105 protein-coding genes and 2 tRNA genes (1 of these 107 cut by a window edge) are annotated in these 113737 nt (G+C 65.1%); 52 read left to right on the top strand and 55 right to left on the bottom strand.

Annotated elements, in window-relative coordinates; translation table 11 throughout:
* From G7Y85_RS18260 to G7Y85_RS18230, 7 genes are all read right to left on the bottom strand, one after another.
* Positions 1–1517, bottom strand: partial view of a TonB-dependent receptor gene (locus tag G7Y85_RS18260; protein WP_166260859.1) — the 5' portion only. The gene continues 1054 nt to the left of window position 1, outside the view; only the first 1517 of its 2571 coding nucleotides appear in the window; the start codon lies at positions 1515–1517; its stop codon lies beyond the left edge, outside the window.
* Between the two features lie 114 nt (positions 1518–1631).
* Complete coding sequence (locus G7Y85_RS18255) at positions 1632–2147, bottom strand: RidA family protein (RefSeq protein WP_166260856.1); 516 nt, start codon at positions 2145–2147, stop codon at positions 1632–1634.
* 2 nt (positions 2148–2149) lie between these two features.
* Positions 2150–2575, bottom strand: coding sequence for a c-type cytochrome (locus G7Y85_RS18250; protein WP_166260853.1), 426 nt, complete (start codon positions 2573–2575; stop codon positions 2150–2152).
* A gap of 11 nt (positions 2576–2586) precedes the next feature.
* Positions 2587–4188 (bottom strand): flavin monoamine oxidase family protein, encoded by a 1602-nt coding sequence (locus tag G7Y85_RS18245; protein ID WP_241696267.1) that lies wholly within the window; start codon positions 4186–4188, stop codon positions 2587–2589.
* Positions 4189–4390: 202 nt separating this feature from the next.
* Entirely contained in the window at positions 4391–7045 is a 2655-nt protein-coding gene (locus G7Y85_RS18240) for a TonB-dependent receptor plug domain-containing protein (protein ID WP_366515002.1), read from the bottom strand.
* A gap of 583 nt (positions 7046–7628) precedes the next feature.
* Complete coding sequence (locus tag G7Y85_RS18235) at positions 7629–8693, bottom strand: FecR family protein (protein ID WP_166260850.1); 1065 nt, start codon at positions 8691–8693, stop codon at positions 7629–7631.
* A 109-nt stretch (positions 8694–8802) separates the two neighbouring features.
* Positions 8803–9381 (bottom strand): RNA polymerase sigma factor, encoded by a 579-nt coding sequence (locus G7Y85_RS18230; protein WP_166260847.1) that lies wholly within the window; start codon positions 9379–9381, stop codon positions 8803–8805.
* A gap of 149 nt (positions 9382–9530) precedes the next feature.
* Between G7Y85_RS18230 and lipB the strand changes: the two genes are divergently transcribed.
* From lipB to G7Y85_RS18190, 8 genes are all read left to right on the top strand, one after another.
* Positions 9531–10220, top strand: coding sequence for a lipoyl(octanoyl) transferase LipB (gene lipB / locus G7Y85_RS18225; protein ID WP_166260844.1), 690 nt, complete (start codon positions 9531–9533; stop codon positions 10218–10220).
* Positions 10221–10349: 129 nt separating this feature from the next.
* Positions 10350–11168 carry an ABC transporter ATP-binding protein gene (locus G7Y85_RS18220; protein WP_166260841.1) on the top strand — a complete coding sequence of 273 codons (819 nt, stop codon included), beginning with the start codon at positions 10350–10352 and terminating at the stop codon, positions 11166–11168.
* A complete protein-coding gene (gene mlaE, locus G7Y85_RS18215) occupies positions 11165–11935 on the top strand; it encodes a lipid asymmetry maintenance ABC transporter permease subunit MlaE (RefSeq protein ID WP_166260838.1) in 771 nt (256 codons plus the stop codon). Before G7Y85_RS18220 ends, mlaE begins: the two co-directional genes overlap by 4 nt.
* Before the next feature lie 23 nt (positions 11936–11958).
* Complete coding sequence (gene mlaD, locus G7Y85_RS18210) at positions 11959–12516, top strand: outer membrane lipid asymmetry maintenance protein MlaD (RefSeq protein WP_166260835.1); 558 nt, start codon at positions 11959–11961, stop codon at positions 12514–12516.
* Positions 12513–13175: an MlaC/ttg2D family ABC transporter substrate-binding protein gene (locus G7Y85_RS18205; RefSeq protein ID WP_166260832.1), complete on the top strand. Its 663-nt coding sequence runs from the start codon at positions 12513–12515 to the stop codon at positions 13173–13175. Before mlaD ends, G7Y85_RS18205 begins: the two co-directional genes overlap by 4 nt.
* Positions 13172–13429 carry an STAS domain-containing protein gene (locus G7Y85_RS18200; protein ID WP_166260828.1) on the top strand — a complete coding sequence of 86 codons (258 nt, stop codon included), beginning with the start codon at positions 13172–13174 and terminating at the stop codon, positions 13427–13429. Before G7Y85_RS18205 ends, G7Y85_RS18200 begins: the two co-directional genes overlap by 4 nt.
* Positions 13430–13484: 55 nt before the next feature.
* Positions 13485–14186: an MlaA family lipoprotein gene (locus tag G7Y85_RS18195; RefSeq protein WP_166260825.1), complete on the top strand. Its 702-nt coding sequence runs from the start codon at positions 13485–13487 to the stop codon at positions 14184–14186.
* Between the two features lie 29 nt (positions 14187–14215).
* On the top strand, positions 14216–14626 hold the full coding sequence (locus G7Y85_RS18190; RefSeq protein WP_166260822.1) for a gamma-glutamylcyclotransferase family protein: 411 nt from the start codon (positions 14216–14218) through the stop codon (positions 14624–14626).
* Positions 14627–14659: 33 nt separating this feature from the next.
* On the opposite strand, the gene purL is transcribed toward G7Y85_RS18190, so the two are convergent.
* The 4 genes from purL to G7Y85_RS18170 form a co-directional block, all read right to left on the bottom strand.
* Positions 14660–18547, bottom strand: coding sequence for a phosphoribosylformylglycinamidine synthase (gene purL, locus G7Y85_RS18185; protein WP_241696266.1), 3888 nt, complete (start codon positions 18545–18547; stop codon positions 14660–14662).
* 67 nt (positions 18548–18614) lie between these two features.
* A complete protein-coding gene (locus G7Y85_RS18180) occupies positions 18615–19379 on the bottom strand; it encodes an MBL fold metallo-hydrolase (RefSeq protein ID WP_206675614.1) in 765 nt (254 codons plus the stop codon).
* A gap of 229 nt (positions 19380–19608) precedes the next feature.
* A complete protein-coding gene (locus G7Y85_RS18175) occupies positions 19609–20046 on the bottom strand; it encodes a hypothetical protein (protein ID WP_206675613.1) in 438 nt (145 codons plus the stop codon).
* Positions 20043–20384: a DUF1820 family protein gene (locus G7Y85_RS18170; protein WP_166260819.1), complete on the bottom strand. Its 342-nt coding sequence runs from the start codon at positions 20382–20384 to the stop codon at positions 20043–20045. The genes G7Y85_RS18175 and G7Y85_RS18170 overlap by 4 nt, the downstream gene beginning before the upstream one ends.
* 181 nt (positions 20385–20565) lie before the next feature.
* Between G7Y85_RS18170 and G7Y85_RS18165 the strand changes: the two genes are divergently transcribed.
* The 5 genes from G7Y85_RS18165 to G7Y85_RS18145 all read left to right on the top strand — a co-directional run bounded on the left by G7Y85_RS18165 (position 20566) and on the right by G7Y85_RS18145 (position 30868).
* Positions 20566–21900: an MdtA/MuxA family multidrug efflux RND transporter periplasmic adaptor subunit gene (locus G7Y85_RS18165; RefSeq protein WP_166260816.1), complete on the top strand. Its 1335-nt coding sequence runs from the start codon at positions 20566–20568 to the stop codon at positions 21898–21900.
* Positions 21901–21931: 31 nt separating this feature from the next.
* A complete protein-coding gene (locus tag G7Y85_RS18160) occupies positions 21932–25024 on the top strand; it encodes an efflux RND transporter permease subunit (RefSeq protein WP_166260813.1) in 3093 nt (1030 codons plus the stop codon).
* A complete protein-coding gene (locus tag G7Y85_RS18155; protein WP_166260810.1) occupies positions 25021–28218 on the top strand; it encodes an efflux RND transporter permease subunit in 3198 nt (1065 codons plus the stop codon). The genes G7Y85_RS18160 and G7Y85_RS18155 overlap by 4 nt, the downstream gene beginning before the upstream one ends.
* On the top strand, positions 28215–29666 hold the full coding sequence (locus G7Y85_RS18150; RefSeq protein ID WP_166260805.1) for an efflux transporter outer membrane subunit: 1452 nt from the start codon (positions 28215–28217) through the stop codon (positions 29664–29666). Before G7Y85_RS18155 ends, G7Y85_RS18150 begins: the two co-directional genes overlap by 4 nt.
* A 107-nt stretch (positions 29667–29773) precedes the next feature.
* Entirely contained in the window at positions 29774–30868 is a 1095-nt protein-coding gene (locus G7Y85_RS18145) for a CE1 family esterase (protein ID WP_241696265.1), read from the top strand.
* A gap of 12 nt (positions 30869–30880) precedes the next feature.
* Here G7Y85_RS18145 and G7Y85_RS18140 read toward each other — a convergent pair whose 3' ends face one another.
* The gene (locus G7Y85_RS18140; RefSeq protein WP_166260802.1) at positions 30881–32992 is read right to left on the bottom strand and encodes a putative bifunctional diguanylate cyclase/phosphodiesterase; all 2112 of its coding nucleotides are present in this window, start codon (positions 32990–32992) and stop codon (positions 30881–30883) included.
* A 205-nt stretch (positions 32993–33197) separates the two neighbouring features.
* Between G7Y85_RS18140 and G7Y85_RS18135 the strand changes: the two genes are divergently transcribed.
* Together G7Y85_RS18135 and G7Y85_RS18130 are read left to right on the top strand one after the other, a co-directional pair.
* Complete coding sequence (locus G7Y85_RS18135; protein WP_166260799.1) at positions 33198–34124, top strand: ABC transporter ATP-binding protein; 927 nt, start codon at positions 33198–33200, stop codon at positions 34122–34124.
* Entirely contained in the window at positions 34121–34882 is a 762-nt protein-coding gene (locus G7Y85_RS18130) for an ABC transporter permease (protein ID WP_166260796.1), read from the top strand. Before G7Y85_RS18135 ends, G7Y85_RS18130 begins: the two co-directional genes overlap by 4 nt.
* A 30-nt stretch (positions 34883–34912) precedes the next feature.
* Here the strand turns inward: G7Y85_RS18130 and G7Y85_RS18125 are convergent, their stop codons facing one another.
* Entirely contained in the window at positions 34913–35830 is a 918-nt protein-coding gene (locus tag G7Y85_RS18125) for a LysR family transcriptional regulator (protein ID WP_166260793.1), read from the bottom strand.
* Between the two features lie 53 nt (positions 35831–35883).
* Entirely contained in the window at positions 35884–36390 is a 507-nt protein-coding gene (locus G7Y85_RS18120; RefSeq protein WP_166260790.1) for a helix-turn-helix domain-containing protein, read from the bottom strand.
* 179 nt (positions 36391–36569) lie between these two features.
* Here G7Y85_RS18120 and G7Y85_RS18115 point away from each other — a divergent pair, with 179 nt between their 5' ends.
* Positions 36570–37199: a class I SAM-dependent methyltransferase gene (locus G7Y85_RS18115; RefSeq protein WP_166260787.1), complete on the top strand. Its 630-nt coding sequence runs from the start codon at positions 36570–36572 to the stop codon at positions 37197–37199.
* A gap of 39 nt (positions 37200–37238) precedes the next feature.
* Here G7Y85_RS18115 and G7Y85_RS18110 read toward each other — a convergent pair whose 3' ends face one another.
* Together G7Y85_RS18110 and G7Y85_RS18105 are read right to left on the bottom strand one after the other, a co-directional pair.
* A complete protein-coding gene (locus G7Y85_RS18110) occupies positions 37239–38132 on the bottom strand; it encodes an SDR family NAD(P)-dependent oxidoreductase (protein ID WP_166260784.1) in 894 nt (297 codons plus the stop codon).
* A gap of 82 nt (positions 38133–38214) precedes the next feature.
* Positions 38215–40077 carry an ABC transporter ATP-binding protein gene (locus G7Y85_RS18105; protein ID WP_166260781.1) on the bottom strand — a complete coding sequence of 621 codons (1863 nt, stop codon included), beginning with the start codon at positions 40075–40077 and terminating at the stop codon, positions 38215–38217.
* 125 nt (positions 40078–40202) lie between these two features.
* On the opposite strand from G7Y85_RS18105, the gene mgtE reads away from it, so the two are divergent.
* The 5 genes from mgtE to G7Y85_RS18080 all read left to right on the top strand — a co-directional run bounded on the left by mgtE (position 40203) and on the right by G7Y85_RS18080 (position 45030).
* A complete protein-coding gene (gene mgtE, locus G7Y85_RS18100) occupies positions 40203–41651 on the top strand; it encodes a magnesium transporter (protein WP_166260778.1) in 1449 nt (482 codons plus the stop codon).
* 64 nt (positions 41652–41715) lie between these two features.
* Complete coding sequence (locus G7Y85_RS18095) at positions 41716–42306, top strand: methylthioribulose 1-phosphate dehydratase (RefSeq protein ID WP_166260773.1); 591 nt, start codon at positions 41716–41718, stop codon at positions 42304–42306.
* Between the two features lie 18 nt (positions 42307–42324).
* Positions 42325–42876, top strand: a complete 552-nt coding sequence (locus tag G7Y85_RS18090) for a 1,2-dihydroxy-3-keto-5-methylthiopentene dioxygenase (protein WP_166260770.1) — start codon at positions 42325–42327, stop codon at positions 42874–42876.
* 136 nt (positions 42877–43012) lie between these two features.
* On the top strand, positions 43013–43687 hold the full coding sequence (mtnC, locus tag G7Y85_RS18085; RefSeq protein ID WP_166260767.1) for an acireductone synthase: 675 nt from the start codon (positions 43013–43015) through the stop codon (positions 43685–43687).
* A 107-nt stretch (positions 43688–43794) separates the two neighbouring features.
* Positions 43795–45030, top strand: a complete 1236-nt coding sequence (locus G7Y85_RS18080) for an acyltransferase family protein (RefSeq protein ID WP_166260764.1) — start codon at positions 43795–43797, stop codon at positions 45028–45030.
* Positions 45031–45098: 68 nt separating this feature from the next.
* Here G7Y85_RS18080 and G7Y85_RS18075 read toward each other — a convergent pair whose 3' ends face one another.
* Entirely contained in the window at positions 45099–45617 is a 519-nt protein-coding gene (locus G7Y85_RS18075; protein WP_166260761.1) for a M15 family metallopeptidase, read from the bottom strand.
* Positions 45618–45631: 14 nt separating this feature from the next.
* Positions 45632–46426, bottom strand: a complete 795-nt coding sequence (gene cysQ, locus G7Y85_RS18070) for a 3'(2'),5'-bisphosphate nucleotidase CysQ (RefSeq protein ID WP_166260758.1) — start codon at positions 46424–46426, stop codon at positions 45632–45634.
* Between the two features lie 18 nt (positions 46427–46444).
* On the opposite strand from cysQ, the gene yrfG reads away from it, so the two are divergent.
* On the top strand, positions 46445–47128 hold the full coding sequence (yrfG, locus tag G7Y85_RS18065; protein WP_166260755.1) for a GMP/IMP nucleotidase: 684 nt from the start codon (positions 46445–46447) through the stop codon (positions 47126–47128).
* Positions 47129–47146: 18 nt separating this feature from the next.
* On the opposite strand, the gene pbpG is transcribed toward yrfG, so the two are convergent.
* Entirely contained in the window at positions 47147–48451 is a 1305-nt protein-coding gene (pbpG, locus tag G7Y85_RS18060; protein WP_206675611.1) for a D-alanyl-D-alanine endopeptidase, read from the bottom strand.
* Positions 48452–48526: 75 nt separating this feature from the next.
* Positions 48527–49789, bottom strand: a complete 1263-nt coding sequence (locus tag G7Y85_RS18055) for a DEAD/DEAH box helicase (RefSeq protein ID WP_166260748.1) — start codon at positions 49787–49789, stop codon at positions 48527–48529.
* Between the two features lie 248 nt (positions 49790–50037).
* Here G7Y85_RS18055 and trxA point away from each other — a divergent pair, with 248 nt between their 5' ends.
* The 8 genes from trxA (at position 50038) to G7Y85_RS18015 (ending at position 57724) form a co-directional block, all read left to right on the top strand.
* The gene (gene trxA / locus G7Y85_RS18050; protein ID WP_166260745.1) at positions 50038–50382 is read left to right on the top strand and encodes a thioredoxin; all 345 of its coding nucleotides are present in this window, start codon (positions 50038–50040) and stop codon (positions 50380–50382) included.
* A 311-nt stretch (positions 50383–50693) separates the two neighbouring features.
* A complete protein-coding gene (rho, locus tag G7Y85_RS18045) occupies positions 50694–51929 on the top strand; it encodes a transcription termination factor Rho (protein ID WP_241696273.1) in 1236 nt (411 codons plus the stop codon).
* A 158-nt stretch (positions 51930–52087) separates the two neighbouring features.
* Positions 52088–53818, top strand: a complete 1731-nt coding sequence (gene pilB, locus G7Y85_RS18040; RefSeq protein WP_166260742.1) for a type IV-A pilus assembly ATPase PilB — start codon at positions 52088–52090, stop codon at positions 53816–53818.
* A 42-nt stretch (positions 53819–53860) separates the two neighbouring features.
* A complete protein-coding gene (locus tag G7Y85_RS18035; protein WP_166260739.1) occupies positions 53861–55084 on the top strand; it encodes a type II secretion system F family protein in 1224 nt (407 codons plus the stop codon).
* Positions 55085–55173: 89 nt separating this feature from the next.
* On the top strand, positions 55174–56037 hold the full coding sequence (locus tag G7Y85_RS18030; protein WP_166260736.1) for a prepilin peptidase: 864 nt from the start codon (positions 55174–55176) through the stop codon (positions 56035–56037).
* 7 nt (positions 56038–56044) lie between these two features.
* On the top strand, positions 56045–56707 hold the full coding sequence (coaE, locus tag G7Y85_RS18025; RefSeq protein WP_166260733.1) for a dephospho-CoA kinase: 663 nt from the start codon (positions 56045–56047) through the stop codon (positions 56705–56707).
* 16 nt (positions 56708–56723) lie between these two features.
* Positions 56724–57503, top strand: coding sequence for a cell division protein ZapD (gene zapD, locus G7Y85_RS18020; RefSeq protein ID WP_166260730.1), 780 nt, complete (start codon positions 56724–56726; stop codon positions 57501–57503).
* Positions 57500–57724 carry a DNA gyrase inhibitor YacG gene (locus G7Y85_RS18015; RefSeq protein WP_174839800.1) on the top strand — a complete coding sequence of 75 codons (225 nt, stop codon included), beginning with the start codon at positions 57500–57502 and terminating at the stop codon, positions 57722–57724. The genes zapD and G7Y85_RS18015 overlap by 4 nt, the downstream gene beginning before the upstream one ends.
* Here the strand turns inward: G7Y85_RS18015 and G7Y85_RS18010 are convergent.
* Both G7Y85_RS18010 and G7Y85_RS18005 read right to left on the bottom strand, forming a co-directional pair.
* Positions 57718–57924, bottom strand: a complete 207-nt coding sequence (locus G7Y85_RS18010; protein ID WP_166260727.1) for a SlyX family protein — start codon at positions 57922–57924, stop codon at positions 57718–57720. The two genes, G7Y85_RS18015 and G7Y85_RS18010, sit on opposite strands and share 7 nt — an antisense overlap.
* A 36-nt stretch (positions 57925–57960) precedes the next feature.
* A complete protein-coding gene (locus G7Y85_RS18005; protein WP_166260724.1) occupies positions 57961–58710 on the bottom strand; it encodes an OmpW/AlkL family protein in 750 nt (249 codons plus the stop codon).
* A gap of 283 nt (positions 58711–58993) precedes the next feature.
* Between G7Y85_RS18005 and G7Y85_RS18000 the strand changes: the two genes are divergently transcribed.
* Positions 58994–59323 (top strand): hypothetical protein, encoded by a 330-nt coding sequence (locus tag G7Y85_RS18000; protein ID WP_166260721.1) that lies wholly within the window; start codon positions 58994–58996, stop codon positions 59321–59323.
* Between the two features lie 99 nt (positions 59324–59422).
* Here the strand turns inward: G7Y85_RS18000 and rpmG are convergent, their stop codons facing one another.
* Both rpmG and rpmB read right to left on the bottom strand, forming a co-directional pair.
* The gene (rpmG, locus tag G7Y85_RS17995) at positions 59423–59593 is read right to left on the bottom strand and encodes a 50S ribosomal protein L33 (RefSeq protein ID WP_166260717.1); all 171 of its coding nucleotides are present in this window, start codon (positions 59591–59593) and stop codon (positions 59423–59425) included.
* A 17-nt stretch (positions 59594–59610) separates the two neighbouring features.
* On the bottom strand, positions 59611–59847 hold the full coding sequence (gene rpmB, locus G7Y85_RS17990; RefSeq protein ID WP_166260714.1) for a 50S ribosomal protein L28: 237 nt from the start codon (positions 59845–59847) through the stop codon (positions 59611–59613).
* Between the two features lie 192 nt (positions 59848–60039).
* Between rpmB and G7Y85_RS17985 the strand changes: the two genes are divergently transcribed.
* On the top strand, positions 60040–60582 hold the full coding sequence (locus G7Y85_RS17985; RefSeq protein WP_166260711.1) for a hypothetical protein: 543 nt from the start codon (positions 60040–60042) through the stop codon (positions 60580–60582).
* Positions 60579–61142: a hypothetical protein gene (locus G7Y85_RS17980; RefSeq protein ID WP_166260708.1), complete on the top strand. Its 564-nt coding sequence runs from the start codon at positions 60579–60581 to the stop codon at positions 61140–61142. The genes G7Y85_RS17985 and G7Y85_RS17980 overlap by 4 nt, the downstream gene beginning before the upstream one ends.
* A gap of 24 nt (positions 61143–61166) precedes the next feature.
* Here the strand turns inward: G7Y85_RS17980 and radC are convergent, their stop codons facing one another.
* Positions 61167–61841, bottom strand: a complete 675-nt coding sequence (gene radC, locus G7Y85_RS17975) for a RadC family protein (protein WP_166260705.1) — start codon at positions 61839–61841, stop codon at positions 61167–61169.
* A 35-nt stretch (positions 61842–61876) separates the two neighbouring features.
* Between radC and coaBC the strand changes: the two genes are divergently transcribed.
* The 4 genes from coaBC (at position 61877) to G7Y85_RS17955 (ending at position 65458) form a co-directional block, all read left to right on the top strand.
* Entirely contained in the window at positions 61877–63100 is a 1224-nt protein-coding gene (coaBC, locus tag G7Y85_RS17970) for a bifunctional phosphopantothenoylcysteine decarboxylase/phosphopantothenate--cysteine ligase CoaBC (protein WP_174839799.1), read from the top strand.
* Positions 63101–63188: 88 nt separating this feature from the next.
* On the top strand, positions 63189–63647 hold the full coding sequence (gene dut, locus G7Y85_RS17965; protein ID WP_166260702.1) for a dUTP diphosphatase: 459 nt from the start codon (positions 63189–63191) through the stop codon (positions 63645–63647).
* Between the two features lie 39 nt (positions 63648–63686).
* Complete coding sequence (gene argB, locus G7Y85_RS17960) at positions 63687–64550, top strand: acetylglutamate kinase (RefSeq protein ID WP_166260699.1); 864 nt, start codon at positions 63687–63689, stop codon at positions 64548–64550.
* A gap of 26 nt (positions 64551–64576) precedes the next feature.
* A complete protein-coding gene (locus G7Y85_RS17955) occupies positions 64577–65458 on the top strand; it encodes an NAD(P)-dependent oxidoreductase (RefSeq protein ID WP_166260696.1) in 882 nt (293 codons plus the stop codon).
* Positions 65459–65515: 57 nt separating this feature from the next.
* On the opposite strand, the gene G7Y85_RS17950 is transcribed toward G7Y85_RS17955, so the two are convergent.
* The gene (locus G7Y85_RS17950; protein WP_166260693.1) at positions 65516–66166 is read right to left on the bottom strand and encodes a hypothetical protein; all 651 of its coding nucleotides are present in this window, start codon (positions 66164–66166) and stop codon (positions 65516–65518) included.
* Positions 66167–66183: 17 nt separating this feature from the next.
* Positions 66184–66828 carry an orotate phosphoribosyltransferase gene (pyrE, locus tag G7Y85_RS17945; protein WP_194241246.1) on the bottom strand — a complete coding sequence of 215 codons (645 nt, stop codon included), beginning with the start codon at positions 66826–66828 and terminating at the stop codon, positions 66184–66186.
* A 107-nt stretch (positions 66829–66935) separates the two neighbouring features.
* On the opposite strand from pyrE, the gene G7Y85_RS17940 reads away from it, so the two are divergent.
* Both G7Y85_RS17940 and G7Y85_RS17935 read left to right on the top strand, forming a co-directional pair.
* The gene (locus G7Y85_RS17940; protein WP_166260687.1) at positions 66936–67724 is read left to right on the top strand and encodes an exodeoxyribonuclease III; all 789 of its coding nucleotides are present in this window, start codon (positions 66936–66938) and stop codon (positions 67722–67724) included.
* Positions 67721–69073, top strand: a complete 1353-nt coding sequence (locus G7Y85_RS17935; RefSeq protein ID WP_166260684.1) for an AmpG family muropeptide MFS transporter — start codon at positions 67721–67723, stop codon at positions 69071–69073. Before G7Y85_RS17940 ends, G7Y85_RS17935 begins: the two co-directional genes overlap by 4 nt.
* Positions 69074–69124: 51 nt before the next feature.
* Here the strand turns inward: G7Y85_RS17935 and G7Y85_RS17930 are convergent, their stop codons facing one another.
* From G7Y85_RS17930 to G7Y85_RS17895, 8 genes are all read right to left on the bottom strand, one after another.
* On the bottom strand, positions 69125–69760 hold the full coding sequence (locus tag G7Y85_RS17930) for a GNAT family N-acetyltransferase (RefSeq protein ID WP_166260681.1): 636 nt from the start codon (positions 69758–69760) through the stop codon (positions 69125–69127).
* Between the two features lie 32 nt (positions 69761–69792).
* The gene (locus G7Y85_RS17925; protein WP_166260678.1) at positions 69793–70098 is read right to left on the bottom strand and encodes a DUF6763 family protein; all 306 of its coding nucleotides are present in this window, start codon (positions 70096–70098) and stop codon (positions 69793–69795) included.
* A gap of 124 nt (positions 70099–70222) precedes the next feature.
* Positions 70223–71257 carry an NADP(H)-dependent aldo-keto reductase gene (locus G7Y85_RS17920; RefSeq protein ID WP_166260675.1) on the bottom strand — a complete coding sequence of 345 codons (1035 nt, stop codon included), beginning with the start codon at positions 71255–71257 and terminating at the stop codon, positions 70223–70225.
* Between the two features lie 16 nt (positions 71258–71273).
* A complete protein-coding gene (locus G7Y85_RS17915) occupies positions 71274–72158 on the bottom strand; it encodes a phosphoribulokinase (protein WP_166260672.1) in 885 nt (294 codons plus the stop codon).
* 70 nt (positions 72159–72228) lie between these two features.
* Positions 72229–72924, bottom strand: a complete 696-nt coding sequence (gene trmB, locus G7Y85_RS17910) for a tRNA (guanosine(46)-N7)-methyltransferase TrmB (RefSeq protein WP_166260669.1) — start codon at positions 72922–72924, stop codon at positions 72229–72231.
* Positions 72917–73507: an FMN-binding negative transcriptional regulator gene (locus tag G7Y85_RS17905; RefSeq protein ID WP_166260666.1), complete on the bottom strand. Its 591-nt coding sequence runs from the start codon at positions 73505–73507 to the stop codon at positions 72917–72919. Before G7Y85_RS17905 ends, trmB begins: the two co-directional genes overlap by 8 nt.
* 12 nt (positions 73508–73519) lie before the next feature.
* On the bottom strand, positions 73520–74311 hold the full coding sequence (locus tag G7Y85_RS17900) for a thiazole synthase (protein ID WP_166260663.1): 792 nt from the start codon (positions 74309–74311) through the stop codon (positions 73520–73522).
* Positions 74312–74371: 60 nt separating this feature from the next.
* Positions 74372–74445, bottom strand: a tRNA-Gly gene (locus tag G7Y85_RS17895).
* 165 nt (positions 74446–74610) lie between these two features.
* On the opposite strand from G7Y85_RS17895, the gene G7Y85_RS17890 reads away from it, so the two are divergent.
* The 6 genes from G7Y85_RS17890 to G7Y85_RS17865 all read left to right on the top strand — a co-directional run bounded on the left by G7Y85_RS17890 (position 74611) and on the right by G7Y85_RS17865 (position 79515).
* A complete protein-coding gene (locus G7Y85_RS17890; RefSeq protein ID WP_166260660.1) occupies positions 74611–74907 on the top strand; it encodes a CsbD family protein in 297 nt (98 codons plus the stop codon).
* Positions 74908–75046: 139 nt separating this feature from the next.
* Positions 75047–75259, top strand: coding sequence for a sulfur carrier protein ThiS (thiS, locus tag G7Y85_RS17885; protein WP_166260657.1), 213 nt, complete (start codon positions 75047–75049; stop codon positions 75257–75259).
* A 101-nt stretch (positions 75260–75360) separates the two neighbouring features.
* Positions 75361–77619 (top strand): AsmA family protein, encoded by a 2259-nt coding sequence (locus tag G7Y85_RS17880; RefSeq protein ID WP_166260654.1) that lies wholly within the window; start codon positions 75361–75363, stop codon positions 77617–77619.
* A complete protein-coding gene (locus G7Y85_RS17875) occupies positions 77616–78188 on the top strand; it encodes an SRPBCC family protein (RefSeq protein WP_166260651.1) in 573 nt (190 codons plus the stop codon). Before G7Y85_RS17880 ends, G7Y85_RS17875 begins: the two co-directional genes overlap by 4 nt.
* Positions 78185–79237, top strand: coding sequence for an A/G-specific adenine glycosylase (mutY, locus tag G7Y85_RS17870; RefSeq protein ID WP_166260648.1), 1053 nt, complete (start codon positions 78185–78187; stop codon positions 79235–79237). The genes G7Y85_RS17875 and mutY overlap by 4 nt, the downstream gene beginning before the upstream one ends.
* Positions 79234–79515: an oxidative damage protection protein gene (locus G7Y85_RS17865; RefSeq protein ID WP_166260645.1), complete on the top strand. Its 282-nt coding sequence runs from the start codon at positions 79234–79236 to the stop codon at positions 79513–79515. The genes mutY and G7Y85_RS17865 overlap by 4 nt, the downstream gene beginning before the upstream one ends.
* Positions 79516–79591: 76 nt before the next feature.
* Here the strand turns inward: G7Y85_RS17865 and G7Y85_RS17860 are convergent, their stop codons facing one another.
* The gene (locus tag G7Y85_RS17860) at positions 79592–80980 is read right to left on the bottom strand and encodes an LVIVD repeat-containing protein (RefSeq protein ID WP_166260642.1); all 1389 of its coding nucleotides are present in this window, start codon (positions 80978–80980) and stop codon (positions 79592–79594) included.
* A 523-nt stretch (positions 80981–81503) separates the two neighbouring features.
* On the opposite strand from G7Y85_RS17860, the gene G7Y85_RS17855 reads away from it, so the two are divergent.
* Positions 81504–81579, top strand: a tRNA-Phe gene (locus tag G7Y85_RS17855).
* Positions 81580–81615: 36 nt separating this feature from the next.
* Positions 81616–82023 (top strand): biotin/lipoyl-containing protein, encoded by a 408-nt coding sequence (locus tag G7Y85_RS17850; RefSeq protein ID WP_166260639.1) that lies wholly within the window; start codon positions 81616–81618, stop codon positions 82021–82023.
* A 47-nt stretch (positions 82024–82070) separates the two neighbouring features.
* Here G7Y85_RS17850 and G7Y85_RS17845 read toward each other — a convergent pair whose 3' ends face one another.
* On the bottom strand, positions 82071–82934 hold the full coding sequence (locus G7Y85_RS17845; protein ID WP_166260636.1) for an alpha/beta fold hydrolase: 864 nt from the start codon (positions 82932–82934) through the stop codon (positions 82071–82073).
* A gap of 240 nt (positions 82935–83174) precedes the next feature.
* On the opposite strand from G7Y85_RS17845, the gene G7Y85_RS17840 reads away from it, so the two are divergent.
* On the top strand, positions 83175–83519 hold the full coding sequence (locus tag G7Y85_RS17840) for a hypothetical protein (protein WP_166260633.1): 345 nt from the start codon (positions 83175–83177) through the stop codon (positions 83517–83519).
* Between the two features lie 19 nt (positions 83520–83538).
* Here G7Y85_RS17840 and G7Y85_RS17835 read toward each other — a convergent pair whose 3' ends face one another.
* From G7Y85_RS17835 to G7Y85_RS17800, 8 genes are all read right to left on the bottom strand, one after another.
* On the bottom strand, positions 83539–84555 hold the full coding sequence (locus tag G7Y85_RS17835) for an NAD-dependent epimerase/dehydratase family protein (protein ID WP_241696264.1): 1017 nt from the start codon (positions 84553–84555) through the stop codon (positions 83539–83541).
* The gene (locus G7Y85_RS17830; RefSeq protein ID WP_241696263.1) at positions 84552–85253 is read right to left on the bottom strand and encodes a GMC family oxidoreductase; all 702 of its coding nucleotides are present in this window, start codon (positions 85251–85253) and stop codon (positions 84552–84554) included. The genes G7Y85_RS17835 and G7Y85_RS17830 overlap by 4 nt, the downstream gene beginning before the upstream one ends.
* A complete protein-coding gene (locus tag G7Y85_RS20350; RefSeq protein ID WP_366515001.1) occupies positions 85168–85998 on the bottom strand; it encodes a hypothetical protein in 831 nt (276 codons plus the stop codon). The genes G7Y85_RS17830 and G7Y85_RS20350 overlap by 86 nt, the downstream gene beginning before the upstream one ends.
* Positions 85985–86632, bottom strand: coding sequence for an HAD family hydrolase (locus G7Y85_RS17820; RefSeq protein ID WP_166260627.1), 648 nt, complete (start codon positions 86630–86632; stop codon positions 85985–85987). The genes G7Y85_RS20350 and G7Y85_RS17820 overlap by 14 nt, the downstream gene beginning before the upstream one ends.
* Positions 86633–86678: 46 nt before the next feature.
* Positions 86679–88742: a transketolase gene (gene tkt / locus G7Y85_RS17815; protein WP_166260624.1), complete on the bottom strand. Its 2064-nt coding sequence runs from the start codon at positions 88740–88742 to the stop codon at positions 86679–86681.
* Complete coding sequence (locus G7Y85_RS17810) at positions 88739–89620, bottom strand: ADP-polyphosphate phosphotransferase (RefSeq protein WP_166260621.1); 882 nt, start codon at positions 89618–89620, stop codon at positions 88739–88741. The genes tkt and G7Y85_RS17810 overlap by 4 nt, the downstream gene beginning before the upstream one ends.
* A 94-nt stretch (positions 89621–89714) precedes the next feature.
* Positions 89715–89951 carry an SHOCT domain-containing protein gene (locus tag G7Y85_RS17805; protein ID WP_166260618.1) on the bottom strand — a complete coding sequence of 79 codons (237 nt, stop codon included), beginning with the start codon at positions 89949–89951 and terminating at the stop codon, positions 89715–89717.
* A 104-nt stretch (positions 89952–90055) separates the two neighbouring features.
* Positions 90056–90997, bottom strand: coding sequence for a slipin family protein (locus G7Y85_RS17800; protein WP_166260615.1), 942 nt, complete (start codon positions 90995–90997; stop codon positions 90056–90058).
* Between the two features lie 538 nt (positions 90998–91535).
* Here G7Y85_RS17800 and G7Y85_RS17795 point away from each other — a divergent pair.
* Complete coding sequence (locus G7Y85_RS17795) at positions 91536–100376, top strand: glycoside hydrolase family 94 protein (protein ID WP_166260612.1); 8841 nt, start codon at positions 91536–91538, stop codon at positions 100374–100376.
* A gap of 142 nt (positions 100377–100518) precedes the next feature.
* On the top strand, positions 100519–101010 hold the full coding sequence (locus G7Y85_RS17790; protein ID WP_166260609.1) for a hypothetical protein: 492 nt from the start codon (positions 100519–100521) through the stop codon (positions 101008–101010).
* Positions 101011–101088: 78 nt separating this feature from the next.
* Here the strand turns inward: G7Y85_RS17790 and pgm are convergent, their stop codons facing one another.
* From pgm to gnd, 5 genes are read right to left on the bottom strand one after another with little or no spacing between them, the layout of a single operon-like run.
* Positions 101089–102741 (bottom strand): phosphoglucomutase (alpha-D-glucose-1,6-bisphosphate-dependent), encoded by a 1653-nt coding sequence (gene pgm, locus G7Y85_RS17785; protein ID WP_166260606.1) that lies wholly within the window; start codon positions 102739–102741, stop codon positions 101089–101091.
* Positions 102738–104402, bottom strand: a complete 1665-nt coding sequence (gene pgi, locus G7Y85_RS17780; protein ID WP_174839798.1) for a glucose-6-phosphate isomerase — start codon at positions 104400–104402, stop codon at positions 102738–102740. Before pgi ends, pgm begins: the two co-directional genes overlap by 4 nt.
* Complete coding sequence (locus G7Y85_RS17775; RefSeq protein ID WP_166260603.1) at positions 104399–105640, bottom strand: transaldolase; 1242 nt, start codon at positions 105638–105640, stop codon at positions 104399–104401. Before G7Y85_RS17775 ends, pgi begins: the two co-directional genes overlap by 4 nt.
* Positions 105641–105678: 38 nt before the next feature.
* Positions 105679–107094, bottom strand: a complete 1416-nt coding sequence (gene zwf, locus G7Y85_RS17770) for a glucose-6-phosphate dehydrogenase (RefSeq protein ID WP_166260601.1) — start codon at positions 107092–107094, stop codon at positions 105679–105681.
* On the bottom strand, positions 107091–108113 hold the full coding sequence (gene gnd / locus G7Y85_RS17765; protein WP_166260598.1) for a phosphogluconate dehydrogenase (NAD(+)-dependent, decarboxylating): 1023 nt from the start codon (positions 108111–108113) through the stop codon (positions 107091–107093). The genes zwf and gnd overlap by 4 nt, the downstream gene beginning before the upstream one ends.
* Positions 108114–109271: 1158 nt before the next feature.
* Between gnd and G7Y85_RS17760 the strand changes: the two genes are divergently transcribed.
* Both G7Y85_RS17760 and G7Y85_RS17755 read left to right on the top strand, forming a co-directional pair.
* Positions 109272–109484, top strand: coding sequence for a hypothetical protein (locus tag G7Y85_RS17760; protein ID WP_166260595.1), 213 nt, complete (start codon positions 109272–109274; stop codon positions 109482–109484).
* A gap of 89 nt (positions 109485–109573) precedes the next feature.
* A complete protein-coding gene (locus G7Y85_RS17755; protein ID WP_166260592.1) occupies positions 109574–109831 on the top strand; it encodes a hypothetical protein in 258 nt (85 codons plus the stop codon).
* Positions 109832–109865: 34 nt separating this feature from the next.
* On the opposite strand, the gene G7Y85_RS17750 is transcribed toward G7Y85_RS17755, so the two are convergent.
* The 5 genes from G7Y85_RS17750 to G7Y85_RS17730 all read right to left on the bottom strand — a co-directional run.
* The gene (locus G7Y85_RS17750; RefSeq protein WP_166260589.1) at positions 109866–110150 is read right to left on the bottom strand and encodes a type II toxin-antitoxin system RelE/ParE family toxin; all 285 of its coding nucleotides are present in this window, start codon (positions 110148–110150) and stop codon (positions 109866–109868) included.
* Positions 110140–110382: a CopG family ribbon-helix-helix protein gene (locus tag G7Y85_RS17745; RefSeq protein ID WP_166260586.1), complete on the bottom strand. Its 243-nt coding sequence runs from the start codon at positions 110380–110382 to the stop codon at positions 110140–110142. Before G7Y85_RS17745 ends, G7Y85_RS17750 begins: the two co-directional genes overlap by 11 nt.
* Positions 110383–110852: 470 nt before the next feature.
* Positions 110853–111605, bottom strand: coding sequence for a glutathione S-transferase family protein (locus G7Y85_RS17740; protein WP_166260583.1), 753 nt, complete (start codon positions 111603–111605; stop codon positions 110853–110855).
* A gap of 313 nt (positions 111606–111918) precedes the next feature.
* Positions 111919–112809 carry a hypothetical protein gene (locus tag G7Y85_RS17735; protein ID WP_166260580.1) on the bottom strand — a complete coding sequence of 297 codons (891 nt, stop codon included), beginning with the start codon at positions 112807–112809 and terminating at the stop codon, positions 111919–111921.
* Positions 112810–112853: 44 nt separating this feature from the next.
* On the bottom strand, positions 112854–113737 hold an 884-nt coding region (locus G7Y85_RS17730), incomplete at its 5' end, for a hypothetical protein (RefSeq protein WP_166260577.1).

Raw genomic sequence — 113737 nt, 5'->3', positions numbered from 1 at the left:
GGCCGGTTCTGCGAAAACCGGTAGCGCTCGTACCAGCCACCGAAATGCACGGTGTGCCGCCGGCCTTCCCAGGTGGCCGCCAGCGTGACGCCGCCGCGATCGCCGCTCAGCGTTTCCAGCCGTTCGGTGATGCCGCTGCCGTCGTAGGGCTCGATGTCGCTGCGACCGGCAACGCCGGTATCGGGATCGGTCGCCAGTGCGTACTGTGCCATCGCCGCCGACGGCGCAACACCCGCGTAGCCGTCGCCGCGCTTGCGCTCGTAGTACGGCAGGGCTTCGAGCAGCCAGCCGTTCGCCGGACTCTGCTCCACACGCAGGCTGAGCAGCTGGTCGACGCGGCTGTTGGTCCAGTAGCGGTAGTACAGCGCGTCCCGTTCCGGATCGCCGGTCGGCGTTTCGAGCAGATCGAAATAGCTGGCAACGTGCCCCTGCGCATCGTAGCTCTGCATGTCATGGTCGTTGCGCTTGCCGTAGCGGTAGCTGAGCGTCGCCCGGCCACTGGCGAAGAGCTGCTGCAGCTTCACCGCCGCGTGCTCGACGCGCATGTCGGCCTTCGCGTTGTCGAACTGCACGGCCCGCGTGCGTGACGCGCTGAACGCGGCGATCGGACCACCGGCCCACCACGCCGGCGTGTCGAGCCGCGCATAGGCGTGCAGCAGCTCGTTGCTGCCCGCGCTCGACTGGGCATGTGCGTTCCATTGCCCGGCGGGATCACCGGTGAAATAGCGGACGGACCCGCCGAGTGCGTGATACGACGGCATCATGACGTCGCCCGAACCCTGGGCGATGGTCACGGTCGACAAATCCTCGGAATCGACGAAGCGACCGGGCGGACTGCCGTCGCGCTGGTCGTAACTGTCGAGCGGCACGCCGTCGAGCGACACGCCCAGCTGTTCGCTGCCAAAGCCGCGCACCCGCACGGAGTTGCCGTACTCGTAGAGACCGAAAGGATCGCTGTTCTGCACGTTGACGCCCGGCAGGTCGTCGAGAAAGGTCTGCACCGGCGCCCCCGGCGCCTTGGCAGCGATGTCGGCCGGCGTGATGGTGTTCGACGCGCGGGTATAGCCGTGACCGATGACGACCACGTCGTCCAGCGCGCCGAGCTCCGCCGGCGGCGTGTCGGCGGCCGCCATGATCACGACCGTGTCGGCACCGACCACCTCGAACAGCAGGGGCGTGCCGTGCAGCAGCTCGGCCAGCGCGACGGCGGCGCTGGCGCGATGGGCGATGCCGGGCGAGGGCAGCTTGTCGATGTTGGCCGCGGCCGTCACGACCTGGATGTGCGTGGCTTCGGAAAAGGCCGTCAGGGCCGTCGCCAGCGACTGCGGCGGGATCGCGAAATCCTGTTCGCGTTCGAAATCGGCATGTGCCGGCGCGCCACACAGCGCCGCACAGGCCAGCAGCAGGGCGCGGCATGCGCCGGCCGTGCGGTGGAGGGATTGCTTGGCTTTGGTGCCGATGATCGTCGTTCCGGAACGCGCTTCCGCGCAGCCCCTGCAGATTGCAGCGTCCCGCACGGCAGCCTTGCGGTTGCTCCGCAGTCCCCCATCATGCAAACAGCACGCCATCGTCGGCGATGCACGCACGAAGGGGCGCCCGTCCCTGCGGGCGCCCCCGTTCATGCATGACGCTCAGGGTCGCGCGGCAATCACTTCGATTTCAACCAGATACTGCGGCCGCACCAGCGCCGCGACCTGCACCGCCGAACGCGCCGGCAGATTGGGCTGATCGGCGGTGCCGAAGAACTGCGTATAGGCCGCCATCAACCCCTCGAAATCGAGCTTGCCGCCCTTCTTCGGATCGCCGGCCATGAACACGGTCATCTTCACGACGTCGCCCATCGTCAGGCCCATGCTCTTGAGATTGGCCTCGATCACGCGCAATGCACCCATGGTCTGCGCCTGCGTGTCGCCGTAGGCCTCCTGCGAATCCTTCGGCGCCTTGTCGTTGACGACCGGCGCCAGCGCGCCCGACAGGAACACGAGGTTCTTGCCGGCCGGCACTTCGACGGCCTTGGCGATCGGAAAATCGCCGGCACCGTAGCGGACGATGTCCTTGGTCGCACCGCTTTCGGCGCCAGCGCCGGTGCAGGCGGCCGTGATCAGCGCGACGCCGAGCCCGGCGACAGACAGCAATTGCTTGAACATGTTCATTCTCCTGAAGCGCCTGAAGGTCCGCGCACGGCTTTGACTTCCGCCGCCGTGACACTGTCGGTGTAGTGGTTGCCGAAATGGCTGCGTACGTAATTGACGACGGCGCTGATCTGCGCGTCGTCCAGCGAGGATGCGAACGACGGCATCGCGCCACCACCGTTGAGCACCATCACCATCGGATACTGCCGGGTGGCGAGCCGTGGGTTGCCGGCCAGCGCCGGATACGTGCCGGCGCCGGTTGCACCCCTGGCATCGGGCATGTGGCAGCCCTGACAGATGCCCTGATACAGGGCCTCGCCGGTTTTTTCCTCGAAGACATAGCCGTGGCTGAAGATCGTCGACGAGGTCAGATCCGAGGCCTGTGCAGCGAGCGAGGTCGAGCCCAGCAGCACGGCCAGCATTACCGCATGAGTTGCTTTCATGTGTGCGCTCCTCAGCCGTTGATGACGCGCTTGTGCAGGCGCGTGATGGCGTCGATCGACGACAGCACCGCCCCTTCCTGCCAGGCCGGAATGTACGAAGCGTGCTCGCCGGCGAGCAGGATGCGGTTGTCGAGCTGGCACAGATTGTCGTAGTGCTGCGCACGACTCTCGTCGGTCCAGTGTCCGGCACAGCCCAGCGTCCACGGCACCCGATGCCAGCCGACGCCGACGCCGTTCTCGAATTCCTGCCGGTACTGCGGATGCACCATCGCGCCGTACTCGTACGCCTTCTTCACGCGCTCGGCAGGCGACAGGGCGGTGAATTCGTAGGCGTTCGGACCGAAGGCGTAGGCGCCGAGCACCACGCCCTTGCCGGCGCTGTGGTAGTCGGTATTGGGATAGCCGATGATGCGGTTCGGCAGATTGGTGTAGCTGATGCCGCCGTAGATGTGTTCGTCCTGTTCCCAGAAGCGACGCTTGAACTGCAGGCCGACCTTGACCGCGGCCTCGTAGGGCACGGCGCGGATCGCCGCCTGCATCTTCGGATTGACGTTGATCTCGATCTGGCTCAGTACCGACAGCGGGATCGTGCACAAGCAGTAATCCGCAGTGGCCGTCTTCGGCGTGCCGCCGGACCGCGAATCGATGTAGGTCGCCGTGACGCCCTTGTCGTCCTGCCGAACTTTCGTGACCTTGGCGTTGAACTGGATCAGGTCGCCGACTTCACGCTGGAAGGCCTCGCCGATGCGCCCCATGCCGCCGATCGGTTCGAACAGCGTGGTCTGGAACTCGTAGCCGTTGCCGGCGCCGATCGACGCCCACAGTTCCGATCTCAGCAGCTGCGAGAAATCGATGATATCTTTCGAGTACACCGGCTTGCCGTTGAGGCCGCCGCCGGGCGGCTTCTCGTAGCCACGCTTGTCGCTGCTCTCCGGCCCGCCGACATAGCGGTAATTCTTGTCGAGCGCGCCCCACTGCTTGAGTGCCGCCAGCAGGATTTCCTGATCTTCCTTGCCGACGTTGGCGTCAAGCTTGTTCTGGCTGGTGACCTTGGACAGCAGTTCGGCGACGTGGCCGGTGAAGTCGGCATTGATCTCGCGAAAGCGCTGCGGCTTGCCGCCGAACGCATTGGTGGAATGCACCATTGCGTTGTAGTTGACCTGCACGAACGGTTCGAGCGCGACGCCGAAACGGCGACAGTAGTCGAGCACACCATGATGGTGATACGGAATGCGCCAAGGGCCGGGGTTCAGATAGAGGCCCTTGTCGAACTCGCACTTCTGGGTGAAGCCGCCCAGCTCGGTGAACGTGTCGCCGCCGCGCAGCGACCAGTTCCGGCCGCCCGCACGATTGTTGTATTCGAGCACCTTGACCTTGTAACCGGCCTTGCGCATCTCGTACGCGGCAACCATGCCGGCCAGGCCGGCCCCGAGAATCAGCACCGAAGCACCCCTGGGGTTGCCTTCGAGTTTGATCGGCCCGTTGTAGTTCGACTCGTGCACCAGCCCCATGCTGGCCATGGCACGGTACGACACAGCACTGCCCGCGACACTGCCGATCAGCATCAGCAGATCGCGTCGACTCATGGCGGACGGCGCGTCCATTCGACTCATGGTTCACTCCCCTCTGAACAGCGGTGGATGGGGCACGCATCGTCAGCAACACATGCCTGTATCTGGAACGTTTGGAATGCTCCGGACGGAAATGCCCGACGCATCGCGGATGGCGGCCGGCTGCATGTCGATCGCGTGCGCGGTTCCGGCGCGCAAAAAAACGGCGGCCATGGAAGGCCGCCGCAAGAACCACCGGGAACGATCAGAACGAGTAGGCGACCTTGCCGTAGTAGTAGGCGCCGTTGAAACCGAATGGCGAGAAGCTCGGATACTGGCTGACCGCGGAGTTGTCCTGATCGGCCTGCGCAAGACGGAACAGCTCCGGATTGATCTTGTCCGGGTACTCGTTGAACAGATTGTTGGCCCCGACGCTGAGGCGGACCGCCTTGACCGGCGTGAACGACAGTTCGAGATCGGTGATCGGCGTCGCCTTGACCTCGTTCTTGTAGTACACGCCGTCCGACCCCTGCGACAGGCTCGACGACTTGCCGTACAGCGTCTCCTGGAACTTCACCCCGAAGCGACCCGCGGTCAGCTGCGACACCAGGTTGATGCGAAACAGCGGCGAGGCCGTTTCCAGATCGGCGATGGCCGTGGCGTCATACAGCGGCTGGCCACCCAGTTCGGTCGGACTGTCGTTGACCTTGGTGACCTTGGTCTTGTTGTAGTTGCCGCTGAGTGTCCAGTCGACATGGCCCCAGTCGTAGGTCGTCGGCAGCGACAGCACCATGTCGACACCGCGGGTGCGCGTCGTCAGGCCATTCGCGAACACACTGACGCCGATGTAGCGCGCGGCGGACGGATCGAGCGACGAGCCGCTGGCGACGATGGCATCGGTGATGCCTTCGGAACCCGGCACCACGTCGTAGTTGTAGACGCTGTAGAGCGTGCCCGATCCGACGATGCGGTCGCGAACCTCGATCTGGTAGGCATCCAGCGTCGCCGTCAGCCGGTCGACATGCGTGACCAGACCGAGACTGAAGTTCGTCGACTTCTCAGGCTTCAGGCCATCGCCGAGTCCCAGGTACTGTGCTGCCGCTGCGTTCGGCGCCATCTGCACGATCGCCGAGTCCGGACCGACATTGGTCGCCGAGTAGTATTCCTCGGCCAGCGTCGGCGCACGAAAGCCGGTGCTGACCGTGCCGCGCAGGGCGACGTTGTCGTTGAAGTCGTAGCGCGAGGTCAGCTTGCCGATCGTCGTGTTGCCGAAATCGCTGAAGTGCTCGTGACGGCCGGCGACGTCGATCTGCCAGGCCTCGACCGGTGCGACCGACAGATCGATGTAGCCGGCGTAGTTGTTGCGCGAGTGCTTGCCGGCGTCCGCCGGCTTGATGCCGGGGAACGACGAGGCGCCGGCGCCGTAGTACGACGCGTAGTCACCGACTTGCGACTCGTACGTCTCGTGCCGCTGTTCGACGCCGAACGCGACATTCAGCGGCGTCGCCATGCCGACATCGAAGTCGCGACTCAGATCCAGCGTCGTCGTCAGCTGATCGGCGATATTGGTGCCATCGTAGAAATCGGTCGGCGATGCGCCGGTCTCGCCGTAGATCGTGAAGTTCATCGTGTCGCGCGTGTACAGCTTCACGCGGTCGCGCCCGTAGGTACTCGACAGATCCCAGTGCCACATGTCGGCGATCATGCCTTCGAGCCCGGCGGTGAACGACAGATCGTCTTCGTCTGTCGCCTCCTTGGGCTGGAAGCCGTACGGATACAGATACGAAGTCTCGCCGGTGGTCGGGTCGGTGTAGCCGCCGCCCTGCCCGGGCAAGCGATAGTTCTCCTCGGACGCCGCCTGCTTGAGGCCATAGCTGCCGAAGCTGTAGAGCTTGACGGGGCCGAAGTCGTAGCCGGCGTTGAAGAACGCGATCTGCTTGTGGAACTCCGGCGAGCCGAGAATCTGGTTCAGGTTCGGATAGTCCGGGTTGTACAGCATGTTCGAGTTCGGCAGGCTCGACAGATTGTCGGGATTGGTCACTCGGTAGTCGGGGCCGCTGCGATTGGTGCGCGCGCCGTTGTGAACTTCCGCCGACAGATTGAGGTAGCTCTTGTCGCCGCCGAAACCGACATTGGCCGAGTAGGCATCGGTTTCGCCGCCACCATCCTTGAAGCCGCCATAGGCCGCGTCAACGCTGCCGCCCGAGGCGTCCTTCTTGAGGATGATGTTGATGACGCCGGCGATCGCGTCGGTGCCGTACTGTGCGGCGGCGCCGTCGGTCAGCACCTCGATGTGATCGATCGCCGATACCGGGATGAAGTTGAGATCTGCCGCGGCACCGCCCTGATAGGGCCCGCTGAGCACCGCGAAATTCGCGGTCGTGTGACGACGCTTGCCGTTGATCAGCACCAGAGCATGATTCGGCGAAAGTCCGCGCAGCTTGGCCGACAGGGTCTGGTTGGCCTGATCGCCGCCGAATGCCTGGGCGGTGAACGATGGTACGGTCGCGGCCAGCGAGCTGATGAGATCCGGCGTGCCGGAGTTCTGCAGCGTCTCGGCACTCAGCACCTGCACCGGCGCCGGACTGTCCGCGGCCTGCATGCCGGTCCGCCGTGTACCGGTGACGATCACCTCGGCGACCCCGACCGTGCTCAGCACGGCATCGGACTGCGCGACTTCGGTCGACGTCATATCGGCTTGCGCGACATCGGTCGATGCCGCCGAATCGGTGGCGCTGCCGACATCCTGCTGCGCGAGCTCGGTCGGACTCGCCGGCGCGCCCGGACCCTGAGCCTGTGCGGCCGTCGCCGCGACGGCCAATGCGGCCGACAACACCAGTGTTGTACAGGACCACAGCTGCGGCGTTTGCCGCAATTTCAATGCTTCGAGTACGACTCGGACCCCAGTTGCTTTCGTCACGGCTGACTCCCTATGCATCCAGTTGAAGTTCGCGACACGAATCGTCATCGCTTGTTCATGGAACGTATGGATCGAACCGTTCGGAAATGTCGCTGCGAAAAGCTTGAAAGCGTGCAGCGGTCGCTGCATCGCGGTGCGCGTGCCGACATCGCACGCACCGCGATCGCGCGGCGGCGCGCGATGCTGCATCACGCGCAAGTGGATCGCGCGGCGACGGAATGCCGCGAGCTCGGACGGCTCGCGGATGCGCCAATCGCTGCGCGAGCCTGCATCGTGCGCATGCGTGATTCGCGGGAGGAGAGCGCCTGACTCGAGGCAGGCGCATCCGACGCGCGCGGAGTCGCTGCGTCAGTCGGTCGTCATGAGGAGCGGCGCGGCGCGAAAGAACTGCGAACGCAGCGTAACGCTGGCGCCTCGCCTGCGGCGCGGATCAGTCGACGCTGAATCCGGTCCGGCGCGACCTGCCGACGAACCCGCGGCGGGCAGAGGCGCTTGAGCGAGCTGCAGCGCGTGCCTGGCGGTCGGCAGACACACGCGCGACGGGCGAAACGGGAAGACCGCGCGCGCCGCCGGCGACGCAGGCTCAGCTTGCGCCGGCACCCATGGGCAAGCGGCGGTGCAGTGCAATGCGGCCCGACGCCTCGCGGCGGACCGCGACCGGAAACACCTTCTCGATCGCCGCCAGCCACTCGGCCTCGTGGCCCTCGACCACCGTACCGGTGTAGCGCAGCGTCGCCAGCGACGGATCGGCAATCACCACTTCGTCCTGGCTGTAGCGATTGAGATTGGCGACCACCACCCCGAGATTCTCGTCGACGAAACGCTGGCTGCCTTTGCGCCAGGCGATCGCCGCGTCTTCGTCGGCAGGCCGCACGGTCAGCGAGCGGTTCTCCGAAATGATGAGCTGCCCGGCCGGCACGCGGATCACACCGCTGCCCGGCAGCTGCGAGGCGGGCGACGACGCCGCGGCCTGCGCAGCGATCACACCCGAGCCGCCTGCGACATCGACCACGCCCTGCGTGACGATCACTTCGACGCGCTCACCGGTCTTGCGGATGTTGAACGCGGTGCCGACCGCCGTGACGCTGAGATGACCGACATGCACGACGAACGGCCGCGCGCTGTTGTGCGCGACTTCGAAGTAGGCTTCGCCGTCGCCGAGCTGCAGATCACGGAGCTCCGCCGAGTACGCGACGTCGAGACGGGTGTCGGCACCGAGCGCGATCTTCGATCCGTCGCTCAGCTTCAGATCCTGCAGCTGTGCCTTGGCGGTCGTGTAGACCGCGTTCTGTATCGCCGGCGGCGCCGACACGCGGTGCACGACGAAGGCCGAGATCATCGCGACTGCCGCGAGCCCCGCGGCCAGCGCCCAATGGCGTCGGCGCGCAGCGGATTTGCGCGGCGCCGCGGCCGGACGCTCGTCGAGCACTTCGCGCATCAGCGTGTCGCGCGCCGCCGGATCGATGTTGTCCAGACGCACGCCCAGACCGTCGATCTTCTCGAACGCTTCGAGATTGGCAGGATCGCTCTGGCACCATGCCAGCCACTCGCTGATTTCTTCCGGGCGCACGTCGGCTTCGCGCAGGCGCAGCCACCACAGGCTCGCTTGTTCGAGTCGCGCCGTCTTGTCGTTCTGTTCGGGATGCATCAGCCGTTCCTCCGCCGGCCATTGTCCCAGATTCGCGCGTCGCGCACGAAGCTGCCGCGGTCTGGTGCCGTCCGGCCGCGTACGTCCTGCGCAGGATGCCGTCCGCGGATCAGCCTGCTTCCGCGTCGTCCAGCCGCTGGCGACACACCGCCATTGCGCGCGCGACGTAGTGACGGATCATGCGATCGGTCAGCTGCATCTGCACCGCAATCTCCTGCACGCTGTGTCCGCCGAAGACATGCAGCATGAACGCGCGGCGGCACTTTTCCGGAAGTTCGCGCAGCGCGTCCTTGATCATTTCGAGTTCTTCCTGCGCCATCGCGGTGCGATCCGGGCCCGGTCGCGTCAGCAGTTCCTCGAAGAATTGCTGCGGCGAGTTGCGCTCGCGCACCTGACGCTTGCGGATGCGATCGATGGCGAGATTGCCGGCGATCGTGAACAGGTGCGCACGCAGGAAGCTGACGGCAGATGCCTGCTCCAGCTGCAGCAGCCGGACATAGGCTTCCTGCGCGACGTCGTGCGCCTCCGCTTCCGACTGCAGTCGCGCCACCAGAAAGCCGACCAGCGCACGGTTGTGTTCCTGGAACAGGCGGCGCACCATTTCCGCCCGCTCGGGTGCATCGAGCGGGGTTTCGTCCGTCTGCTCCTGAATCCGTTCGCTGATCGCAATACTTGCAGTGGCCTGCATGGCAGCTTCCTCGACGTCGTTGTCGGCGCTGTGCTGCAACGCAAAAAACAGACCGTTTTGTGACGCATTTCCGAAATGACCGACTCGCACGTTCCAGTCGTGAAGGGGCATTGCAGGCCGGGTCCGGCACGGCCATCGTCGGCGCCGAAATGAGCGCCGCAGCGCTGGCAGCGGCTGCTTGCGCCGCACCGAAAATCCGCCGTCTCGGCCGGGTCGACTACGAAGCGACGCTCGCGCAGATGCGCGCGTTCACCGATGCGCGCGACGCCGACACGCCGGACGAACTCTGGCTGCTCGAACACCCGCCGGTGTTCACGCAGGGCCAGGCGGGCAAGGTCGAGCATGTGCTGGCCGCCGGTGACATCCCGGTCGTGCAGGCGGATCGGGGCGGTCAGGTGACTTACCACGGCCCCGGCCAGCTGGTCGTCTATTTCCTGATCGACCTGCATCGCCGCGGCTTCGGCATCCGCTCGCTGGTGACACGCATCGAGCAGGGCATGATCGGCGTGCTGCGGCAGTACGGCATCGTCGCCTATGCCGATCCGGCGGCACCGGGCGTCTATGTCGACGATGCCGCCGGCACGCGCATGAAGATCGGCTCGCTGGGGCTGCGCGTACGCAAGGGCTGCACCTACCACGGTCTGGCGCTGAACGTGGCGATGGATCTGGAACCGTTTTCGCGGATCAATCCCTGCGGCTACCAGGGCCTGCGCATGACACAGACCTCGGCGCTCGGCGGTCCGCGGCAGGTCGGCGAAGCCGGCGACGCCCTGCTCGAACATCTGCTGGCACAGCTTGAAAATCCGAACCCGGCATCCACTGAGGACGGACGGCCGTAAAGTGCGGACGCGCAGACCTTAAATAGTCAGCCGGGCGTTCAGAAAGCCTCAGGTACAATCCGCAGGATTGGCAGCATCCGCTCCTCGACTCCAACCGCCACCGGCCACGCAATGACCGAAGCTCCCACGATGTCCGCGCCTGCCGCCGACAGCGCCACGCTGGTGCGTGTCCGTGGCCTGCATTTCAGCCAGGGCCGGCGCAAGATCTACGACGGCATCGACGTCGACATCGCGCGCGGCAAGATCACCGCGATCATGGGCCCCTCGGGCACCGGCAAGACGACCCTGTTGCGCATCATCGGCGGCCAGTGGCGGCCCAGCGCCGGCGCCGTCGAGTTCGATGGCGCCAATGTCCATCAGCAGCGCCAGCGCGGCCTGTACGCAATGCGCAAGCGCATGAGCCTGCTGTTCCAGAACGGCGCACTGCTGACCGACCTTTCCGTGTTCGAGAACGTCGCCTTCCCGTTGCGCGAGCACACCAAGCTTCCGGAAGCGGCGATCCGCGACATCGTGCTGATGAAGCTGGAAGCAGTCGGCCTGCGCGGCGCGCGTGACCTGTACCCGGAGGAGCTGTCCGGCGGCATGGCGCGGCGCGTGGCGCTGGCGCGGGCAATCGCGCTGGACCCGGAAATGGTCATGTACGACGAACCGTTCACCGGCCAGGACCCGATCAGCATGGGCGTGCTGATGCGCCTGATCCAGTCGCTGAACCGCTCGCTCGGCATCACCTCGGTGATCGTCTCGCACGATGTCGACGAAGTGCTGTCGATCGCCGACTTCGCCTACGTGATTTCCAACGGCCAGGTGCTCGCGCGCGGCACGCCGGACGAGATCCGCGCCTCGCCATCCGAATACGTGCAGCAGTTCCTGCAGGGGCGGCCGGACGGCCCGGTCGCCTTTCACTTCAAGGCCCGCTCTTTGGCCGACGATCTTCTGGAGCGCGCATGAAAGGCGGCATCGTCACCGTGCTGTCCAATTTCCTGTTCGGGCTCGGTCGTGCGCAGTTCTTCCTGATCGGCATCCTGCGCGCGGTGCCGGCAGCGCTGTTGCGGCCGCGCGCGATCATCCGCCAGCTGTACATGGTCGGCGTGCTGTCGATGATCATCATCGTCATCTCCGGCATGTTCATCGGCATGGTGCTGTCGCTGCAGGGCTATCACACCCTGGTCCGCTTCGGCGCGGCCAGTTCGCTCGGCGTGCTGGTTGCGCTGTCGATCATCCGCGAGCTCGGGCCGGTCGTGACCGGTCTGCTGTTTGCCGGCCGGGCCGGTTCGGCGCTGGCGGCAGAGATCGGCCTGATGCGCGCCACCGACCAGCTTTCGGCGATGGAAATGATGGCCGTCGATCCGATGCGTCACGTCATCGCGCCGCGCTTCATCGCCGGCGTGATCGCCGCACCGCTGCTGACCGCGATCTTCTGCGTGATGGCGATCGGCGTCGCCGGCGGCCATGCCATCGGCGTCGAGCTGCTCGGTGTCGATGCCGGCAGCTACTGGTCGCAGATCCGCGCCAACGTCGACGTCCACGACCTGATCCAGAGTTTCGTGAAGGCGACCGTGTTCGGCGCCGTGATCAGCTGGATCGCCGTCTACCAGGGTTACAACGCACCGCCGACCTCGGAAGGCGTTTCGCGGGCCACCACGTCCACCGTCGTCGTGTCGTCACTGAGCATCCTGGCGCTCGACTTCATCCTCACCGCATTCATGTTCCGTTAACCGCTACGGGCTAGAGATCGATCATGCAATCCAGAGCCTTGGAAATTCTCGTCGGGTTTTTCGTCTGCCTCGGCGTTGCCGCGGTGTTCGTGCTGACGTTCCGCGTCGCCAGCCTCGACACGGTCGGCAACGGCGACGGTGTCTATCGCGTCAGCGCCCTGTTCCAGAACATCGGCGGCCTCAAGGCCGGCGCCGCCGTCTCGATGGCCGGCGTCAAGATCGGCCGCGTCCGCGACATCGCCATCGATCCGCAGAGTTTCGAGGCGCGGGTCTCGATGGATATTTCCAGGCAGTACAGCAAGATTCCGGAAGACTCCAGCGCCAAGATCCTCACTGCCGGCCTGCTCGGCGAGCAGTACATCGGCCTCGAGCCCGGCGGCATGGACGATTACCTGCAGGACGGCAGCGAGATCACGCTGACGCAGAGTGCGCTGGTGCTGGAGAACCTCATCGGCCAGTTCCTCGCCTCGCAGGGCGAATCGAAGGACGACAAGCTGGCCGACGCGATCGGCAAGCTCGCCGATTCGCTGCAAGCCAAGAACAAGGCGCCTGCCAGCGCCGCATCAGGAGCCACCAAATGATTTCCTTATTGAAGACCTTGCGCGGTGCCTGCCTCGGCGTGATCGCCGCACTGGCGCTCTCGGCAACGGCGATGGCCGCCGCGACGCCGCCGGAGCAGGTGATCAAGGACGCGACCACGACGATCCAGACCGACATCACCAGGAATGTCGCCAAGTACCAGGCCGACAAGTCCAGCTTCTACAAGATGGTCGACACGGAAATCGTGCCGCACTTCGACACGACCTACATCGCCAAGGTGATCCTCGGCACGCACCTGAAGGAAGCCAGTCCCGAGCAGGTCACGCAGTTCGAGGCCGCGTTCAAGGACATGCTGGTGCACAGTTACGCCGACAAGCTGCTGCAGTACTACGACAGCGTCAGCGTCGACGTGAAGCCGGGGCGCATCGCCAGTGACGGCAAGCGCGCCACCGTCGACACCACGCTGATCCGCAAGGATGGCCAGCCGCCGATCGCCGTGCAGTTCTCGATGCGCGACGACAACGGCGAATGGAAGATCTGGGACATCAAGGCCGAGAACATTTCGCTGGTCCTGAATTTCCGTACGCAGATCGACGGCGAGATCAAGAAGAGCAGCATCGCGTCGGTGATCCAGCGTCTCGACAGCGGCCAGATCCAGGCCGACGTCGATCACGACGGCACCGCCAGCAAGAAGCAATGAGCGAATTGCAGGGGTCCTTGCAGTTCGCGACGGTCGCGCCGTGGTTTGCGCGCGCCGACGAACTCGCGGCTGCCGACACGATCGACCTCGGCCGTGTCACGCAGTGCGACAGCGCCGGCGCAGCCCTGCTGCTCGAGTTGCAGCGCCGCGCCCGCAGCAAGGGACGAACCCTCGCCTTCACCAACGCGCCGACGCAGTTGCGCGACCTGGTGACGTTCTTCGGTATCGGTTCGGTCCTGAATCTCGCCGCCTGACCGCGGCATGGGGGAGTACGGGCATATGGGCGAGGCACTGCGGGCATGGACAACGATGGTCCTCGGGAGCGCTGCACTGGCGCTCGCCGGCTGCGCACACAATTCACCGTACGAGCCGGCCGATCCGCTGGAAAAGATCAATCGGCCGATCTACGCGTTCAACATGGTTGCCGACAAATACGTGCTGCGCCCGGTGACCGTCACCTACGTCACCTACGCGCCGCCGCCACTGCGCATCGGCGTGCACAATTTTCTCGACAACCTGTTCTATCCGACGGTCGTGGTCAATGACGCACTGCAGGCCAAGTTCAAGCAGTCCGGCCTCGACCTCACGCGCTTCGTGCTGAATTCGACCTTCGGCCTGGCCGGTCTGCTCGACCCGGCGACAATGGTCGGCCTGCGCGAAAACGACGAGGACTTCGGCCAGACGCTCGGCGTCTGGGGCGTCGGCGAAGGCTGGTACATCATGCTGCCGCTGCTCGGCCCGTCGACCAATCGCGACGTCGTCGGACGTGTCGGCGATATCTGGACCTCGCCGACGCAGTACGCCAATCTCAATCTCGGCGACCGTGCCGGCCTGCTTGCCGTACAGGCTGTCGACACCCGCGTGCAGCTGCTCGACCTCGACAGCATCCTCAAGCAGCAACTCGATCCCTACGTCTTCCTGCGCACCGCCTACCTGCAGCGCCGCCTCAACGAGGTCTACGACGGCAACCCGCCGGAAGACCTGACGGAGCCGCCGCTGCCGGACGACTGAACACCGCGCGCAACACCGGTAGCACGTACGTGAGCGAGGCCTACCTGTTCGTGTACGGCAGCTTGCGCCGCGCGTGCGCCGCGCCGAGCCACGCGCTGATCGCCGAGCACTGCGCATTCGTTGCGACCGCCCATCTGAATGCACAGCTGTTCGAGATCGACGGCTATCCCGGCGCGGTCGCAAGCGATGATCCGCGCGACCGCGTCACCGGCGAGCTCTACCGCATTCACGACGAAGCCCGCTTGTTCGCAACGCTGGACGACTACGAGGAATGCTCGGCGCGATTCGTGCAGCCGCACGAGTACCGACGCGCGAAACGCCCGGTGACCGCCGAAGACGGTCGCCTGCTCGACGCCTGGACGTATCTCTACAATCGCCCGACGGCCGCATCGCGCCGCATCGTCTCGGGCGACTATCTCGACCCCGGCCCGCGCCCGTAGGCATTCCGCCACCCGCTCAGGACGCTGCGCCGCTCAGTTCGCGAACTTGCGCGCGTTGACGAACATCTGGAACCAGGGCGTCTTGCCGAGGCCGCTGCCGGCCGCGAAGTTCTGCGGCCACCAGGAGCCGCTGGTGCCGGCGATCGTGCGTTCCGGATGCGGCATCAGGATCGTCACACGGCCGTCGGCGTTGCAGACCGAACTCAGGCCGGCCGGCGAACCGTTGGGATTGGCCGGGTACGTGTCCGCCACTTCGCCGCGCGTGGTGACGTAGCGCATCGCGACCTGCCCGGCGCTCTGCAGCGCACCCAGATCGGCGGCGTCCGTGAATTCGGCGCGCCCCTCGCCGTGTGCAACGGCGATCGGCAGCTTCGACCCCGCCATGCCGGCGAAGAACAGCGACTTCGATTCCAGCAGTTCGACCTGCGACCAGCGCGCTTCGAACTGTTCGCTGCGATTGCGGCGGAACGCCGGCCAGTGTTCGGCACCGGGGACGATGTCCTTGAGCGCCGCGAACATCTGGCAGCCGTTGCAGACGCCGAGCGCGAAGCGTTCGGGGCTGGCAAGGAACTGCTGGAATTCGCTGCGGCCACGTTCGTTGAAAAGGATCGTCTTCGCCCAGCCCTGGCCGGCACCGAGCACGTCGCCGTACGAAAAGCCGCCACAGGCGACCAGACCGGCGAAGTCCGCGAGTTTCACGCGGCCTTCGAGCACGTCGCTCATGTGCACGTCGACCGACTCGAAGCCGGCCGCCGCAAACGCATAGGCCATTTCGTACTGACCGTTGACGCCCTGTTCGCGCAGGATCGCCACCTTGGGTCGGCGCGCGATCTGCGGTGCGGCGCCGGGCTTGAACGTCAGTTGCAACTGCAAGCCCGGATCGGTGGCATCGGCGAGCGCGGCGAATTCCTCGTTCGCGCAATCCGGATTGTCGCGCAGCGCAGCGATGCGATGGCTGGTCTCGGCCCACAGGTGGTGCCATTGGCTGCGCGCCGCTTCGAGCACGGTCCTGCCCTCGTGCATGAAGCGCAGGCGATCGGCATCCGTCACCACGCCGATGTCGTGCGCGCTCAGGCCGGCTTCGCGCAGCGCGGCGACGATGCGCGGCGCATCGCCGGCGTGCAGCTGCGCGACGAAACCGAGTTCTTCGTTGAACAGCGCGCTCGCCGCATTGCCACTCAGGCCGTCGAGCGTGATGTCCAGGCCGCAGTGGCCGGCGAATGCCATCTCGGCGAGCGTCGCCAGCAGGCCGCCGTCGCTGCGGTCGTGATAGGCCAGCAGCTTGCCGTCGGCATTGAGCTGCTGGATCTGCTCGAATGCGACGCGCAGGCGACGCGCGTCGTCGAGATCCGGCGCGACATCGCCGACCGCGCCGTAGACCTGCGCCAGCGCCGAGCCGCCGAGCCGATTCCGGCCGGCACCCAGATCGACGAGCACGAGGCGCGTCGCGCCGCCGACATCGGTTTTCAGCTGCGGCGTCAGCGACGCGCGCACATCGGCGACCGGCGCGAACGCGGTGATGATCAGCGACAGCGGCGCGGTCTGCGTCTGCAGCCTGCCGTCGGCGTCCGGCCAGACGCTCTTCATCGACAGCGAGTCCTTGCCGACCGGGATCGCGATACCGAGCGCCGGGCACAACTCGGCGCCGATCGCCTTCACCGTGTCGAACAGGCGCGCATCTTCGTCATGCTGGCCGCAGGCCGCCATCCAGTTCGCCGACATACGGATGTCGGACAGCCTGGCGATACGCGCGGCGGCGATGTTGAGGATCGCCTCGGCCACCGCCATGCGCCCGGAAGCCGGCGCGTCGAGCAGCGCGAGCGGCGTGCGTTCGCCCATCGCCATCGCCTCGCCGGTCGTCGCTTCGAAGCCGGTCGCGGTGACGGCGCAGTCGGCGACCGGCACCTGCCACGGCCCGACCATCTGGTCGCGCACCGTGAGCCCGCCGACGGTACGGTCGCCGATCGTGATCAGGAACTGCTTGCTGGCGACCGCGGGCAGCTGCAGCACGCGCCGCGCCGCATCGGCCAGATCGATGTCGTCGGTCTCGAGCGCCGCGAAGCGGGTCGTCGCCCGGCGGCTTTCGCGCTTCATGCGCGGCGCCTTGCCGAGCAGCACCGGCATCGGCATGTCCACCGTGTTGTTGCCGGACAGCACGTCCTCGACGATCAGCTGCTGGGCGGCCGTGGCGACGCCGACCACCGCGTACGGGCAACGCTCGCGCGCGCAGATCGCGGCGAATGCGGCGACATCTTCGGCGCGGATCGCGATGACATAGCGCTCCTGCGATTCGTTGCACCAGATCTCCATCGGCGACAGCGCCGGATCGGCGGCCTGCACGTCGCGCAGCTGGAAGTGTCCGCCCCGATCGTCGGCGTGCACGAGCTCCGGCAGGGCGTTGCTGATGCCGCCGGCGCCGACGTCATGGATCGACAGGATCGGGTTGCGCTCGCCGAGCGCCCAGCAGGCGTCGACGACTTCCTGGCAGCGCCGTTCGAGTTCCGGGTTGGCGCGCTGCACCGACGCGAAGTCGAGCTCCGCGCTGGACGCCCCGGTCGCCATCGACGAGGCCGCGCCGCCGCCCAGACCGATCAGCATCGCCGGACCGCCGAGCACGATCAGCTTCGCGCCCTCGACAACCTCGCGTTTCTGCACATGCTCGGCGCGGATGTTGCCGTAGCCGCCGGCGATCATGATCGGCTTGTGGTAGCCACGATTGCGGCCGTCCGGCGTCACCGCCTCGTAGGTGCGGAAATAGCCGTTGAGGTTGGGGCGGCCGAATTCGTTGTTGTAGGCCGCGGCGCCGATCGGACCGTCGAGCATGATCTGCAGCGCGCTGGCCATGCGCGGCGGCGTCGCCAGCGGCGCCTCCCAGGGCTGCTCCAGGCCCGGAATACGCAGATTGGCCACCGAGAAGCCGGCAAGGCCGGCCTTGGGCTTGCCGCCAAGCCCGGTCGCCGCCTCGTCGCGGATCTCGCCGCCGGCACCGGTCGCGGCACCCGGATGCGGCGAGATGCCGGTCGGGTGATTGTGCGTCTCGACCTTCATCAGCATGTGCACGGGTTCGTCGTGCGCGCGCCAGATCTGGTCGGACTCGGCGAACCAGCGCATCGCCGTGTGGCCTTCGATCACCGACGCATTGTCCTTGTACGCCGACAGCACGCCCTGCGGCGCGGCGGCGTAGGTCATCTTGATCATCTGGAACAGCGAGTGCGGCTGGGTCTCGCCGTCGACCGTGAACTCGGCGTTGAATATCTTGTGCCGGCAATGCTCGCTGTTGACCTGCGCGAACATCATCAGCTCGGCGTCGCTGAGATTGCGGCCGGCCTCGCGGCTGTAGTCGACGAGGTAATCGATCTCGTCATCGGACAGCGCCAGACCCCAGTCGCGGTTGGCCGCGACAAGGGCATCGCGGCCGCCGGTCTGCACGTCGACCGTGCGCAGCGCACGGCGCGTCTGGCCATCGAAGACGTGGCGCAGGGCCAGCTCGTCGCGCAGCACCGATTCGGTCATCGGATCATGCAGCACCGCGAGTGCCGCATCGGGCAAGCTGTCGATCCCTTCGAAGCCGTAGACCCTGCCCTGTTCGATGCGGCGCACACCCGCCAGTCCGCAGACCCGGGCAATGTCGGTGGCCTTGCTCGACCACGGCGACAAGGTGCCGACGCGCGGGACCACGAACAGCGTCAGCGCCGCCGGCTCGAAACCGGCAGGTCCGGGGCCGAGCAGCCGGCGCAGGTCCGTTTCGGACGTGTCGTCCGCCTCCACGAGATGGAATTCGCGGCAGCGCAGCGCGCGCAGACCAGGCGCGTGGACACGCAGACTGGCGAGCAGGCGCTCGGCACGGAATGCCGACAGGGATTCGGCACCGGGGAGAATCGACAAGGCCATGAGCGGGAACGGCGGCGGGAAGAGCGCCATTTTCGCATGTTCGGCCGGCCGGATTCAGCCGACCCGGGATTTTCGCTTGCGAGACACTCCGCTGAGGCTAGACAACCTCGCACCAGTCCAGCCCCAGCTCCTGATCTGCGCAGCGCAGCCCCGGCAGTTCGTCGCCGATCACGGCGCGCACCGCCGCCAGCGCCAGCTCCGGGCGATTGTTGACCTCGGACAGGTGGGTCAGCACGAGATGCTGCAGACGTGCCAGCGCGTAACCGCCGAGCAGGCCAGCCGCCTGTGCATTCGACAAATGGCCGCGATCGCCGCCGACGCGCAGCTTGAGGCTGGCGTGATAGGGCCCGTCGCGCAGCAGCTGTGGATCGTGGTTGCACTCCAGCGTCAGGGCGTCGCAGTCGGCGAGCATCTCGCGCATGTGCGAGGAGATATGGCCGGCGTCGGAAAGGATGCCGATCTTCCGTGCGCCGGCGCGCAGCACGTACTGGCAGGGCTCGCCGGCATCGTGCGGGACCGGATACGGTTCGATCGCCAGGCCGCCGATCTCGAAACGCTGGTGCGGACTGAAGCGGATCAGGTGCGGCACGTCCGGGTCCTTCCACGCGCGATGCGTGCCGTAGGTCATGTAGACCGGCACACGATGCTTGCGCGCCAGCCGGCCGACACCGCCGAGGTGGTCGCCATGCTCGTGGGTGACCAGGATCGCGGCCAGCGACGCGGGCTCGACGCCGAGCCGCAGCAGTCGCGCTTCGGTTTCGCGCAGCTGGAAGCCGCAGTCGACCAGGATGCGCGTCCCGTCGTGCTCGATGAGCGTGGCGTTGCCTTTGCTTCCGGAACCCAGCATCGCGAAGCGCATCATGGGTGACAGCCATCCATGGCGGGGCTGCATCGCCCGATCGGGCCCCGGGCCGGCCATCCATGGCCGGCCGCGCGACGGGACGAGTGTCCACCGGACACTCGCCTGTTTCCGTCACGCCCCAGCATCGCGAAGCGCATCATGGGTGACGGCCGTCCTTGGCGGGACTGCAACGCCTGATTGAGCCCCGGGGCCGCCGTCCCTGGCGGCCCGCCATGCGGCACGGAACGCGTCATGGGCGGCTTACCGCAATGAACCACTTCGGTTTGATCCGACCGAAATCAGTGCGGATATTGCTCCTCAGTGCCTGCTTCGAGTCCAGCACGACCGGGCCGTCAGGACCGCGCGCGAACACCGCCCAGTGCCAGAACGGCTGGCCGCGTTCGAGGTGCCATTTGGTTGCGAGCAGCGCCAGCGGCGGCAATGCAGCCCATGATTGGAATGTGGCTTCACCGGGCGCGGCGCGCAGACCGAAGTGCGCGAGCAATTGCCGCACATGCGCGGTCTGCGACCAGAGTCGGGGGTCGGCGGCCGAAATGCCGAGCGTCGCGGCGACGGCGCGCGCCTGCTCGTAGGACACCCCAGCCAGCGCCGCAACGCTGGCGATGCCGCAACCGGCGATCTCTTTCTGGACCACCGGCCGGATCGCAGGCAGCAGCGACGAACTCACTTCCTGGAATCGCCGCCGAAGGTATAGAACGGCAGCGGCGTCACGTTGGAGCCGCTGCCGCCGCCTTCGACGACGCGCACCGGACCGGCCTTCTTGACCTCGTCGATGCGCACGATCGCATGCACCGGCACGTAGAAACGCTCGACGTCGGCGAACTCCTGCTTGAGCTTTTCCTCGCTGGTGTCGACCAGCACGCTGGTCTTTTCACCGAACACCGGCTTGCCGATCTCGACGAAGCCGAGCATCGCGCCGTGGCTGACTTCACGGGCATACAGCTCGTAGCGCTGACCCTGGTTCATGAAGCTGATGCGATACAGACGTTGCTTGCTGCCGGCCATGGAAGGTGTCGCTGCGAATTCGGGGAACCGGAAGTTTAAGGTTTCATGCGCACCCTTGCCGCCGCCGGCGCTTTTGTATCGGAACGTAAATTCGTGCCGGGCGCGCGCAGCGGCTCCCTTATGATCCGCCGGTACCCGCGATCTCCCCGCCCGCCTGCCGGGTGTCAGAAGGACACAGATGATGGAAACCAGGTCTGCCGGCAGCCCGGCGTCGCCAGCCTCGACCCGCAGGCGACGGCTGATCAACACGCTCGCCGTCATCATCGGCCTGCTGCTGCTCGCCAGCTTCGCCTGGTATCTGCTGCATCGCGGTACCGGCAGCGCGAGTTTCGCCGGTCGCGGCCGACATGGCCCGCCGACCACGGTTGGCGTGGCGACCGCTTCCGCCGCCGACCTGCCGGTCACGATCGAAGCGCTCGGCACCGTCACGCCGGCGGCGATCGTCACCGTACGGCCGCAGGTCTCCGGGGTGATCCAGAGCATCGCGTTTCGCGAAGGCCAGATGGTCAGGAAAGGCGAGCTGCTGGCGCAGATCGATCCGCGCCCGTTCGCCAACGCGTTGGCGCAGGCGCAGGGCGCGCTGAGCCGCGATCAGGCGCAGCTGGCCGACGCCAAATTGCAGCTCAATCGCTACCAGACACTGATCGCACAGGACTCGATCGCGCAGCAGGATGTCGACACGCAGGCGGCGACCGTCAAGCAGCTGGAGGGCACGCTTGCCGCCGATCGTGCCGCAGTCGGCAGTGCGCAGCTGGACCTCGACTACAGCCGCATCACCGCGCCGGTCGCCGGTCGCGTCGGCCTGCGCGTGATCGACGCCGGCAACTACATCGGCGCCGGCGATGCCGGCGGCATTGTCGTGATCACGCAGGTGACGCCGATCGATGTGGTGTTCAACGTGCCGCAGGATCGCGTCGCCGAAATCCGGACGCGCGCCGATCAGGGCACGCTGCCGGCCGTCGCCCTCGATCGCACGCGCCAGATCACGCTCGCCAGCGGCAGCTTCCTGACGCTCGACAACCAGGTCGACACGACCACCGGTACGGTGCGCGCGAAGGCGCGCTTCACCAACGCCGACGGCGCGCTGTTCCCGAGCCAGTTCGTCAATCTGCGCGTGCAGCTGCGCACGATCGCCGGCGCGATCGTCGTGCCGCTGAGCGCCGTACGCAACGGCTCCAGCGGCGACTTCGTCTATCTGATCAATGACGATCACACGGTCAGCGTGCGTGCCGTGACGCGCGGCCAGCAAAGCGACGACCGTGTGCAGATCCTCAAGGGCCTGAAGCTCGGCGAACGCGTGGTCACCGAAGGCGGCGACCGTCTCACCGACGGCGCCACCGTGCAGCTGCCGGGCGACGCTGCCGCTGCGCCGACGACGCCAGCCACCGCTGCCGCCGGCCAGGCACCGACGGCTGGCAAGGGCAAGTGGCCGGCCGGCGGCAGGCGCCGGCACCACAAGTCCGACAGCGACAGCGCGTCGCCGGCCGGCGACGCACCGCCGCCGCCCGGCCCGTGAGCGGCGTTTGCAGCCCGCGCGGAGCGGCACCATGAATCCTTCGCGTCCCTTCATCCAGCGGCCGGTCGCAACCGCTCTGTTCATGGTGTCGATCGTGCTGTCGGGTCTGATCGGCCTGCGCTTCCTGCCGATCTCGGCCTTGCCGCAGGTCGACTATCCGACGATCCAGGTGCAGACCCAGTATCCGGGCGCCAGTCCGGAAGTGATGAGCCAGACCGTCACCGCGCCGCTGGAACGCAATCTCGGCGAGATGGCCGGCCTGCAGCGCATGAGCTCGATCAGCGCCGCCGGCGCCTCGACCATCACGCTGCAGTTCACACTCGGCATCGCACTCGACGTCGCCGAACAGGAGGTGCAGGCGGCGATCAACGAAAGCAATGCGCTGCTGCCGGCCGACCTGCCGGCGCCACCGGTCTATGCCAAGGTCAATCCCGCCGACGCGCCGGTGCTGACGCTGGCGATCACCTCGGACACGCTGCCGCTGACCGAGGTGCAGAACCTCGTCAACACGCGCGTCGCCCTGAAGATCAGCCAGGTCGACGGTGTCGGCCTGGTCACGCTCAGCGGCGGTCAGCGGCCGGCGATGCGCGTGCAGGTCGACACCCAGGCGCTGGCCGCGTACGGCATCACGATCAGCGCCGTGCGCACGGCGATCTCCAACGCCAACGCCAACAGCGCCAAGGGCAGCTTCGACGGCCCCAGCCGGTCCTACTCGATCAATGCCAATGACCAGCTCGAAACCGTCGACGACTACAAGGACCTGATCGTCACCTACAAGAACGGCGCACCGGTGCGCCTGTCCGACGTCGCCGACATCGTCGAGAGCGCCGAGAACGTCAAGCTCGGCGCCTGGGCGAACACCAAACCGGCGATCATCCTCAACGTCCAGCGCCAGCCCGGCGCGAATGTCATCAAGACGGTCGATGCCATCAAGGCACGCCTGCCGGACCTGCAGGCAACGCTGCCGGCGTCCGTGTCGGTCGACGTGCTCGCCGACCGTACGACCGGCATCCGCGCGTCGGTCTCGCATGTGCAGATCGAACTGCTGCTCGCTGTGGTGATGGTGGTGCTGGTGATCTTTTTCTTCCTGCACAGCCTGCAGGCGACGATCATCGCCAGCCTCGCCGTACCGATCTCCCTGATCGGCAGCTGCGGCGCGATGTACCTGCTCGGCTACAGCCTCAACAATCTCTCGCTGATGGCGCTGACGATCGCCACCGGTTTCGTCGTCGACGACGCGATCGTCACCATCGAGAACATCACGCGCTACATCGAGAAGGGCGAGCCACCAATAAGCGCCGCACTCAAAGGCGCGCAGCAGATCGGCTTCACGATCATCTCGCTGACGTTCTCGCTGATCGCCGTGCTGATCCCGTTGCTGTTCATGGGCGATGTCATCGGCCGCCTGTTCCGCGAATTCGCGGTGACGCTGGCGCTGACCATCCTGATCTCGGCGGTGGCGTCGCTGACGCTGGTGCCGATGCTGTCGGCGCGCTGGCTGCGCATCGACACCGGCATGCACGGACTCGGCGCGCGCGTGCAGGCACTGTTCGATCGCCTCGTCGCGCGCTACGAACGCGGCCTGCTATGGGTGCTCGCGCGCCAGCGCCTGACGCTGCTGATCGCCCTGGCGACTTTCGTGCTGACGGCGATCCTGTACCTGGTGATCGCCAAGGGCCTGTTTCCGACGCAGGACACCGGCCAGCTGCAGGCGCGCACGCAGGCCGCCGATTCGGTGTCGTTCGCGCGCATGGCAACGCTGCAGCAGCAGGCCGCGAAGGCGATCCTCGACGATCCCGCGGTCGACAACCTCAGCTCGTTCATCGGCGTCGATGGCGCCAACAACACGATGCTGCACACCGGCCACATGCTGATCAATCTGAAACGCGATCGCAGCGGCTCGCAGGACGACATCATGGCGCGCCTGCAGACGCGCGTTGCCGCGATCCCCGGCATGCAGCTGTACCTGCAGCCGACCCAGGATCTGACGATCGACGCGGAAACCGGGCCGACCCAGTACCGCCTTTCGCTCGAGGGTTCGAACACGCAGATCGTCAACGACAGCGCGCAGAAGCTGGCCGCTGCGCTGCAGGATGTCACGCGCGTACGCAACGTCGTCACCGATGCCGGCGCGATGGGTCCGGCCGCGTTCGTCGATCTCGACCGCGACACGGCCGCGCGGCTGTCGATCACCGCGTCGTCGCTGGACGATGCGCTGTACAGCGCGTTCGGCCAGCGCATCGTGTCGACGATCTTCACGGAGACCAATCAGTACCGCGTGATCCTCGAAGGCAAGCCGGGGCTGCTGACCAATCCGGACAATCTCGGCCTGCTGCATCTGCAGGCCGCCGGCGGCGCAACGCCGCTGTCGGCGTTCGCCAGCGTGCGCGAGCAGCAGGCACCGTTGCAGATCACGCACGTCGCGCAGTTCCCGGCGGCGACCATCGGCTTCGACACGGCACCCGGCGTGTCGCTGGGCAGCGCGGTCGACGCGATCCGCGACACCGCCACGCAACTCAAGCTGCCGGCCAGCGTGACGCTGACGTTTCTCGGCGCCGCCAGTGCCTACGAGTCCTCGCTGGCCAACGAGCTGTGGCTGATCCTCGCCGCCGTGGTCTGCGTCTACATCGTGCTCGGCGTGCTGTACGAAAGCTATGTGCATCCGCTGACGATCCTCTCGACACTGCCATCGGCCGGCGTCGGCGCGCTGCTCGCGCTGATGATCACCGGCAACGATCTCGGCGTGATCGGCATCATCGGCATCATCCTGCTGATCGGCATCGTCAAGAAGAACGCGATCATGATGATCGACTTCGCGCTCGATGCGCAGCGTCATGAAGGCCTGTCGCCGCGCGATGCGATCCACCAGGCGGCGCTGCTGCGCTTCCGGCCGATCCTGATGACGACGCTGGCGGCGATGTTCGCGGCCGTGCCGCTGATGCTCGGCTTCGGTGAAGGCGCCGAGCTGCGTCAGCCGCTGGGCATCGCAATCTTCGGCGGCCTGCTCGTCAGCCAGCTGCTGACGCTGTTCACGACACCGGTGATCTTCCTGATGTTCGAGCGCCTTGCCGGACGCGCGGACGATCGGCCGGGCACGATCGCCACGGTGGCCGACCCGGCATGAACCTGTCCGCGCCCTTCGTGCGGCGACCGATCGGCACGGTGCTGCTGACGATCGGCATCGCGCTGACCGGTGTCGCCGGTTTCTTCGCGCTGCCGGTCGCACCCTTGCCGGATGTCGATTTTCCGGTGATCTCGGTCAGCGCCAGCCTCGCCGGCGCGAGCCCCGAGACGATGGCGACCAGCGTCGCGACGCCGCTGGAACGGCGGCTCGGCATCATCGCCGGCGTCAACGAACTGACCTCTCGCAGCTCCGCCGGCTCGACGCGCGTGACCATGCAGTTCGATCTGAACCGCGACATCGACAGCGCCGCACGCGAAGTGCAGGCCGCGATCAATGCCTCGCGCGCCGACCTGCCGGCCACGCTGCGCAGCAATCCGAGCTATCGCAAGGCCAATCCTTCGGACGCGCCGATGGTGGTGCTGGCGTTGAGCTCGGAAACCCGCACGCCGCAGCAGATCTTCGAGGCGGTCTCGAACGAGGTCGAGCAACGGCTGGCGCAGGTCGCCGGCGTCGGCGATGTCGAGATCGGCGGCGGTTCGCTGCCGGCGATCCGCGTCGACCTGATCCCGTTCCAGCTCAACCGCTACGGCATCAGCCTCGAGGACGTGCGCGCTGCAATCGAAGCGACCAATGCCAATCGCCCGAAAGGCGCGCTCGAAGGCGACGGCAAGCATTACCAGATCTACACCGCCACCAGCGGTCGCAATCTCGAAGACTACAAGCGTCTGGTCGTCGCCTGGCGCAACGACGCACCGATCCGGCTCGGCGATGTCGCCGAAATCAGCGACGGCCCGGAGGACCTTCGCACGCTCGGCCTGTTCAACGGCTCGCCGGCGGTGGTCGTGCTGTTGCGCAAGAAGCCCGGCGCCAACGTCATCGAAACGGTCAACGCAATTCGCGCGCTGGTGCCGGAGCTGCAGGCCGAGCTGCCGAACGACGTGAAGCTGCAGATCGCGACCGACAGCACCAATTCGATCCGCTCGTCGCTGCACGAAATCGAGATCACGCTGCTGATCTCGGTGCTGCTGGTCGTGCTCGTCGTCAGCGCCTTCCTGCGCAATGTGCGCGCGACCATCGTACCGGCGATCGCCACCGTGGTATCGCTGCTCGGCACTTTCGGCGTGATGTATGCGCTCGGTTTTTCGCTGAACAATCTGTCGCTGATGGCGCTGACGATCGCCACCGGCTTCGTCGTCGACGACGCCATCGTCGTGCTCGAAAACACCAGCCGCCATCTGGAAGCCGGCATGGGTCGCGTGCAGGCGGCACTGCTGGGCGCGCGCGAGGTCGGCTTCACGGTGCTGGCGATCAGCCTGTCGCTGATCGCAGTGTTCATTCCGCTGCTGTTCCTCGGCGGTCAGGCCGGCCGTCTGTTCCGCGAGTTCGCGGTAACGCTGTCGGTGTCCGTGATGATCTCGCTGGTCATTTCGCTGACGACCACGCCGATGCTGTGTGCATTGCTGTTGCGCGGCGGCGAGACGCCGGCGCAGCCCGGCCGCATCGCGCGCTTCTTCGAGGCCGGCTTCACGCGTCTGCTGAAAACCTACGAGCACAGCCTCGACTGGGCGCTGGCGGCGAGACCGCTGGTGCTGCTGTCGCTGCTCGCGATCATCGTCCTCAACGTCTATCTGTTCATCGCCGTGCCAAAAGGCTTTTTCCCGCAGCAGGATTCCGGCCGCATCATGGGCGGGCTGCAGGCCGACCAGAGCATTTCGTTCCAGGCGATGTCGACCAAGCTCAAGGCCATCGTCGACACGATCCGCAAGGACCCGGCCGTCGACACCGTGATCGCGTTCACCGGCGGCTCGCGCGCCGGCGGCGGCTTTCTGCTCGTGCAGCTCAAGCCGAAGTCGCAGCGCACTGTCGGCGGCCAGGAAGTGATCGCCAGGCTGCGCGCGCCGCTCGGCCTGATCAGCGGCGTCAATACCTTCCTGTCGCCGATCCAGGACCTGCGCATGGGCGCCCGCCAGTCGAACGCCAACTACCAGTTCACGCTCAAGGGCGACGACATTGCCGAGCTGAAAAGCTGGACGACCCGGCTCGCCGATGCGATGAAACTGCAGCCGCAGCTCGAGGACGTCAGCACCGATCAGGAGGATCGTGGCGTCGAGGAATTCGTCAGCATCGATCACGACGCCGCCGCGCGCTACGGCATCAGCGCCAAGGACATCGACAACGCGCTCTACAACGCCTTCGGTCAGCGCACCGCCTCGACCATCTACGAGGAACTGAACCAGTACAGCGTGATTCTCGAAGTCGCGCCGCGCTATGCGCAAAGCGCCGATGCGCTCAACGATGTCTACGTGCCGGCGAAAGTCTCGACCGGCGACACGACCACGAAGGCCGACGCCGCCGATCCCGGACTGCGCGATGCGTCGAGCGGCACGGTGCTGAGCACGGCGGTGACGCCCATGGTGCCGCTGTCGGCGATCGCGCATTTTTCCGAGCGCGCAACGCCGAGTTCGATCAGCCATCAGGACGCGGCCGTCGCGACCACGATCTCCTTCAATGCCGCCGACGGCGTCGCGCTTTCCGACGCCGAGGACGCCGTGCGCCAGGCGGAGGCCCGGATTGCGATGCCGACCTCGATCTCCGGCAGCTTCGAAGGCACGGCCCGCGCCGCGCAGGACTCGCAGGGCCAGCAGCCGCTGCTGATCGGGCTGGCGATCGTCGTCGTCTACCTGGTACTCGGCGTGCTGTACGAGAGTTACGTGCATCCGCTGACCGTATTGTCGACGCTGCCGTCCGCGGGTGTCGGCGCGGTGCTGGCCTTGCTGATCTTTCACATGGACTTCTCGCTGATCGCGCTGATCGCGGTGTTCCTGCTGATCGGCATCGTCAAGAAGAACGCGATCCTGATCATCGACTTCGCGCTGGAGACCCAGCGCGCACGCGGCGTATCGGCGATCGAAGCCGTGCGCGAAGCCTGCCTGCTGCGCTTCCGGCCGATCCTGATGACGACGATGGCGGCCGCGCTCGGGGCGCTGCCGCTGGCGATCGGCTTCGGTGAAGGTTCGGAGCTGCGCCAACCGCTGGGCGTGGCGATCATCGGCGGCCTGATCGCCAGCCAGATCCTGACCTTGCTGACGACACCGGTCGTCTACGTCTACCTCGATCGCCTGCGCCGCCGGCGCAGCGACGAACATTCGCTGAGCCGCGCGGCCGGCATCGAATCGCAGGGAATCGCGTCATGAACCGTTTCATCCCGATCTCTCGTGCCGGCGTTGCCGCCGCCCTGACCGTTCTGGTCGGCGCCTGCGCAGCCGGACCCGACTACCACCGTCCGCCGCTGTCGACACCCGCCGCCTACAAGGAAATCGGCGACTGGCAGCCGGCGCAGCCGGGCGATGCGCTTGATCGTGGCGCCTGGTGGTCGCTGTTCGATGATCCGACGCTGGACGCGCTGGCGCAGCAGGTCGTGGTCTCCAACCAGAACGTCGCCGCGGCGCAGGCCGCGTACGCACAGGCGCGTGCCACGGTGCGCGAACAGCGCGCATCGCTGTTCCCGAGCATCGATCTGAACGCCGGCGCCACGCGCTCGGGATCGAAATCATCCGGAACCGTCGTCAACACAGGCAGCACCATCACCACTGGCGGCAGTCGCGTCCGCACAACCTATCAGGCCAGCATCGGTGCGAGTTGGGAACCGGACGTCTGGGGACGACTGCGGCGCACGCTTGAAAACGCGAATGCCAGTCTGCAAGCCAGTGCCGCCGATCTGGCGTCCGCCACGCTGTCCGCACAGGGTGAACTGGTCACCAACTATCTGTCACTGCGCGAAGCCGATGCGGAGATCGTGCTGCTGCAGAAAACGCTGGATGGCTACCGACGCGCCGAAACGATCGCCGAGAATCGCTACAAGGTCGGCGTCGCGCCGCGCAGCGACATGCTCAGTGCGCAAAGCCAGCTGTACAGCACGCAGGCCGACCTCGAAGGCCTGCAGCGCACGCGCGCGCAGCTTGAACATGCGATCGCCGTGCTGCTCGGCAAGGCGCCGGCCGATTTCTCGCTGCCCGCCGCCGACTGGAACGGCGTGGTGCCGCAGGTACCGGTCGGCGTGCCGTCGACCCTGCTGCAGCGCCGGCCGGACATCGCCGCCGCCGAGCGACAGGTGGCCGCCGCCAATGCCGAGGTCGGCATCCAGCAATCGGCATGGTTTCCGAGCCTGAGCCTGAGCGGGTCCTACGGCAGCTCGGCATCGGCCCTGCACGATCTGTTCGACGCCTCGACGCTGGTCTGGTCGATCGGCGCATCGGCGGCGGAGACCCTGCTCGACTTCGGCGCGCGCAGCGCCCGCGTCGCCGGCGCGCGCGCCTCCTACGATCAGGCGGTCGCGAATTACCGGCAAACGACGCTGACCGCGTTCCAGGATGTCGAAGATCAGCTCACGGCGACGCGCGTGCTCGAGCGTCAATACACCTTGCGCCAGCAGGCCTCGACGATCGCCGATGAGAACGAGCAAGTGCTGCTCAATCAATACCGCGCCGGTACGGTCGGCTTCAGCGACGTCGTCACCGCGCAGGCCTCTGCCCTGAGCGCGCGTCGCGCGCTGGTGCAGGCCGCGCTCGATCGCCAGACCACGGCGGTCGCGCTGATCCAGGCGCTCGGCGGCGGCTGGCAGGCAGACCCGGAACAACCCTGAGCGTTCGCCGTGGTCGTTCATCCGTCGTTCAGGGGCCGCCGCGCATCTGTGGGCACGCAGGCGGCGGCGGGCCGTGTCGCAATGTCATGCACACCGGGGAGATGACCATGAATGAGCGTCGTTCTTCACGCTTCGGCGTCCGCCTTTCCCTGTTGTGCGGGCTCGCGCTGGTCGCCGCGTCGGCGCAGGCGCAGCTGCTCGGACAGACTGCGAATCTGCTCGAAAACACCAGCGGCAGCGTCGTCCGCACCCTCGCCGACATTTCCGGCACGGTCACCAGCCCGGTCGGCGATCTCCTGGTCGGCACTGCGCAGCTGGCCGGACCCTGGCTCGCCCACACCGTGATTCGTGTCGAAGGCCACTACCTGACGCTCGCGCAGGGCACGGCCGCCGTCGACGTCGGCTTCACGTACGACGGCGAGAGCCGGCGCTTCCTGATCGTCCGGCCGGCGACGGCCTATGCCGATGCCGCCGTGCTCCTGATGCTGCACGGCAACGGCGGCACTGCGGAGAACCAGGCCAATATCAGCTATGCGGCCGATCTCGTTGCCGCCACCGGCAACTGGGTGGTGTTGCCCGAAGCGCTGAATGGCACCTGGAACGATGACCCGGGCTTTTCGAACGGCGTCGACGACGTCGGTTTCCTGGCGGCCGTGATCGACGTCCTGACCCACAATTTCGAAGTGGATGCGCGGCACATCGCGATCAGCGGCTTGTCGAACGGCGCGTTCATGACCGAGCGCTTCGCCTGCGAGCGTTCCGATCTGGTCTCCGCGGTGGCACTGGTCGCCGGCACCCTGAGCAACAACCTGTCACGCGTCTGCGCACCGGCGCAGCCGCGACCGATCCTGTTCATCGACGGAACGGCCGATCCGATCGTGCCGTACGACGGCAGCCGCCTCGGCACCATGTCCGCCACCGACGCCTACGCGTTCTGGGAGACGCTGCACAACTGCACGCCCTCCGCGGCGATGACGACGCAACTGCCGGATACCAGCAATGACGGCACGACCGTCGACCTGCTGCGCAATGCCGGCTGCGGCAGCGGCAAGGAAGTGCGCCTCTATACCGTCAACGGCGGCGGCCATGCCTGGCCCGGCGGTTGGCAATACCTGCCGGTGCCGATCATCGGCACGACCAGCCAGGACATCGACGCCAGCAACGTCATCTGGTCGTTCGCCAGCGCCTACAGCGCCGACTGAGTTGCCGCCGCGCTAGTCGGCACGCCCGCCGAAACGCGCGCCGTTTTCGTGCGCGGCATCGGCTTCGCGCTGCTCGGCCAGGGCACGCTCGAACGAGTCGAACGGCAGGGCTTTCGAAAACAGGAAGCCCTGACCCAGCCGGCAGCCCAGTTTCATCAATGCCGCGCACTGCACCTCGGTTTCGATGCCCTCTGCAATCACGTCGAGCTTCAGGCCGTTTCCAAGCGTGATCAGCGATCGCACGATCGCCTCGGAGTTCGGATCGTCCGGCAGTGCACGAACAAAACTCTGATCGATCTTGATCTCGTCGATCGCCAGTGACTGCAGCTGACTCATCGACGTGTAGCCGGTGCCGAAATCGTCGAGCGCGAAGCCGACACCGAAGCCGCGCAATTCGTCGATGACTTTCCGCGTTTCCTGCGGGTTCTGCATGATGACCGTCTCGGTGATCTCCAGCATCAGCGCGCGGCTCGGCAGCTGCGTGTAGCCCAGCACCGCGCGCACGGTTCGCGACAGCTCGCTTTCGATCTGCGCTCCGGCCAGATTGACGGCAACCCGGAAATCCTTGCCGATCAGGCCTTCGCGACGCCAGATCGCGATCCGGCTGGCGGCTTCCCAGAGCACCCAGCGGCCGAGATCCTTGATCAGGCCGCTGTCTTCGGCGATCGGAATGAACCGGCTCGGCGCGATCCAGGTATCGCCGATGCGCCAGCGGACCAGGGCTTCCGCACCGAACCAGCGCCGGTTTTCCAGCCGCACCTTCGGTTGCAGGTGGCATTCGAATGCGCCGAGCTTGAGCGCCTTGCGCAGGTTTTCCTCGATGTGAATCCGGTCCGAGGCATAGTCACCGAGCTCGGGTTCGTAGATCCGCAGACAGGCACCGCGCCCCTGCCGGCGTGCGACACCCAGCGCACTCTCGGCGTGCTGCAGCAGCAGGTCGGCATTGACACCGTCCAGCGGAAAGACCGATGCCCCGGCACTGACCAGCAGCCGCACGGCATGGCCGTCAACGGCGATGTCGCGACCGACGATCTCGAGGATTCGGCCGAATGCCTGCTCGATGTCGCGCTGCTCGATGAGATCGGCGACGACCAGAACAAGACGATCGCTCTGCGACTGTCTGCAGAGCAGCGTGGCGTCATTGAGCCGCGCGAGCCGCCGCACGCAGGCCTCCAAGACCTTCGCCGTGCGTCGCCGACCGAACGCCTCGATGAGGGCGTCGAAGCGGTCGATCGCCAGTACGAGGACCGTGAGCCCCCGGCGCAGATTGACGGCACTCTTGATGGCCATGTCGATCAGGCCGCGCAGTTCGTTGCCGTCTTCGGGAGGGACGTTCTCCGGCGCGGCCGAGGTGATCGGCACCTGCGCGTCCAGCGTGTCGAGATCGAAGATCAGGACCGCATAGTGCCGCGGGCCGCCTTCGCCACCGGCCGCCGCCATCCGCACCTCGAAGCGATACGGCGTCTCGTCGCGCCGGCGGCCCGCGACGCGGCCGATCCAGACCCCACGCCGCGCGACGCTGGTCCAGGCATCGTCGATCTCCTCCGCGGACGCATTCGCGAACAGCAGCTGTTCGAGCGTCAGCCGGGAAAGCTCGACCGCCGACCGGCCGCTCATCTGCGTCACGGTGCGGTTCGCCTCGACCACGCGATGCGCCTCGTCGCAGATCAGCAGGCCGCCGACGGCCGAGTCGAAGACGCTGGCGATCAGCTCGGCGCGCTGCCGACCGGCGAGGAAATCCGTGATGTCGGTCGTCAGTCCGGCCAGGCGCTTGAGCGAACCCGCCTTCCCGGCCGGCACACTCGCACGGGCGTGGAGCGTGCGGACGCTGCCGTCGCGATGCCGTGCGCGGAAGATGACGTCGAACACCCTGCTGAAGCCGTGCAGGCATTGCTCGAGCGCTTCACTGAACGCGGCGGCATCGGACGGCTCGATCAGCTTGAGCCAGGAATCGGCATCGTCATGCGCCAGCTCGTGCTCGGCGAGGCCCAGCAGCGCGCGCAGTTCGGGGGACGCCCGAAAGCGCCATCGATGCCGAACGCCCAGTTCATCCGCACGCACATACTCCCAGGCCCCGGCTCGGGCCCCGCGTACGGCTTCCAGCGTGACCGCATTTCGATCCATGGCGCCTCCGCTTGCGCTGCGTCGTCGCTGCCGGCAGCTTCGCAGACTACGCCTGCGGCCCGGTGGCGAACAGTCGCTGCGGGACCGCCGGCGGACTTGTGTCACGGCCGGATGCCCCCAGAGAGCACGTCGGCGACCCGCACGATATCCACGACACATCGCCCCGGCAGGCCTTAGGATGCGTGCCGGCACTCCAGGAGTTCGCGTGACACCGGTTATTTCGATACGGGGGCTGACCAAGACCTATGCGTCCGGCTTCCAGGCACTCAAGAACGTCAATCTCGAGATCCATCGCGGCGAGATCTTCGCGCTGCTGGGACCCAACGGCGCCGGCAAGACCACGCTGATCGGCGTCACCTGCGGACTCGTCAATCCCAGCCTGGGAACCGTCGAGGCAGCGGGCCATGACGTCGTTCGCGACTTTCGCGCCGCACGCACCAAGATCGGCCTGGTGCCGCAGGAAATCTCGACCGACGCCTTCGAAACGGTCTGGGCCACGGTCAATTTCAGCCGCGGCATGTTCGGCAAGCCGCGCGATGCCGCCTACATCGAGAAAGTCCTGCGCGACCTGTCGCTGTGGGACAAGCGGAACGCCAAGATCATGACGCTGTCCGGCGGCATGAAGCGGCGCGTGATGATCGCCAAGGCGCTGTCGCACGAACCGGAAATCCTGTTCCTCGACGAACCCAGCGCCGGCGTCGACGTCGAACTGCGTCACGACATGTGGCAGATGGTGCGCAAGCTGCGCGAGAGCGGCGTGACCATCATCCTGACGACGCACTACATCGAGGAAGCCGAGGAGATGGCCGATCGCATCGGCATCATCAATCACGGCGAGATCGTGCTGGTCGAGGAAAAGACCGCGCTGATGGCCAAGCTCGGCAAGAAGCAGCTGACCCTGAACCTGCAGGCGCCGCTGGAACGGATACCGGACGCGCTGTCCGACTATGCGCTGGAGCTGTCGGCCGACGGCGGCGCGCTGACCTACACCTTCGACGCGCAGGGCGAGCAGACCGGCATCGGCGCGATGCTGCGCCGGCTCAACGAGCACGGCATCGACTTCAAGAGCCTGCAGTCGAGTGAAAGTTCGCTGGAAGACATCTTCGTCAGCCTGGTGAAGAAAAAATCATGAACACCCACGCGATCCGCGCGATCTACCGTTTCGAGATGGCGCGCACCTTCCGCACGCTGACGCAGAGCATCGCCTCGCCGGTACTGTCGACCTCGCTGTACTTCGTCGTGTTCGGCGCCGCGATCGGCTCGCGGATCGGCGCGATCGACGGCGTCAGTTACGGTGCTTTCATCATTCCCGGACTGGTGATGCTGTCGCTGCTCAGCGAAAGCATTTCCAACGGTTCGTTCGGCATCTACATGCCGAAGTTCACCGGCACCATCTACGAGCTGCTGTCGGCGCCGGTGTCGTACCGGGAAGTGATCTTCGGCTACGTCGGTGCCGCAGCCAGCAAATCGGTGATGCTCGGCTTTCTGATCCTGCTGACCGCGCGCGTGTTCGTGCACTACGAGATCGCCCATCCGTTCTGGATGCTCGCATTTCTGGCCCTGACGTCCGTGACCTTCAGCCTGTTCGGCTTCATCATCGGCATCTGGGCGGACGGCTTCGAGAAACTGCAGATCGTGCCCTTGATGATCGTCACGCCGCTGACCTTTCTCGGTGGCAGCTTCTACTCGATCAGCATGCTGCCGCCGCTGTGGCAGAAGATCGCGCTGCTCAATCCGGTGGTCTATCTGATCAGCGGCTTTCGCTGGAGTTTCTACGGCGTGTCCGATGTCAGCGTGACACTGAGCATCGGCATGACGGCAGCGTTCATGCTCGCCTGCGTGCTGGCCATCCGCTGGGTGTTCAAGACCGGCTACCGCCTCAAGACCTGAGCCGGGCCGGGTCCAGCTGCGACTGCGCGTTCAGGCGAACGCATCGCGGCCACGCACCAGCGCAGCGGCGAGCCGCGGCTGGCGCAGTCGATCCAGCCACCAGAGCAGCGCGCGCCCCTCCTGGTCGCCGCGCCAGGCCACGTACAGGACGTTCGGTTCGCGCGGGTCGGCGACCGGCACTTCGATGAGCTGACCACGCTCGAGCAGCGATGTGATCCGCTCGCGCGGCAGCCAGCCGACGCCAAGGCCGTCGCGCTGCGCCTGGATTTTCTCGCGCATGCCCGGCACCGCGAGCACCGCCTGGCCGCCGACCGTGCCGTAGCCGCGCACGTCCTGCCGATGCGACGAGTCGGCAACCACCACGGCGCGATGCGCCACGATTGCCTCGCGTGGCAGTGCTTTCCTGCTTTTGGCGAGCGGATGGCCCGGCGCGACCGCAAACACCCATTCGAGTGCGCCGAGTTCGAACCAGCGCAGCTTGGGGATCACCGGCGGCTCGTTGGTTGCACCGATCACCAGATCCGCGCGGCCGTCCCGCAGCGCGTCCCAGTTGCCGCTCAGCACTTCGTGCGTGACGCGCAGACTGACGCCGGACTTCATGGCATCGAATGCGCGAATCTCAGGCAACAGGGTTTCGAATTCCAGCAGTTCGTCGGTGACGATCCACAGACGATCTTCCCAACCCCCGGCGATCTGGCGAACGCGATGCTCGAGGCGAACCACGTCCTGCATCATGCGCGCCGCTTCCTGCGCCAGCAGCTGTCCGGCCGGCGTCAGTTGCAGACGATAGCGGCGACGATCGAAAAGGAGTGCGTCGAAGCGCTCCTCGAGCTGACGCGCAGCATGCGAAACCGTCGACGGCGCCTTGCCGAGCTGGGCCGCGGCACGCGACAGACTGCCGCGCTCGCGAATCGCTTCGAGCAGCGCCAGTTCGTCCTGCGACAGCATCAGCGCAGGCCTCGTTCAGCGCGCATCGGACGCAGGCCCTGCGACACCCTCGCTCAGGCCGGCGCGGCAGCCGCGACCTTGGCCTTCTTGCGCGCCGGCTTGTCGGCTTTCGCGGGCTTCGCCGGCTTGGCAGCAAGAATTTCCAGCTGCGCCTGCGCGTCGCGCTTGCCGAGCCCGCGCAGCTTGGCGATCGCGGCAACCTGCGAGGCGCGCGGCACGGTCTTCTTGCTTTCCCAGTTGTACACCGACTGGCCGCTGACGCCGAGCAAGGCACCGAGATCTTCGGCACTCAGTCCGAGACGGCTGCGCAGGGACTTCAGACCCTTGGCGACGAAACGCAGCTTGACGCCTTCCGCCGGCAACTTCTGCGGCGTCGCCGAGCCGGCGACGCGTCGCAGCTTCTTGACTTCCTGTTCCAGTTGCGCGATCTGCTTCTTCAAGGCCGCGAGCTGATGGCGATGCGAGCTGGTCGCCGCCTGCACCGGTCCGAGATGTTGCCGGATGGTCTTCTTCGAAAGACGCGAAATTTCGCTTTTCAACAAGCTTGCAATATCACTCATCGGAAATTTGGGTCACGAAATGGAGGGGCTAGTATGCCTGAGCGCGACAATCGACTCGTGAACCGGCCTTTCGGTGCAAAATCGGCACGTTGGTCCCGCCCACCCTTTTGTTGCACTGCGACGGCCGGATCGCGCTTCCCGCCCGGGGATACAAACCCGGCTTGCACAAAGGAATCCGGATGACCACCGCCTACGATCGCTATGTACTGCCCTATCTGATCGACGTCGCCTGCGGCATGAAGGCGATCCAGCACCAGCGCGGCGAGCTGGTATCGCAGGCTCGCGGTCGCGTGCTGGAAATCGGCATCGGCACCGGCCGCAATCTGCCGTTCTATGACAAGGCCAAACTGGAGAGCCTGTGCGGACTCGATCCGGCGGCGCAGATGCACAGTCTGGCCCGCAAACGCGCGCGCCGGGCACAGCTCGATGTCGAACTGCTGACGTTGCCGGCAGAGTGGATACCGGCTGACGACGCCAGCTTCGATACGGTGCTGAGCACCTTCACGCTGTGCACGATCCCGGACGCGGTCGCCGCTTTGCGCGAGATGCGCCGCGTGCTCAAGCCGGATGGCGTGCTGCTGTTCTGCGAACACGGCCTGGCGCCGGATGCCGATGTGCGACGCTGGCAGGATCGGCTGACACCGGTCTGGAAGCCGATCGCCGGCGGCTGCCATCTGAATCGCGATATCCCGGCGCTGCTGGCGGCCGGCGGCTTCGAGACGATCACGATCGAGGCGGATTATCTGAAAGGCCCGCGGCCGATGACCTACGTGTATCGAGGCAGTGCGCGGCGCGCGGCGCCGCAATGAAAAAGGCCCCGCACGGGGCCTTTTCCACAAGCCGCCGGCTCAGCTCAGCGCACGCTTGATCTTTTCCAGTTCGACGGCGGCCTGCTGCATGCCGCTTTCCGGCACGATCTCGCCATCCCGCGCGGTGACGTCGGCAAAGCGGGCGGCAATCTCGTCGGCGTCGTGCGCGAAGATGCCGCGCGTCAGCGTGATGTGCGCCGCCTCGAAGGCGCCGCCGCCGCCGCACAGGATCGTGCGCGTCGGCGCGTCTTCCGACACCAGATGCAGCACGCCCTGGCTGACCGCTTCCGGGCGCAGTTGCTGCAGCATGTCCGGGGTCAGAATGTCTTCCGTCATGCGCGTCGCCGCGGTCGGCGCCAGGGCATTGACGCGGATGTTGTTCTTGGCACCTTCGATGCCGAGCGTCTGCATGAAGCCGACCAGTGCCAGCTTGGCGGCGCCGTAGTTCGACTGCCCGAAGTTGCCGTACAGACCGGTCGACGAAGTGGTCATGACAATGCGGCCGTAGTTCTGCTGGCGCATCAGGTCCCAGACCGCCTTCGTGCAATGGACGGCGCCCATCAGGTGCACGTCGAGCACGAAGCGGAAATCGTCGAGATCCATCTTCGCGAAGCTCTTGTCGCGCAGCACGCCGGCATTGTTGATGAGAATGTCGACGCGGCCCCATTTGTCGACCGCCTGCCTGACCATGGCTTCGACGGCCGCGAAGTCGGTCACCGACGCGCCGTTGGCGAGCGCTTCGCCGCCGGCGGCTTCGATCTCGGCAACCACCGCTTGCGCGGCAGCCGACGAACCACCGCTGCCGTCGCGTGCACCACCGAGATCGTTGACGACCACCTTGGCTCCACGCGCCGCCAGAGCCAGCGCGTGCTGGCGGCCGAGACCGTTACCGGCACCGGTGACGATGGCAACGCGATCCTTGAACGAAATCATGTCGGGTTCTCCTCGATAGGGGTCGGAATTATCGAAGCCGCGCAAGGCTTCGGCGTACTGCGTAAAGACGATCGGCCGCACATCACTGGTAGCCGCGGGCCTGCAGTGAAAACAGCTTGGCGTAGATGCCGCCGACCGCCATCAATTCGGCGTGATTGCCACGCTCGACGATGTGGCCCTGATCGACGACGATGATCTGGTCGGCCATGCGCACGGTCGAGAAGCGATGCGAGATCACGATCGCGATGCGGTTGTGCATGAGCGCACGGAAGTGGGAGAAGATCTCGGCCTCGGCGCCGGCGTCCATCGCCGCGGTCGGTTCGTCGAGCACGAGGATGTCGGCTTCGCTGCGCATGAAGGCGCGTGACAGCGCGATCTTCTGCCACTGGCCGCCCGACAGCTCGCGGCCGTCGCGGAACCATTTGCCCAGCTGGGTGTTGTAGCCCTGCGGCAGCGCTTCGACGAACTGCGCCGCCATGCCCTTTTCGGCCGCTTCCTGCCAGCGTGCCGGGGCATCGAAGCCGCGCACGTCGCCCGCGCCGATGTTCTCGCCGACGATCAGCTGGTAGCGCGCGAAATCCTGGAAGATCACGCCGATGCGGGCACGCAGCGCGGTCTCGTCCCATTCCTGCAGATCGAGTCCGTCCAGCAGCACGCGCCCGCTGGTGGGCTGGTACAGCCGTGTCAGCAGCTTGATCAGGGTGGTTTTGCCGGCACCGTTCTCGCCGACCAGCGCCAGCGACTGGCCGGGCCTGATGTGCAGGTCGATGTCTTGCAGCGCCGGCGCGTCGGCACCGGGATAGGTGAACGACACCCGCTCGAAACGTATGCCGTCCTGCGGCTGCGGACCGGCCGGCAGCGTGCCGCGCGGCGGCGCCACCGGGGTCTCCAGATATTCGTACAGCGTCGACAGGTACAGGTTGTCCTCGTACATGCCGCTGATGGCCGACAGGCTGCTGGTGACCGCGGTCTGGCCGTTGCGGAACAGCGCGAGATACATGGTCATCTGACCGAGCGTGATGCGCGCCAGCACGGTCGCGATCGCCACCCAAGCGTAGGCGCCATAGTAGGCCATGACACCGAGCAGGCCGAGCCCGAAGCCCCAGGCGTCGCGACGGATGGCGAGACTGCGCTCCTCGCCGTAGAGCTTGTCGAAGATGCCGCGATAGCGGCCGAGCAGCAGCGGCCCGAGGCCGAACAGCTTGACCTCCTTGGCGTGGTCCTCGCGCGCGATGACCGTTTCCAGATAGGTCTGCATGCGCGTCGCAGGCGAACGCCAGCGGAACAGCTGGAAGGCCTGGCCGGAGAACTTGGCCTCGGCGGCAAACGACGGCACGCCGGCCAGCAACAGGATCGTCACGGCCCACGGCGAGAATTGGATCAGCAAGGCGCCGTAGCTGATCAGCGAGATCGCGTTCTGCGCGAGGTTCGCGGTCTTCATGATCAGCGCCAGCGGCCGCACCGAAGCCTCGCGGCGCGCACGCACCAGGTTGTCGTAGAACTCGGAGTCTTCGAAGTGCGTCAGCTCCAGCGTCAGTGCCTTTTCGAGAATCATGACGTTGACACGCTGGCCGAGCTGGATGCGCAGCAGCGACTGGCACAGCGAGGTCATGCGCGACGTACCGCTGGCGGCGGCGACCAGCAAGCCTTCGAGTGCGACCCATGCCAGCAGCGGTCGGTACAGCATGTAGCCACCGGCGTGGCCGGCATGCTGGGCAATCGCGATCGCCGCGACGACCGCATCGACGATGCGCGCACCGACATAGGCAATCGCCGCCGGCAGCACGCCGGCGACCACGGTCAGCAGGACCAGAAGGATCAGCAACCAGGGGCTCGTCCGCCAGACCAGCTCCAGTGCGCGCTTCGTGTAACGGAAGACGCGGATGCCCGCTGCGCCGGACTCCGGGCGCGGCGCGTCGGTGGTGGTGGGCGTGTAGCCGATCATGCGGGTATCGGAAAGGGTGGTTCGGGGGCACGCAAAATTAACCCGGAATGGCCGGCGCGCGTCAGCATGATGCGCCAGCCGTCAGCGTAAGATACCGGCCGCCAGACGCGCCGACGACCTGCCCGATGACGGAAACGACCGAACAGACGCCGCACCACCGTCACCTGGAGCACGCCCGTGCGCAGGTGATCGAGCTGCTGTCGCGCCAGGCGCTGGAGCTGGACCTGCTGTCGCGTTCCGAGAACCGCAAGCAGGATGTGGTCGCGCAGCTGGTTGCGCGTCAGCACCAGGCGGCGCTTTCGCAGCGCCTGCTGAATTTCCATCCGGCCGACATCGCCTTCGTGTTCGAGAGCCTGTCGCCGGAAGCGCGCGAAATGGCCTGGACGCTGGTGCGCCCGGAACGGCGCGGCGCCGTGCTGCTGGAAGTCTCCGACGCAGTGCGCCGCTCGCTGGTCGGCAACATGCAGCCGGAAGAAATTTCGGCAGTCGTGCGCACGCTGGACTCCGACGACATCGCCGATCTGGTGAGCAGCCTGCCGGACGAGCAGCGTCAGGCCGTGCTCGAACACGTCGATCGTGCCGACCAGGCCGAAGTCCGGGCGGTACTGAGTTTTCCCGACGACAGCGTCGGCGCGATGATGGATCTGGATTTCATCGCCGTGCGCGAGGACGCGACCCTGGAAGCCGTGCATCGCCTGCTGCGGCGGAAAAAGCCGCTGCCGGCGCACACCAACGAGCTGATCGTCGTCGACCGCAACAATGCCCTGCGCGGCGTGCTGCCGCTCGACAAGCTGCTGTTCGAGGAGCCCGAGACCGAGGTGGGCGCCGTCATGCTCACGCAGCCGACCTACTTCTTCACCGACGACCGCGATCGCGACGCGGTCGATGCGTTCGAGAAGTACGACCTGATTTCGGCACCGGTCGTGAACCTGCACAAGCAGGTGGTCGGCCGCATCACGGTCGACACGGTGATCGACGAGCTCAACGCCCGCGCCCAGAGCGAGAACCTGCGCCAGGTCGGCCTCTCGGAAGAGGACGAAGACCTGTTCGCGCCGCCGGCGCGAAGCGCCCGCAAGCGCTGGCCATGGGTGGCACTGAACCTGGCGACTGCATTCGCCTCCTCTCGCGTCATCGACGCCTTCGAGCCGGTGATCGCCCAGCTGGTCGCGCTCGCAACCCTGATGCCGATCGTCGCCAGCATCGGCGGCAACACCGGCAACCAGACCATGGCGCTGGTGATCCGCGGCCTGGCGCTGAACCAGATGGGGCCGCAGCAGCTGCGCACGATGCTGGTCCGCGAGCTGGCGATCGCCGGCATCAACGGCACGGTCTGGGGCGCGGCACTCGCGGCCGTCACCTTCGGTCTTTATCGCGACTGGAAGCTGGCGGCGGTGATCGGCTCGGCGATGCTGCTGGAGCTGCTGCTCGCCGCGACCGCCGGACTGATCATCCCGGTGATGCTGAAGCGCTTCGGCCGCGATCCGATCATGGGCTCGAGCGTGATGCTGACCGCGACCACCGACAGCATGGGTTTCTTCATCTTCCTCGGCCTTGCGTCGATGGTGCTGATGTGAGACACCGTGCTGGATCGGTGGCGTATTGGCACTGTCATCGCACTGACCTAAAGTGCGCGACCGCATGAACATCAACGAACCCGCCCAGTCCCTGATCGCTGCCGGCCAGCTCTTCCACCAGCGCGGCTGGGTGCCGGCGACCGGCGGCAATTTCTCGGCGCGGCTCGACGGCGAGCGCATACTGATCACCGCCAGCGGCTGCCACAAGGGGGAGCTGGCCGCGAGCGACTTTCTAGTCGCCGACTTCGACGGCAAGCCGATCGACTCGCCGCGCAAGGCCTCCTACGAAACCCTGCTGCACTGCCAGCTCTATCGCCACGACCCGGCGATCGGCGCGGTGCTGCATACGCATTCGATCGCCAACACCGTGCTGTCGCGTCGACTCGATCGCATCCGCCTCGCCGGCTACGAATTGCTCAAGCTGCTGCCCGGCATCGGCACGCACGACACGCAGGTCGATGTGCCGGTGTTTGCCAACGATCAGGATATTGCCCGCTTGTCGGCAACGGTCGACGCCCATATGAAACGGGATCCGCAGACACCGGCCTACGTGATCGCCGGCCACGGGCTGTATGCCTGGGGCGCGGATGTGGCGCAGGCGCGCTGGCGCGTCGAGGCGCTGGAGTTCATGTTCGCGTGCGAGCTGCACGCGTGATGATGAGGAGTTGAAGACATGACCACACTGAGCGTTTACGCAGAACAGCAGCCGCAACAGCCGCTCGGCGTCTACACCGAGTTCGCTGCGATCCGCGACCAGCTGGCACAGATCGGCGTCGAGTTCGAACGCTGGGACGCGAGCCGGCCGCTGTCGGCAACCGCCGAACCGGACGAGGTGATTGCCGCGTATCGCGACTCGATCGATCGCCTGAACGCCAAATATGGCTTCGTCAGCGTCGACGTCGTCAGCATGCATCCGGATCACCCGCAGGCCGAAACCGCGCGCGGAAAGTTCCTGTCCGAACATACCCACGACGATTTCGAGACCCGTTTCTTCGTCGACGGCGCCGGCGCGTTCTACATCCGCGCCGGCGGCAAGGTGTTTCTCACCGTCTGCACGAAGGGCGATCTGATCAACCTGCCGGCCAATGTCACGCACTGGTTCGACATGGGCCCGCGGCCTGATTTCAAGGCGATCCGCTTCTTCCGCATCCCGGAAGGCTGGGTCGGTCATTTCACCGGCGATGCGATCGCCGAGCGCTTCCCGAAATTCGCGAGTGCCGCGTGATCAAGGCCATGCTTGCCGACACCGAGGGGCGCGGCGGAAGCAGACGGACGGCCTTGATTGGCAGTCCGTCCCGCAGCGCGCCCGGACAGAGAGGTCTGGCCCGGACTGCTGCGCGACGGATGGCTCGGGAGCTGCTGTGATCAAAGCCATACTCACCGACATCGAGGGCACCACCTCCTCGATCGATTTCGTTCACGACACGCTGTTTCCCTATGCGCAGCAGCATCTGCGACGCTTCCTGCGCGAGCAGGCCGGTGACGATGCCGTGCAGCAGGCGCTCGACGACGTCGAAGCGATCGTCGGCCAGGATCTGTCGATCAACGAAGCGGCCGACGTGCTCGAGCAGTGGATCGCCGAAGATCGCAAGGCAACGCCGCTGAAGACCCTGCAGGGCCTGATCTGGAAAGTGGGTTACGACAGCGGCGAACTGCAGGGCCACGTCTATGCGGACACGCCGGCGGCCCTGCAGCGCTGGCACGCGAACGGTCACAAACTCTACGTCTACTCCTCGGGTTCGGTCGACGCGCAGAAGCTGATTTTCGGTCATACCGCGTATGGCGATCTGACGCCGCTGTTTTCCGGCTATTTCGACACACGCATCGGCGGCAAGCGCGAGCGCTCGTCCTACACGGCGATCCTGCGCGAGATCGGCCTGCCGGGCGAAGCGGTGCTGTTCCTGTCCGACATCGGGGCCGAACTCGATGCCGCGCACGCCGCCGGCATGCGGACCTGCCAGCTGCTGCGCGACGACAAGGCGATGCCGAACGACGCGCACCCGCAGGCGCGCGACTTCGACGAGATCCGCCTGTAGCACCTGACAAGCGCGCGGCCGCCTGATCGGTTTCAGCGGCAATTCATCGCCGCTGCGGCTCACTGGCTGCGCACGAGTCCTGTCCGTGCGTCACCGGTTCGTCTGGCATGGATGCCAAACCTGAAGCGGCGGCAGACGCGTTCCCGCCGCCGCGTTCATCCGTCCCCCACACGGGCGCCGCGGCGTCGAACCGCATCGAAGGCCTCGACGGCCTGCGTGCGGTATCGATCCTGTTCGTGCTGATCGGCCACGGCGCCCACACCAGCGGCGCACCGGGCTTCATGCGCCCCTTCGGCGAGATGGGCATCGTCGGCGTCGAGGTCTTCTTCACGATCAGCGGCTTCATCATCACGCATCTGTTGCTGCGCGAGCACGAGCGCAGCGGCTGCGTGGATCTGCGCAGGTTCTGGATGCGCCGCGTGCTGCGCATCGTGCCACCGTTCTGCGCGGCGACCCTCGGCATCGTGCTGGCCGCGGCGGCCGGCGTCCTGCAATGGCATTGGCTGTCGTTCATCAGCGCGATCACGCTCAGCAAGGACACGCCGCTATTGCCGGGCGACTGGTTCTTCGGCCACATCTGGAGCCTGTCGCTGGAGGAGCAGTTCTACCTGCTGTGGCCGCTGGTATTCGCACTCGCACTCGATCGCCGGCGCACGATGATGATCCTGGCATTGCTGGTCGTCGGCAGCGCGCTGATCACGCCGCTGACCGTCGCCCATGCCCGGCCCTTGCAGAACATCGTGCCCTATCTTCCGCATCTGGCCGCGGGCTGTCTGCTGGCGCTGGCACTGCACGCATCGCGTGAACCGCCGTGGCTGCGGCGCTATCGCGCGCTGCCGACGCGCAGCCTGATCATTGCCGCGCTGTGCGTTGCCGCCGTGGTCGTGGCCTGGTTGCGCGGTCGCGATCTGCAGGACCTGCGCTGGACGCCGCTGTACGCCCTGCTCGTGCCCTTGTGCGCGCTGCTGCTGATCGCGGAGGTCGTCTGGCCGGACGGACGTCTGCATCGTCTGCTGTCGGCCCCGAGTCTGCGCTGGCTCGGCCGCATCTCGTACAGTCTCTATCTCTGGCAGCAGCTGTTCTTCGGGCCGGATGATGCCTATCTGCATCCCTGGCTGTGGAGCAGCTGGCCCTTCAATCTGTTCGCGGCGATCGGCTGTGGCGCGCTCGGCTACTACCTGGTCGAGAAACCGTCGGCCCGGCTCAAACGGCACTTCGAACGGCGCGCTGACGGCACCAGTGCCAAGGGTAAGCCGTCGCGCTTCGGGCGCGACCCGATGTCATGTCCGTCGTCGGCTAAAGCCCGGCCAGGGGGCATTCCACTTCGCCGCGGAATGCCTTGATGTCATTTCGAAGTCAGCGAAGTGCGGGTCCGTTCGACATCGGGAGAAAACAGTCGCGCCAAGCACGGCTATCGCGCGGGACGGTGCCAGCACCAATGCCAGGGCTCATAGCAATACCCTTCCGCATTGCCGCGCGGATATGACAATGCAAAGCCGAAATCCCGCGCGTGCGCGCTGAGCCAGGCGAAGGCCGCCGTGTTCTCGAAGGCATCGTCGAGCGCCGCCACGTCACGCGCGCCGATGTCAATGGCGCGACCACTGTGATGCTCGCTGTAGCCCGGCGGCGCGTTGATCTGCAGGATCGCGTCGATCGCATCACCGCGCCGGAGCTTGGCGCGGATCAGCGCGGTCTGGAACGCGACGCTGCGGAACGCCGAGATCAGCAGCAGTTCCAGGCCGGCGGCGGCGGCGGCATCGCGCATGGCCAGCCACGCGCGCGCGGCATCCGGCAACAGGAATTTGTCGCGACCGTCGGTGCCGAGGCCGACCGGCTGCAGTCGCCGCGGCTCGCGATGACGCACGAGCCGGCGAGACCGGATCGACTGCGGCTCAATGCCGAGCTCGGCATGCAAGACGCTCAGCGTCATGGTTTGCGATCGCATCAGGCAAGCTTCTGCGGCCATCCGTAGTCCGAATCGCCGATCGCCAGAAAATCCGGATTGAGCAGCGATTCCTTCTCGTTGTAGCGCAGTGGGCAGAGCGCCGGTGTCCGCAGCACCTGCCCGCCGGCCTGCTCGACGATGCACTGGCCGGCGGCGGTATCCCACTCCGAGGTCGGTCCGGTGCGCGGATACAGATCAGCGCCGCCTTCGGCGATCTGGCAGAACTTCAGCGACGACCCGCGACTGATCGCGTCATGCGCCGGAGCCTTGGCGAGAAATGCGTCGAGCGCCGCGTCGCGATGCGATTTGCTGATGACGAACACGGGCCGCGCCGGAACCTTGCGCGTGCGGATCGCGACACAGCTGCCGTCCTTCCAGCGCATCGCGCCCAGACCGCGGGCGGCGCCGTAGCTGAGATTCAGTGCCGGCGCATGCACCACCCCCATTCGCGCTTCGCCGTTTTCGATCAAGGCGATGTTGACGGTGAATTCATCGTTGCGCTTGATGAACTCCTTGGTGCCGTCGAGCGGATCGACCAGCCAGTAGCAGGCCCACTGTCGGCGCGTCGTGAACGGAATGTCCGCTGCCTCTTCGCTGAGCACCGGAATGTCGGGGCTCAGCGTCCGCAGGGCGGCCGCAATATGATGATGCGCGGCCAGATCCGCCTGCGTCAGCGGCGACCGGTCCGGCTTGAATTCGACCGGAAAATCACGGTGATAGACGGCAAGGATCTTGTCGCCGGCGTCGATCGCGATCTTCACGATCGCATCGAACATCTCGTTGGCGGTGCTCATGGTCCGTATCATAGAGGCATGGACAATCTGGCCAATGCACATCTGGTCGACTGGCGGGCAGCGGACTGGGTTCTGCTCGACATGGACGGCACCGTGCTCGATCTCGCATTCGACAACTATTTCTGGCGTGAACTCGTGCCGGAGCGTTATGCGCAGAAGCATGGCCTGACGCTGGCGCAGGCGAATGCGGAACTGGCGCCGAAGTTCACCGCCATCCAGCACACGCTGCCCTGGTACTGCACCGATCACTGGAGCGCGGAAACCGGTCTCGACATGGCCGGACTCAAACGCGAGATCCGTGAACGCATCCGGCCGATTCCCGGGGTCGAGTCTTTCCTGCGTCTGGTCCGGCGCAGCGGACGGCAGTTGTGGATCGTCACCAACGCGCATCGCGACAGCTGGCAGCTGAAACTCGAACACACCGGATTTCGCCGCTATTTCGATCGCGTCATCAGCTCGCACGACTTCGGCCATCCGAAGGAGGACCTGCGCTTCTGGCAAGCCATGCGCACCGCGCACGAGTTCGATCCGAAGCGCGCGCTGTTCGTCGACGACAGCATGCCGGTGCTGTCGGCGGCCGAAGCGTTCGGAATCGCGCAGGTGATCGGCATCCGCAAACCCGACAGCGGCCTGCCGGGCCGGCCTCTGCCGGCGATGCGATCGGTGGAAACCCTCGCCGAGCTGGCAGCGAGCTTCGCCTAGCTCACGGCCGGGCGTGACTCAGGACGAGCTGCGCGCACGGCCGCGACGATGGCGGCTGCTGCTCTTGCTGCTGCTGGCGAGCGACGTCGACGACGAGCCCCGTTCGACCCAGCTGCGGACGCGCTGGGCATCGGCAAAGCGCGTCATCTTGCCGTCCGAATCGAGCAGCACCATCACCAGCGGCCGACCCTTGACGGTCGCCTGCATCACCAGACAGCGGCCCGCTTCGGTGGTGTAGCCCGTCTTCTGCAGACCGATGCGCCAGTCGTTGTTGGCCCGCACCAGTCTATTGCTGCTGACGAAGTGCATGCTGCGCCGGCCGGGCTTCACGGTCTGTTCGACATGGGTCGAGAAGTCGCGAATCAGCGGCACCTTGTAAGCCGCGTCGACCAGTCTCACGAGATCGTGGGCGGTCGAGACGTTCTGGCTCGAAAGGCCGTTGCTGTCGTGATATTCGGTATGCGCCATGCCCAGCGACTTGGCCCGCGCATTCATCGCCCGCACGAAAGCCGGTGTCCCGCCGGGATAATGCCGTGCCAGTGCCGAAGCAGCGCGGTTCTCGGACGACATCAGCGCCAGCAGCAAAAGCTCACGGCGCGTGAACTTGAGGCCGGGCGTCAGGCGCGAGTAGCTGTGCTTGATATGGTCGATGTCGTCGCTGGTGATTTCGATCACTTCATCCAGCGGCTGCTTGGCGTCGGTGACGACCAGCGCAGTCATCAGCTTCGTCAGCGACGCGATCGGCTGCACGGCATCGGCGTTCTGCGAAGCCAGCACTTCGTTGGTCTTCTGATCAACGACCAGCACGACGCTCGATTTCAGGCGCAGGCCGGACGGCAGATGCAGATCCTTCTGGTCCGGCTTGTCGTCGATCTGCTTGGCGATCGCATCGACGACATCCTCGTCCGGGGTCTCGCTGTCGTCGCCCGGCGCGGTCTGCACGGCATCGGCTTCGACACTGGCCGCGGATTGTGGCGTGGAGCTGACGGCGACTGTCTTCAGCGGATCGCTGCCCGCTGCGGCGACCTCGACCACCGGCTCGGTCTCGCGGCCGCGATCGTTGATCACGGCGTCGACCGGGATCGTCATGGTGTCGGTGTTCAGCGGCGCCGCAAGCTGGCTGCCGGCGGCATCGACGATCGCTTCCGTATCCTCGGTGGCCGGATTTGCCGAGGCACTGGCGCCATCGCGCAACAGCCAGGCCGAGCCGAACGCACTGACGGCCACTACACCCAGCAGCAGCTGTACCGGCAGGCGCGGAATACGCGGCTGGCGCCAGCTTCTCGGAGTTTCGTAGTCGACGCCGGTGCGAACTCGATTCACGCCATCTTCCATCTTTAACAACACGCCCTAAGATGGCGTGAAATATACCAATATTCCCCAGGCATGCAATGCCGCTCAGCGCCGCCGCGGCGGCGGCCGGCGGCCGCGGTTGGCGCCACCACCCGCATGATGCCGTCGCGGTTCGGGCTTCGGCGCGACGAAATCACTGGCGATCAGGGCATGACCGTCCGGCATCACCGGCAGACGATTGCCGATGTACTTCTCGATCTCGGGCAGCGAATAGACCCAGGTTTCGCAACACAGCGACACGGCGTCGCCGGTCGCACCCGCGCGCGCGGTACGGCCGATGCGGTGCACGTAGTCCTCCGCGTCCTGCGGCAGGTCATAGTTGACGACCAGATCCACGCCTGGAATGTGCAAGCCGCGTGCCGCCACGTCGGTGGCCACCAGCACCGGCAGCTTGCCCTGCTTGAAATCCTCGAGCAGACGCAGCCGTTGTCCCTGCGAGACATCGCCGGACAATACGCTGGCTTCGAAGCCGTTCAGGCGCAGGCCCTTCTCGACGAACTCGGCGCCGCGCTTGGTGTTGATGAAGACCAGCGAGCGGAAGGCATTGCGATGCCGCAGCAGCCCGATCAGGAACGGCAGCTTCTCGTCGTTGGAGACGTGCACCAGTTCCTGACGCACGCGCTCGGCCGTGACCTGATCGGGTTCGATCTCGATCTTCTGCGGGCTGTTCATGTGCTCGTAGGCCAGCTCGAGCACGCGTTGCGACAGGGTCGCCGAGAACAGGTAGTTCTTGCGCTGCGCCGGCGGCGGCATCTTGCGGATCAGGTAGCGGATGTCGGCGATGAAGCCGAGATCGAACATGCGATCGGCTTCGTCGAGTACCAGCACCTCGATCTGCCTGAGATGGTAGGTGCCCTGCTTGAAGTAGTCGATCAGGCGACCCGGCGTCCCGATCAGGATGTCGACGCCACCTTCGATGCTCTGCCGCTGCAATTCGTAGCCGGCGCCGCCGTAGCAGACGGTCATGCGCAAACCACTCTGCGCGCCCAGCCCCATGGCATCGTTGTAGATCTGTACGGCGAGTTCGCGCGTCGGCGCGAGGATGAAGGCACGCGGCTGGTTCGGGTCGTCGCCTTCGGCGCGCGGATGGGTCAGCAGGCGATTCATCGTCGCCAGCAGGAAAGCGGCGGATTTGCCGGTGCCGGTCTGCGCCTGTCCGGCAAGATCTTCGCCATTCAGGGCACGCGGCAGCGCCTGCGCCTGGATCGGCGTGCAATGGCTGTAACCGAGCTGGGAAAGACCAGCCTGCAGGCTGGCGTGCAGCGGAAGATCGGCGAAACGGACGGCGGAAAGATGGTCGGGTTGCATTCAGGTGGTATCGCTCGCCGGATGGCCGGCTCTTGCAAGGCGCGGAGGTTTCAGATCAAATAACGCACATCAATGGCCCCGCAGCGATTACCGCTTGCTGCACCGGGCCCGCGCTATTTCCCCGTCGTATAAAGATTAATCATACCGGTCTGTCGTGCTTTTTGCGCGGCGGCGGTCGATCAAGAACCACCCCACTTCCGAAGCGTGCGGGCGTTTTCCTGCTCATCCTTCCTGCGAGGCACCCACTCATGAGTGAACATATTTCGGCCGTTACCGATGCCAGTTTCGAACAGGACGTGAAGTCCGCGAGCCGTTCGCAGCCGGTGCTCGTCGACTTCTGGGCGGAGTGGTGTGGCCCCTGCCGCATGATTGCGCCGATCCTCGATCAAGTGGCCGCCGAGAATGTCGGCAAGCTCAAGATCGTCAAACTCAATGTCGATGAAAACCCGCAGACGCCGGCTTCGCTCGGCATCCGCGGCATCCCGACGCTGATCCTGTTCAAGGACGGACAGCCGGCGGCAACCCAGGTCGGCGCCGTGCACAAGGCACAGCTCACCGCTTTCGTCACTCCCCACCTGAATAACGTCGCTTGAACAAGCCTCCGATGAAACACCGTCGTCGTTTCCAGCGTGGCGGCCAGAACCGTGGTGGAAACCAGGGCGGTAATGGCAACAGCAATGGCAATCACAATGGCAACCAGGGCTTCCCTGAAGACATCCAGCCCGACGACGTCGAAGGCGGCGACGAAGAACTGGAACTGTCGCTGAGCGCCGAAGCACACGCGGGCCAGCCGCGCATGCCGGCACCGCAGATGGCCGATGACGATGAAAACGGCGGGGTCAATGGCAGCCCGCAGACGCCGCCGGAGCCGCCCAAGATCATCCGCGTCCAGGATCTGAAGCGGATGACCGCCTCGGAGCTTCTCGAACTGGCCGAATCGCAGGGTCTCGAGAACATCGCTCGCATCAAGAAGCAGGATCTGGTTTTCCAGCTGCTGCGTGCGGCGGCCAAGCGTGGCGAGCACATCTACACCGAAGGCGTGCTGGAAATCATGCAGGACGGCTACGGCTTCCTGCGTGGTCCGGACAGCTCGTACCTCGCCGGCCCGGACGATGTCTACATTTCACCGAGCCAGATACGCCGCTTTGCGCTGCGCACCGGCGACTCGGTCACCGGTCGGGTCCGCTCGCCGAAGGACAACGAACGCTACTTCGCGCTGCTCAAGGTCGACACGATCAACTTCGAGCCACCGGAAGTCTCCAAGCGCAAGGTCAGCTTCGAGAACCTGACGCCGCTGTTCGCCGACAAGCAGTACAAGATGGAGCGCGGCAACGGCACGACCGAAGACATCACCGCGCGCGTGATCGATCTGGTCGCGCCGTTCGGCAAAGGCCAGCGCGGCCTGATCGTCTCGCCGCCGAAGGCCGGCAAGACGATCATGATGCAGAACATCGCGCAGTCGATCGCCGCCAATTACCCGGACGCCTACCTGATCGTGCTGCTGATCGACGAGCGCCCGGAAGAAGTCACCGACATGCAGCGCACCGTGCGCGGCGAAGTCGTCGCGTCGACCTTCGACGAGCCGGCTTCGCGTCACGTGCAGGTCGCCGAAATGGTGATCGAGAAGGCCAAGCGTCTGGTTGAACACAAGCGTGACGTGGTCATCCTGCTCGACTCGATCACCCGCCTCGCCCGCGCCTACAACACGGTGGCACCGTCGTCCGGCAAGGTCCTGACCGGCGGTGTCGATGCCAACGGCCTGCAGAAGCCGAAGCGCTTCTTCGGCGCCGCGCGCAACATCGAGGAGGGCGGCTCGCTGACCATCCTGGCTTCGGCGCTGATCGATACCGGCTCGAAGATGGACGAAGTGATCTACGAGGAATTCAAGGGCACCGGCAACATGGAACTCCATCTGGAGCGCCGCATTGCCGAGAAACGCGTGTTCCCGGCGATCAACATCAACCGTTCCGGCACCCGCAAGGAAGAGCTGATGATGGATCCAACCGACCTCAACAAAGTCTGGATCCTGCGCAAACTGCTGCACGACATGGACGAGGTTGCGGCCATGGAACTGCTGATCGACCGCATGCGCCAGTCCAAGACCAATGCCGCCTTCTTCGATTCGATGAAGCGCAACTGATCCGGCCGCAGGCTGTCGCAAGCTGAAAGACGGGCGGCCCGTGCCGCCCGTCTTTCGTTGTGCAGCGGCTCGCGGCTGGCGGCTGGATTGACCCCGGACCGACGCCACCCTACATTCGTCGTCACTTCCTTACGTCGTCGGCATCGTCCTTCCCACATATGGCCATCGGCACTGCCCCTCCCCCGGTCTTCCTCGGCGGCCTCGCCCGCCGGCTGGTCGCCGACAAGCTGATCAGCGAAGCCCAGGCCCGCGAAGCCCAGCAGCGGGCGGTCAAGGAAAGCATGCCGTTCGTGTCGGCGCTGATCGCCGCCAAGGCCTTGTCGGCGCAGAAGATCGCCGAAGTGGCCAGCCTCGAGTTCGGGGCGCCCCTGATGGACATCTCGGCGATCGAGATCGATCCGGCGGTAGCCCGCGAAGTCAGCGACAAGGTGTTGCGCAAGGTCCACGCGCTGCCGCTCTACAAACGCGGCAAGAAGACGTTTGTCGCCGTTTCCGACCCGACCAATCTGCAGGCGCTCGACGAGATCAAGTTCGCGACCGGCAACATGACCGAGGCGGTGCTGGTCGAGGAAGACAAGCTCGTCAAGGCGATCGAAGCGGCGATCCAGGCGGGCGAGTCGCAACGCATGGATCTCGGCGATTCGGATCTCGAGAACCTCGAAGTCGAAGGCGGCGAAGCCGATGCGAACGTCGACGTCAGCAAGGCCGACGCCGACGATGCGCCGATCGTGCGCTACGTCAACAAGGTGCTGGTCGACGCCATCAACATCGGCGCGTCGGACGTGCACTTCGAGCCCTACGAGAAAACCTACCGTATCCGCTACCGCAAGGACGGCGAGCTGAAGACGATCGCGACGCCGCCACAGGCAATGGCCGGCCGGCTGGCTGCACGCGTCAAGGTCATGTCGCGGCTCGATCTGGCCGAACGGCGCGTGCCGCAGGACGGTCGCATCAAGCTCTATATCTCCAAGACCAAGGCCATCGACTTCCGCGTCAGCACCTGTCCGACCCTGTTCGGAGAAAAGATCTGCTGCCGCATTCTCGACCCGTCGAGCGCGCAGCTCGGCATCGATGCGCTCGGCTACGAGCCCGAGCAGAAAGACGCCTACATGAAGTCGCTGGCGCAGCCGCAGGGCATGATCCTGGTCACGGGTCCGACCGGCTCGGGCAAGACGGTGTCGCTGTATACCGGCCTGAACATTCTCAACACCGATGACATCAATATCTCGACGGCCGAGGACCCGGCGGAAATCAACCTGCCCGGCGTCAATCAGGTCAACGTCAATCCGCGCGTCGGCCTGACCTTCGCAGCGGCGCTGAAGGCTTTCCTGCGACAGGATCCGGACGTCATCATGGTCGGCGAAATCCGCGACCTGGAAACCGCCGAAATCGCGATCAAGGCGGCGCAGACCGGCCACCTGGTGTTGTCGACCCTGCACACCAACGACGCACCGCAGACCGTCGTGCGCCTGATGAACATGGGCGTGCCGGGCTACAACATCGCCTCGACGCTGTCGCTGATCATCGCCCAGCGCCTGGCCCGCAAACTGTGTTCGCAGTGCAAGCGCGAAGCCAGCATTCCGCGCGCCGAATTGCTGCGCCAGGGCTTCAAGGAAGCTGAGCTCGACGAACCCGGCTTCAAGATCTTCGAGGCGGCCGGCTGCGATCAATGCGACAACAGCGGCTACAAGGGCCGCACCGGCATCTATCAGGTCATGCCGTTCTCGACCGAGATGGGACGTATCATCATGGAAGGCGGCAGCGCGCTGGAAATCGCCGAGCAGGCGGAGCGCGAAGGGATTGCCGATCTGCGTGCCTCGGCCCTGCGCAAGGTCAGACAAGGCGCAATCGACCTGTTGCAGGCCAACGCCTGCACGGTCGGCGACTGAGCGCAGCGGGATTCGCGTAACAGCATTCGGGGGAAGGCTTAGATGGCGCAAGCGGCAGCAGCAGTCAAGGAATTCACGTTCCGCTGGGAAGGCACCGATCGCAAGGGCAATCGCATCAAGGGCGATCGTATCGGCCCCAGCGAGCATTTCATTCGCCTGCAGTTGCGTCGCGACGGCATCAATCCGATCTTCGTCCGCAAGCAGTCCGCCCTGTTCGCCAAGCGCAAGAAGAAGATCGCCAGCGGCGACGTCGCGATCTTCCTGCGTCAGATGGCGACCATGCTCGCGGCCGGCGTGCCGCTCGTGCAGTCGCTGGAAATCGTCGGCCGTGGCCATGACAACCCCAGCCTCGGCGAGATGATCATGGCAATCAAGACCGAGATCGAGGGTGGCAACTCGTTTGCCGAGAGCCTTGCCAAGTTTCCGCTGTACTTCGATGACCTGGTGGTCAATCTGGTCGAGGCCGGCGAAAAGTCCGGCACGCTCGAATCCCTGCTCGACAAGATTGCGACCTACAAGGAAAAGACCGAAGCGATCAAGAAGAAGGTCAAGAAGGCGCTGACCTATCCAACGGCCGTCATCGTCGTCGCCTTCATCGTCACCGGAATCCTGCTGTACTTCGTCGTGCCGCAGTTCCAGAATCTGTTCCAGGGCTTCGGCGCCGATCTGCCGGCTTTCACACTGATGGTGATTCACCTCTCGGAATTCGTTCAAAGTTCGTGGTGGCTGATTCTGGCGGTCGTCGGCGGAACCTTTTACGGATTGTTCGAAGCCAAGCGACGATCGGCCAATTTCCGGCGCCTGCTGGATCGCATCCTGCTGAAGGCGCCAGTGATCGGCGCGATTCTCTACAAATCGGCAGTTGCCCGCTTCGCCAGAACCCTGTCGACGATGTTCGCAGCCGGCGTGCCCCTGGTTGAAGCGATGGACTCCGTTGGCAAGGCAGCCGGCAACATCATCTTCACGGAGGCAATCCTGAAGATGAAGGACGAGGTCGCAACCGGCCAGCAACTCAATTTCACCATGGCGCAATCGAATCTGTTCCCGAACATGGCGACACAGATGGTGCAGATCGGCGAAGAGTCGGGCGCGCTGGACGCCATGTGCGCCAAGGTCGCCGACTTCTACGAAGCCGAAGTTGACATGCTGGTCGACACGCTCTCGAGCTTGCTTGAACCGATGATCATGTCGGTTCTCGGCGTGCTGGTCGGCGGCCTCGTGGTTGCCATGTACCTGCCTATCTTCAAGCTCGGCCAGGCCATTTAGGACCGCAAAGGCGCTGCCGCACGCTCGGGTGCCTTGTCGTCGCGTACAGGGCGCGCTCCGCATGAGGCCAAACAGGAAATAGTCTCGCCATGACCTTGCTCGAAGGGCTGCAGGACAGCCCGGCATTGCTCGTTGCCGTCGTCAGCGTGCTGGGCCTGTTGGTCGGCAGCTTTCTCAACGTCGTGATTCTGCGCCTGCCGCGCATGATGGAGCAGACCTGGAAGCGTGATGCGCGCGAAGCGCTGGGGCTGCCGGCAGTCGAAGAAGCCCGCCTGTCGCTGAGTCATCCGGCGTCCTGCTGTCCGTCGTGCCAGGCACCGATCCGCCCCTGGCAGAACGTGCCGGTAATCAGCTGGCTGGCGCTGCGCGGGCGCTGCGCCCACTGTCGTGCTCCCATTTCACCGCAATACCCCTTGGTCGAGGCGGCCTCCGCCCTGCTGTCCGCAGTCTGTGCCTGGCATTTTGGCTACGGCCCGGCGCTGCTGGGCTCGCTGGTGCTGAGCTGGGTGCTGCTGGCACTGGCGGTAATCGATCTGCGCACGCAACTGCTGCCGGACGATTTGACGCTGCCACTGCTCTGGCTCGGCCTGCTGCTGGCGCTGGCGCCGATCTTTGCCGACCTGCACTCGGCCGTGATCGGTGCCGCGGCCGGCTATCTGCTGCTGTGGGCGGTGTTCTGGCTGTTCAAGCTCGCCACCGGCAAGGAAGGCATGGGGTACGGCGACTTCAAGCTGCTCGCCGCGCTCGGGGCGTGGCTCGGCTGGCAATCGCTGCCGACGATCGTGCTGCTGTCGTCGGTGGTCGGTGCGGCGGTCGGCATCGGTCTGATCGTGTTCCGCCGACATGGCCGCGAAGTACCGATTCCGTTCGGCCCGTATCTGGCCGCGGCCGGCTGGCTGACGCTGGTGTTCGGCCCGCAACTGCAGCAGGCCTATCTGCATGCCGTGAGCTGAGACTGCCATGCCTTTGACCATCGGCCTGACCGGCGGCATCGCCAGCGGCAAATCGCTGGTTCAAGCCCGCTTCGAGGCGCTGCAGGTCCCGGTGCTCGACGCCGATCAGGTCTCTCGCGATATCGTCATGCCGGGATCGCCGGCGCTGGCAGAAATCGCACAGACCTTCGGCGACGAATTCCTGCTCGCCAGCGGTGAGCTCGATCGCCGCCGCCTGCGTGGACAGGTATTCGGCCACCCCGATGCGCTTCGCAAGCTGGAAGCCATCACCCACCCGCGGATCCGTGCCGCCATGATGCGCTGGCGCGAGGCCCAGACAGCGCCGTACTGCATGCTCAGCGTGGCGATCCTGATCGAGGCACGCATGCATGATCTGGTCGATCGCGTGCTGCTGGTCGACGCACCGGTCGAGTTCCAGTTCGCGCGCCTGACAAAGCGCGACGGCATCGACGAGGCGCTTGCTCGACAAATGCTGGCAGCGCAAAGCGACCGCGAAACCCGGCTCGGCATGGCGCACGACGTGCTCGACAACTCGGGGGACATCGCCACCACGGAAGCCGCGGTCGACGAATTGCATCATTTCTATCTGCGGCTGGCGGCGCGCGGCGAGCCGCACGCAGCGGGCCTGCGTTTGCCGCATAGTGTGAACTCCGTCACAATCAAAATTTAGCCGTCCCGTATTCATTGTGAGCGAGGCCAATCCTGACGATCTGGTATTCGAGCAACCGCTCAGCGAGCGGGTGCGCACTTTTCTGCGGCTCGAACTCCTTTTCCTGCAGTATCACGATCATCGCCACAACGAGACGACATTCGGCGCGCGAGCCTCGCTGCATGCCCTGCTCGATCTGCTGGTCGTCACGTCGCGCTCGGATCTGAAGAACGACATCCTCAAGGAACTGAACGACCAGTATCATCACCTGACACGGCTGGCCGCGCGGCCCAGCGTCGATCAGGAAAGACTCAAGGGCGTGCTGGCCGAGATCACCGAAGTTCTCAACCAGCTCCAGCAACTGGCGACCCAGTTTGCCAACTCGCTGCTGCGCGGCAGCGACTTTCTCGTCAGCATCCTCAATCGCTCGACGATACCGGGGGGCACCTGCGGCTTCGATCTGCCTCACTACCACTGGTGGCTGTCGCAGCCACGCGCGCGCATCACCCGCGACCTCGACGCCTGGTTTGCCGATCTTCGCCCTTTCGAACGCGCGATCCTGCTGTACTTGAAACTGCTGCGCTCCAGCGTTCCCGATGAAGCCGTGACGGCACGCGGCGGTATCTACCTGCACACACCCAGCGGCCCCTGCCTGCTGGTGCGTGTACTGGTTCCGGCAAACCCCGCTGTCTACCCGGAAATCAGCGCCGGCCGGCACCGCTTCACCGTGCGCTTCATGGCGATGCGCGAGCTGTCGGAACGGGCGCAGCAGTCGCAATCCGACATCAACTTCCGCCTGCAGTGCTGCAACCTGTGAGCGGCACGGCAGGCAAGGACAACGTCCGTCCGCATCGCATCGCATCCTGCCCGCAGTGCGGGCAGTCGGTGCGCCTCGACGACGCCAATCCATGGCGGCCGTTCTGCTCCGAGCGCTGCAAGATGCTCGACCTGGGCGAGTGGTTCAATGGCGGCTTTGCCATTCCCGACGAGGAGCCTCCATTCGGCGGCGATCCCGGCTATCCCACTCCGCGTCAATAGTGCGGAGGTACCTCGTCCTCCGCGCTGCCCTTGAAAATATCCTGGCCCATGCGTGCAACACGCTCGAGCAGTTGCCGGCACATTCCTTCAAGTTCACTGATGCGGCGCTGCTGTGCGGCGATGACATCATTGAGATCCTGCAGCGTCGCCTCCTGATAGGCGAGCCGGGTCTCCAGATCGATCAAGCGTGCTTCGTCCATCATGTCTTCCTGTCTGGCATCGCGGACGGATCCGAATCAGAACACGTACGAAATCAGCAGCGCGGTCGCGAGCGGATTGATATCGATGCTGGTCTTGCTGGTCGACAAACGCGTGCCGTCGGCCGCATTGATGGCGATCGTCGAAGTAGTACTCAGGCCGACATATGAAAGCGACAATGCAGCACCCCAGTGCGCGTCGAACGCATAGGACACGCCGACGTTGGCGATCGGCGCCCAGTCCGGCGCAGACTTTGCCTTGACGGTCGTGCCATCGATCGGGAAATTGAGATTGGCAAGCGCGAGGCTGCGGCCAAAAGTGCTGTTCAGATCGCGCTCGAACTCGGGCTTGAGTTTCACGTCGGTGAAGAAGGTATAGGTGACGCCGACACCGAGCACGGGACGCCAGCGCGCGCTCGGCTGGCGGAAGTAGTACTGCAGCAAAAGCGCCGGACTCCATTGCCGGGAACTGGCGATCGGATTGTTGTCCCGGGACCCGAGATCGACGCTTAGTGCGGCGATACTTGGATTGGGCTGCACCACGCCCTTGCCGCGCAGATCGAACTTCGGCGGAATGCCGCCTTCGGTCTTGATCGCAAGATGGTCGGTCACGAAATACGACATTGCGACCTGCAGCGTGGTCGCGTTGCTGACCGTCGCCGAAGTTCCGGGCGAATCGAAGCTGGCCGGAATGCCGAGCAACACCCCCAGGCCCGGTTTGACGTCGGTGTGCAGTGGCGTGCTGTGATCGAGCGTGACGGCGTTCAGAACACCCGCCTGCAACAGCATCGAGCCTGCACTCTGTGCAAAAGCGGGACACGCGCCAATGGACAGCAGGCAAAGCGCCAGATATCTCCTCATCTCAACTCCGCGGGAACACGCGTACGCCATACGCCGGGGGAACAATTTCACCGGTCGATCAATGATCGGCGACCGGGCGCGATTCATAACATTCACTGCCCATCGTTGTCACTGCGGGAGCTCGTCGCCCGTCGCACGATCGACGGCTGAAGATTCAGAATCGATTCAGCGCGCCCCGGTAGTCTGATAGGCGTTCCAGGAGGTTCAAATCATGAACAAGCTCTTCGCAGTTGCAGGTCTGGCCATTTCAGCGCTCGCGCCGTTGCCGGTGCTCGCGCATTCCAATGTGTCGCTGAGCGTGGGGCTGGGAATTCCGGCGCCGGTATTCGTTGCCCCGGCACCGGTCTACTACGCACCACCCCCGCCACGTTACTACTACAGCTACTACGAACCGGCACCGGTCGTGGTCTATCGCGGCGGCTACTACGACCGGCACGTCGTCTACCGCGATAGCCGATACACGCGCTACGACTACGGCCATGGACCTCGCAGCTATCGAGAGGACTATCGCGAGCGCGTCGATCATCACTACCGCCGCTGACGGTCAAGGTTCTGTGCAAGAAGCCGGGCGATCGCCCGGCTTTTTTGATGCCGCAAAAAAAAACGCCGCTCGGAGGCGGCGTTTTTCGGAATGCGGCGACTACTTGACCTTCGCTTCCTTGAAGGCGACGTGCTTGCGAACGACCGGATCGTACTTCTTGAACTCGAATTTGTCCGGCGTGTTCTTGCGATTCTTGGTCGTCGTGTAGAAATAGCCCGTGTCGGCGGTGGACACCAGCTTGATCTTTTCAACGTCTTTTTTCTTGGCCATCGTTCAGCTCCTGGTCCTTAGACCTTTTCGCCGCGCGCGCGCAGCTCGGCGATCACCACATCGACGCCCTTCTTGTCGATCAGGCGCATGCCCGCCGCGGAGACACGCAGCGAGACGAACCGCTTTTCCGTTTCCAGCCAGAAGCGATGCTTGTGCAGATTCGGCTCGAAGCGGCGACGGCGACGGTTATTGGCGTGCGAAACGGTATTACCGACAATCGGCCGCTTACCGGTGACCTGACAGACTTTCGACATGACACGAAACCCTAGGGAAAGATGCGACGACACGGCCTGATGGCCGCGAAAAGGGGCGCAATTGTGCCAGCACACTCCGGCAAGGGCAAGAGGCAGCAGCGAGGCCGCGCCCCGTCCACAAGCTCCCCAGATTGAGTTATTTACGTGACGCAGCGCAAATATCGAGGATTGTGCTTACCGGATACTCCCATCATGCACGACGCAGAGCAGATCAGGCGCAAGTTGTCGCGGGCAGCAAGGCGGCTGGTGGACCAGACCGGCGCTGCCGTGACGGCCGCCGATCTGGCCGCCGCCGCCACCTTGCCGCCCGCGACGATCGGCCAGGTTTACGGCGATTTCGAGACCCTTCTCTGCGAACTGCTCGGACAGATGCACGACGAAGTCCGCGACCTGATTGCAAATCTGACGCTGAACATGCCGGCTGGTCGCTCGCGCCTGAAGCTGGCCGTCGACGCCTATCTTCAGGCCCTTTTCGAGCGCCCGGCGCTGCGGGCACTGGCCTCGCGCCTGCGTTTTCACCCCCAGGGCGCACAACTGATCCGCCAGCGTGTGCACGGCTTCAACCTGCTGCTGCAGATGGAACTGAAGAACATCGGCTGGCGTCAGCCGGACGCCCTGGCCCGGCTGGCAACCGCGGCCATCATCGAAATCGGCCTGGCCGAAGCCGAGGCCGGTCACCCGCTGCCGGAACTGCGGGAAACCCTGCTCAACTATTTCGACACGGAATCGCGATGAAGAACGACATTCGCAGCAAGCTGTTTTCGGCGACCTCGGTGATCGCCACACAGATTCCGCACGACGATCTGTCGATTTCCCGGGTCTGCGAAGTCGCCGGCATTCCGGCCAGCGACTTCAAGACGACCTTCGGCGACATCCCGACCTATCTGGAAGCCGTGCAGCAGGACTTCCTGCAGAACGTCCGTGCCCGCATCATCAACGTCACCAACGGCGCGACTCCAGGCCTGTTGCGCATCAAGCTCGGCTCGGAAAGCTATCTGGCCTACTGCGCGGAAAATGCCGGTGTTCGCGACTGGCTGGTGGCAGCACGCGCGCAACCGCGCGTGCTGCGAGGGCTGCAACAGCAGAACCAGAGCTTCACGCTGGTGCTCGGCGCGGAATTGAGGGCGCTCGGCCGCTACCAGCCGGACGCCGCGGCCCGCCTGTACATCGCGATGCTCAACGAGGTCGCCAGCAGCGAACAGCGCAGCCGCCGGCGGCTTCCGGACCTTCGTGACGCGCTGTGGCACTTCCTCGATCACGTCGGCACGTCGCTGCAGCAGCGCAACGCGGCCTGAGCCCCACCACCGCCCGCGGCAGCCTTACAACCAGCCGCGTGCGGCGAAGCTGGCCGGCGCGCCCTCGCCGATCACGAGATGATCGAGCACGCGCACATCGATCGTCGCCAGCGCCTGCCGCAGACGCTCGGTCAAAGCCCGATCGGCAGCACTGGGCTCAACCACGCCGCTGGGATGATTGTGGGCAAAGATCAGCGCGGCGGCGCGATGCCGCAGCGCGGCCTTGACTACTTCGCGCGGATAGACCGCAGCGCCATCGAGCGTCCCTTGCGCCAGCACCTCGAAGGCCAGCACGCGGTGCTGCGCATCGAGAAACAGCGCCGCGAACACTTCGTGATCGAGATCCCGGAGTCGCGCACGCAGAAAACGTTCGGCCGCCAGTGGATCGTTGAGACCGTCCCCGCGCTGCAGTTCCTCGGCGAGATGCCGGCGTGCCAGTTCGAGCACCGCCTGAAGCTGCGCATACTTGGCGGGCCCCAGGCCCCGGGCCGCTGAAAATCCGGCCAGATCGGTGCCCAACAGTGCGCGCAGACCACCGAAGCCGGCAATCAACTCGCGCGCCAGTTCGACCGCGCTCTTGCCGGCCACGCCCGTGCGCAGAAAAATCGCCAGCAGTTCGGCGTCGCTGAGCATCGCGGCACCCTGCGCCAGCAGCTTTTCACGGGGCCGCTCGTCGACCGGCCAGTCACGGATTGCCATACGTCGTCTCCCTGCAAGGCCGCTAGAATGTTGCGATGAATACGCCCATGCCGTCCGTGCCGCAGCTCTCAAATCGCCGCATCCTGCTGGCGGTGACGGGCGGGATCGCCGCCTACAAGGCTGCCGATCTGCTGCGTCGCCTGAAGGAATCGGGTGCCGACGTGCAGGTCGTGATGACGGCCGGGGCGCGGGAGTTCGTGACGCCGCTGACCTTCCAGGCGCTGTCCGGCCGCGAAGTACGGACCTCGCTGCTTGATCCGGCGGCCGAAGCGGCGATGGGCCATATCGAACTGGCACGCTGGCCGGACCTGATCGTGATCGCGCCGGCGTCGGCCGACGTCATCGCCAAGCTCGCGCATGGCCTCGCCGACGATCTGCTGAGCACGCTGGCGCTGGCAACCGACAAGCCGATCGCGATCGCTCCGGCCATGAATCGTCTGATGTGGGCCAACGCGGCGACGCAAGCCAATGTCGCGACACTGGCGGCGCGCGGCGTGCAGGTGCTTGGCCCCGGCTCCGGCTCGCAGGCCTGCGGCGAAACCGGGGACGGCCGGATGTGGGAGCCCCTGCAGATCCGCGATGCCATCGCACAGCGCTTCAACGCCGGCCCGCTGCACGGGGTTCGGGTCGTGCTCACGGCCGGACCAACGCGCGAAGCCATCGACCCCGTGCGCTACATCAGCAATCGTTCATCGGGAAAAATGGGATATGCGCTTGCCGCCGCGCTGCAGGCGCTGGGCGCGAACGTCACCTTGCTCAGTGGCCCGACCAATCTGTCGACACCGGCCGGCGTGCTGCGCGTGGATCTCGAAAGCGCGGAGCAATTGCTTGAAGAGTCCCTTCGCGCCGTTGCCGGCGCGCAGATGTTCGTCGGCGCCGCTGCAGTTGCCGACTACCGCGTCGACATGCCGGCCGACGAGAAGATCAAGAAGGCCGATGCAACGATGTCGCTGACCCTCAGCCGCAATCCGGACGTGATCGCCGCGGTACGCCAGCGCGATGCGAAGCTTTTCGTGGTCGGCTTCGCTGCCGAAACCGAGAAACTTGCCGAGCACGCACGCGCCAAGCTGGAACGCAAGAAGCTCGACATGATCGCCGCCAACTGGGTGGGCCATGGTCGCGCCTTCGACCGCGACGACAACGCGCTGTCGATCTTCTGGAACGGCGGTGAACGCGAACTGCCGCAAGCCAGCAAGAGCGAGCTCGCACGTCAGCTTGCGTCCCTGATTGCAGAACGATTTCTCGCTGCGCGAAATTGAGCTTTTGTGCAGGAAACAGCTTCCGGCGCACGCTCCGCGCATTCGTGGTCGTGCCGACGAGGCGCTCCCACTCCCGAACCGACCCGTCATGAAACAGAACATTCGCCTGAAGATTCTCGACCCTCGCCTGGGCACCGAACTGCCGCTGCCGGCTTATGCAACCGACGGCGCCGCAGGCCTGGACCTGCGCTGCCTGCTCGACGCGCCGCTGAGCCTGGAGCCGGGTGCAACCACCCTGCTGAAAACCGGTCTGGCGATTCACATCGGCGACGTCGGCCTTGCCGCCGTGATCCTGCCGCGCTCCGGACTGGGCCACAAGAACGGCATCGTGCTTGGCAATCTGGTCGGCCTGATCGATTCCGACTATCAGGGCGAACTGATGGTTTCGTGCTGGAATCGCGGCCAGAGCGCCTTCACGATCAACCCGGGTGAACGCATCGCGCAGCTGGTGTTCGTGCCGGTCGTGCAGGCCGCGTTCGAGATCGTCGATGATTTCGCCGCGAGTACCCGCGGCGCCGGTGGCTTTGGCCATACCGGCCGGCATTGAGTTCATAATCGCGCCGCTTTTCGCAGCCACCGACATGCCATGACCATCGATCTGACCAACGCGCAGACCACCGCTCGGGTGCTCACCGAGGCGTTGCCGTATATCCGTCGCTTCGCCGGCAAGACCATCGTCGTCAAGTACGGCGGCAACGCCATGAAGGACGACACGATGATCGCGTCCTTCGCGCGCGATATCGCCTTGATGAAACTGGTTGGCATGAATCCGGTCGTCGTGCACGGCGCCGGCCCGCAGATCGGGGCGCACCTGGAGAAGCTCGGCAAGAAAAGCGAGTTCATCCAGGGCATGCGGGTCACCGACGAGGAGACGATGGACGTCGTCGAGATGATGCTCGGCGGACTGGTCAACAAGGCGGTCGTCGCGGCGCTCAATCAGCAGGGCGGCCGCGCGGTGGGGCTGACCGGCAAGGACGGCAGCATGATCCGCGCGCGACCGATGAAGATCGACGGACACGAACTGGGCCAGGTCGGCGAGGTCGAACGCATCGACCCGCGCGTGATCACGCATCTCGAAGCCGGCGGTTTCGTGCCGGTGATCGCGCCGGTCGGCGTTGGCGAGAACGGCGAGGCCTACAACATCAATGCCGACGTTGCCGCCGGCAAACTCGCTGCCGTGCTGCAGGCCGAGAAGATCATCTTCCTGACCAATGCGCCGGGCGTGCTCGACAAGCAGGAACGCGTGCTGACCGGCCTGAACGTGCCGCAGGTCGAAGCGCTGATTGCCGATGGCACCATCCACGGCGGCATGGTGCCCAAGGTGCGCTACGCGCTCGACGCCGTGAACAGCGGCGTCAAGTCCGCCCATATCATCGACGGACGGCTCGAACATTCGGTGCTGCTCGAGTTGTTCACGGATCGGGGCATTGGCACCCTGATCCACGGTTGAGTCTCGCACCACGTCCGGGACCGCACATGAAAATCGGCTTCGTCGGACTCGGCAGCATGGGCAGCGCAATTGCCGCGAACCTGATTCGTGCCGGCCATCAGGTTCGTGTCTGGAACCGATCGCCCGGGCCCATCGGCGAACTGGTCGATCTCGGTGCGACTGCGGCGGCCTCGGCCCGCGATGCACTGCACGGCGATGTGCTGTTCTCCATGCTGGCCGACGACGCGGCAGTCCGCAGCGTTTTCGTCGACGGCGGCGCACTGCGACACGCCACCACGGGCCTGATTCACGTCAACCTGGCGACCGTCTCGATCCGCCTTGCAGGCGAATTGACCGAGCTGCATGAAACGCTGGGTTTGCGCTACGTCGCCGCACCGGTGTTCGGCCGGCCGGATGCCGCACGAAGCGGCCAGCTCAATATCGTCGCTGCCGGCGATGCCGGCGCGCTCGAGCAACTGCAGTCACTGTTCGACGTGATCGGCCAGAAGACCTGGAAACTCGGCGATGCACCCTTGCGTGCCAACGCGGTCAAGATCTCCGGCAATTTCATGATCGCAGCCGCGATCGAAGCCATGGCCGAAGCCACCACCCTGGCGCAAGCCCATGGCGTCAGCAGCGCGGAATTGCTCGACATCTTGACCAGCACGCTGTTCGCCTCGCCGGTCTACAAGGGATACGGCACCCTCATCGCCGAGCAGCGTTTCTCGCCGCCGGGCTTCGCGCTGCGGCTCGGCCTTAAGGATGTTCGGCTGGCGCTGGAAGCCGGCGACACCCGCCATGTGCCCCTGCCGCTGGCGAGCCTGCTGCGCGACAGCCTGCTGGAAGCGGTCGCGTCCGGTGACGGTGAACTCGACTGGGCGGCACTCGCGAAAGTCGCGCAGCGCCGCGCCGGGCTGGACGCCGCCTAGAAATTCGTCACCCGCCTGAAAACGTGGCTTGCAGGACGCTCGCCGCCGCCGCCCCTTTCAAGGTGTCGTCGGCGGCTTGTTGAGTTCCCGATAGCGCGCCAGATCGGCGTTGTACTTGTCGCTGATCTGCTGCTTCTCGGTCGCGTAGTTGCCCAACGCAGTCTTGTTGTCGGCCAGGGTCTGCTGCAACTCGGCCAACTTCTTCGTCAACACCTCGCCCGGCGTCTTGCCGCTTTTTCTGACGTTATCGATGCGGCTCTGCTGTTGCGCGATCGCCTTCTCGTTGTCGGCTATCGCTTTCTCCGTCAACTTCTGACGGCCGTCGACCATGGCGACGCGCTCGTCGCGCGCGCGCTCGATTTCCTTGTCACTGTTGTACGTGCTGAGCAGGAAGCGGTCGTAATCGCGCTGTTTCTGCGCGCGCTGTGCGGCCGCATCGGCCTCCTTCGCCGCCGCTTCTTCTGCCGCGATTTCGGCCGCCGTCTTCTCGCGAGGCTTGATCTGCCGCACGCGACCCTGATCGTCGAAAATCTCGCGCTGCTGGTGGACATACTCCGGCGGCACGCTGTCGCCGCAGGCCCGCTGGCCATTCTTGTCGGTCCAGCACTGCACGCGACTCGAACCGTTGGCGCCGGCAGCAAGTGCCGCTGCGCCGTGAAGTACGCAGAGCACGAGCAGGCCTGTTGAAAGCCATCCTTGCATATTCATGATTTCCGCCTGACCCCTTACGGGGAGACCCCATATTGCGCCTGATAGGCGCGAATCGCCGCCAATGTTGCGTCATCGGCACCGCCGCCGGCCAGATAGCCGAGCATGGTCTGCACGGTCACCAGCGGAATGATCCGGATATTCGCATCACGCTCCATTTCCTGGACGGCCGACAGACCGGAGGGGCCTTTTTCCTGACGGTCGAGCGCGATCACCGCAGCCACCGGCTCGGCACCGGCGTCCTTGAGCAGGCGCACGGCCTCGCGCAGCGCGGTTCCGGCAGTGAGCACGTCGTCGACGATCACGACCCGACCGCGCGGTGCGGCGCCGACCAGCGTGCCGCCCTCGCCGTGATCCTTGGCTTCCTTGCGGTTGTACGCATACGGCATGTCGATGCCCCTTTCGGCCTGCGCACAGGCCACGGCAGTGACCAGCGGAATGCCCTTGTAGGCCGGGCCGAACAGCATGTCGTACTGGATGCCGGACACCGAGAGCGCCTCGGCATAGGCCGATCCCAGCGCCCGCATCGCCATGCCCGACGAGATCCGGCCGAGATTGAAAAAGTACGGTGACTTGCGCCCCGACTTGAGGGTGAACTCACCGAACTTCAGGACTTCGTGGTCGAGGGCCAGCTGCAGGAATTCGGTCTGGTAGGCGGACAGGGACATGGGCGTGCGGCGTCGCAATCGGCGGGTGGCGGGCCGCTATGATAAAGCCTCATTCACCGTACCCGGTCGGTTTGCCGATCCCGCACCAGGAGAGTTCTCCCTTGCGCGTCATCTCGCTCAACGCCAACGGCATTCGCTCGGCTGCCCGCAAGGGCCTGTTCGACTGGCTGCCCGAACAGAAGGCCGACTTTCTCTGCATCCAGGAGGTCAAGGCCCAGCTCAGCGATCTGGAAGGCGATGAGACCTTTTCGCCGAAAGGCTGGCACGCGCACTTCAGCTGCGCCCGGAAGAAAGGTTACGCCGGCGTCGCGATCTTCGCGAAGAAGAAGCCGGACGCCGTTCTCGACAAGCTCGGCGCCGCCGAGTTCGACGAAGAAGGTCGCTATCTTGAACTCCGCTACGGCGATCTGTCCGTGGTCTCGCTTTATCTGCCGTCCGGCTCGTCCGGCCCCGAAAGACAGGCCAGCAAGGACCGCTTTCTCGCCTTCTTCCGTCCGGTTCTGCAGGCGTGGCTCGCTTCCGGCCGTCGCTACATCGTCGTCGGCGACTGGAACATCGCCCATCGCAACATCGATCTGAAGAACTGGCGCTCCAATCAGAAGAACTCCGGATTCCTGCCGCACGAGCGTGCCTGGGTCGATGCCGTACTGGGTGTCGAGCCCAGGTCGGAAGGCTGGGTCGACGCCTACCGGCATCTGCACCCGGACACCGAAGGCGCGGCCTACACCTGGTGGAGCAATCGCGGGCAGGCCTGGGCAAACAATGTCGGGTGGCGGATCGACTACCAGCTCGTCACGCCGAATCTGCGTGATGCGATCAAGACCGCCGCGGTCTGGAAGGACTCCCGCTTCTCCGACCACGCGCCGCTGACACTGGACTACAAGCTGTGACGCAACGCTGGCTCGCGGCCCTTCGGGTCTACGCCAATCCGCGCGTGCGCGCGCTGTTGTTCCTCGGCTTTTCCGCCGGCCTGCCGTTCCTGCTGGTGTTCTCGACCTTGTCGGCGTGGCTGACGCAGGCCGGCGTGTCGCGCACGACCATCGGCTACTTCAGCTGGGTCGGCGTCACCTACTCCGTGAAGCTGTTCTGGGCGCCGGTCGTCGACCGCGTGCCGCTGCCGTTGCTGACACGCTGGCTCGGCCGGCGTCGCAGCTGGATGCTGGTTGCGCAGTGTGGCATTGCCTGTGGTCTTGCTTCGATGGCATTCAGTGACCCGGCCCACGCGCTGGCGACGACCGCGGGGCTGGCCGTGCTGGTTGCCTTTTCATCGGCGACACAGGACATCGCGCTCGACGCGTATCGCATCGAGGCCGCGCCGAGCGAAGAACAGGGCGCGCTCGCGGCCGCCTACCAGCTCGGCTACCGCATTGCGCTGATCGTCGCCGGCGCCGGCGCGCTGCTGACCGCCGCCAACCACGGCTGGCTGATCTCCTATCTGTGCATGGCGACGCTGGGTCTGGTCGGCATCACGACCGTGCTGCTGATCCGCGAACCGGAACGCACGGGCGCGATGGCGACGCCGCCACAGGAAGCGCGCGTGCAGGCGTTCATCGACGACCACGCACATTGGCCGGCACCGCTGCGCCATTTCGTCGCCAATGCGGTCGGCGCGGTGTTCGGCCCGATCGCCGACTTCTTCACGCGCAACGGCTTGCGCCAGGCATCGCTGATCCTGCTGTTCATCGCCGTCTACCGCATGCACGAGTACGCGATGGGCGTGATGGCCAATCCGTTCTATCTCGACATGGGCTACAGCCTCAGCGAGATCGCAGCAATGTCGAAGATCTTCGGCATCATCATGACCATGCTCGGCGTGCTGGTTGCCGGCGCGCTGGTTGCCTGGCAGGGCATCGCACGCACCCTGTTCGCAGGCGTGCTCGTCATCGCCTGCGGCAACCTGTTCTTCTCGTGGCTGGCGGGTCTGCATGCGCCGGGGCTGCCGCAACTGGCGGTGGCGATCAGCGTCGACAACATCGGCATCGGCATCGCCGGCACCGCGTTTGTCGCCTACCTGTCGAGCCTCACCAACATCGCGTACACGGCAACGCAGTACGCGCTGTTCGGCTCCCTGTTTCCGCTGCTCGGCAAGCTGGTCGCCGGCTTCTCCGGCGAGATCGTCGACGCGATCGGTTACCCGATGTTCTTCCTGTACACGGCATCGCTGACGCTGCCGGCGCTCCTGCTGTCGCTGTACTTCATCCGCAGGCCGCCGGCGTCGGCCGAACCGGCGCCGCCGTAGGCGCAGGCCTCCTGCATTCATTGCCGTGAGGACTCGGCAGGCCTGGCGTCCTCAGGCCGCCAAGGCCTCGCTGGCCTGCAGACGCACGAACACCTCGGCGAAACGCCGGCCGATGTCGTTGCCGTCGGGCACATCGCGAGCGCGCCGGTAGACCGGCAATTCGAGACGGTCGATGTTGTCGGCGCGTCCGGCATGCGTCGCGCCGAGCAGCTTGAGATGACGGATGATGCGATCGTTGTCGCTGGCCACGTCGTAGTAGAACGTGCGGATGCCGTTCTTCCAGGCCGTCAGATGCAGGCAGGCCTGCAGCACGAAGCCGGCACCGCGACCCTGGTATTCGTCGATGATGGTGATCGCCACGTCGGCGGCCTGCGGCTCGCCGTTGAGGCGCACATAACGCGCGATGCCGATACCCGGCTCATCCGGCTTCTCTATGTTGGCGACGCCCCAGGCTGCGTGGTTGATCTGGTCGATATGCACGAGCCTGGCGATCGTCTCGGCGCTGAGGCGATCTGGGTCGCCGTTCGGGAAGCGGCGGCGGCGCGCGAGCTGCGACAACCGCTGGAACCCTTCCTGGATGCGCGGCGCATCATCGACGCGGATCGGCCGCACGAGTATCGGCAACCCATCATCGAGCATGTATTTGAACGCGCCCGGCAACTCCGGGGTTCGCCACGTCTTGAACATCTGAACTCCCGGGAAAAAACGGCGATCGCAGCTCAGAGATCGCGGAGGTCCAGCAGATCGAGCGGATTGTCCCACTGACCGCCGCGCGACAACGCAAACTCGTCGCGCTCGCTGTAGTCCAGCGGCTCGATGTCGAGCGCCCCGGAATAATCCTCGGGCGGTGCACAGGGGCGAGCGGCGAGCGCCGACCAGGTGTCGAAATCGAAATCTTCGAGCGTGCCGTCGTAGTGCTGGACCAGCACCATCTCACTGTCGGCGTCGACACCGACGACCTCGAACGGATTGCCGGCGGTCTCGAACCATTGACCGACGCTCAGTTCATTGAGCCATTGCGCCATGCATCACCTCCAAGCGTCGCACGCGGGCGACGCCCCATCTTTCTACGCCGCTCGCCGTAGCGCTTCAAGGGCCATTCGCCGGCCGGCGCGCAAGCGCTTGAATGGCGGCGCAATCGGGCCGGGGTCAGGGACAGGGAATCGGATACAGACGATGCAGGCTTTCGAGCGCGCGCTGCACGGCGAAGGGCAGTTCCAGCGTCGCGCTGGCAAGATTGCGCTGCAGCTGTTCGAGGCTCGTCGCGCCGATGATGTTCGCGGTGGTGAACGGACGACTGTTGACGAACGCCAGCGCCATCTGCGCCGGATCGAGACCGTGCTCGCGCGCCAGATCGACGTAGGCGCGGGTCGCCGCCTCGGCAGTCGGCGTGTCGTAGCGCGTGAAGCGCGTGAACAGCGCCATGCGCGAACCGGCCGGCCGCGCACCGTCGAGATACTTGCCGGACAGCACGCCCATCGCCAGCGGCGAATACGCGAGCAGACCGATCTCTTCGCGCTGCGCGATTTCGGCAAGGCCCACTTCGAAGCTGCGATTGAGCAGGCTGTACGGATTCTGGATGCTGGCGATGCGCGGCAACTGCTGCTCACGGTGCAGTCGCAGATACTCGCCGACGCCCCAGGGCGTTTCATTGGATACCCCGATGTGGCGGATCTTGCCCTGCTGCTGCAATTCGGCGAGCGCTCCCAGGGTTTCGGCGATGCTCACGCCGCCATCGCCACCGCCGGCATCGAAGCCGAGCTTGCCGAAGAAATTCGTCGGCCGTTGCGGCCAGTGCACCTGATACAGATCGAGATAGTCGGTACGCAGACGCCGCAAGCTGGTTTCACAGGCGGCGATCACCGAATCGCGATCGAGTCGCGGGCCGCCGCGCACGTACGGAAACGCGCCGGGACCGATGACCTTGCTGGCCAGCACGATGTCATGGCGGCGACCGGTCTTCGCCAGCCAGCTGCCGATGTATTCCTCGGTACGCCCATAGGTTTCGGCGCGCGGAGCGACCGGATACATCTCCGCGGTGTCGACAAAGTTGACGCCGGCAGCGAGCGCCATGTCGAGCTGGGCATGCGCCTCGGCTTCGCTGTTCTGTTCACCCCAGGTCATCGTGCCCAGGCAGATGTGGCTGACACGCAGCCCGGTACGTCCGAGCGGACGGTATTGCATCGAGCTCTCCTCGGAATCAGGCCGCGCGCGCGGCGTCGCGGCTGGCGATCAACTGCTGGATGGCCGGCTTGAAAATCAGCTCCATCGCCCGCTCCTGCTGCGGGCCCGGCACCACCAGTGTCTGCGCATGGGACTGGAACGCGCCCGGCACTTCACGCAGCAGCATGTTGAAGTCGGCATGAACGCGCGAGCGTTCGTTGAAATGAATCACGACCAGGCTTTCCTCAGACAGCGGAATCTCGCGCGACGCAAACGGATTGCTGGTGTCGACCAGCGGCACGCGCTGGAAGTTGAGGTCCGTGCGCGAGAACTGCGGCACGATGAAGTTCACGTAGTCCGGCAAGCGACGCAGGATCGTGCTGGCGACTTCCTCCGGGTGGTAGCCCCGCTCATCAGTGTCGCGCTTGATCTTCTGTATCCATTCCAGATTGATGACCGGTGTCACGCCGATCAGCAGATCCATGTGCGTGGCGATGTTGACCTCTTCGCCGACGAAGGCGCCGTGCAGGCCTTCGTAGAACAGCAGGTCGGTCTCCGGCCGCAGGCGCTCCCAGCCGGTGAACGTGCCCGGCGCCTGCCCGGCCGCGGCGGCCTCGTCGTCGCGATGCAGATAGTGGCGGATCATGCCGGTGCCGCGCTCGCCGTATTCACGCAGCAGCCCTTCCAGGCGTTCGAGCAGATTCGCACCCGGCGAAAACAGGGAAAAGTTCTCGCCACGAATCCGTGCCCGCTCCAGCGTCCGGCGCAACTGCGCACGATCGTAGGCGTGAAAGGCGTCACCTTCGACCAGCGCACCGGCGACGCCCAGCTCGTCGAACAGGCGCATGAACGCCTTGACCGCGGTGCTGGTGCCCGCGCCGCTGGCGCCGGTGATGCCGATGATGGGATGTTTGACGGACATGGACAGTCCAGATTAGCCGTTTGTGCGTGTCAGGCAAATGTCTGCCGGACCGCTCGCTCAGCCGCAGGCTTCAGAGGCGCCGGAAACTCAGGTCGAAAACCGCGTGGCCGAGCCGTTCGCCGCGGGTCTCGAACTTGGTCTTCAGGCGCGTCGCCGGGCGCGGCACGTAGCCACCATCGGCCGACAGATTGCACAGACCCGGCGCCGCATTGAGGACTTCCAGCATGTGCTCGGCATAGTGCTGCCAGTCGGTCGCCAGCGACAGCAGACCGCCCGGCTTGAGCTTGCACACCGCCAGCTGCGCGAACGCCGGCTGGATCAGACGCCGCTTGTGGTGCCGGGCCTTGTGCCAGGGATCCGGAAACTGGATGACGATCTCGTCGAGCGCACCGTCGGCAATGCCTTGCCGCAGAACCACGACCGCATCGTCACTGACCACGCGCAGGTTCCGCGCGCCGGCCGCCTGCGCACGATGCATCAGGCGACCGACGCCGGGGCGATGCACTTCGACACCGATGAAGTCGCGCTCCGGCTCGGCGACGACGCGACTCAGCAGATAGTCGCCCATGCCGAAGCCGATCTCGAACACGCATGGCGCCGTGCGGCCGAACAGCTGCGCAAGATCGACGGCTTCGGTCGGCGCCGCGATTCCGTAACACGGCCACAGTTCGTCCATCGCGCGCTTCTGCGCATCGGTCATGCGGCCTTCGCGGCGCACGAACGAGCGGATCTCGCGGCGATGCGACGGCTCGACGATGTCAGTCATGGTGGCGCATCCAGTCGGCAACCTCGCGATCGCTTTCGACCGCGCTCGCCGCCAGCGCCGCGATCACGCCATCACGATCCGCGGAACTGCGGTTCTGGTTCATCTTGAATTTGGCATCGAGCCGCGCGATCGGCATGCGGAACGCGACGATGCTCGGCAGCAGCTGGTCGAGGCGCCGGGCCCCGGCCGTGAAGTCCGGATCGAAACGCGCGCTCAGCTCGCCGATGGTACGACGAGCATCCTCCGCCTCCAGCAGCACCGGCCGCCCGGCAACATGGACGACTGCGTAATTCCAGGTCGGAACATGACCGGCCGGCGTTTCATACCAGCGCGGCGAAACATACGCATGCGGGCCGTGAAAGATCGCGACGGTCTGGCCGCGCTCGAAGCAGCGCCAGTGCGGATTGGCGCGCGCCATGTGACCCGAAAGCTGTTCGCCGTCGTGCAGCAACGGCAGGTGCGTGATGTGCGGCTCCTCACCGTCGACGCCGGTGACCAGCGTCGCAAACGGCCGGTCGGCGATCAGCCGCAAGGCCGCGGCACGATCACCGCCGGCAAACGATGGCGGCGTGTAAAGCGACATTGCCGGACCCCGTCAGAAAGGCAGGCCTTCCAGCGGCGACGAGGCACTGGCATAGCGCCGGCGCGGCATGCGGCCGGCCAGGCGCGCCTCGCGGCCGGCTTCGATCGCCTTTCTCATCGCGCTCGCCATCAGCACCGGGTTCTTCGCCTCCGCGATCGCCGTGTTCATCAGCACGCCGTCGCAGCCCAGCTCCATCGCGATCGCCGCATCGCTGGCGGTGCCGACACCGGCGTCGACGATGATCGGCACCTTGGCGTTCTCGATGATGGTCAGCAGGTTGTACTTGTTCTGGATGCCGAGACCGGAACCGATCGGCGCCGCCAGCGGCATCACCGCGACGCAGCCCATCTCTTCCAGGCGCTTGCAAACGATCGGATCGTCGCTGGTGTAGACCATCACCTCGAAGCCGTCCTTGACCAGCGTCTCGGCAGCGGCCAGCGTCGCCGGCACGTCCGGATACAGCGTCTGTGCATCGCCGAGCACTTCGAGTTTGACCAGCTTGTGGCCGTCGAGCAGTTCGCGCGCGAGCTGGCAGGTGCGTACCGCATCCTTGACGTTGTAGCAGCCGGCGGTGTTCGGCAGGATCGTGAACTGCTCCGGCGGCAGTACGTCGAGCAGGTTCGGCTCGCCGGCAGTCTGGCCAATGTTCACGCGACGCACGGCGACCGTGACGATCTGCGCGCCGCTGGCAACGATCGCACGGCGCGTCTCGTCGTGATCCTTGTACTTGCCGGTACCGACCAGCAGGCGGGAGGAATACGCCTTGCCGGCGATCAGCAGGGCATCGGATTCGGGAGCGGACATGATCTGGCTACACGCGTGTTCGCGGGTCGCGGCGACGGCGTCGCCGGCCACAGGGGAAGATGGAGCGGGTGATGGGAATCGAACCCACGCTAGCAGCTTGGGAAGCTGCAGTTCTACCATTGAACTACACCCGCTCGGCGACCGGCATTGTAATTCAAGCTCCGGTTGCACGGTCAAAAGCGTGACGACGCAGGAGTTAACGCCCGGTTCAGAGCCCGGGGTTCACGGTGAAGGCGCAAATCCGTGGCCTGTTCCGGATCTCGCGGTCCAGGCCCTTCCGCCATCAACCGGAGTTCCACATGAATACTCGCGAAGCCAGAACCCGCAGCAAAACGTCGATCGACAAGGCCCGACACAGCGCGGCCGCCGATCAGGCCAAGGGCAAGACCAAGCAGTTTGTCGGCAAAGTCAAGGAAAAGGTCGGCAACGCTGTCGGTGACGACGAACTCGCCGCTCGCGGCACTGCGCAACGTGCCGACGGCAAGGCCGATGAAGTCAAGGGCAAGGTCAAGGAGAAGATCGACGACGCCAGGGACGCGGTGAAAGGCGCGACCGAAGCGATCAAGGACAAGCTCGACGACGCCCGCCGCCATTGATGCAAAGTTTCCACGGCATCCGAAAAGCCCCGCACGCGCGGGGCTTTTCATTTGTGCAACATGCGTGCACCGCCATTGAAGTGCGCGCCGCAAGCGGCGACCATTGGCGACCCCAACCTCCGCAGAGTTCCGAATCCGCATGTCGAACGCCCCGCAGATCCGCGTCAACGGCGAGCGCCGGCCCCTGCCGGGCGCGCTGAACGTGCAGGATCTGCTGGACTCGCTCGATCTTGCGGGAAGGCGCGTTGCCGTCGAGATCAACGGCGAGATCGTGCCGCGCTCGCGGCATGCCAGCCTGTCACTGCAGGATGGCGACGAGGTACTGATCGTGCAGGCGATTGGCGGCGGCTGATGCCCGCATGCCCTGTTCATGTTCATGCGCTGGCCAGACACTGGTTCTAGACTGCCGCATTCGCTCATTGTTGCCGCGACCCGAATTACAGGAATACGCTCATGGCCAAGCCCCTGAAAATCATTCTTCTCGTCATCGGCGGTCTGCTGCTCCTGGTCATCGCCGCCCTCGTCGCGGCTGCCATGCTGTTCGATCCCAACGACTATCGCAGCCAGATCCAGGACAAGGTGCAGCAGGAAACCGGCCGCACGTTCGCGCTCGGCGACATCAAGCTCAGCGTGTTTCCATGGCTCACCGTGCAGCTTGCCGATGCCCGGCTCGGCAACGCCGCCGGCTTCGGTGATCAGCCGTTTGCCGAGATCGAGAAGGTCAAGGTCGGCGTCAAGCTGCTGCCGCTGCTGCTCGACAAACAGGTGCAGGCCGACACGGTGACGCTGGATGGCCTGCACCTGAATCTGGCGAAGAACAAGGCTGGCGTCAGCAACTGGCAGGATCTGATCGATCTGCAGAAAAACAAGCCGAAGACACCGGAAGCGCCGAAGCCGGAAAGCGGCTCGCAATTCTCGCTCGACAACATCGGCGTCGGCGGCGTCACGATCGACGACGGCGCCGTGATCTACGACGACGCGGCCGCGGGCAAGCATTACGAACTGCAGAAGCTGCATCTGGAAACCGGGTCGCTGAACGCGCGTGATCCGTTCCAACTCGACCTGTCGACCACTGTCATCTCGAAGGCCCCGGCCGCGCAGATCGACATTGCGCTCGGCGGCACGATCAAGCCGGATTTCGCAACGCAGAAGCTCGACACCGACGGCCTCAAGCTGAGCATCAAGGGCAAGGCCGCCGATCTCGACATCGACACCACCGTGCAGACCCGGCTGGTCGCCGATCTGACCGCGCAGGTGTTCAACCTCAATGCGCTGACGCTGGACGCCAGCATCAGCGGCAAGTCGATCCCGAACGGCAAGCAGACCCTCAAATTCGGCGGCGACGCGGCCTACAACGCCAAGCAAGGTGCCTTCAGCCTGACCAACGGCAAGCTGCAGGCCGCCGACCTCACGTTGACAACCAGCATCACCGGCAGCGGCCTGAGCGGTGATGCGCCGAAGTTCGCCGGGCCGATCACGATCGCGCCCTTCAGCCCGCGCAAGCTGCTCGAGAGCTTCGGCGTCAAACTCAACACGGCTGACGAGAAAGCGCTGTCCGAGGCCAGCCTGAGCACGCAACTCGACGCGACTCCCAGCAGCGCGACGCTGCAGAACCTCGCCATCACGCTTGACCAGACCAAGGTCAAGGGCAATATATCGGTGAAGGATTTTGCGACGCAGGCGATCGCCTTCGCGCTGCAGATCGACGGCATCGACGCCGACCGTTACCTGCCGCCGAAGAGCAAGGAAGCGGGCAAGGTTGAAACCCAGTCGGGCGAGACTCGGAACATCAACGACGTGGCTCTGCCGGTCGACGCGCTGAACAAGCTCAATGCGGAAGGCAGCATCGATCTGGCCAGCCTCAAGATCGACGGCCTCAAGCTCAGCGACATCCGCCTGCAGCTGGCCGGCCGCGGAGCGCAGGCCAAGACCCAGGACCTCAGCGCAAAGCTCTACGGCGGCAGCGTCAGCCTGAACCATCGCTACACACCGGGTACGACACCAACCTTCGCGCTGAAGACGCAGCTGTCGTCGTTCCAGGCCGCACCGTTCCTGCTCGACTTCACCGGCAAGGATTCGGTCAGTGGCACCGCCGACGCCAGCGCCGACATCAGCGCCCGCGGCACGACGGTCGGCGCCTTGCGGCGCAGCCTCGACGGCAAGATCGCCGCCTCGGCGAAGAACGGCGCCGTCAAGGGCTTCAATCTCGGCGCGATGATCCGCAAGGCGCAGGCAGCGCTCGCCGGCAATCCGAACTACACCGAAGACAGCACGCCGGAAACCGACTTCGCGACGATCAGCGTCAGCGGCACCCTCAGCGACGGTGTGTTGCACAGCGAGGATCTGAGCGCGGCCAGTCCGCTGTTCCGGGTCGGCGGTGCCGGCGACATCAACCTGGTCGACGAGACCATCAACTACACGGCCAAGCCGTCGATCGTCGAAACCAGCAAGGGACAAGGTGGCAAGGATCTGTCGTCGCTCAACGGCGTGACCATTCCGATCCGCCTGACGGGCAGCCTCTGGAAGCCGAAGTACAAGATCGACCTCGCCGGCGCCGTGCGCGAGCAGGCCAAGGCGCAGGTCAAGCAGCAGCTCGATGAACACAAGGACGAGCTGAAGCAGAAGCTCAACGACAAGCTGGGCGATCTGCTGTTCGGCAAGAAGAAAAAACAGCCGCAGGAACAGCCGGCGGAGCCGCAGAACAGTCCGTGAGGCTGGCCGGATGCCTGTTGCTCTGCATGGCGACGCCGGCGCTGGCCGAAAGCGTCGATCAGCTCGATGTAGGGCGCGACGGTGCGCGCTATCACATCGAGCTGCAGGCGCGCCTCGATGCGCCGCTCGCCGACAGCTACGCGGTGTTCAGCGATTTCCACAACCTGCCGAAAATCAATGACGCCGTCGAAGACGTCGAACCCCTGCCCTCACCGACACCCGGCGTCGAGCGCTGGCGCACGAGGGTCCGGGTGTGCGTCAGCTTTTTCTGCACGCGTCTCAAGCAGGTCCAGGACGTGCGCGACACGCAGGATCATGATCGCTATCGGCTCGATGCCGTCGTCATTCCTTCAATGAGCAATCTGCGCTACGGCAAGGCGGCGTGGCAACTCGCACAATGCGGTGCGCAAACCTGCCTGAGCTTCAGCGCCGAACTCGAACCCGACTTCTGGGTACCGCCATTGCTCGGTCCCTGGCTGATCGAGCGCACGATGCGGCGCGAAGCGCATGCGACCGCGGCCGGCATCGAAGCGCTGGCGATCGCGCATCACGATATCAGCGCTCCGTGACCTCCTTTTCCGCACGCGTGCTGAGCTGGTTCGACCTGCACGGCCGACACGATCTGCCGTGGCAGCATCCGCGCTCGCCGTATCGGGTCTGGCTGTCGGAAGTGATGTTGCAGCAAACCCAGGTCACCACCGTCATTCCGTACTTCGCACGCTTTCTGCAGCGCTTTCCGGATCTCGCCAGCCTCGCCGCCGCACCGCTCGACGAGGTGCTCGCGCTGTGGGCCGGCCTCGGTTACTACGCGCGTGCGCGCAATCTGCATCGTTGCGCACAAACTATTGTCAGCGAGCACGGCGGCGAGTTTCCGTCCGACTTCGAGGCGGTTGCCGCATTGCCCGGCATCGGCCGCTCGACCGCCGGCGCGATTCTCGCGCAGGCACACGGCCAGCGCCTCGCGATCCTCGACGGCAACGTCCGTCGCGTGCTCGCGCGTCACGCCGCGATCGGCGGTTGGCCCGGCCTGCCCGCCGTGCAGAAGCAGTTGTGGCGGGAAGCCGAACGACTGCTGCCGCACAAGCGGCTCGCCGACTACACGCAGGCGCTGATGGATCTGGGCGCGTCGGTGTGCACCGCACGCGCGCCGAAATGCACGCGCTGTCCGGTCAGCGACGATTGCAAGGCGCGCAAGGCCGACAACATCGCCGAGTATCCGGGCGCCAAACCGAAGCGGGTTCGTCCGCAACGCCGCGCCCGGCTGCTGCTGATCCGCGATCAGACCGGACGCCTGCTGCTGGAACGGCGCCCGTCGACCGGACTCTGGGGCGCGCTCTGGTGTCCGCCGCTGCTGCACGAGAACGACGCCCCGCTCGGCGACTGGCTCCTTGCTCAAAGCCTGCGCCAGCTGGCGACCCGCGATCTCGATCCTTTCACGCACAGCTTCACGCACTTCGACCTCGAACTGCACCCGACGCAGCTGCGCGTGCAGCCGAGCGCCGACGCCGTCGGCGAATCCCGCTGGCAGTGGATCGACATGAATCGGCTGGCAGCGCTGGGCCTGCCCGCGCCAATCCGTAAAATGGTCGACTCACTACCCGAGAGCACGATCTCATGAGCCGTACTGTCCACTGCATCAAACTCGGCATCGATGCCGAAGGTCTAGAACGTCCGCCGCTGCCCGGGCCGCTCGGCAAACGCATCCACGAGCAGGTTTCCAGGAAGGCCTGGCAGATGTGGATCGAGCACCAGACGCGTCTGATCAACGAGTATCGTCTGTCGCTCGCCGATGCCAGCGCCCGCAAGCAACTGAGCGAAGAACTGGAAAAGTTCTTCTTCGACGGCGGTGAGTTGACCCGGACCGGCTACGTCGCACCCGCTTCCAAGCCCGACTGAAAACCCGGCTCGAAGTGGCGCAGCCAGGCATTGGGCACCTGGCACGCAGCCGGGCCTCCCGGAAAATCGGCGCCCGCTACGGCCACGCTCCATTGGTCACACGCACGGCATAGAAGCCGCTGCTCGCATCGCTGAACCAGACCTCCTTGCGTTCCGGCGCAAATGCCGGATGCGAATACGCCGCCGCGCCTTTCATACCCGGCGCGCTGAAGTACGCCACTTCTCGCGGATGGTAGGGATCGCGGATATCGAAGATGCGCAGGCCCGAAAGAATCATGCTGCAGGCCACAATCGGCGGATCGACGAGCGTCGGAACATTGCAGTAATGCGCTGCATATCCGCCATAGGCCGTGCCGTTGGCGCCCGGGTCGCCGGCAATGGCGGCGAAATTCTCCGGCTGGTGAACTTCAAGCCGCAGATTGGAGATCACCTTTGGCCTTGTTTCATCCGAAATGTCGATGATGCGCGCGGCGCCTACCTTCGAGCCCGCACCGAACTCGTCCACTTCGACCAGATAAGGCTTGCCCTTGATCGTGACGGGAACGGCATTTTGCGGAATGCTGTGCGTGTCCCAGGTCAGCTTCGATATCTCCGTGACCTTCGGATTCCGGACCCGCGCCTGAATCTGCGAGATGTCGAGAATCTTCACGAAGCCGGTTGTGTCCGCCACATAGGCGCGATTGCCGTCGGCGCTGATCGACAGGCCATGCGAGTTCTGGATGCTGGTCCAGAGCGGCAGTGGAAACGAAAGGTCGCTGATGTCGATGGCGGCGAGCGTCGACGATATGGGCGATGCGGAGAAGAAGGTCTTGCCGTCCGGCGACATGCCGCTCTCGTGGCCGAATACCCCGAGCAGGCTGATCGATTTGAGTATCGGGTTCCGGCAGTCCTGCGAGATGTCGTAGAGATCGACCACACCGGGGCCGAACGCCGGATTGCCTAGCACGGCGGCCAGTATGCCGCGCTTCTCGCTGATGTTCAGCGATTCATGCGGGGACAGCATCGCCGGGCTGGTCAGCCGGGTGCTGAGCACGGGTCTGGAAGGATCGCTCATATCCATCACATTGACCCCGATGGCGTCCGAGAAGACGCCCAGCGGAAATATGGTCGTGGCATCGTAATAGGCACACTCGTGCCCCTGCGGATCGACATAACGCTCGACCTTCCAGCCCCCGACCGTCGCCAGTGGGTCGGTCGTCACGAAAGAGCCGACAAGCTCGGTGTTGCAGGTAATTCCACCGGTCGCGATGCTGCGGTCGATATCAGCTTGCGAGGCTCGCCCCTGAAGGCCGGTTTCGGGTCGCGAGCCCGGGCCACAATCGGCCTTCGGCGTCGCTGCAGGCGTGATCGCGCTGGCCTGCGCCACGTCGGCCGGCGACAGCCTGACCGACCCGGACGATCTGCCACAGGCCGCAAGGGTTGCCAATACGAATAGCAACACCGCCCAACGCATCGGGTGTTTCATCGCACTTCTCCTCGCCGCTTTTGCACGCATCTCAAGTGCGCGCTCTTTGTGACGCGATGCCACCGCGCGCTTGGCGCGAGAACCGGTCAGCGCGTCTGTGAGGCGGACACTACGCCGCCCCGGCCGCACCGGCTGTCACATCAGGGACAGGCCCGGGACGAAGCTCGATCGGCAGATCTCGGCAGGAATTGCCGGGCCACTCGGACGGGAATTGACGCCTGAAAGGCGGCGGCGACGTCGGACCCCGCGCCTGGATCGGCCAGCCATCGTGCGGCGTGGTGCGTGCCCCCGTCTTGATGAAGCCGGAAACGCTTGCACGTCGGAGCGTGAAAGACGAAAATGCGCGCCCCGCTTCTCCACGAGAGGCGGTCTTCGTGCAGCCTCAGCGGCATCGGCGCCCGAAATCGCGGTCGGATTCAAAAGGTTTTGAATGCACGGACATCGTGCAGCTACCCGAGGATCGATCCGGTTTCGCGTGATCAGGCGTGCCGAGAAGTAGGCGATTTATCAGCTTTGACCCTTTGGCCGGGTAGCTCAGTCGGTAGAGCAGGGGATTGAAAATCCCCGTGTCGGCGGTTCGATTCCGTCCCCGGCCACCATTTCTGGTCCCAAGGACCACGACGTTCTTCTACGGCATGCAGGAGCAGGAAGAAATCGCCGTCGAGATCGACCAGGGCAAGTCACTGGTCATCCGCCTGCAGGGCAGCGCCGAGGCCGAGGACAGCCAGAAGCTGTTCTACGAACTCAATGGCCAGCCGCGCGCCGTGCGGATCGACAAGGCCGGCGCGAAGTCCGCCCAGGCAAGGCCGACGGCTGCCGAGGGCGACCCGGACCAGATCGGCGCGCCGATGCCGGGCATGGTCTCGCGGATCGCGGTCAAGGTCGGCGATGTCGTCAGCAAGGGCGATCCGCTGATCTCACTGGAAGCGATGAAGATGGAAACCGTGATCGCTGCGCCGCGCGACGCGACCATCAAGCAGGTGCTGGTTGCCTCGGGCGTGACGGTGAACGGCAAGGATCTGCTGGTCGTGCTCGGCGACTGATCACCGGACGGGCAACGGGGCCGGAACGGACCGGCCGCGTTGCGCGTTCAGGCGCGGACCGGCAGGTGCTTTTCCAGGAAGCCGATCACGCCGTCATTGAAAGCATCGTTGCGGTCGCCGGCCACCATGTGTCCGGCTCCAACCACGTCGTAGATCTCCAACGCCGGCAGATGCTGCCGGAATTCCTCGACGCCGGCTTCGGAGACGATATCGCTCTGCATGCCGCGCACCAGCAGCGTCGGAATCCGTACGCGATCGGCGGCGTCCAGCAGCAGCTCGGCAAATTGCGGCGGCTCGACGCGCGCTGCGTTGTTGACGAAGCGCGGATCCCAGTGCCAGTGCAGGCGACCGTCTTCACGCAGGCGCAGATTCTTCATCAGCCCGGAAATATCCTTCGGCCGCGGCCGGTGCGGGTTGTATGCGCTGACCGCATCCGCCGCCGCTCCAAGCGTCGCAAAACCATCGGCGTTGGCGCGCATGAATTCGCCAATCTTCTTGCCGCCCGCGGCATCGACACGCGGCACGACATCCACCAGCACCAGCGCGCTGGCCAGCGTCGGCTCGCCATTGCCGACCGCATACAGCGACGTGATCCCGCCCATCGACGCGCCGACCAGTGCCGGCGGCGATGACAGGGTCGCGATCACCGCGCGCAGATCGCCGGTCATGGCCTGCAGCGAGTAGTCCGCATCCGGCGCCCAATCGCTATCGCCATGCCCGCGTGCGTCGAGGTTGATGACGTGAAATCCGCGCGCCAGCAGTTCGCGCAACGCCCCGCCCCAGGAATGACGCGTCTGGCCACCACCGTGCATGAGGATGACCGCTGGCCGCGACGGATCGCCGCCGACGTCGGCCTCCACCTCGATCCCGCCAGGAACCGGATAACGACGCACTTCAGTTTCGAGTTTCATGCCCTGCCCGTTGGAAAACCAGCTTGTCCTGGCAGCGCGACTAGCGCGCGCAGCGGTACAGGATAACGCGGCGCGAACGGCGACGAACGGACGGCACCATTCGCGCCGCTTTGTGTGGTCCAGCACACAGACCGAGATGGCTGCACTTCATATGCTTCGGGCCGTTTCATCCATTGGCCGCATCTGCTGCCACGCCCCGATTCTGTGTTGAGTCTGGCAAAACCTGAGGGAGACGATCTTATGAAACCGTCATTGAAAATCGTTGCGCAGCGCCGTTTGCCGGAGCGCCCGTCCCTTGGGAAGCACGAATTGGACGTCCTCGATGCCTTGGACGCCGCCGTTGCGGTGCATGAAGGACGCACCGTGGCGTCACTGAACGCCGCGGGCCTGCCGATACGCCCTGATGGCTCACCTTATCGGCCGACGCGTGATCCCGGCGAAGCCCATCGCCTGATGGAAAAGTACGTTGAGCGCATGGCCAAGCGGCCGCATGCGTGGATCGCCATCGGCGCCAATGGCCGCGCCGAAGTCGGCAACACCGCTTCGATCGCAACGTGCAAGGTCGTCGTCAATTCGGAGCGCTAGCCGCGGCGGCGATCCGCCATCACCGCTGACCTTGTCGGCCTGATGCGGGTCGCTGCAAGGCGCTCGCCTCGAGCTCGCGCATGCTGGCAGCAGTGGCACGCAGTGCCTCGTGCACGGGCGTCGGCGCCAGTGCCAGAATGCGTTCGGCTTTGCCGGTATCGAGTCGGATTCGCTGACGAAACAGTCTGAATAAAGACGGCGGCAGTGCCGGCGGTATGCGGCCCACCGATGAAGGCGAAAGCAGCTGGCGCGCGACAAGTTCCGCAATCTTCAGCAGCGGCGCCAGGCATCGCATCTCCAGCCACAGCTGTTCCCGCGTCAACGAAGAGCCGCCGCCGAGGCCGAGTGCCTCGGCAAATTGCTCAAAGTACTGATTCCAGGTCGTCGTCCCCGACGTCGCAAGGTTGAAGGTCTGGCCCTCGATGGCGGGACAGGTCAGCGCTCGCAGGATCACGGCGGCCAGATCGTCGATATAGATCAGATTGCAATAGCCGGCGCCGTCCGCGCGCAGCTCACCGAGCCGACCGCGGATCAGACAACGGGCAATGCGCAGGCTCCATTGGCTGCTCGTTGGTCCGTAGATGCAGCCTGGACGCAGGATGACCGTATGGCCGTAGGCGAGTGCCGAGCGTTCCGCTTGGATCTTGGCTATCGAATAAGCGCCGATATCTCCCTTGAGCGGCGCCGACTCGTCGACCACGCCCACCGCCGAGCCGTAGACCGCCATCGAGCTGAGATGGATGACACGCGGTTCAAGCACTTGGCGGGTCGCGACCGTCGCCAGCGCCTGAGCCGTGCCGGTGATCGTGCGTGCATCGCCGGCCACGCAATTGACGACGGCGTCGACGTTTTCCATTGCCCGCGACAAGGCCGCTTCGTCGCACGCATCGAGCACAGGGCCGGCTGCCGGGCTGCCCGTCACCCTGCGCCGGTGGCTAGCGACGATCGGAAAGGCCCAGTCGGCACGCGACAGCGCTTCGACCACGGCGTGGCCGACAAGGCCACCGGCGCCGAGCACCAGGATGCGCCGCTTCATGCCACGCTCGCGCCATGCGAATCGCGCGCCGTGTCATTCGACACCTGAAGGGCCGACGCGCGAAACTCCGTCGTTCTCTGCCGCGCGTGCAGGACCTTCAGACGTTCGGCCAGACGCAGGGCCAACGCGACCACGGTCAAGGTCGGATTGGCTTGGCTCGACGTCGGGAATACAGCGGCGCTGGCAATGAACAGGTTGTCCATGCCGTGCACGCAGGCATTCGCATCGACGACACTGGAGCGGGGATCGTTACCCATCCTCGCGGTGCCGATATGGTGCCCGCCGTAGGCGCCGTAGCGCGTCATCTCGGCTTCCACCGCCTCGGGGTCGTATTCGAACTCGCCGGCACCGGAGCGCCGCAGCTCGTGGGCCAGCAAGGCGATGGCGCGACGCACTGTATTCACGTCGCCATCGGCATATCGCCAGTCAACCCGGAGTCGCGGCATGCCGAACGCGTCGCGATCGGCACCGAGCGTTACACGGCTGTCGCGGTTGGGTTGCTGTTCGCAGTGAAAATCCAGGCTGTATCGCTCGGACTTTGGCGCCACGATGATCGACGGATATTTGCGCTGAGCCAGTGTGCGATGTCGCAGCCAGTGCCAGAGAAAGCGGCTAATGGTGAGCGGATCGCGGACCACATTGTGCAGATGCCGGAGCCATTGCCCAGGCGTCAGCGGCTGATCGCCTTGCAGACGCATTCTGTACTCGTAGGGAATGAACATCCGCGAAAGCTGCAGCAGCGACAGCACGCCGTTGCAGTGCGAAGGATCGGGTATGTGCGGATGATGCAGGCGCGCGACGAAATTTCCGATCTGCAGTCGCCGCTGGGCTTCGGCGGTCAAGGCGAGCCGCCGGATCGCCGACGCGCACGAGCTCTTCCATCAGGTAGGCATATGACAGGCCGTGAAAGCCGTACCGCTGCACGCGCAGGGCCTCGTAGCGCCGTGGAATCGCCAGCAAGCGCGCGACGCGCGGCATACTGCGGTGAAACGCGGTGTCGAAGCAGGCGATCTGCAGCAGTTGCGGATGGCGCGCGCGGACGGCTTCGATCAGGTCGATCTCGCGCGGCAGATGGTCCGGATCAAAGGGCCGGATGCGCTTCAGTTCGTCGAGCAATTCGGGCGTGATGCGCTCGGGCTCGCTGTGGTGCATGCCATGGACGATGCGATGACCGACCGCGCGGACCGATGCGAATCCGCTTTGCGTTGCCAGCCAGTCAAGCAGAAACGCCACCGGAGATTCGCGAGCAGCAAGCTCGAGACTGCCGCTGCGCGGCGCCTCCGGGTCCACCTGCTCGAAACTCAGACGGGTACCGCCCAGACCGATGCGGTCGATCTTTCCGTGCAGGGTCCGACGTGGCACGGCACCGGCGTCATACAGCGCGAAACGGATGCTCGACGAGCCCGCATTGAGGGTGAGGATGCCGGGGCTAGCGGCTTGCACGGATCACGCCCTGATCGATCGGCAAGCCGAGCGCAGCGAGTTGCGCACAGGTCGCGCGGTAGTCGCTGTGCAGGATGCTGCGAATCCCCAGACCGGCCGCGATCTCGACAAACATCGGCGTGTTTTCGATGTAGACCACCTGCCCGGCTGGCGTCTGCGCGAGGTCGAGCGCCAGCCGGAAAATGTCCGCGTCAGGCTTGCGCAGGCCGACGATGCATGAGGACACAAAGAAGTCGACGCAGCGATCAAGCCCGAACTTTTGAATCCGGTAGGCATTCAGTTCGCGCGCTTCATTGCTGACCACGGCGATCTTCAATCCGTGCCGATGCTTGAGCTGGGCCGCCAGATCAATCATCGCGGGGTAGGGTTTGGATTGCGCGAACATGAAGTGCCGGAACTGCGCCCGGGTGAACGATCGCTTGACGTAGAAAATCACGGTGCTCAAATATTCTTCCAGCGTGAGCTTGCCGATCTCATAGGCGGCGAAACACAGGCGATGGCGCGCCTCCGTTTCGCTGCCGTCCAGCTTGAAGTTCTTGACGGCGCGTCTGCGTGCGTGATGATTCCAGCCGTCGGTCAGCAGTACGCCGCCGATGTCCAGAAACGCGCAAGTGATGGCTGCTGGCTTTTTCATCGGTTTGTTCGTTTGATCCTCGGCGAGCGCTGCGGGCTGGCCGGTCTCAGCATAGCGCCAGCGCGCGCTGGCAGACGTCCTCGACGCTGAAGCCGTATTCGCGCAGCAGCACCTCAGCCGGCGCCGAGGCGCCGTAGTGTTCGACGCTGAGCACATCGCCCGCCACACCGACGTAGCGATGCCAGCCCTGCGCGACGCCGAGCTCGACCGCGAGCCGCGCACCGACGGCCGGTGGCAGAACCGCATCGCGGTCCGCCTGCGGCAGCGCGTCAAACAATTCCCAACTCGGCATCGACACGCAGCGCACCGCGATGCCCTGCGCGTGCAGACGCTCGGCTGCGGCCAGAATCAGCCCGACTTCCGAGCCACTGGCGATCAATATCAGTTGCGGCACACCGTCCGGCGCATCGCTCAGCACATAAGCGCCCCGCCGCAAGCCCTCCGCCGCGGCGTAGCGGCGACGGTCAAGCGTGGGCACGCTCTGCCGGCTCAAGACCAGCACCACCGGCCGATCGCGCGTCTCCAGCGCCACGCGCCAGGCGACCGCGGTTTCATTGGCATCGCCGGGACGGATGACGGTCAGATTCGGCACCGCGCGCAGGTTCGCGAGCTGCTCCACGGGCTGATGGGTGGGACCGTCCTCGCCGACCGCGATGCTGTCGTGGGTGAACACAAACACCGCATGCAGGCCCATCAGCGCCGCCAGCCGCAGCGGCGGCCTCAGGTAGTCGGAGAAGATGAAAAAGGTCGAGCCGTAGGGGATGAAGCCGCCGTGCGCGGCGAGACCATTGACGATCGCGCCCATCGCATGTTCGCGGACGCCGAAGTGCAGGTTGCGGCCGGCATGACTCCAGCCGCCTCCGGCGGAGCCCTGATGGTCTTCGTCGCCATCGGTCGGCGGATTGAAGTCGCCGAGGCCGAGCAGGGCGGTGTGCGTCGAAGGATCGAGATCCGCCGAGCCGCCAACCAAGGCCGGCAGCCGCGGCGCGATGGCGTTCATCACTTTGCCGGAGGCGACGCGCGTGGCGATGCCCTTGGCGTCCGCCGGAAAGACCGGAATATCCGCGTCCCAAGCGGCCGGCAGTTCGCCGTGCAGCCGCACCTGCAGTTCCTGCGCTTTGTCGGGATAAGCTTGCGCGTAGGCCGCAAGGCGGTCGTTCGATGCAGCTTCCTCGTTTCCGCCGAGCCTCAGCGCTTCGCGGAAATGTGCCAGTGCGTCGTCTGGAATCAGGAACGCCGGTTCGAGCGGCCAGCCCAGTTTCTGCTTGGTCTTGCGCACGTCCTCGACGCCCAGCGGCGAACCATGTGCTTCGAAGCTGTCCTGCTCGGGCGAGCCGTAGCCAATGTGAGTGCGCACGAGGATCAGCGAGGGCCGCCCGCTCTCGGCGCGCGCGGCAAGCAGTGCCGCCTCGATTGCGGCGAGATCGTTGCCGTTGTCGACGGTCACCGTATGCCAGCCGTACGCCTCGAAACGGCGTGCACGATCTTCGGTGAACGCGATGTCAGTGCCGGCGGCCAGCGTGACGCGGTTGTCGTCGTACAGGCAGGTGAGCTTGCCGAGCTTGAGATGGCCGGCCAGCGAAGCGGCCTCGGCCGTGACGCCCTCCATCAGATCGCCGTCCCCGGCGAGCACATAGGTCGCGTGGTCGATCACCTGATGGTCATGACGGTTGTAGCGCGCCGCCAGCTGCGCTTCGGCGATTGCCATGCCGACCGCGTTGGCGAAGCCCTGACCCAACGGCCCGGTGGTGGTTTCCACGCCGGGGGTATGCCGGCGCTCGGGATGTCCCGGCGCCCTGCTCTGCCACTGCCGGAAGCGCTTGATGTCCGCCAGCGGCAGGTCGTAGCCGCTCAGGTGCAACAGGCTGTAGAGCAGTGCGGAACCGTGTCCGGCCGAAAGCACGAAACGATCCCGATCAAACCACTGCGGATTGCGCGGGTTGTGCCGGAGCAGGCGCGTCCACAGCGCGTAGGCCATCGGCGCGGCACCCAGCGGCAGGCCCGGATGGCCGCTGTTGGCCTGCTGCACCATGTCGACCGACAGAAAGCGAAGCGTGTTGATGCACAGCTGATCGCGTTCGACAGCAAAGGCAGCGCTCTGCGTACTCATTTCGTCAGCTGCTTGCGGATCGCCAGCAGTTCCTGCCGGCGCGCCGTGGTCGTTCTCGGGTAGCGCATCTTCAGCGCTTCGAAAGCGTCGAGAATGATCCGGGACACGATCAGCCGGGCATTGTCCTTGTCGTCTGCGGGCACGATGTACCAGGGCGCATGGTCGGTGCTGGTCGCACTGAGGCATTTCTCGTAGGCCTTCATGTACTGCGACCAGAACTTGCGCTCGGCGAGGTCGGCCTCGCTGAACTTCCAGTTCTTGTCCGGCTCGTCGATACGCGCCAGAAAACGCAGGCGTTGCTCCTCCTTCGACAGGTGCAGATAGAACTTGATGATGCGCGTGCCGTTGGCATGCAGATGCCGCTCCAGATTCCGGATCGAGCGGTAGCGGTGGTGCCAGACCGTATTGCCGTGCTTCCGTGCGTCCGGCAGGCCTTCGCTGCGCAGAATCTCCGGATGCACGCGGGCAATCAGCACCTCTTCATAGTAGGAACGGTTGAAGATGCCGATGCGCCCGCGCTCAGGCAGATCGCGCGTACTGCGCCAGAGGAAGTCATGTTGCAGCTCGATGGCGCTGGGATGTTTGAAACTGAATACCTGACAGCCCTGAGGATTGACGCCCGACATCACATGCCGGATGGCGCCATCCTTGCCGGCGGCATCCATCGCCTGGAAGATGAGCAGCACGGCGTAGTGGTTGCTGGCGTAGTGCAGCCGCTGTTGCGCGCTCAGTTGCGCGACGTGATCGTCAAGAATCTGCTTGTACTGATCCTTGGAGCCGAACACCGGATCGACTTTCGTCGGCCAGTCCTTGAGCTTGACCTCGCAGCCTTTACTGACGCGAAAATCTTTTGCACGAATCTTGTCGGCCTGACTCATTGAGCGGTCTCCAGAGCTGCAACGGGCGGTATTCCCTTCCCTCGCCTGGGCGATCTCGATCATCGCCGCGGTGGACGTCAAGCGGCAGCCGTCGCTACCGGGCGGCGATCTCCGACTTCATCCGGCCGAACTCTTCGCGGTTGATCTCGCCGCGGGCATAACGCTCCTTGAGAATGTCGAGCGCGTCCTTGCGTGGCTGTGCGAGATGGCGTCGGTTCGATCGGTAGGTATAGCCCCAGTGCCCGAAGCTCGAAATCAGCAGGAACCAGACACCGAACCAGAGAAACCAGCCCCAGCCGAAATACCAGTCGTTCCAATACGGGTGCGTCATCTGAATCTCCATTCATGAGCTGGGCGAAATCCGTCGAGCAGGCTCATGCGTTCTATTCGCCGGGATGGAAACCGTGGAGCCCTTGCGCGGTATCGGACCGCCACTCAGGCCGCAGCGGCCGCAGCGGCCGCCGCTTTCGTGGTGGCAACCGCTGAGATGGGAGCCGGCGTTGTTGCGGGTTTGCGTGGCGCCGCTTCTGGCCCCGGCACGCCCTTCCCGGCCAGCGCCACGGCCAGCGTCGCGGCTGACGGGTTCATGCTGTCGACCATCGAACTCGGGATCAGGATCGTGGTGCCACGTTCCTTGGTGGTTTCGTAAATGATGTTCATGGCGCGCAGCTGCAGCGCCGAGGGATGCCCGGCATAGGTTTCTGCGGCTTCAACGAACTTGCTGGCGATCGCCGCTTCGGCGGAACCGAGGATCACACGCGCCTGCTTCTCGCGCTCGGCCTGCGCCTGGCGCGACATCGCGTCCTGCAAAGCTTCCGGAATGGCGACATCGCGAATCTCGACCGAGCTGACGGTGATGCCCCACGGTGCGGTCTTCCGCCCGATCTCGATCTTCAATTGCTCGTCGGCGTCCTTGCGGTCGGACAGCAACGCCGCCAGCATCGACGAGCCAATCATCTCGCGCAGCGAAGTCTGCGCAACCTGATCGATCGCCTGACGATAATTGGTGATCGCCAGCGCGGCCTTTTCGGCATCGTGCACATGCCAGAAGATGATCGCATCGACGTTGACTGGAACCGTATCGCGGGTCAGCGCCTGCTCGGCGTTGAAGCCGGTGGTCTGGATGCGGGTATCGATGACCGCAGTTACCGCGTCGATGATCGGGATGATGCCGAACATGCCAGCGCCCTTGACGCTCTGCAGCTTGCCCATGCGCAGGATGACGAATTTCTGCCAGACATTGGCCATCTTCAGCGACGCCGCAATGATCAGCGCCGCTGCAAATAACGGCAGCGCCAGAACCTGATTGATCCAGGCACCGACGGCCATCCCTGCCAGTGCAAAGACGAGCGCGAGAGACGCGGTGATTGGATTCATGACGGGTGTTCCTTGGGCTCGGATTTAACCTCGGCAACATGGGGCATAAAGCGATCGGTGTCGGTTCGCTGACGCACACATGCCTCAGGTGCGTGCGGCGAGATCCATCGGCTGCATCGCTGAAAACCGTCAGCTCTGTGCGTTATCGAACAGACAGCGCGGCGCGTGGCGGGCATCGTCTGCCGTTCACCCCGCACGGGTCGTATGAATCGTGGGCGGAACACGAACGGTTGAACGGAGGCGACGCTTGTCCGGCGATCGACCGGTTCGCTAACGCCTTCACGACCGTCCGCTCGTGACGCCGACGATCAACGGCCACGCCACGTGAACCTCGGTCGGCCGATCGTACGAACACGCAGGCGCCCGCCATCAAACAGGTGGCCGCGGGCCTGCTTGCTTGACGCAAGCGACTGCCGAAACGGTTCCGTTCCATGACCCGCACACACGCCATCGCAATACCAGCGCGCATGGGCCGGCTCGCGGCCGCGGCGATGCTGCCATCCGGGCACCGCGAACGATCTCGCACCAATGGACCGCGATGAGTTTCCGGACGCGCTACCAGCAAGCCCGTCGCAGCGTCACCGCCCGCCTCAGGCGCTGGCGGCGCGCACGTTTACATCACAAGGATATTGAACAGCCGACACCGCTGCGCGCCGAGTTGTTCAGCGTCGCGCAGATGGAACAGCACGGCAAGGCGCTGGCGCAGTCACACATCCTGAGTGCTTTCGGCGAACGGGATCAGCTGTTGAAGCGGCTGGACGAGAACCGGCAGGTCCTGATCGTGACCAGCAATCTGCTGACCGTCGCAGTCAGGGATCGGCGGCGGATCGCGCCAGCAGGCGAATGGCTGCTCGACAATTTCTACCTGATCGAAGAGCAGATTCGCAGCGCCCGGAAGCATCTGCCCAAGGGCTACAGTCGCGAACTGCCGCGTCTTGCACAGGGCTCCTCGCGCGGATTGCCACGTGTCTACGATCTTGCGCTTGAGGTGATATCGCATGGCGACGGGCGCGTCGATGCGGAAACGCTGGTCAGCTTCGTTGCCGCATACCAGAGCGTTACGGCGCTGACGCTGGGCGAACTGTGGGCCATTCCGATCATGCTGCAACTGGCGCTGATCGAAAACCTGCGGCGCATCGGCGCACGCATCACCACCGCCAGGACCCAGCTCAATCAGGCGCAAGTCTGGGCAAACCAGATGATGGAGGTTGCCAAAGATGATCCGAAGAGCCTGATTCTGGTGATCGCCGACATGGCGCGGTCCAACCCGCCGTTGGTGAGTCCGTTTGTCGCCGAGCTCGCCCGTCGTCTGCAGGGTCACGGACCGTCGCTGGCTTTGCCGCTGACCTGGATCGAGCAGCGGCTCGCCGAATCCAGCCAGACGATTGAACAGATGGTGTTGTCTGAGAATCAGACGCAGGCGGCCGACCAGGTTTCGATCAGCAATACCATCGGCAGCCTGCGCTTTCTGGACGCGATGGACTGGCGCGACTTCGTCGAATCGATGAGCAAGGTCGAGCATATTCTTCGCGAAGATCTCGGCGGGATTTACAGCGAGATGGATTTCGCAACGCGCGACACGTACCGCCGCGTCGTCGACCGGCTCGCCAAGCGCTGCCAGCAGTCCGAATCCGAAGTGGCGCGCGCCGCTATCGATCTGGCCGGGCAACAAGCCTGCATCGATGGCGACAATAATCCCGGCGCACATGTCGGCTATTACCTGATCGATCGCGGCCTGCCGGCACTTGAAGCGCGCGTGGGGGCGCATCTCCACCTCACCGAGCGGATCGGCAGATGGTCCGCGCGTATGCCGCTGACGCTGCATATCGGCGCGATCCTGCTGATGACGCTGATCTTCACCGGCTACCTTGTCGATCGCGCACAGCTCGGTGCGACGATCGGCTGGCGTCTGCCGCTGCTGGGCACGCTGGCGCTGCTCGGTGCCAGCCAGATGGCATCGGCGCTGACCAACTGGCTGACGACCTTATTGCTGAGTCCACAGCGCCTGCCACGCATGGACTATGCGCGCGGACTGCCACCGGACCAACGGACACTGGTGGTCATTCCGACGCTGCTGGACAGCGCCCCTGCGATCGAGGCCTTGCTCGAAGCGCTGGAAGTTCGGTATCTCGGCAACCAGGATGCGCAGCTGCACTTCGGACTGCTCACGGATTTTCGCGACGCAGACGAGGAGATCCTTGCCGAAGATGCACCGCTGTTGCAAAAGGTCCATCGCGGCATCGAGCGACTCAACGAGAAGTATCGGGACACTGGCAAGGGCCGATTCTTCCTGTTTCATCGTCCACGCCGCTGGAATCCGGCCGAGCGGGTCTGGATGGGCTACGAACGCAAGCGCGGCAAACTCGGCGAGCTCAATGCCCTGCTGCGCGGCGGCGCAAGTGAGTGCTTCTCGTTGATCGTCGGTGAGCTTGAACACCTGCCGACGGTCAAATACGTGATCACGCTGGATACCGACACCCGGTTGCCGCGCGATTCGGCCCGGCAGTTCGTGGCAACCATGGCGCACCCTCTGAATCGTCCACGTTATGACGAACGCCGTCAGCGTGTCTGCGCGGGCTACGGCATCTTGCAACCTCGACTTGCCGCGAGCATCTCCGATGCCGCGCAGTCGCGCTACCGGCAGTTGTGCGGCAGCGAACCCGGCATCGATCCCTACACCGGCTCGGTCTCGAACGTTTACCAGGATCTTTTTGGTGAAGGCTCGTTCATCGGCAAGGGCATCTACGAGGTCGACGCTTTCGAGCGCGCGCTCAAGGACCGCTTCCCCGAGAACCGCATTCTCAGCCACGACCTTCTCGAAGGTTGTTATGCGCGTTCGGGCCTGCTGAGCGATGTCGATCTGTTCGAGGAATATCCGTCGAGTTACCGGACCGACGTAACACGCCATCGGCGCTGGATCCGCGGCGACTGGCAGATCGCGTGCTGGCTGCTTGGGAAGGTGCCCGGCCCCGAAGGGCAGCAGCTCTCCAATCCGCTGTCGGCGCTGTCGCGCTGGAAAATCTTCGACAATCTGCGCCGCAGTCTCGCCCCGGCCGCGCTCGCGGCACTGCTGCTGATGGGCTGGACGGTATTGCCGCGCCCGTGGTTCTGGACGTTGGCGGCAATTGCCATCGTCGCGATCCCGAGCTTGCTGCACGCCTTGGTCGATGCGTTCCGCAAACCGCCTGAGATGCTGCTGCGCCAGCATCTGCAGGCGGTGCTCTTTTCGGCGGCAAAGAGTTTCGGGCTGGCCGGATTACGAATCACCTGCCTCCCCTACGAAGCGCTGTTCAGTGTCGATGCCGTTGCCCGTACCGTGTGGCGGGTGCTGATCTCGCGGCGTCGGCTGCTGGAATGGAGCGTAGCCGCCAACAGCACACAGCGCGACGACACTACGGACGAGTCGGGCCGCCCGCTCGCTCGGCCTGACGACGGCATCCTGGCCTTCTACCGCACCATGGCCATTGCGCCGCTCAGCGCTGCGCTGACGATGCTGCTGCTCGGCGCACTGAGACCGGATGCACTGACCGCCGCCGCGCCGATTCTGGTTCTGTGGCTTGCAGCGCCGGGCATCGCGTGGTGGCTGAGCCGGCCGCTGGTGCGGCGCGAAGTGGAACTGGCGCCGGAGCAGACCGTGTTCTTGCGCAGAATCGCGCGCAAGACCTGGGCATTCTTCGAGCGTTTCGTCGCGCCTGAGGACCACTGGCTGCCGCCGGACAATTTTCAGGAAGTTCCCGCTGAAGTCATCGCGCGCCGAACCTCGCCGACCAACATCGGGCTCGCTCTGCTGGCCAATCTGTCGGCATACGACTTCGGGTTCACGACCGCCCGGCGCCTGATCGAGCGGACCGATAACACACTCCAGACCATGACCCGGCTGGAGCGGCATCAGGGTCATTTTTACAACTGGTATGACACCGGCAGCTTGCAGCCGCTGCCACCGCGTTACATCTCGTCGGTCGACAGCGGCAATCTGACCGGCCATCTGCTGACCCTGCGGGCCGGTCTTCTGGGGCTCCCGGACCAAGCCTTGATCGGCGCGCGGCTGTTCGACGGCATCGCCGATACGCTGTCGGTTCTGGTTGATACCGCGCCAGACCTCGATCGCGCGCCGATCGACCGCCTGCAGACGCGGCTGGACGACGCTGGCGCGCACATGCCGGCAACGCTTGCGGCGGCCTTGCTATGCCTTGCGCCGATCGCCCAGGACGCCGCGCTGATCACCGCCAGGCTGGCGGATGATGCAGCGCCAAACGCAAGAGACTGGGCGGCAAAACTCGAACAGCAATGCCGGGATGCCATCGAGGATCTGCGGTTTCTTGCGCCGTGGCTCGCGCTGTCCGTCACGCCCGAGACACTGGCCGGATTCTTTGCCGCCATACCCGAGCCGCGCAGCCTGCGCGACCTGGCCCGCTACGCCGGGCGTGCGCTGCCGGCGATCGATGCAAGACTCGGCGATGAGCTGCCAGCGGTGGCACGGGACTGGCTGATCGCGCTGCGTCGCGACGTGCTTGCGGCAAGCGAGCGAGCGCTGCAACGGATCGCCGCGTGCGAACGCCTCGCCGGGCAGGCCGGCGATTTCACCGCCATCGAGTACGAGTTTCTCTACGACCGGACCCGCCACCTGCTGGCCGTCGGCTACAACGTCGATGAGTTCCGGCGTGATGCGAGCTACTACGATCTGCTGGCGTCCGAGGCGAGACTGTCCAGCTTTGTCGCCATCGCCCAGGGAAAACTGCCGCAGGAATGCTGGTTTGCCTTGGGCCGCGAGCGAACGACCGCGGGCGGCGAGCCGATCCTGCTGTCGTGGAGCGGGTCGATGTTCGAATACCTGATGCCGCGGCTGGTGATGCCTGGCTACGCCGGTACACTGCTCGATCAGACCTGCCGCGCCGCCGTGGCCCGGCAGATTGCCTACGGTGGGCAGCGCGGTCTGCCCTGGGGGATTTCGGAATCGGGTTACAACACCTTCGACGCCAGTCTCAACTACCAGTATCACGCGTTCGGTGTCCCTGGGCTCGGGCTGAAGCGCGGTCTGGCCGAGGATGTGGTGGTGGCACCGTACGCGTCCATGCTGGCGCTGATGATCGCGCCAGACGCGGCCTGTACCAACCTTCAGCGGCTGGCAGCCGACGGACTCGAGGGTCGCTACGGCTTCTTTGAAGCCGTGGATTACACGCCTACGCGTTCGTATCCGGTGAACGTCTCGATGGGCACCAAGCGCGACGCCACGACCAAAAATCCCGGTGTCGTGGTGCGCTCCTTCATGGCCCACCACCAGGGCATGAGCCTGCTGTCGCTGGCCTGCCTGCTGCTCGACCAGCCGATGCAGCGACGCTTCGGATCGGACCCCCAGATCAAGGCCACCCTGCTGCTGTTGCAGGAGCGGATTCCAAAGCAGTCGGCATTGCCGGCACAGCCCACCGAAAGCGGCGAGTCCGATTCCTTCTTCCATGACCAGACGGTTGAACTGAATATGCCGATCGGCCCGGACACGCCAACGCCGGAGGTCCAGCTCCTGTCCAATGGCCGCTACCACGTAATGGTCAGCAACGCGGGTGGCGGCTACAGCTTGTGGAACGATCTTGCGGTCACCCGCTGGCGCGAAGACAGCAGCTGCGACAACTGGGGAACGTTTGCCTATCTGCGCGATATCGACAGCAACGAGTTCTGGTCGGCAACCCACCAGCCGACCTGCAGGCGTGCCGACATTTACGAAGCGATGTTCTCTGAAGGCCGCGCGGAATACCGACGCCGCGACCACGAAATCGAAACGCATTCCGACATCGTCGTGTCACCCGAAGACGACATCGAACTGCGCCGCCTGTGCATCATCAATCGTTCGCACAGGACGAGAACCATCGAGGTCACCAGCTACGCCGAACCGGTGCTGACGGCGGCGGCGGCCGATGCGATGCAGTCGGCTTTCGGCAAGCTGTTCGTGCAGACCGAAATTCTCCGCGACCATCGCGCCATTCTGTGTACGCACCGACCCCGCTCGATCACTGATCGCGCGCCGTGGATGTTTCATCTGATGGCGACCAATGGCTCTGAAGTCAGCGAGCTTTCGTACGAAACCGATCGTATGCGCTTCATCGGGCGCGGCCGCACCGTCGCTGCGCCGCAGGCAATGCTCGACGACCTGCCGCTGTCCAACACCGCGGGTTCGGTGCTGGACCCGATCGTCGCCATCCGCTGCCGGATCACGCTCCTGGCCGGGCAATCGGCGCACGTCGATCTGGTCACCGGCGCCGCCGGCAGCCGCGAAGACTGCATGACCCTGGTCGGACGCTATCAGGACCGCCATCGGGCAGACCGCGCCTTCGATCTCGCCCGCACGCATGGCGGCGTCACGCTGCGGCAGATCAATGTCAGCGAGTCCGAAGCGCGGCTCTACCGGCGCCTCGCCGGCCCGGTTGTGTACGCCAACGCCGCGCTGCGTGCGCGGGCCGAGGTCCTGATCCAGAACCGGCGCGGGCAGTCAGGACTCTGGGCCTATGCCATTTCCGGCGACCTGCCCATTGTGCTGCTGAAGCTCTCCACCAGCGCGCATCTCGATCTGGCACGCCAGATGATCCAGTGCCATGCGTACTGGCGGCTCAAGGGTCTCAAGGTCGACCTGGTGATCTGGAACGAGGAGCACCTCGGCTACCGGCAAAAGCTTCAGGACCAGATCATCGCGCTGATCGCGACCGGGACCGATGCCAACGCGATCGACCGTCCCGGCGGCATCTTCGTGCGTTCGGCCGAACAGATCTCCGACGAGGACCGCACCCTGCTGCGCTCGGTTGCGCGCGTCATCGTCGCTGGCGACCTCGGAACTCTGGCAGAGCAGATCACCCGGCGCGTGGTCGTCCCCAAGGCCATCGCGAGGCTCGCGCACACCACGCGTAGCTATCATCCCGAGCCCACGGTGTCCGCAGTCGCGCCGCGCACCGGCCTCATTCTCGCCAACGACCTCGGCGGATTTGCTGCGGATGGGCGCGAGTACATCATCACCACCACACAGGCGCAGACCACGCCGCTGCCGTGGGTGAACGTGCTTGCGAACCCGAACTTCGGAACCGTGCTGTCCGAGAGCGGCCTCGCCTATACCTGGAGCGAGAACGCCCACGAATTCCGGTTGACGCCATGGAGCGACGACGCCGTCGGCGCGTCCGGCGGCGAAGCGTTCTACCTGCGCGACGAAGACAGCGGACAGTTCTGGTCACCTGCGCCGTTGCCGGCGCGTGGCGCGGAGCCCTACGTCACCCGCCATGGTTTCGGCTACAGCGTGTTCGAGCACAGCGCCGGCGGTATCCGCTCCGAGCTGTGGATCTACGTGGACCTCGAAGACGCCGTCAAATTCTCGGTGCTGAAAGTGCGCAACGTTTCGCGCCGGTCGCGGCGCCTGTCGGTCACCGGTTATGTCGAGTGGGTGCTGGGCGATCTGCGCCCGAAATCTGCCATGCACGTGGTCACCGAGATCGATCCGACCAGCGGCGCCCTCTTCGCGCGCAACGCCTACAACACCGAATTTGCCGGGCGGGTCGCGTTTTTCGACGTCGATGACAGCTCGCGCACGCTCTCCGGCGATCGCACCGAGTTCCTCGGGCGCAACGGCTCGCTCGCCGATCCGGACGCGATGACGCGCTCGCACTTGTCCGGTCGGCTGGGCGCAGCGCTGGACCCCTGTGCGGCGATCCAGGTGCCCTTCGAACTGGCCGACGGGCAAGAGCGCGAATTCATTTTCCGGCTCGGTGCGGGACGCGACCTCGACCAGGCCTGTGCCCTGGCCAAGCGTCTGCGAACACCCGGCTCGGCGCGCACCGCGCTGGAAAAAGTACAGCAATACTGGCGTCACACGCTCGGCGCGGTGCAGATCGAAACACCCGAGCCGGCACTGAACGTGCTGGCCAACGGCTGGCTGGTGTATCAGGTGCTGGCCTGCCGCCTGTGGGCACGCAGCGGCTACTCTCAGTCCGGCGGCGCATTCGGTTTCCGCGACCAGCTGCAGGACGTGATGGCGCTGGTGCACAGCGAGCCGGCGCTGGTGCGCGAGCATCTGCTGCGCTGTGCGCAGCGACAGTTTCCCGAAGGCGATGTGCAGCACTGGTGGCATCCGCCGACCGGACGCGGCGTACGCACGCGCTGTTCAGATGATTACCTCTGGCTGCCGCTGGCGGTGTGCCGCTACGTGCAGTGCACCGGCGACACCGGCGTGCTCGACGAGAACCTGCACTTCCTCAGCGCGCGCGCGCTGGCGGCCGATGAGGAGTCGTATTACGACCTGCCGGGCCGTGCCGCCGAAGTCGCCAGTCTGTACGAACACTGCCGGCGGGCGATCGTCCACGGCCTGCACTACGGCGAGCACGGCTTGCCGCTGATGGGTTCAGGCGACTGGAACGACGGCATGAATCTGGTCGGCATCGACGGTAAAGGCGAAAGCGTGTGGCTGGGCTTCTTCCTTTACGAGGTCCTGGTTTCGTTTGCCGGACTTGCGCGCGTGCGCGGCGACGTCGCGTTTGCCGACCGTTGTGGAACGGAAGCAGAGCGCCTGCGCGCGAACCTCGATCAGCACGCCTGGGACGGCGCCTGGTATCGGCGCGCCTGGTTCGACGATGGCACGCCGCTCGGCTCGTCGATCAACCCGGAATGCGCGATCGATTCCATCGCGCAGAGCTGGTCGGTATTGTCGGCAGCCGGTGAGGTCAAACGCGCGCGCCAGGCCATGGATGCACTGGACCAGCATCTCGTCGACCGCGAGCACGGCGTGATCCGGCTGCTGGAGCCGGCCTTCGATCAGTCACCGATGAATCCCGGCTACATCAAGGGCTACGTCCCCGGCGTGCGCGAGAACGGCGGCCAATACACGCACGCGGCGGTGTGGGCGGCGATGGCCTTCGCAAAACTGGGCGACGAAACGCGTGCCTGGGAACTGCTGGGCATCATCAATCCGGCGATGCGCACGCAGACCGCAGAGGCGATCGCCGTCTACAAGACCGAACCCTACGCGGTGGCCGCCGATATCTACGCCTTGCCGCCGCATGCCGGCCGCGGCGGCTGGACCTGGTACACGGGCTCGGCAGGTTGGCTGTACCGGCTGATGCTGGAGTCAGTGCTGGGCCTGAAACGCGAAGGCGCGACGCTGACGATCACGCCCTGCATCCCGAAACAATGGACCTCATTCAAGCTTCATTACCGCTATCAGGAAACGGTCTATGACATCACCGTGCGGCAATTACGCACTGGCGGCGGCCGCGTGACGCTGATGCTGGATGACGTCGAGCTGACGGAGCCAAGCATCCCGCTGCTCAACGACCGCCGCGGGCATCGGGTTGAACTGACCATCGGCGGTCAGCTCGTCGAACCAGGAGCCGCCTTGCAAATCACGGCGTGACCGGCGGAATCCGTGCGGGACCGTGAAGCCGCATCGTCTGCCGGCCGTGCCGAGGGCCGCGTCCGCTCTGCGGGCTGGCGAACAGACCGCTTCAGCGCCGGCCGATACGCTGGCAATTCATTTGCGGCAAGGAAGCACTTCGATGAAAACCGACACTTACGATGAGCCGGGAGCCCTCGCAGAGCCGAAAGGCATCACGCCACGCAATTCCCGCAGGATCGGCTCCGAGGTCAAGAACGGCCTCGTGTCGCTCGATGGGCACGTCGGACGTATCGAAGCACTCAACGTCGAGCTGTTCGCCGCGATGTTTCTGAAGAGCCCGATCGCCAAAGCGGTGCTGGCCCGCGGTGAGCCCCTCAAGTTCTTTCTGCCGAACTCGAGCAGTGGCGATGACTGGGCAGGCGTCAACATCACCATCGCCGGCGTGACCAAGGATCGGCTCGCGACGCAGCGCGAACTCCCGGTCGTCGCCGATCGCGGCAATGGCTACTCCAGCAACCCTGCCGGCCAACTGAAGCCCGGCGACTTCGGCGTGCATTCGCATCCGGACACTGTGAACCTCCTGAAGCCGCTCGTCGGCGGGGTCGGATCAGGGCGCCACGGTAGTTCCGATCCGCGTGCATCTTCCGATTGAGCGTCAAGCGGTCCGCCGGCTTGGCGACGGCCGGATATCGAACACGATGGCAGTCGCGGCGCCAGTCCGACGCGTTGTTCAGTCCGCCGCCAGTGTGGCATCGACGATGTGCTGCGCCTCGCTCAGGATCATCTGCAGATGCGCAGCGTCCCGGAAGCTCTCGGCGTAGATCTTATAGATGTCTTCGGTGCCGGAGGGACGGGCGGCGAACCAGCCGGAGGCGGCAATCACCTTGATGCCGCCGATCGCCGCGCCATTGCCGGGGGCGTGATCGAGCACGGCGTCGATCTTCTCGCCGGCGAGCTCGCTGGTCTTGATCTGCGCGGGCGAGAGTTTTGCCAGCAGAGACTTCTGTTCGGCGGTCGCCGGTGCCTGCAGGCGATCGGCAAACGGCTCGCCCAGTTCGGCCGCCAGTTCGCGATAGCGCGTGGCAGGATCGTGGCCCGTCTTCGCGGTGATCTCGGCGGACAGCAGCGCGGGCACGATGCCGTCCTTGTCGGTAGTCCACACGGTTCCGTCGATACGGCTGAAGCTGGCGCCCGCGCTCTCCTCGCCGCCAAAGCCCAGCGAGCCGTCGAGCAGACCGGCCACGAACCATTTGAAGCCGACCGGCACTTCTAGCAGCTTGCGTCCGAGACGCTGCGCCAGGCGGTCGATCAGTGCGGTGCTGACCAGGGTCTTGCCGATCGCGGCGGACTGGCTCCATTCCGGCCGATGCTGGAACAGGTAGTCGATCAACACCGGCAGATATTGATTGGGCAACAGCAGGCCGCCGACCGGCGTAACGATGCCGTGGCGGTCGTGGTCGGTATCGCAGGCAAACGCGATGTCGTAGCGATCCTTGAGTGCGGTCAGGCGTTGCATTGCGCAGGGCGAGGACGGGTCCATGCGGATCTTGCCGTCCCAGTCCACCGACATGAATCCGAATTGCGCATCGACCACTTCGCTGACGACGCTTAGCTCGATTTTGTAGCGTTCGGCAATCTGCGCCCAGTAGTGCACGCCGGCGCCGCCGAGCGGATCGACACCCATGCGGATGCCGGACGCGCGGATGGCGTCGAAGTCGATGATGTGGGTGAGATCGCCCACGTAGGCGTCGAGGAAATTGTGCTCGCGCGTGGTGGCAGCGCGGCGTGCCTGCGCGAGCGGCATGCGTCGAACGTCTTTGAGTTTCGCTTCGAGCAGGGCGTTGGCACGGGCGCCGATCCAGTCGGTCACGCTGTCATCCGCGGGGCCACCGTGAGACGGGTTGTATTTGAAGCCGCCATCGTCCGGAGGATTGTGCGAAGGCGTGATGACGATGCCGTCGGCCAGGCCCGTGCTGCGACCGAAGTTGTAGGCCAGGATCGCATGCGACACGGCGGGCGTTGGCGTGAATTCTCCGCCCTTGGCGATCATCGTCTGCGCCCGATTCGCCGCCAGTACTTCGAGCGCGGACTCGAACGCCGGCTGTGACAGCGCGTGCGTATCGATGCCGATATACAGCGGGCCGTCGATCGCCTGTTGATGGCGGTAGTCACAGATCGCCTGCGTGATCGCCAGCACATGCTGCTCGTTGAAGCTGCGTGTAAACGAGCTGCCGCGATGTCCGGACGTGCCGAACGCAACGCGCTGTGCCGGCACCGCGGGATCAGGGTGCAGGTCGAAGTAAGCCGCCAGCAGCTTGGCGACATCGACCAGCAGCAACTTCGGCGCCGGCTTGCCCGCGAGCGGACTGATCGCGGTGCTCATGTGGCGTGGTCCCGGAGCCGGCGATAGCGCCGGATCAGCGTATTGGTGGAACTGTCATGCGTCAGCGGCGGTTCGTCGGTACTGCGCAGTTCGGCAGCGGTGCGCGTCGCCAGCGCCTTGCCCAGTTCCACGCCCCACTGGTCGAAGGAATCGATATTCCAGATCACGCCCTGCACGAAGACGCTGTGTTCGTACAGCGCCACCAACGCGCCCAGTGTGTGCGGTGTGAGCTGCTCGGCGAGGATGGTGTTGCTCGGACGGTTACCCTCGAAGGTCCGGTGCGGCACGAGCGCGGCGGTCGTTCCCTCGCTTTTCACTTCATCGGCAGTCTTGCCGAAAGCCAGCGCCTCGCTCTGGGCGAACAGGTTGGCCATCAGCAGATCATGCTGTTCGCCGAGCGGATTCAGCGGTTGGCAGAAACCGATGAAGTCGCAGGGCACGATGTGCGTGCCCTGGTGGATGAGTTGGTAGAACGAGTGCTGGCCGTTGGTGCCGGGCTCGCCCCAGTAGATGGGGCCGGTCGGGTAGTCCACGCGCGTGCCGTCGAGCGTGACGTGCTTGCCGTTGCTCTCCATCGCCAGTTGCTGCAGGTAGGCCGGAAAGCGTTTGAGGTACTGCTCATAAGGAAGTACCGCGACCGTTGCGGCGCCGAGAAAGTTGTTGTTCCAGATCGCCAGCAGTCCCATCAGCGCGGGCAGATTGCGCTCCAGAGGTGTGCTCCGGAAGTGCGTGTCCATCGCATGGAATCCGGACAGCATCGCGTGGAAGGCGTCCGGACCGATCGCCAGCATCGTCGAAAGACCGATCGCCGAATCCATCGAGTAGCGGCCGCCAACCCAGCCCCAGAAGCCGAACATCTGCGCGGGTTCAATGCCGAACTTCGCGACACCCTCGGCGTTGGTTGATATGGCGACGAAGTGTTTTGCGATCGCCGCGTCGACCTTCAGCGTACGCAGACACCAGTCGCGCGCGGCATGTGCGTTGCTCAGCGTCTCCAGTGTGGTGAAGGTTTTGGAGCAGACGATGAACAGGGTTTCCGCCGCATCCAGATCGCGTGTCGCTTCGATGAAATCGGTGCCGTCGATATTGGAGACGAAGCGGAAGGTCAGATCCCTCTCGCTGTAATTTCGCAGCGCCTCGTACGCCATCACCGGGCCGAGATCAGAACCGCCGATGCCGATGTTGACGACGTTGCGGATGCGCTTGCCGGTGTGTCCGGTCCAGCTGCCGTCGCGGATGCGCGTGGCGAATGCGGCCATGCGATCCAGTACCGCGTGCACGTCAGGCACCACGTTCCTGCCGTCAAGCTCGATATCCGCGTCCGCCGGCGCAGACAAGGCCACGTGCAGCACCGCGCGATTCTCGCTGCGGTTGATGCGATCACCGCGGAACATGGCTTCAATACGGTCGCTCATGCCGCAAGCGGCGGCCAGTTCCCGCAGCAGACGCAGGGTTTCACCTGTGACGCGCTGCTTGGAATAGTCCAGGTACAAACCCGCCGCGGTGGTGGTGAACTGCTCGCCGCGCCCGGGCTGATCGGCGAACAGATCGCGCAGATGCTGGCCGCCAATCTCGTCGAAGTGACGCTGCAGTGCCTGCCACTGCGGGCGTTCGCTCAGCGGTGGCGCCGTGTGAGCAGCCGACGGCCGATCGACGGTCACGCCGGCGCCTTGCCGACTCCTGTGAGCGCCGCGCTCTTCTGGGCGATTCGCTGCAACAGTTCATTCCAGGACTCTACGAATGAACGCGCACCCTCCTCCTGCAACTGCAGGGCCAGCGCATCGATGTCGATACCGACCTGCGCGAAACGCGCGAGCACCGCCTCGGCATCAGCGCCGTCCTCGGCCATCGGCCCGCTGAGCGCACTGTGCTCGGCAAACGCATGCAGAGTTTTTTCCGGCATGGTGTTAATGGTGTCGGGCGCGGCGAGCGCTTCCACGTACAGACTCGCGGACGCCTGCGGATCCTTGCAGCCGGTGCTGGCCCACAGCAGACGCTGCGGACGGGCGCCCGCGGCGGCCAGCTTCTGCCAGCGCGATGAGGCCAGCAGTTCCCGGTAGGCGCGGTAGGTGCGTTGCGCAACCGCGATGCCAAGCCGGTTGCGAAGGTCGGCCGGCACCGCAACCCTGCCGCCGGCATCGCCACGGCTGTCGGACATCGCGATGATCGCGGCGATCTTCGGATCGACGCCCGCATCGCGATCGACGGCGTAGATAGCCCTGGCCCTCGCCGTGCTGATCTCTTTGCGCAACTCCGCGGACAGCTCGTCGCTCACGGCCTTGTCCCAGCGGCTGACGAACAGCGAGGCGACTGAGGCGACATGCGGCCCCAGACCGGCCGCGATGCGTCGCTCGATACCGCGCATGTAGGCGTCGGCCGCAGCGAGATATTGCTCGCGCGAGAACAGCAGCGTCACGTTGACGGGGATTCCGGCGACGATCAGCGCTTCGATTGCGGGAAGGCCTTCCGGCGTGCCGGGAATCTTGACGAACAGGTTCGGTCGATCGGCCTGCGCGTGAATTTTCCGCGCAGCTGCGATGCTGCCTTCGGTGTCTGCCGAAAGCAGTGGCGAGATTTCCATCGACACCCAGCCGTCGATGCCTTGCGTTGCGTCGAACACCGGCCGGAACAGATCGGCAGCGCGGCGCAGATCCTCCAACGCCAGTTCGATGAACAGAGTCTCACCGGATTTTCCGGCACGCGCCTTCTCGCGGATGCCGCCGTCGTAAGCCTCGCCATTGCCGATTGCGCCGTTGAAGATGGTCGGGTTCGACGTCAGGCCGGTGATCCAGAAGTCATCGATGTAACGACGCACGCCGCCGTCATCGAGCAGGCTCCGCGTGATGTTGTCCAGCCACAGGCTCTGGCCGAGTTCGTGCAGTTGTCGGGGCTGTTTCATGTGTGCTCCTGCGGCGATGGCCTGCGTGGCAGGCCGAATCATTTGCTCGGGGCAGCGTCGAGCTTCGGCTCGAACCAGCCGCCGTCGCCGGCGATCAACGCGTCGGCTTGCTTCGGCCCCCAGCTCCCTCGCTTGTAGGGAACCGTTGCCTGATGTTTGGCGAGTACCGGCTCGACCACCGCCCACGCAGCTTCGACGGCGTCTTCGCGCGTAAACAGCGCGGCGTTGCCGGCCATCGCATCGCCCAGAAGCCGCGCGTACGGCGCCTGCTCGGTCGGTCGTTCATCGCTGAGGTACAGCTCCTGCTGACTGCCGGCATACTCCCTTCCGGCACGTTTGACGCGCGCAGCGAGTGCGACGGCCGAGTTCGGTGCGATCCGGAAGCGCAGGTAGTTGGTCGGCGCACCCACAGGCGCCGAGTCGGCGAACAGCTGCTGCGGCGGCGGCTTGAGCTGGACGATCACCTCTGCCGCTGTCTGCGCCAGGCACTTGCCGGAGCGCAGATACCAGGGCACGCCCTGCCAGCGCCAGGAGTCTATGTACAGCCGCAGCGCACAGAAGGTTTCGACGTCGGATTTTTTCGCGACGCCCGGCTCCTTGCGGTAGCCCGCGTATTGGCCGCGTACCAGATCGCCGACTTCCAGCGGGCGCATGGCCTGGAAGACATCAGTGGCTTCGCCGTGTACGGCGCCGAAGCCGCGATAGGTCGGCGGCTCCATCGCGAGCAGGGCCACGATCTGGAACAGATGGTTCTGCACCACGTCGCGCAGGCAGCCGGCCGTTTCGTAAAACGCGCCACGGCTTTCGACGCCGAAGGACTCCGACAGCGTGATCTGCACACTCGCCACGTAGTTGCGATTCCAGATCGGCTCCAGGAAGGAATTGGCGAAGCGGAAATACAGGATGTTCATGATCGCCTCCTTCGCCAGGAAGTGATCGATACGGAAGATCGCGTCCTCCGGGAACACTTCGCGCGCCACGCGGTTGAGCTCGCGTGCCGAAGCGAGATCGCGTCCGAAGGGCTTTTCGACGATCACGCGCGCCTGTTCAGCCAGACCCGCAGCGCCGAGTCCCTTGATGACGGTCGCGAACAGGGCCGGTGGAATCGCCAGGTAGTACGCAGGCCGCCGCGCGTCCCCAAGGGCCTTGCCGAGCGCCTTGAAAGTCTCCGGATCGTTGTAGTTGCCGTCGACGTAGCGCAACTGCGACAGCAGCCGACGCAGGGCAGCACGGTCATCGATTTTTCCGGCGGCCTTGACGCTCTCCTCGGCGCGCTTGCGCAGTTGCGCAAGGCTCAGCTTCGACGAGGCCACGCCGATGACCGGAACCTGCAGCGTACCGAGCTTGGCCATCGCATAAAGCGCAGGGAAGATTTTCTTGCGTGCCAGATCCCCGGTCACGCCGAATAGCACCAGCGCGTCGGAGTCAGCAGCGTCGCTCGCGGACTTTCTCATTTCGTCGCCTTGCGCTTTTCATCATGGCCACCGAACTGTTTGCGCATGGCGGACAGCACGCGATCGGCAAAATCGGCTTCGCCGCGCGAGCTGAAGCGTTCAAACAGCGCGGCGCTCAGCACTGGCGCAGGCACCGATTCATCGACGGCAGCGGCGATCGTCCAGCGCCCCTCGCCGGAGTCCGATACGCGGCCGCTGTACTGCTTCAGTGCGGGGTCGCTGGCCAGTGATGCGGCGGTCAGATCCAGCAGCCACGAACCGATGACGCTGCCGCGGCGCCAGACTTCGGCAATCTGCCCGAGGTCCAGATCGTACTGGTAGAACGCCGCGTCACGCAGTGGTGCCGTTTCGGCATCTGCCGCGCGGCCCTGCTTGCCGGCATTGGCGCCGTGCAGAATGTTCAGGCCTTCGGCATAGGCCGCCATCAGGCCGTACTCGATGCCGTTGTGAACCATCTTGACGAAGTGGCCGGCGCCGCTGGGGCCGCAATGCAGATAGCCGTGCTCGGCGGCGGCCGGCGCGCCCTTGCGGCCGGGCGTGCGCGGCGCAGCGTCGACGCCGGGGGCGATGCTCTTGAAAATCGGGTCCAGATGTTTGACCGTCTGGGCTTCACCGCCAATCATCAGGCAGTAGCCGCGGTCCAGCCCGAATACGCCGCCGCTGGTGCCGCAATCCACGTAGTGAATGCCTTTGGCCTTGAGTGCTTTGGCTCTCAGCACATCATCACGGTAATAGCTGTTGCCACCGTCGATGATGATGTCTCCCGCCGCCAGACAGGCGGCGAGCTGATCGACCGTCTCGCCGGTGACGCCGGCCGGAACCATCACCCAGACGGCGCGCGGTGCGGACAGCTTGCCGACCAGTTCCTCGATCGAGCTGGCACCGCGAATGCCGCGGCCTGTGATCTTTTTCGCCGCAGCCGGATCGACATCGTAGACCACGCAGCGATGGCCATCCTTGACGAGGCGCCGCACCAGATTCGCGCCCATGCGTCCCAGTCCGATCATGCCCAGTTGCATTCCTATTCTCCTTGCCTGTGCGCGTACACAGAGCCGCGCTATCGCCCGATCACGAAGAGCATTGTTCGGTCATACGCGGTCTCGCGAAGACCCGGCGCATTTGGAGGGCAGCGGCCGATACGCGCAACCCGCGCACAAAGCAATCTAACATCCGGAGCATGGCGCGCCGCCACACTTCTCTCTGTGCGCTGGCACCCGGAGTTTTTTATGCGGAACAGCGAACAATTCGAATGCGCATCACCTCCTGATGATCTGGGCACGGGGGAAAGGGCCTTTGGGGACAAGAGAATGAGGTCGCCATCACGGCAAACGACGTTGCCGTCGGACGGCCGTAACAGGCAGTAACACCATCCGGCGCTTTAAATGCCCCCAAGCCGACGGTCTCCATTGGCTGAAAGATCCGAATGCTGGCGCCCGGACTGTGAACGGCAGGCGGTAGCGGAACTCGTGTCAGCCCTGCTGCTTTATCTGACGATCCTGCTGCGCCAGTAGCTCGGGCAACGAACCAATAAGGTTCCTGAGGTCCTCTCGTGTCCCATGCTGAACTGTTAGCGCCCTTTCCAATTGAAGCCGAATGATGTCCATGCGGGAATTGGGCACGTCGGGCCTATCCCACCAAAACGCCTGGTACGTCCCGTCTTTCGTAGACGCTTAGCCCACTCGCTTTGAGGTCGAAGCCTCGAAGACCATGGGAGGAACACCGTCATTGTGCCCGTGTCGGCGCTGGCGGTTGTAGAAGACCTCGCGCTCAGCAGGGCAACAAGACACGCGGCCAGAGGCCGGAAAGACCGTAGCATGACTCCCCCTGAGTTGAACTAATGCGATTGGACCGCACTGGCCGCCATAGGGCAAGTCGGATATCGCATGCGATCTGAAACTCACGTGCCACTGATCACATTTCAAATGTTCCGGGCTTGAGTTGCTGTTGCTGATAGTAGGCGGCTTCAGCCTCGGCGGGTGGAACATAACCGATGGAGCTGTTCGATAGCTGCCGGCGATTCCCGTGAGGCATCAAAGCCCGACGCTGCCGGACCCCTCCGTGCAGGAAACAAAGCACAGCTTCCGATGGCTACCGCAGCAACGGCAGCGACGAGCGCGATTTGGCCTACGCCTACTACCAGCGCGTCGGCTATTCCTATTGGAGCAAGGAGTGACCCCATGCACGAGCGCATCCTCGAAGGCATCGAGAACCGCACCGTGGCCGAGACCGTCGGCCTGAAGGACGAGGCGCGCCACGAAGCGCTTTATCACCGCTGGCAGCAACTGTGGGGTATGACCGAGCTGGCGATGCTGCTGGGCCTGCCGCGTGTGCAGCGGGAGGCCTTGCAGGCCCACCGGGACCGGCTGCGCGATGAGCTGCAGGGTGTGTGACGCCGGTCTCTTTTCATTGGGAAAGTGCATTGAATCCCCGGGTCATGCCCCTCATCTTGAATGCTCACGCACAATGATGGGGGCAGAGCATGTCGAAGAAGGGCGATTGGTCGGATCACGACAACAAGCGCTATAGGGGAAAGATCGACCGGATGTACGTCTCCGACACGGAGTACTACGAGGTCGAGTACTACATCGATCACTATCTGGAATCGAAGGGTTTTGCCATCAATAACGCCAACCGCGATGTGGTCGCGCGTGAGATGGAAAGCTTTCCCGGGCGTGCTCCGCACAAGCGTGCCGACATGGACAAATTCCTCGACGGCCGCATCAAGAAGAAGGCGTAGTGAGTCGATGCAGGCCGGCCAACAATAAGGCCGGCTATAGCGAAGAAGGCCAGCGTCGGCGTCCGTGGAAGACCCGCAGGATGTCGATGCGCTTGGCACGCACGCGATAGGGGATGAGATACGGCGTATTGGGGACGACCAGCTCGCGCGTGCCCGGCATGCGGCCGGCGCGACCCAGCTCCGGATGGTCCGTCAGCAGGGCAACAGCTTCTTCGATGCGGAGCACGATCCGGATCGCAGCCTGCGGATCGTCCTGGGCGATGTAGTCGGCTTCTTCCTTGAGGTTATACAGCGCCCGCTTCAGCCACTTAACCTGCACGGCGGCGCCAGCTGTCGAAGAAGCGCTTCACCTCGGCATCAGATGCGAACTCACCGCGGTCGGCTTCCTTGAGCGCCTCGCGAATCTCGCCGACCTGCCACTCATTGAGCGCCACATAGTCGCGGATCGCCTCGGCGGCGAGGAAGGAGCGGCTGCGCTGTGTCGCCTCGGCGAGCTTGTCCAGACGATCCTTGGTGTCATCTTCGAGGCGAATCGTCATCGTGCTGGACATGGGTAGTCCTCTGTGCTGGGATGTGTACATCGTAACTCAAAAGCCCTGTCGAGCGCCTGAGCGCGCACTGGGATGGGCATTGATGCGTCACCAAACCTGGTATCTGCAAGTTGTCCGTTTGACGAGAAGCGCAGAACTCCCCGCCCCGATATCGCGAGCACGTACCGTTCGTCGGAAATTGCCTCCCGATCTACCACTCACTCTCATTGATTTTCGAGGTCAGAAAAGTGATCCAGAAGCGTCCAATTGGTGGGCGGGTAACTTTTCGGGTAGCAAAACATCTAGCACCAGAAAGTTTTCCTTTTAATCAATTAGCTTTGAGCAGTTTTCGACTGCGTCCCCGGCCACCATGTTCTCATCAGGCGCTGCTCAGGGCAGTTGACAAAAACCTCGCTCCTTGCGAGGTTTTTTGTTGCCTGAGGAACGAGCCGCTTGTTTGCCGGCAACCGTATCGGCCCCGGGATTTGCGCTCACCGCAAACCGCGGCGGTGGTCCCTGAAGAGGCGCAACGCGAACCGACCCGCCGGGTGGCTTCTGAATCGCTGAATGTCGGCACGGGCGCTATCAGGTGCCTGCTCCGGTGTCGGAAGCCGGATACCGTATTCCGCAGGCAGCAGGACCGGAGCCGCCATCGACGCAAACGTCAGGTCCGCTGCGGTGAAGCGATCCCCGCGCAGGAAGGGCCGGCCGTCGCCGATGATGGCAGCGACGCTGTCGAAGCTCTCCATGATGGTCTTCGATCCCTGCGCCACACTGCCTGCGGAAATTTCCAGACGTTTGCCAAGATAGCGCCGCAGGATCGGCAGCAGCAGCGGCGCCATCACCTGCTCCCAGCGGGGCACGCCTTGAGCAGCGGTTTCCAGAACCCGGCGCCCCGATTGTCCCAGCCAGTGGAAATAGACCCAGCGCCGGGTCTCGACGCCGAGATGTTCGTCGAATTGCTCTTCCAGACGTTCGATCTGTGCGCGGTCACTTTCGGGATAGAGCTTGCGCGAAGTCTCTAGCTGCCGGTCCAGATACCTCAGGATTGCGCTCGAATCGGCGATGGCCCCGTCATCGGTAACCAGCACCGGCACCATCCCGTGACTGTCGAACGCTCGGACAACTCGGTAGTGAAACACCTGCAGATGGGCATCTTCGACGTACGTCACACCTGCATGCGCCAATCCCCAGCGGGCCTTCTCGCAGTAGTGACTCATCGGAATGGTGATCAGGCGGTTCATGTGCGCGATCGTCGGGAGAGCGGCTGAGAAGCGTGCACTCATCCACCGCCGATCTCAACGACAGCGCCCCGCCGCAGCGCTCCACCCTGTCCGCATCCCCATCACGCACCAGCGAAAAGCGCGACTTTGGCCCGGCTTCTCTGTCAATTAGTACAAGCTCTGCCGACTCCAACTACTACTTTGATGCAACGGCGGCTACGAAAATCCGTGCCGTGCTCTTGGGCGCCGTATTAAGCTCAAAGCCGCGGCACGGATTGCTTGTGCTTAGAAAGGGTTGGCATCAGTAGACAGCGACGCAAAAATCTCATGGCCTTCAGTTGACGTAGACCGGCCCCTGCAGCGACGCCCCAAGCTTGGCGCCGCCGACACTGCTCAGCGCGGGATCGATGCTGACGGTGTAGCGCCCTGGCATCACGCCCTGGTAGACGAGGACATAGGGATTGTTGCCCGCCACCCAGACCCCATTCGCGGCCTCGCCCTTGTCGTCGGTCACGCGGATGTGCTGCGCGGCCTGGTGCGGATCGGCGATGTTGTTCGAGAAGCGGAACACCAGCGCTTTCTCATTGGCGGCCTGGCCGACGTACTGGACATTGAAGCCTTGTGCCTTGGCGGGAGCACGCCACCACGGCTGCAGGGCATCGATCGCGGGCGGCGGCGGTGGACGCACGGCAGATCGCGGCTGCGATACCGGTGCGCGCGCTGCGACCTCCTGCTCCGCGCGATCGGTATGCTGGTCGTCGAGCGACGCTTGTCCCCAACTGCCGGTGTCCTGCACGTTGCTTGATGGACTCGCGGATGCCGGGGACGTTGCGGCATCGGTCGCGATCTGCGACCCGGTCGCCGAGCCAACCGACGTCGTAGAGCCCGGCGCGGAGACCGCGACCTGCGCGGCGGCATCCGTTTCCGGGCTTGCGGCAACCGTCGTCGGCTCGGAGCTCGAGGCAGCGCCGTCCGGTGCGGGAGCCGCCGCTTGCGGGATCATCTCATTGTCCGCCAACTGCGTGTCCGATGTCGCCGGCGCGGCGACCGGCGCCGGCAGCGGGGCCTGCGCGTTTTGTACTGCCGCAGGTTTGGGCTTGGCGGCCGCCTTGCCGGTGTGCGTGAGAATGCCGATGGTCAGCGCAAACACCACCACCACGCCACCCAGGATCATCGCTTTGGTTTTTCCGGAGATGCCGGCGTCCATCATCAGTTCACTGCCCATCGTCCTTCTCCTGCCAAATTCAGTAGTTCAAAGCGCTGAAGGACTCAGCCTGCGGTGCGCTTGACCGCAGACCGCACCTTGATCTGCCAGAGATCGCCCAGCTGGCGCGAGCCGTCCTTGCCCTGGAGGCTGCCAAAGGCCTTGAGAGCGGCGGCGTTCTGTCCGGCCAGCAGGTAGGCATAGCCCAGATGCAGCCTCGCCTGATCGGGATACTTCAGTCCGCCCTTCTGGATGCCCTGCAGGATCAGCGGAAGGCCGCGCGTGATCTGACCGTAGGTGACGAGGTTGAAGCCGGTGTTGACCAGCGCATCGGCGCTTCCGCGCGCAAGCGCCGCTTTCTCGCCTTCATCCAGCGTGGCCTTGTCTTCGGCCAGCTTCGTGGTGACCAGATCTTTCAGGCGCTGCTGGCGTGCAGCGTCGGGCCCGGTACCGAACAGCTTCTTCGCATAGCCTTCGTCGACGAACGATTTGGCTTCGTTCGGGAAGCCCGCCTGCAGTGCGAGCTGCGCGGCTTCCATGTAGTCGCCAGCCTTGTCCATCGTGCCGGTCGCCTTGCGCAGGCGGTAGACGTCGAGGTCCAGCGCCGTCGAAAATCCGGGCTGGCCGGCCGTGCGCAGGATCAGGTCCAGCCAGTACTGCGGCGTGGGCGTGTAGGTGACGACTTTCCCGAGCGCAGCGGTATACGCCTGCATGTCGTGCTGCTTGAGCGCGCAGTTGGCCAGCAGCTGGAGCTGGGTGTCGGTCGGCCGCCGGCCGGCCGCTTCGGCCGCCGCGATCTGGCGGCCGGTCTCGGCGCCAGCCTCGGCGTAGCGTCCGGCCAGATACAGCGACTGCGCGTACAGGCCGATGGTCTGCGCGTCGTTGCCACCGGCGCTCTGGTACTGCTGGATCGCACTCGCCGCGCGGCCGTAGTCCTTGGCGGTGTAGG

Source organism: Solimonas terrae, from assembly GCF_011067135.1.
GTDB lineage: Bacteria > Pseudomonadota > Gammaproteobacteria > Nevskiales > Nevskiaceae > Solimonas > Solimonas terrae.
Note: the sequence above shows the minus strand (reverse complement) of the source record. Positions and strands in the feature narration are given on the sequence as shown.

Excerpts from the sequence above, each read along its gene's own strand:
- G7Y85_RS18140 (WP_166260802.1), bottom strand. The coding sequence starts at position 32,992 with ATGGATCGAAATGCGGTCACGCTGGAAGCCGTACGCGGGGCCCGAGCC.
- G7Y85_RS18035 (WP_166260739.1), top strand. The coding sequence starts at position 53,861 with ATGGCGCAAGCGGCAGCAGCAGTCAAGGAATTCACGTTCCGCTGGGAA.
- gnd (WP_166260598.1), bottom strand. The coding sequence starts at position 108,113 with ATGCAACTGGGCATGATCGGACTGGGACGCATGGGCGCGAATCTGGTG.
- G7Y85_RS17950 (WP_166260693.1), bottom strand. The coding sequence starts at position 66,166 with ATGAATATGCAAGGATGGCTTTCAACAGGCCTGCTCGTGCTCTGCGTA.
- trmB (WP_166260669.1), bottom strand. The coding sequence starts at position 72,924 with ATGACTGACATCGTCGAGCCGTCGCATCGCCGCGAGATCCGCTCGTTC.
- argB (WP_166260699.1), top strand. The coding sequence starts at position 63,687 with ATGACCATCGATCTGACCAACGCGCAGACCACCGCTCGGGTGCTCACC.
- G7Y85_RS18230 (WP_166260847.1), bottom strand. The coding sequence starts at position 9,381 with ATGCAGGCCACTGCAAGTATTGCGATCAGCGAACGGATTCAGGAGCAG.
- G7Y85_RS17880 (WP_166260654.1), top strand. The coding sequence starts at position 75,361 with ATGGCCAAGCCCCTGAAAATCATTCTTCTCGTCATCGGCGGTCTGCTG.
- G7Y85_RS18245 (WP_241696267.1), bottom strand. The coding sequence starts at position 4,188 with ATGAGTCGAATGGACGCGCCGTCCGCCATGAGTCGACGCGATCTGCTG.
- G7Y85_RS17835 (WP_241696264.1), bottom strand. The coding sequence starts at position 84,555 with ATGAAGCGGCGCATCCTGGTGCTCGGCGCCGGTGGCCTTGTCGGCCAC.
- G7Y85_RS17840 (WP_166260633.1), top strand. The coding sequence starts at position 83,175 with ATGAAACCGTCATTGAAAATCGTTGCGCAGCGCCGTTTGCCGGAGCGC.
- coaE (WP_166260733.1), top strand. The coding sequence starts at position 56,045 with ATGCCTTTGACCATCGGCCTGACCGGCGGCATCGCCAGCGGCAAATCG.
- G7Y85_RS18155 (WP_166260810.1), top strand. The coding sequence starts at position 25,021 with ATGAACCTGTCCGCGCCCTTCGTGCGGCGACCGATCGGCACGGTGCTG.
- G7Y85_RS17925 (WP_166260678.1), bottom strand. The coding sequence starts at position 70,098 with ATGGCGCAATGGCTCAATGAACTGAGCGTCGGTCAATGGTTCGAGACC.
- G7Y85_RS17775 (WP_166260603.1), bottom strand. The coding sequence starts at position 105,640 with ATGAAACAGCCCCGACAACTGCACGAACTCGGCCAGAGCCTGTGGCTG.
- G7Y85_RS18120 (WP_166260790.1), bottom strand. The coding sequence starts at position 36,390 with ATGAGTGATATTGCAAGCTTGTTGAAAAGCGAAATTTCGCGTCTTTCG.
- G7Y85_RS17955 (WP_166260696.1), top strand. The coding sequence starts at position 64,577 with ATGAAAATCGGCTTCGTCGGACTCGGCAGCATGGGCAGCGCAATTGCC.
- G7Y85_RS18000 (WP_166260721.1), top strand. The coding sequence starts at position 58,994 with ATGAACAAGCTCTTCGCAGTTGCAGGTCTGGCCATTTCAGCGCTCGCG.
- G7Y85_RS17790 (WP_166260609.1), top strand. The coding sequence starts at position 100,519 with ATGAAAACCGACACTTACGATGAGCCGGGAGCCCTCGCAGAGCCGAAA.
- G7Y85_RS18150 (WP_166260805.1), top strand. The coding sequence starts at position 28,215 with ATGAACCGTTTCATCCCGATCTCTCGTGCCGGCGTTGCCGCCGCCCTG.
- tkt (WP_166260624.1), bottom strand. The coding sequence starts at position 88,742 with ATGAGTACGCAGAGCGCTGCCTTTGCTGTCGAACGCGATCAGCTGTGC.
- thiS (WP_166260657.1), top strand. The coding sequence starts at position 75,047 with ATGTCGAACGCCCCGCAGATCCGCGTCAACGGCGAGCGCCGGCCCCTG.
- G7Y85_RS18075 (WP_166260761.1), bottom strand. The coding sequence starts at position 45,617 with ATGACGCTGAGCGTCTTGCATGCCGAGCTCGGCATTGAGCCGCAGTCG.
- coaBC (WP_174839799.1), top strand. The coding sequence starts at position 61,877 with ATGAATACGCCCATGCCGTCCGTGCCGCAGCTCTCAAATCGCCGCATC.
- G7Y85_RS18110 (WP_166260784.1), bottom strand. The coding sequence starts at position 38,132 with ATGATTTCGTTCAAGGATCGCGTTGCCATCGTCACCGGTGCCGGTAAC.
- G7Y85_RS17900 (WP_166260663.1), bottom strand. The coding sequence starts at position 74,311 with ATGTCCGCTCCCGAATCCGATGCCCTGCTGATCGCCGGCAAGGCGTAT.
- G7Y85_RS17930 (WP_166260681.1), bottom strand. The coding sequence starts at position 69,760 with ATGTTCAAGACGTGGCGAACCCCGGAGTTGCCGGGCGCGTTCAAATAC.
- G7Y85_RS18160 (WP_166260813.1), top strand. The coding sequence starts at position 21,932 with ATGAATCCTTCGCGTCCCTTCATCCAGCGGCCGGTCGCAACCGCTCTG.
- rpmB (WP_166260714.1), bottom strand. The coding sequence starts at position 59,847 with ATGTCGAAAGTCTGTCAGGTCACCGGTAAGCGGCCGATTGTCGGTAAT.
- mlaD (WP_166260835.1), top strand. The coding sequence starts at position 11,959 with ATGCAATCCAGAGCCTTGGAAATTCTCGTCGGGTTTTTCGTCTGCCTC.
- G7Y85_RS18030 (WP_166260736.1), top strand. The coding sequence starts at position 55,174 with ATGACCTTGCTCGAAGGGCTGCAGGACAGCCCGGCATTGCTCGTTGCC.
- G7Y85_RS17805 (WP_166260618.1), bottom strand. The coding sequence starts at position 89,951 with ATGACGCACCCGTATTGGAACGACTGGTATTTCGGCTGGGGCTGGTTT.
- G7Y85_RS17795 (WP_166260612.1), top strand. The coding sequence starts at position 91,536 with ATGAGTTTCCGGACGCGCTACCAGCAAGCCCGTCGCAGCGTCACCGCC.
- G7Y85_RS18195 (WP_166260825.1), top strand. The coding sequence starts at position 13,485 with ATGGTCCTCGGGAGCGCTGCACTGGCGCTCGCCGGCTGCGCACACAAT.
- radC (WP_166260705.1), bottom strand. The coding sequence starts at position 61,841 with ATGGCAATCCGTGACTGGCCGGTCGACGAGCGGCCCCGTGAAAAGCTG.
- G7Y85_RS17810 (WP_166260621.1), bottom strand. The coding sequence starts at position 89,620 with ATGAGTCAGGCCGACAAGATTCGTGCAAAAGATTTTCGCGTCAGTAAA.
- G7Y85_RS18130 (WP_166260796.1), top strand. The coding sequence starts at position 34,121 with ATGAACACCCACGCGATCCGCGCGATCTACCGTTTCGAGATGGCGCGC.
- yrfG (WP_166260755.1), top strand. The coding sequence starts at position 46,445 with ATGGACAATCTGGCCAATGCACATCTGGTCGACTGGCGGGCAGCGGAC.
- G7Y85_RS17865 (WP_166260645.1), top strand. The coding sequence starts at position 79,234 with ATGAGCCGTACTGTCCACTGCATCAAACTCGGCATCGATGCCGAAGGT.
- pilB (WP_166260742.1), top strand. The coding sequence starts at position 52,088 with ATGGCCATCGGCACTGCCCCTCCCCCGGTCTTCCTCGGCGGCCTCGCC.
- dut (WP_166260702.1), top strand. The coding sequence starts at position 63,189 with ATGAAACAGAACATTCGCCTGAAGATTCTCGACCCTCGCCTGGGCACC.
- rpmG (WP_166260717.1), bottom strand. The coding sequence starts at position 59,593 with ATGGCCAAGAAAAAAGACGTTGAAAAGATCAAGCTGGTGTCCACCGCC.
- G7Y85_RS17830 (WP_241696263.1), bottom strand. The coding sequence starts at position 85,253 with ATGCGTCTGCAAGGCGATCAGCCGCTGACGCCTGGGCAATGGCTCCGG.
- trxA (WP_166260745.1), top strand. The coding sequence starts at position 50,038 with ATGAGTGAACATATTTCGGCCGTTACCGATGCCAGTTTCGAACAGGAC.
- G7Y85_RS17985 (WP_166260711.1), top strand. The coding sequence starts at position 60,040 with ATGCACGACGCAGAGCAGATCAGGCGCAAGTTGTCGCGGGCAGCAAGG.
- G7Y85_RS18005 (WP_166260724.1), bottom strand. The coding sequence starts at position 58,710 with ATGCTGTTGCAGGCGGGTGTTCTGAACGCCGTCACGCTCGATCACAGC.
- G7Y85_RS17735 (WP_166260580.1), bottom strand. The coding sequence starts at position 112,809 with ATGGGCAGTGAACTGATGATGGACGCCGGCATCTCCGGAAAAACCAAA.
- G7Y85_RS17760 (WP_166260595.1), top strand. The coding sequence starts at position 109,272 with ATGCACGAGCGCATCCTCGAAGGCATCGAGAACCGCACCGTGGCCGAG.
- G7Y85_RS18180 (WP_206675614.1), bottom strand. The coding sequence starts at position 19,379 with ATGATGCGCTTCGCGATGCTGGGTTCCGGAAGCAAAGGCAACGCCACG.
- rho (WP_241696273.1), top strand. The coding sequence starts at position 50,694 with ATGACCGCCTCGGAGCTTCTCGAACTGGCCGAATCGCAGGGTCTCGAG.
- G7Y85_RS17905 (WP_166260666.1), bottom strand. The coding sequence starts at position 73,507 with ATGTCGCTTTACACGCCGCCATCGTTTGCCGGCGGTGATCGTGCCGCG.
- G7Y85_RS17920 (WP_166260675.1), bottom strand. The coding sequence starts at position 71,257 with ATGCAATACCGTCCGCTCGGACGTACCGGGCTGCGTGTCAGCCACATC.
- G7Y85_RS18105 (WP_166260781.1), bottom strand. The coding sequence starts at position 40,077 with ATGATCGGCTACACGCCCACCACCACCGACGCGCCGCGCCCGGAGTCC.
- G7Y85_RS17800 (WP_166260615.1), bottom strand. The coding sequence starts at position 90,997 with ATGAATCCAATCACCGCGTCTCTCGCGCTCGTCTTTGCACTGGCAGGG.
- G7Y85_RS18205 (WP_166260832.1), top strand. The coding sequence starts at position 12,513 with ATGATTTCCTTATTGAAGACCTTGCGCGGTGCCTGCCTCGGCGTGATC.
- lipB (WP_166260844.1), top strand. The coding sequence starts at position 9,531 with ATGAGCGCCGCAGCGCTGGCAGCGGCTGCTTGCGCCGCACCGAAAATC.
- mlaE (WP_166260838.1), top strand. The coding sequence starts at position 11,165 with ATGAAAGGCGGCATCGTCACCGTGCTGTCCAATTTCCTGTTCGGGCTC.
- G7Y85_RS17820 (WP_166260627.1), bottom strand. The coding sequence starts at position 86,632 with ATGAAAAAGCCAGCAGCCATCACTTGCGCGTTTCTGGACATCGGCGGC.
- G7Y85_RS18010 (WP_166260727.1), bottom strand. The coding sequence starts at position 57,924 with ATGGACGAAGCACGCTTGATCGATCTGGAGACCCGGCTCGCCTATCAG.
- G7Y85_RS17890 (WP_166260660.1), top strand. The coding sequence starts at position 74,611 with ATGAATACTCGCGAAGCCAGAACCCGCAGCAAAACGTCGATCGACAAG.
- G7Y85_RS18115 (WP_166260787.1), top strand. The coding sequence starts at position 36,570 with ATGACCACCGCCTACGATCGCTATGTACTGCCCTATCTGATCGACGTC.
- mgtE (WP_166260778.1), top strand. The coding sequence starts at position 40,203 with ATGACGGAAACGACCGAACAGACGCCGCACCACCGTCACCTGGAGCAC.
- G7Y85_RS17740 (WP_166260583.1), bottom strand. The coding sequence starts at position 111,605 with ATGAACCGCCTGATCACCATTCCGATGAGTCACTACTGCGAGAAGGCC.
- G7Y85_RS18080 (WP_166260764.1), top strand. The coding sequence starts at position 43,795 with ATGGATGCCAAACCTGAAGCGGCGGCAGACGCGTTCCCGCCGCCGCGT.
- G7Y85_RS18145 (WP_241696265.1), top strand. The coding sequence starts at position 29,774 with ATGAATGAGCGTCGTTCTTCACGCTTCGGCGTCCGCCTTTCCCTGTTG.
- G7Y85_RS18095 (WP_166260773.1), top strand. The coding sequence starts at position 41,716 with ATGAACATCAACGAACCCGCCCAGTCCCTGATCGCTGCCGGCCAGCTC.
- G7Y85_RS17915 (WP_166260672.1), bottom strand. The coding sequence starts at position 72,158 with ATGTCCGTCAAACATCCCATCATCGGCATCACCGGCGCCAGCGGCGCG.
- pgm (WP_166260606.1), bottom strand. The coding sequence starts at position 102,741 with ATGAGCACCGCGATCAGTCCGCTCGCGGGCAAGCCGGCGCCGAAGTTG.
- G7Y85_RS17745 (WP_166260586.1), bottom strand. The coding sequence starts at position 110,382 with ATGTCCAGCACGATGACGATTCGCCTCGAAGATGACACCAAGGATCGT.
- G7Y85_RS17980 (WP_166260708.1), top strand. The coding sequence starts at position 60,579 with ATGAAGAACGACATTCGCAGCAAGCTGTTTTCGGCGACCTCGGTGATC.
- G7Y85_RS17845 (WP_166260636.1), bottom strand. The coding sequence starts at position 82,934 with ATGAAACTCGAAACTGAAGTGCGTCGTTATCCGGTTCCTGGCGGGATC.
- G7Y85_RS18250 (WP_166260853.1), bottom strand. The coding sequence starts at position 2,575 with ATGAAAGCAACTCATGCGGTAATGCTGGCCGTGCTGCTGGGCTCGACC.
- purL (WP_241696266.1), bottom strand. The coding sequence starts at position 18,547 with ATGGCGCTCTTCCCGCCGCCGTTCCCGCTCATGGCCTTGTCGATTCTC.
- G7Y85_RS18235 (WP_166260850.1), bottom strand. The coding sequence starts at position 8,693 with ATGCATCCCGAACAGAACGACAAGACGGCGCGACTCGAACAAGCGAGC.
- G7Y85_RS18055 (WP_166260748.1), bottom strand. The coding sequence starts at position 49,789 with ATGCAACCCGACCATCTTTCCGCCGTCCGTTTCGCCGATCTTCCGCTG.
- G7Y85_RS17860 (WP_166260642.1), bottom strand. The coding sequence starts at position 80,980 with ATGAAACACCCGATGCGTTGGGCGGTGTTGCTATTCGTATTGGCAACC.
- G7Y85_RS18090 (WP_166260770.1), top strand. The coding sequence starts at position 42,325 with ATGACCACACTGAGCGTTTACGCAGAACAGCAGCCGCAACAGCCGCTC.
- G7Y85_RS17755 (WP_166260592.1), top strand. The coding sequence starts at position 109,574 with ATGTCGAAGAAGGGCGATTGGTCGGATCACGACAACAAGCGCTATAGG.
- G7Y85_RS18125 (WP_166260793.1), bottom strand. The coding sequence starts at position 35,830 with ATGCTGTCGCAGGACGAACTGGCGCTGCTCGAAGCGATTCGCGAGCGC.
- cysQ (WP_166260758.1), bottom strand. The coding sequence starts at position 46,426 with ATGAGCACCGCCAACGAGATGTTCGATGCGATCGTGAAGATCGCGATC.
- G7Y85_RS18170 (WP_166260819.1), bottom strand. The coding sequence starts at position 20,384 with ATGGCCGGCAGCAAGCAACGTCTGTATCGCATCAGCTTCATGAACCAG.
- G7Y85_RS18200 (WP_166260828.1), top strand. The coding sequence starts at position 13,172 with ATGAGCGAATTGCAGGGGTCCTTGCAGTTCGCGACGGTCGCGCCGTGG.
- zwf (WP_166260601.1), bottom strand. The coding sequence starts at position 107,094 with ATGAGAAAGTCCGCGAGCGACGCTGCTGACTCCGACGCGCTGGTGCTA.
- G7Y85_RS17850 (WP_166260639.1), top strand. The coding sequence starts at position 81,616 with ATGCAGGAGCAGGAAGAAATCGCCGTCGAGATCGACCAGGGCAAGTCA.
- G7Y85_RS18255 (WP_166260856.1), bottom strand. The coding sequence starts at position 2,147 with ATGTTCAAGCAATTGCTGTCTGTCGCCGGGCTCGGCGTCGCGCTGATC.
- G7Y85_RS18220 (WP_166260841.1), top strand. The coding sequence starts at position 10,350 with ATGTCCGCGCCTGCCGCCGACAGCGCCACGCTGGTGCGTGTCCGTGGC.
- G7Y85_RS18165 (WP_166260816.1), top strand. The coding sequence starts at position 20,566 with ATGGAAACCAGGTCTGCCGGCAGCCCGGCGTCGCCAGCCTCGACCCGC.